This window comes from Haloquadratum walsbyi C23 (assembly GCF_000237865.1).
Lineage (GTDB): Archaea > Halobacteriota > Halobacteria > Halobacteriales > Haloferacaceae > Haloquadratum > Haloquadratum walsbyi.
Genome location: NC_017459.1, coordinates 2,015,607 through 2,130,949, shown reverse-complemented (window position 1 = coordinate 2,130,949; position 115,343 = coordinate 2,015,607). Strand labels below are relative to the sequence as shown.

Annotated in this window: 99 protein-coding genes and 9 pseudogenes (2 of these 108 cut by a window edge); 48 read left to right on the top strand and 60 right to left on the bottom strand. The window is 48.3% G+C overall.

Annotated features, from left to right (window positions below):
• Positions 1 to 302, top strand: partial view of a response regulator gene (locus tag HQRW_RS09345; protein ID WP_014556397.1) — the 3' portion only. Its footprint begins 136 nt before the window's first position; only the last 302 of its 438 coding nucleotides appear in the window; the start codon falls outside the window, past its left edge; it ends in the stop codon at positions 300 to 302.
• 220 nt (positions 303 to 522) lie between these two features.
• On the opposite strand, the gene HQRW_RS09340 is transcribed toward HQRW_RS09345, so the two are convergent.
• Together HQRW_RS09340 and HQRW_RS09335 are read right to left on the bottom strand one after the other, a co-directional pair.
• The gene (locus HQRW_RS09340) at positions 523 to 2,379 is read right to left on the bottom strand and encodes a bacterio-opsin activator domain-containing protein (RefSeq protein ID WP_014556396.1); all 1,857 of its coding nucleotides are present in this window, start codon (positions 2,377 to 2,379) and stop codon (positions 523 to 525) included.
• A gap of 481 nt (positions 2,380 to 2,860) precedes the next feature.
• Positions 2,861 to 4,096 (bottom strand): histidine kinase, encoded by a 1,236-nt coding sequence (locus HQRW_RS09335; RefSeq protein WP_014556395.1) that lies wholly within the window; start codon positions 4,094 to 4,096, stop codon positions 2,861 to 2,863.
• Positions 4,097 to 4,498: 402 nt separating this feature from the next.
• On the opposite strand from HQRW_RS09335, the gene HQRW_RS16135 reads away from it, so the two are divergent.
• The 4 genes from HQRW_RS16135 (at position 4,499) to HQRW_RS09320 (ending at position 7,721) form a co-directional block, all read left to right on the top strand.
• Positions 4,499 to 4,657: a DUF7563 family protein gene (locus tag HQRW_RS16135; protein ID WP_011571970.1), complete on the top strand. Its 159-nt coding sequence runs from the start codon at positions 4,499 to 4,501 to the stop codon at positions 4,655 to 4,657.
• 643 nt (positions 4,658 to 5,300) lie between these two features.
• A complete protein-coding gene (locus HQRW_RS09330) occupies positions 5,301 to 6,401 on the top strand; it encodes an ATP-NAD kinase family protein (protein ID WP_014556394.1) in 1,101 nt (366 codons plus the stop codon).
• A gap of 49 nt (positions 6,402 to 6,450) precedes the next feature.
• Positions 6,451 to 7,482: a phosphate signaling complex PhoU family protein gene (locus HQRW_RS09325; RefSeq protein WP_011571968.1), complete on the top strand. Its 1,032-nt coding sequence runs from the start codon at positions 6,451 to 6,453 to the stop codon at positions 7,480 to 7,482.
• Between the two features lie 47 nt (positions 7,483 to 7,529).
• Positions 7,530 to 7,721 (top strand): DUF7525 family protein, encoded by a 192-nt coding sequence (locus tag HQRW_RS09320; protein ID WP_014556393.1) that lies wholly within the window; start codon positions 7,530 to 7,532, stop codon positions 7,719 to 7,721.
• A gap of 779 nt (positions 7,722 to 8,500) precedes the next feature.
• Here HQRW_RS09320 and HQRW_RS09315 read toward each other — a convergent pair.
• From HQRW_RS09315 to HQRW_RS09300, 4 genes are all read right to left on the bottom strand, one after another.
• A complete protein-coding gene (locus HQRW_RS09315) occupies positions 8,501 to 9,853 on the bottom strand; it encodes an amidohydrolase (protein WP_014556392.1) in 1,353 nt (450 codons plus the stop codon).
• A 55-nt stretch (positions 9,854 to 9,908) separates the two neighbouring features.
• Positions 9,909 to 10,241, bottom strand: a complete 333-nt coding sequence (locus HQRW_RS09310) for an uS10/mL48 family ribosomal protein (protein WP_014556391.1) — start codon at positions 10,239 to 10,241, stop codon at positions 9,909 to 9,911.
• 95 nt (positions 10,242 to 10,336) lie between these two features.
• Entirely contained in the window at positions 10,337 to 10,525 is a 189-nt protein-coding gene (locus HQRW_RS09305; protein WP_014556390.1) for a hypothetical protein, read from the bottom strand.
• Between the two features lie 118 nt (positions 10,526 to 10,643).
• Entirely contained in the window at positions 10,644 to 11,303 is a 660-nt protein-coding gene (locus HQRW_RS09300) for a DUF1684 domain-containing protein (RefSeq protein WP_014556389.1), read from the bottom strand.
• 231 nt (positions 11,304 to 11,534) lie between these two features.
• Between HQRW_RS09300 and cmk the strand changes: the two genes are divergently transcribed.
• Positions 11,535 to 12,149, top strand: coding sequence for a (d)CMP kinase (gene cmk, locus HQRW_RS09295; RefSeq protein WP_014556388.1), 615 nt, complete (start codon positions 11,535 to 11,537; stop codon positions 12,147 to 12,149).
• A 146-nt stretch (positions 12,150 to 12,295) separates the two neighbouring features.
• Complete coding sequence (locus tag HQRW_RS09290) at positions 12,296 to 12,703, top strand: hypothetical protein (protein ID WP_014556387.1); 408 nt, start codon at positions 12,296 to 12,298, stop codon at positions 12,701 to 12,703.
• Between the two features lie 146 nt (positions 12,704 to 12,849).
• Here HQRW_RS09290 and HQRW_RS09285 read toward each other — a convergent pair whose 3' ends face one another.
• A complete protein-coding gene (locus tag HQRW_RS09285; RefSeq protein ID WP_049891920.1) occupies positions 12,850 to 13,773 on the bottom strand; it encodes a DMT family transporter in 924 nt (307 codons plus the stop codon).
• Between the two features lie 297 nt (positions 13,774 to 14,070).
• On the opposite strand from HQRW_RS09285, the gene HQRW_RS09280 reads away from it, so the two are divergent.
• Positions 14,071 to 14,859 (top strand): ribonuclease H family protein, encoded by a 789-nt coding sequence (locus HQRW_RS09280; RefSeq protein WP_014556385.1) that lies wholly within the window; start codon positions 14,071 to 14,073, stop codon positions 14,857 to 14,859.
• Positions 14,860 to 15,727: 868 nt separating this feature from the next.
• Here HQRW_RS09280 and HQRW_RS09275 read toward each other — a convergent pair.
• Complete coding sequence (locus tag HQRW_RS09275) at positions 15,728 to 17,974, bottom strand: NADP-dependent malic enzyme (protein WP_014556384.1); 2,247 nt, start codon at positions 17,972 to 17,974, stop codon at positions 15,728 to 15,730.
• 116 nt (positions 17,975 to 18,090) lie between these two features.
• On the bottom strand, positions 18,091 to 19,200 hold the full coding sequence (locus HQRW_RS09270) for a M24 family metallopeptidase (protein WP_014556383.1): 1,110 nt from the start codon (positions 19,198 to 19,200) through the stop codon (positions 18,091 to 18,093).
• Positions 19,201 to 19,239: 39 nt separating this feature from the next.
• On the opposite strand from HQRW_RS09270, the pseudogene HQRW_RS15595 reads away from it, so the two are divergent.
• The 5 genes and pseudogenes from HQRW_RS15595 to HQRW_RS09250 form a co-directional block, all read left to right on the top strand.
• Positions 19,240 to 19,492: pseudogene (locus tag HQRW_RS15595) on the top strand (RNA-guided endonuclease InsQ/TnpB family protein); the annotation flags it as partial.
• Positions 19,493 to 19,716: 224 nt separating this feature from the next.
• Positions 19,717 to 20,553 carry a COX15/CtaA family protein gene (locus tag HQRW_RS09265; RefSeq protein ID WP_014556382.1) on the top strand — a complete coding sequence of 279 codons (837 nt, stop codon included), beginning with the start codon at positions 19,717 to 19,719 and terminating at the stop codon, positions 20,551 to 20,553.
• A 192-nt stretch (positions 20,554 to 20,745) separates the two neighbouring features.
• Complete coding sequence (locus tag HQRW_RS09260) at positions 20,746 to 21,648, top strand: basic amino acid ABC transporter substrate-binding protein (protein WP_014556381.1); 903 nt, start codon at positions 20,746 to 20,748, stop codon at positions 21,646 to 21,648.
• 87 nt (positions 21,649 to 21,735) lie between these two features.
• Positions 21,736 to 22,590, top strand: coding sequence for an amino acid ABC transporter permease (locus HQRW_RS09255; protein WP_011571954.1), 855 nt, complete (start codon positions 21,736 to 21,738; stop codon positions 22,588 to 22,590).
• On the top strand, positions 22,583 to 23,317 hold the full coding sequence (locus HQRW_RS09250; RefSeq protein ID WP_014556380.1) for an amino acid ABC transporter ATP-binding protein: 735 nt from the start codon (positions 22,583 to 22,585) through the stop codon (positions 23,315 to 23,317). The genes HQRW_RS09255 and HQRW_RS09250 overlap by 8 nt, the downstream gene beginning before the upstream one ends.
• A 100-nt stretch (positions 23,318 to 23,417) precedes the next feature.
• Here the strand turns inward: HQRW_RS09250 and HQRW_RS09245 are convergent, their stop codons facing one another.
• From HQRW_RS09245 to trmB, 3 genes are all read right to left on the bottom strand, one after another.
• Positions 23,418 to 24,965: a replication factor C large subunit gene (locus HQRW_RS09245; protein ID WP_014556379.1), complete on the bottom strand. Its 1,548-nt coding sequence runs from the start codon at positions 24,963 to 24,965 to the stop codon at positions 23,418 to 23,420.
• A 348-nt stretch (positions 24,966 to 25,313) separates the two neighbouring features.
• On the bottom strand, positions 25,314 to 25,742 hold the full coding sequence (locus HQRW_RS09240) for a ribbon-helix-helix domain-containing protein (RefSeq protein ID WP_014556378.1): 429 nt from the start codon (positions 25,740 to 25,742) through the stop codon (positions 25,314 to 25,316).
• Positions 25,743 to 25,828: 86 nt separating this feature from the next.
• The gene (gene trmB, locus HQRW_RS09235; protein WP_014556377.1) at positions 25,829 to 26,890 is read right to left on the bottom strand and encodes an HTH-type sugar sensing transcriptional regulator TrmB; all 1,062 of its coding nucleotides are present in this window, start codon (positions 26,888 to 26,890) and stop codon (positions 25,829 to 25,831) included.
• Positions 26,891 to 27,282: 392 nt separating this feature from the next.
• Here trmB and HQRW_RS09230 point away from each other — a divergent pair, with 392 nt between their 5' ends.
• On the top strand, positions 27,283 to 28,428 hold the full coding sequence (locus HQRW_RS09230; RefSeq protein ID WP_014556376.1) for a mechanosensitive ion channel family protein: 1,146 nt from the start codon (positions 27,283 to 27,285) through the stop codon (positions 28,426 to 28,428).
• A 332-nt stretch (positions 28,429 to 28,760) separates the two neighbouring features.
• Here HQRW_RS09230 and HQRW_RS09225 read toward each other — a convergent pair whose 3' ends face one another.
• The 5 genes from HQRW_RS09225 to hisD form a co-directional block, all read right to left on the bottom strand.
• Positions 28,761 to 29,174, bottom strand: a complete 414-nt coding sequence (locus tag HQRW_RS09225) for a universal stress protein (RefSeq protein ID WP_011571947.1) — start codon at positions 29,172 to 29,174, stop codon at positions 28,761 to 28,763.
• A 299-nt stretch (positions 29,175 to 29,473) separates the two neighbouring features.
• Positions 29,474 to 30,895, bottom strand: coding sequence for a bifunctional metallophosphatase/5'-nucleotidase (locus HQRW_RS09220; RefSeq protein ID WP_014556375.1), 1,422 nt, complete (start codon positions 30,893 to 30,895; stop codon positions 29,474 to 29,476).
• 277 nt (positions 30,896 to 31,172) lie between these two features.
• Positions 31,173 to 31,535 (bottom strand): DUF7116 family protein, encoded by a 363-nt coding sequence (locus tag HQRW_RS09215; RefSeq protein ID WP_014556374.1) that lies wholly within the window; start codon positions 31,533 to 31,535, stop codon positions 31,173 to 31,175.
• Positions 31,536 to 31,880: 345 nt separating this feature from the next.
• Positions 31,881 to 32,246, bottom strand: a complete 366-nt coding sequence (locus tag HQRW_RS09205) for a HesB/IscA family protein (protein WP_011571944.1) — start codon at positions 32,244 to 32,246, stop codon at positions 31,881 to 31,883.
• A gap of 326 nt (positions 32,247 to 32,572) precedes the next feature.
• Complete coding sequence (hisD, locus tag HQRW_RS09200) at positions 32,573 to 33,973, bottom strand: histidinol dehydrogenase (protein ID WP_394294971.1); 1,401 nt, start codon at positions 33,971 to 33,973, stop codon at positions 32,573 to 32,575.
• A gap of 756 nt (positions 33,974 to 34,729) precedes the next feature.
• Here hisD and priS point away from each other — a divergent pair.
• From priS to HQRW_RS09185, 3 genes are all read left to right on the top strand, one after another.
• Entirely contained in the window at positions 34,730 to 35,887 is a 1,158-nt protein-coding gene (gene priS, locus HQRW_RS09195; RefSeq protein ID WP_014556373.1) for a DNA primase small subunit PriS, read from the top strand.
• A 323-nt stretch (positions 35,888 to 36,210) separates the two neighbouring features.
• Positions 36,211 to 37,635, top strand: a complete 1,425-nt coding sequence (locus HQRW_RS09190; protein WP_014556372.1) for a DNA replication complex subunit Gins51 — start codon at positions 36,211 to 36,213, stop codon at positions 37,633 to 37,635.
• Between the two features lie 47 nt (positions 37,636 to 37,682).
• The gene (locus HQRW_RS09185; RefSeq protein ID WP_014556371.1) at positions 37,683 to 38,153 is read left to right on the top strand and encodes a peroxiredoxin; all 471 of its coding nucleotides are present in this window, start codon (positions 37,683 to 37,685) and stop codon (positions 38,151 to 38,153) included.
• Between the two features lie 89 nt (positions 38,154 to 38,242).
• Here HQRW_RS09185 and HQRW_RS09180 read toward each other — a convergent pair whose 3' ends face one another.
• Both HQRW_RS09180 and HQRW_RS09175 read right to left on the bottom strand, forming a co-directional pair.
• Entirely contained in the window at positions 38,243 to 40,504 is a 2,262-nt protein-coding gene (locus HQRW_RS09180) for a CDC48 family AAA ATPase (protein ID WP_011571939.1), read from the bottom strand.
• Entirely contained in the window at positions 40,501 to 40,749 is a 249-nt protein-coding gene (locus tag HQRW_RS09175; protein ID WP_011571938.1) for a DUF7127 family protein, read from the bottom strand. The genes HQRW_RS09180 and HQRW_RS09175 overlap by 4 nt, the downstream gene beginning before the upstream one ends.
• Before the next feature lie 366 nt (positions 40,750 to 41,115).
• On the opposite strand from HQRW_RS09175, the gene HQRW_RS09170 reads away from it, so the two are divergent.
• Together HQRW_RS09170 and HQRW_RS09165 are read left to right on the top strand one after the other, a co-directional pair.
• Entirely contained in the window at positions 41,116 to 41,634 is a 519-nt protein-coding gene (locus HQRW_RS09170) for a DUF5822 domain-containing protein (RefSeq protein ID WP_014556370.1), read from the top strand.
• A gap of 61 nt (positions 41,635 to 41,695) precedes the next feature.
• Entirely contained in the window at positions 41,696 to 42,544 is an 849-nt protein-coding gene (locus tag HQRW_RS09165) for a translation initiation factor eIF-2B (protein WP_011571936.1), read from the top strand.
• Positions 42,545 to 42,580: 36 nt separating this feature from the next.
• Here HQRW_RS09165 and HQRW_RS09160 read toward each other — a convergent pair whose 3' ends face one another.
• The 13 genes from HQRW_RS09160 to HQRW_RS09100 form a co-directional block, all read right to left on the bottom strand.
• Complete coding sequence (locus tag HQRW_RS09160; RefSeq protein WP_231852301.1) at positions 42,581 to 43,429, bottom strand: hypothetical protein; 849 nt, start codon at positions 43,427 to 43,429, stop codon at positions 42,581 to 42,583.
• Positions 43,430 to 43,555: 126 nt separating this feature from the next.
• A complete protein-coding gene (locus HQRW_RS09155) occupies positions 43,556 to 44,035 on the bottom strand; it encodes a GNAT family N-acetyltransferase (protein ID WP_048067047.1) in 480 nt (159 codons plus the stop codon).
• Positions 44,036 to 44,360: 325 nt separating this feature from the next.
• Complete coding sequence (fba, locus tag HQRW_RS09150; RefSeq protein ID WP_011571933.1) at positions 44,361 to 45,353, bottom strand: class II fructose-bisphosphate aldolase; 993 nt, start codon at positions 45,351 to 45,353, stop codon at positions 44,361 to 44,363.
• Positions 45,354 to 45,457: 104 nt separating this feature from the next.
• Positions 45,458 to 47,179: a phosphoenolpyruvate--protein phosphotransferase gene (gene ptsP / locus HQRW_RS09145; protein WP_014556368.1), complete on the bottom strand. Its 1,722-nt coding sequence runs from the start codon at positions 47,177 to 47,179 to the stop codon at positions 45,458 to 45,460.
• Between the two features lie 4 nt (positions 47,180 to 47,183).
• A complete protein-coding gene (locus HQRW_RS09140; protein WP_014556367.1) occupies positions 47,184 to 47,453 on the bottom strand; it encodes an HPr family phosphocarrier protein in 270 nt (89 codons plus the stop codon).
• A 324-nt stretch (positions 47,454 to 47,777) separates the two neighbouring features.
• The gene (locus HQRW_RS09135) at positions 47,778 to 48,782 is read right to left on the bottom strand and encodes an isocitrate/isopropylmalate dehydrogenase family protein (protein ID WP_014556366.1); all 1,005 of its coding nucleotides are present in this window, start codon (positions 48,780 to 48,782) and stop codon (positions 47,778 to 47,780) included.
• A 3-nt stretch (positions 48,783 to 48,785) separates the two neighbouring features.
• Entirely contained in the window at positions 48,786 to 49,394 is a 609-nt protein-coding gene (gene leuD / locus HQRW_RS09130; protein WP_011571929.1) for a 3-isopropylmalate dehydratase small subunit, read from the bottom strand.
• A complete protein-coding gene (gene leuC / locus HQRW_RS09125; RefSeq protein ID WP_014556365.1) occupies positions 49,394 to 50,860 on the bottom strand; it encodes a 3-isopropylmalate dehydratase large subunit in 1,467 nt (488 codons plus the stop codon). Before leuC ends, leuD begins: the two co-directional genes overlap by 1 nt.
• Positions 50,861 to 50,878: 18 nt before the next feature.
• Complete coding sequence (ilvC, locus tag HQRW_RS09120) at positions 50,879 to 51,997, bottom strand: ketol-acid reductoisomerase (RefSeq protein WP_014556364.1); 1,119 nt, start codon at positions 51,995 to 51,997, stop codon at positions 50,879 to 50,881.
• The gene (gene ilvN, locus HQRW_RS09115; RefSeq protein ID WP_014556363.1) at positions 51,994 to 52,767 is read right to left on the bottom strand and encodes an acetolactate synthase small subunit; all 774 of its coding nucleotides are present in this window, start codon (positions 52,765 to 52,767) and stop codon (positions 51,994 to 51,996) included. The genes ilvC and ilvN overlap by 4 nt, the downstream gene beginning before the upstream one ends.
• Positions 52,764 to 54,563, bottom strand: a complete 1,800-nt coding sequence (gene ilvB, locus HQRW_RS09110; RefSeq protein ID WP_014556362.1) for a biosynthetic-type acetolactate synthase large subunit — start codon at positions 54,561 to 54,563, stop codon at positions 52,764 to 52,766. Before ilvB ends, ilvN begins: the two co-directional genes overlap by 4 nt.
• 33 nt (positions 54,564 to 54,596) lie before the next feature.
• Positions 54,597 to 54,848: a hypothetical protein gene (locus tag HQRW_RS16505; protein WP_231852299.1), complete on the bottom strand. Its 252-nt coding sequence runs from the start codon at positions 54,846 to 54,848 to the stop codon at positions 54,597 to 54,599.
• 419 nt (positions 54,849 to 55,267) lie between these two features.
• Positions 55,268 to 56,635, bottom strand: a complete 1,368-nt coding sequence (locus tag HQRW_RS09100) for a LeuA family protein (protein WP_014556360.1) — start codon at positions 56,633 to 56,635, stop codon at positions 55,268 to 55,270.
• Positions 56,636 to 56,929: 294 nt separating this feature from the next.
• Between HQRW_RS09100 and HQRW_RS09095 the strand changes: the two genes are divergently transcribed.
• The 3 genes from HQRW_RS09095 (at position 56,930) to HQRW_RS09085 (ending at position 58,790) form a co-directional block, all read left to right on the top strand.
• Positions 56,930 to 57,226 (top strand): DUF5779 family protein, encoded by a 297-nt coding sequence (locus HQRW_RS09095; RefSeq protein ID WP_011571923.1) that lies wholly within the window; start codon positions 56,930 to 56,932, stop codon positions 57,224 to 57,226.
• A 259-nt stretch (positions 57,227 to 57,485) separates the two neighbouring features.
• Positions 57,486 to 58,184 (top strand): hypothetical protein, encoded by a 699-nt coding sequence (locus HQRW_RS09090; RefSeq protein WP_014556359.1) that lies wholly within the window; start codon positions 57,486 to 57,488, stop codon positions 58,182 to 58,184.
• 174 nt (positions 58,185 to 58,358) lie between these two features.
• Positions 58,359 to 58,790, top strand: coding sequence for a hypothetical protein (locus HQRW_RS09085; protein WP_014556358.1), 432 nt, complete (start codon positions 58,359 to 58,361; stop codon positions 58,788 to 58,790).
• Between the two features lie 289 nt (positions 58,791 to 59,079).
• Here the strand turns inward: HQRW_RS09085 and HQRW_RS09080 are convergent, their stop codons facing one another.
• The gene (locus HQRW_RS09080; RefSeq protein WP_011571920.1) at positions 59,080 to 59,292 is read right to left on the bottom strand and encodes a ribbon-helix-helix domain-containing protein; all 213 of its coding nucleotides are present in this window, start codon (positions 59,290 to 59,292) and stop codon (positions 59,080 to 59,082) included.
• A 447-nt stretch (positions 59,293 to 59,739) separates the two neighbouring features.
• On the opposite strand from HQRW_RS09080, the gene HQRW_RS09075 reads away from it, so the two are divergent.
• A complete protein-coding gene (locus HQRW_RS09075) occupies positions 59,740 to 60,066 on the top strand; it encodes a hypothetical protein (RefSeq protein WP_011571919.1) in 327 nt (108 codons plus the stop codon).
• Positions 60,067 to 60,253: 187 nt separating this feature from the next.
• On the opposite strand, the gene aglJ is transcribed toward HQRW_RS09075, so the two are convergent.
• The gene (gene aglJ / locus HQRW_RS09070) at positions 60,254 to 61,453 is read right to left on the bottom strand and encodes an S-layer glycoprotein N-glycosyltransferase AglJ (RefSeq protein WP_014556357.1); all 1,200 of its coding nucleotides are present in this window, start codon (positions 61,451 to 61,453) and stop codon (positions 60,254 to 60,256) included.
• Positions 61,454 to 62,029: 576 nt separating this feature from the next.
• Here aglJ and aglG point away from each other — a divergent pair.
• The 4 genes from aglG (at position 62,030) to HQRW_RS09050 (ending at position 66,861) form a co-directional block, all read left to right on the top strand.
• Positions 62,030 to 62,947: a glucosyl-dolichyl phosphate glucuronosyltransferase gene (gene aglG / locus HQRW_RS09065; protein WP_014556356.1), complete on the top strand. Its 918-nt coding sequence runs from the start codon at positions 62,030 to 62,032 to the stop codon at positions 62,945 to 62,947.
• Between the two features lie 38 nt (positions 62,948 to 62,985).
• Complete coding sequence (locus HQRW_RS09060) at positions 62,986 to 64,116, top strand: glycosyltransferase family 4 protein (RefSeq protein WP_014556355.1); 1,131 nt, start codon at positions 62,986 to 62,988, stop codon at positions 64,114 to 64,116.
• A 302-nt stretch (positions 64,117 to 64,418) separates the two neighbouring features.
• Complete coding sequence (locus HQRW_RS09055; protein WP_014556354.1) at positions 64,419 to 65,246, top strand: IS5-like element ISHwa1 family transposase; 828 nt, start codon at positions 64,419 to 64,421, stop codon at positions 65,244 to 65,246.
• A gap of 241 nt (positions 65,247 to 65,487) precedes the next feature.
• Positions 65,488 to 66,861 (top strand): surface carbohydrate biosynthesis protein, encoded by a 1,374-nt coding sequence (locus tag HQRW_RS09050; RefSeq protein WP_014556353.1) that lies wholly within the window; start codon positions 65,488 to 65,490, stop codon positions 66,859 to 66,861.
• Between the two features lie 838 nt (positions 66,862 to 67,699).
• Here the strand turns inward: HQRW_RS09050 and HQRW_RS15585 are convergent.
• Positions 67,700 to 67,856 (bottom strand): annotated as a pseudogene (locus HQRW_RS15585) (IS4 family transposase); the annotation flags it as partial.
• Between the two features lie 103 nt (positions 67,857 to 67,959).
• Between HQRW_RS15585 and HQRW_RS15870 the strand changes: the two are divergent.
• The gene (locus HQRW_RS15870) at positions 67,960 to 68,133 is read left to right on the top strand and encodes a hypothetical protein (RefSeq protein ID WP_158307749.1); all 174 of its coding nucleotides are present in this window, start codon (positions 67,960 to 67,962) and stop codon (positions 68,131 to 68,133) included.
• Positions 68,134 to 68,177: 44 nt separating this feature from the next.
• Here HQRW_RS15870 and HQRW_RS09045 read toward each other — a convergent pair whose 3' ends face one another.
• Both HQRW_RS09045 and HQRW_RS15100 read right to left on the bottom strand, forming a co-directional pair.
• Positions 68,178 to 69,302 carry a glycosyltransferase family 4 protein gene (locus HQRW_RS09045; RefSeq protein WP_014556352.1) on the bottom strand — a complete coding sequence of 375 codons (1,125 nt, stop codon included), beginning with the start codon at positions 69,300 to 69,302 and terminating at the stop codon, positions 68,178 to 68,180.
• Between the two features lie 353 nt (positions 69,303 to 69,655).
• Positions 69,656 to 69,832 (bottom strand): annotated as a pseudogene (locus HQRW_RS15100) (IS6 family transposase); the annotation flags it as partial.
• Between the two features lie 25 nt (positions 69,833 to 69,857).
• Here HQRW_RS15100 and HQRW_RS09040 point away from each other — a divergent pair.
• Both HQRW_RS09040 and HQRW_RS09035 read left to right on the top strand, forming a co-directional pair.
• Positions 69,858 to 70,856: pseudogene (locus tag HQRW_RS09040) on the top strand (IS5-like element ISHwa20 family transposase).
• Between the two features lie 322 nt (positions 70,857 to 71,178).
• Positions 71,179 to 71,688 carry an FkbM family methyltransferase gene (locus HQRW_RS09035; protein WP_014556350.1) on the top strand — a complete coding sequence of 170 codons (510 nt, stop codon included), beginning with the start codon at positions 71,179 to 71,181 and terminating at the stop codon, positions 71,686 to 71,688.
• A 258-nt stretch (positions 71,689 to 71,946) separates the two neighbouring features.
• Here the strand turns inward: HQRW_RS09035 and HQRW_RS09030 are convergent, their stop codons facing one another.
• The 3 genes from HQRW_RS09030 to HQRW_RS09015 form a co-directional block, all read right to left on the bottom strand.
• Positions 71,947 to 72,444: an SAM-dependent methyltransferase gene (locus HQRW_RS09030; RefSeq protein WP_049891909.1), complete on the bottom strand. Its 498-nt coding sequence runs from the start codon at positions 72,442 to 72,444 to the stop codon at positions 71,947 to 71,949.
• Positions 72,445 to 73,032: 588 nt separating this feature from the next.
• Positions 73,033 to 73,509 (bottom strand): glycosyltransferase, encoded by a 477-nt coding sequence (locus HQRW_RS09020; RefSeq protein ID WP_049891906.1) that lies wholly within the window; start codon positions 73,507 to 73,509, stop codon positions 73,033 to 73,035.
• 2 nt (positions 73,510 to 73,511) lie between these two features.
• Positions 73,512 to 74,105 carry a glycosyltransferase family protein gene (locus tag HQRW_RS09015; protein WP_158307748.1) on the bottom strand — a complete coding sequence of 198 codons (594 nt, stop codon included), beginning with the start codon at positions 74,103 to 74,105 and terminating at the stop codon, positions 73,512 to 73,514.
• 65 nt (positions 74,106 to 74,170) lie between these two features.
• Between HQRW_RS09015 and HQRW_RS09010 the strand changes: the two are divergent.
• Positions 74,171 to 74,536: pseudogene (locus HQRW_RS09010) on the top strand (IS5/IS1182 family transposase); the annotation flags it as partial.
• A 6-nt stretch (positions 74,537 to 74,542) separates the two neighbouring features.
• On the opposite strand, the pseudogene HQRW_RS09005 reads toward HQRW_RS09010, so the two are convergent.
• Positions 74,543 to 75,654, bottom strand: a pseudogene (locus HQRW_RS09005) (IS630 family transposase).
• A 52-nt stretch (positions 75,655 to 75,706) separates the two neighbouring features.
• Between HQRW_RS09005 and HQRW_RS15095 the strand changes: the two are divergent.
• From HQRW_RS15095 to HQRW_RS08990, 3 pseudogenes are all read left to right on the top strand, one after another.
• Positions 75,707 to 76,267: pseudogene (locus HQRW_RS15095) on the top strand (transposase); the annotation flags it as partial.
• A gap of 71 nt (positions 76,268 to 76,338) precedes the next feature.
• Positions 76,339 to 77,115 (top strand): annotated as a pseudogene (locus HQRW_RS08995) (ISNCY-like element ISHwa15 family transposase); the annotation flags it as partial.
• 108 nt (positions 77,116 to 77,223) lie between these two features.
• A pseudogene (locus HQRW_RS08990) lies at positions 77,224 to 78,021 on the top strand (ISNCY-like element ISHwa15 family transposase); the annotation flags it as partial.
• Between the two features lie 619 nt (positions 78,022 to 78,640).
• Here the strand turns inward: HQRW_RS08990 and HQRW_RS08985 are convergent.
• On the bottom strand, positions 78,641 to 79,003 hold the full coding sequence (locus HQRW_RS08985) for a hypothetical protein (protein WP_149031545.1): 363 nt from the start codon (positions 79,001 to 79,003) through the stop codon (positions 78,641 to 78,643).
• A 140-nt stretch (positions 79,004 to 79,143) separates the two neighbouring features.
• On the opposite strand from HQRW_RS08985, the gene HQRW_RS16960 reads away from it, so the two are divergent.
• On the top strand, positions 79,144 to 79,647 hold the full coding sequence (locus tag HQRW_RS16960; protein ID WP_394324575.1) for a Cdc6/Cdc18 family protein: 504 nt from the start codon (positions 79,144 to 79,146) through the stop codon (positions 79,645 to 79,647).
• A gap of 139 nt (positions 79,648 to 79,786) precedes the next feature.
• On the opposite strand, the gene HQRW_RS08980 is transcribed toward HQRW_RS16960, so the two are convergent.
• Positions 79,787 to 80,875 (bottom strand): glycosyltransferase family 4 protein, encoded by a 1,089-nt coding sequence (locus HQRW_RS08980; RefSeq protein WP_014556343.1) that lies wholly within the window; start codon positions 80,873 to 80,875, stop codon positions 79,787 to 79,789.
• Between the two features lie 87 nt (positions 80,876 to 80,962).
• Entirely contained in the window at positions 80,963 to 82,756 is a 1,794-nt protein-coding gene (locus HQRW_RS08975) for an ABC transporter ATP-binding protein (RefSeq protein WP_014556342.1), read from the bottom strand.
• Between the two features lie 545 nt (positions 82,757 to 83,301).
• On the opposite strand from HQRW_RS08975, the gene HQRW_RS15865 reads away from it, so the two are divergent.
• Positions 83,302 to 83,448: a hypothetical protein gene (locus HQRW_RS15865; RefSeq protein WP_158307747.1), complete on the top strand. Its 147-nt coding sequence runs from the start codon at positions 83,302 to 83,304 to the stop codon at positions 83,446 to 83,448.
• A gap of 779 nt (positions 83,449 to 84,227) precedes the next feature.
• The gene (locus HQRW_RS08970; protein ID WP_014556341.1) at positions 84,228 to 85,214 is read left to right on the top strand and encodes a GDP-mannose 4,6-dehydratase; all 987 of its coding nucleotides are present in this window, start codon (positions 84,228 to 84,230) and stop codon (positions 85,212 to 85,214) included.
• On the opposite strand, the gene aglF is transcribed toward HQRW_RS08970, so the two are convergent.
• Positions 85,215 to 85,964, bottom strand: a complete 750-nt coding sequence (gene aglF / locus HQRW_RS08965; protein WP_014556340.1) for a UTP--glucose-1-phosphate uridylyltransferase AglF — start codon at positions 85,962 to 85,964, stop codon at positions 85,215 to 85,217.
• A 437-nt stretch (positions 85,965 to 86,401) separates the two neighbouring features.
• Between aglF and HQRW_RS08960 the strand changes: the two genes are divergently transcribed.
• The 3 genes from HQRW_RS08960 (at position 86,402) to HQRW_RS08950 (ending at position 92,475) form a co-directional block, all read left to right on the top strand.
• Positions 86,402 to 89,710, top strand: a complete 3,309-nt coding sequence (locus HQRW_RS08960; RefSeq protein ID WP_014556339.1) for an oligosaccharyl transferase, archaeosortase A system-associated — start codon at positions 86,402 to 86,404, stop codon at positions 89,708 to 89,710.
• Between the two features lie 278 nt (positions 89,711 to 89,988).
• Positions 89,989 to 91,326, top strand: coding sequence for a UDP-glucose 6-dehydrogenase AglM (aglM, locus tag HQRW_RS08955; protein WP_014556338.1), 1,338 nt, complete (start codon positions 89,989 to 89,991; stop codon positions 91,324 to 91,326).
• Between the two features lie 165 nt (positions 91,327 to 91,491).
• Positions 91,492 to 92,475: a DUF368 domain-containing protein gene (locus tag HQRW_RS08950; protein ID WP_014556337.1), complete on the top strand. Its 984-nt coding sequence runs from the start codon at positions 91,492 to 91,494 to the stop codon at positions 92,473 to 92,475.
• 349 nt (positions 92,476 to 92,824) lie between these two features.
• Here HQRW_RS08950 and HQRW_RS17170 read toward each other — a convergent pair whose 3' ends face one another.
• Positions 92,825 to 92,977 (bottom strand): DUF7129 domain-containing putative zinc-binding protein, encoded by a 153-nt coding sequence (locus HQRW_RS17170; protein ID WP_014556336.1) that lies wholly within the window; start codon positions 92,975 to 92,977, stop codon positions 92,825 to 92,827.
• Between the two features lie 109 nt (positions 92,978 to 93,086).
• Positions 93,087 to 93,653, bottom strand: a complete 567-nt coding sequence (locus tag HQRW_RS08945; RefSeq protein ID WP_014556335.1) for a class I SAM-dependent methyltransferase — start codon at positions 93,651 to 93,653, stop codon at positions 93,087 to 93,089.
• 374 nt (positions 93,654 to 94,027) lie between these two features.
• Here HQRW_RS08945 and HQRW_RS08940 point away from each other — a divergent pair, with 374 nt between their 5' ends.
• On the top strand, positions 94,028 to 94,243 hold the full coding sequence (locus tag HQRW_RS08940; RefSeq protein ID WP_014556334.1) for an HEWD family protein: 216 nt from the start codon (positions 94,028 to 94,030) through the stop codon (positions 94,241 to 94,243).
• A gap of 114 nt (positions 94,244 to 94,357) precedes the next feature.
• On the opposite strand, the gene HQRW_RS08935 is transcribed toward HQRW_RS08940, so the two are convergent.
• The 5 genes from HQRW_RS08935 to dhaK all read right to left on the bottom strand — a co-directional run bounded on the left by HQRW_RS08935 (position 94,358) and on the right by dhaK (position 99,084).
• Positions 94,358 to 95,059, bottom strand: coding sequence for an HAD-IIB family hydrolase (locus tag HQRW_RS08935; RefSeq protein ID WP_014556333.1), 702 nt, complete (start codon positions 95,057 to 95,059; stop codon positions 94,358 to 94,360).
• 162 nt (positions 95,060 to 95,221) lie between these two features.
• Complete coding sequence (locus HQRW_RS08930; protein WP_014556332.1) at positions 95,222 to 96,475, bottom strand: FAD-dependent oxidoreductase; 1,254 nt, start codon at positions 96,473 to 96,475, stop codon at positions 95,222 to 95,224.
• 392 nt (positions 96,476 to 96,867) lie between these two features.
• A complete protein-coding gene (locus tag HQRW_RS08925) occupies positions 96,868 to 97,341 on the bottom strand; it encodes a PTS-dependent dihydroxyacetone kinase phosphotransferase subunit DhaM (RefSeq protein WP_014556331.1) in 474 nt (157 codons plus the stop codon).
• Complete coding sequence (gene dhaL / locus HQRW_RS08920; protein WP_014556330.1) at positions 97,341 to 98,084, bottom strand: dihydroxyacetone kinase subunit DhaL; 744 nt, start codon at positions 98,082 to 98,084, stop codon at positions 97,341 to 97,343. Before dhaL ends, HQRW_RS08925 begins: the two co-directional genes overlap by 1 nt.
• Positions 98,077 to 99,084 carry a dihydroxyacetone kinase subunit DhaK gene (dhaK, locus tag HQRW_RS08915; protein WP_014556329.1) on the bottom strand — a complete coding sequence of 336 codons (1,008 nt, stop codon included), beginning with the start codon at positions 99,082 to 99,084 and terminating at the stop codon, positions 98,077 to 98,079. Before dhaK ends, dhaL begins: the two co-directional genes overlap by 8 nt.
• A 201-nt stretch (positions 99,085 to 99,285) precedes the next feature.
• Between dhaK and HQRW_RS15575 the strand changes: the two genes are divergently transcribed.
• A complete protein-coding gene (locus HQRW_RS15575) occupies positions 99,286 to 99,489 on the top strand; it encodes a hypothetical protein (protein WP_149031543.1) in 204 nt (67 codons plus the stop codon).
• Positions 99,490 to 99,665: 176 nt separating this feature from the next.
• Here HQRW_RS15575 and ileS read toward each other — a convergent pair whose 3' ends face one another.
• The 3 genes from ileS to HQRW_RS08900 form a co-directional block, all read right to left on the bottom strand.
• The gene (gene ileS, locus HQRW_RS08910; protein ID WP_014556328.1) at positions 99,666 to 102,851 is read right to left on the bottom strand and encodes an isoleucine--tRNA ligase; all 3,186 of its coding nucleotides are present in this window, start codon (positions 102,849 to 102,851) and stop codon (positions 99,666 to 99,668) included.
• Between the two features lie 239 nt (positions 102,852 to 103,090).
• Positions 103,091 to 103,552, bottom strand: coding sequence for a hypothetical protein (locus HQRW_RS08905; protein ID WP_014556327.1), 462 nt, complete (start codon positions 103,550 to 103,552; stop codon positions 103,091 to 103,093).
• A gap of 137 nt (positions 103,553 to 103,689) precedes the next feature.
• A complete protein-coding gene (locus tag HQRW_RS08900) occupies positions 103,690 to 104,226 on the bottom strand; it encodes a bifunctional nuclease family protein (protein WP_014556326.1) in 537 nt (178 codons plus the stop codon).
• A 291-nt stretch (positions 104,227 to 104,517) separates the two neighbouring features.
• Between HQRW_RS08900 and HQRW_RS08895 the strand changes: the two genes are divergently transcribed.
• Positions 104,518 to 106,182: a TraB/GumN family protein gene (locus tag HQRW_RS08895; RefSeq protein ID WP_014556325.1), complete on the top strand. Its 1,665-nt coding sequence runs from the start codon at positions 104,518 to 104,520 to the stop codon at positions 106,180 to 106,182.
• Positions 106,183 to 106,376: 194 nt separating this feature from the next.
• Positions 106,377 to 107,051 carry a zinc metalloprotease gene (locus HQRW_RS08890; protein WP_014556324.1) on the top strand — a complete coding sequence of 225 codons (675 nt, stop codon included), beginning with the start codon at positions 106,377 to 106,379 and terminating at the stop codon, positions 107,049 to 107,051.
• A gap of 149 nt (positions 107,052 to 107,200) precedes the next feature.
• On the opposite strand, the gene HQRW_RS08885 is transcribed toward HQRW_RS08890, so the two are convergent.
• Positions 107,201 to 107,449, bottom strand: coding sequence for a hypothetical protein (locus HQRW_RS08885; protein WP_014556323.1), 249 nt, complete (start codon positions 107,447 to 107,449; stop codon positions 107,201 to 107,203).
• A 462-nt stretch (positions 107,450 to 107,911) separates the two neighbouring features.
• On the opposite strand from HQRW_RS08885, the gene purM reads away from it, so the two are divergent.
• A complete protein-coding gene (gene purM, locus HQRW_RS08880; RefSeq protein WP_014556322.1) occupies positions 107,912 to 108,940 on the top strand; it encodes a phosphoribosylformylglycinamidine cyclo-ligase in 1,029 nt (342 codons plus the stop codon).
• Positions 108,941 to 109,098: 158 nt separating this feature from the next.
• On the opposite strand, the gene HQRW_RS08875 is transcribed toward purM, so the two are convergent.
• From HQRW_RS08875 to HQRW_RS08865, 3 genes are all read right to left on the bottom strand, one after another.
• Positions 109,099 to 109,644 (bottom strand): CBS domain-containing protein, encoded by a 546-nt coding sequence (locus HQRW_RS08875; RefSeq protein ID WP_011571891.1) that lies wholly within the window; start codon positions 109,642 to 109,644, stop codon positions 109,099 to 109,101.
• Positions 109,645 to 109,983: 339 nt separating this feature from the next.
• Positions 109,984 to 111,183 (bottom strand): ISH3-like element ISHwa12 family transposase, encoded by a 1,200-nt coding sequence (locus HQRW_RS08870; protein WP_014556321.1) that lies wholly within the window; start codon positions 111,181 to 111,183, stop codon positions 109,984 to 109,986.
• Positions 111,184 to 111,361: 178 nt separating this feature from the next.
• The gene (locus tag HQRW_RS08865; RefSeq protein WP_011571890.1) at positions 111,362 to 111,718 is read right to left on the bottom strand and encodes a DUF555 domain-containing protein; all 357 of its coding nucleotides are present in this window, start codon (positions 111,716 to 111,718) and stop codon (positions 111,362 to 111,364) included.
• Between the two features lie 353 nt (positions 111,719 to 112,071).
• Here HQRW_RS08865 and HQRW_RS08860 point away from each other — a divergent pair, with 353 nt between their 5' ends.
• A complete protein-coding gene (locus HQRW_RS08860; RefSeq protein ID WP_048066789.1) occupies positions 112,072 to 112,251 on the top strand; it encodes a hypothetical protein in 180 nt (59 codons plus the stop codon).
• A 254-nt stretch (positions 112,252 to 112,505) separates the two neighbouring features.
• Positions 112,506 to 113,237, top strand: a complete 732-nt coding sequence (gene psmB, locus HQRW_RS08855; protein ID WP_011571888.1) for an archaeal proteasome endopeptidase complex subunit beta — start codon at positions 112,506 to 112,508, stop codon at positions 113,235 to 113,237.
• 334 nt (positions 113,238 to 113,571) lie between these two features.
• Here psmB and HQRW_RS08850 read toward each other — a convergent pair whose 3' ends face one another.
• Complete coding sequence (locus tag HQRW_RS08850; protein ID WP_014556320.1) at positions 113,572 to 115,104, bottom strand: hypothetical protein; 1,533 nt, start codon at positions 115,102 to 115,104, stop codon at positions 113,572 to 113,574.
• A gap of 200 nt (positions 115,105 to 115,304) precedes the next feature.
• On the opposite strand from HQRW_RS08850, the gene HQRW_RS08845 reads away from it, so the two are divergent.
• Positions 115,305 to 115,343: the 5' end (the start) of an ATP-dependent DNA ligase gene (locus HQRW_RS08845; protein ID WP_014556319.1), read on the top strand. Its footprint extends 1,818 nt past the window's final position; the window shows 39 of its 1,857 coding nt (coding positions 1-39); it begins with the start codon at positions 115,305 to 115,307; the stop codon falls past the right edge of the window.

The following is a 115,343-nucleotide window of genomic DNA, read 5'->3' as shown; positions in this document are numbered from 1 at the left end:
AAGCTGTTGATATATACGATGACTCTGTTGACATCGTCATCGTCGACCGGCGAATGCCAGGGCTTTCTGGTGATGAAGTATGTACACAACTGCAAGACCGAGCAGGCAACCCAAAAATGATTCTCCTTACTGCGTCATCAATTAATCACAGTCACTGGTCGCATACACACAATCATATGATCACAGACAAATCTGAGCCGTCTCCATTCGATGGACGCATTCAAAAACCAATCTCAAAGACTGATTTACTTGATACGATCAGTGATTTCATGCCAAGCCGCTCTGCGGAATCATCAGATTAATGTATTCATACCAACATATCTTACCAGTAATAATTACATCTCTTGCTGGTGAATCGTCCCGAGTCATTTTGCTTGCGCTGTTGGAGTAAGAATGGCGTTCGTGAATCGCCTCGGGGTCAAGCTCCAGGGTATTCTCCTCGACCACCTGTAAAACCGACAGCACCTGCAAGCACACACAATCAAAATTGATAGCAACCGAAAATTCGCGGTTGTTAACTTCTCAATTGAGTTCTGAATTCACTTCACTTTCTGTTGTTGAGCCTTCATTTGTATCTGAATCTACGCCTGCGTCTACGTCTACATCCGAGTCTAGGTGTGTTTCTGCTTCTAGTGTCGATGATATTTCGGTTTTACTTCTTCCATTTTCGCGCGCTCGTTTCCGTTCTGCGAAGAATGTCTTCATGAGCTTACGCTCACCCGAACGAAGATGTTCATGAAATGTCGGTGCCGCAATTCCAAGTGAATCTGCAACCTGTTCTGCTGTACTATCACGTGGCCATTCAAAATATCCAGATGTCAGGGCTGTCTCAAGTACGTCAAGTTGTCGCGTGGTTAGTATCTCCTCAAGTCGTCGTTTGAATGAATTCAGTGACTGAACGTTATTGTCTACCTTTCGTTTCGCTGTGACGGTGATATCTGGGAATGATGATTGAATTGTATTGATAATAGTCCGTGGGTTTGACTGTGATGGCACACGGATGGTGACACTGCCGTTACCATCTGTTGCAACAAGTGACTCAACAGCGCTTCCAAACTCAACAAGGGGAAGTAGTACAGATGCATCCACCAACTGCAACTCAAATAACGTTTCTGTTGGCTCATCGGTGACGACACGGGCGTTAATGATAGCCTCAAGCGGGGATAGCATCGAAAGAACAGTGTCTGCATCAGCTCCATCAATAACAACATACGCAGAAACAACACCATCGGCTGTCGGTGAAAGTCCTTCAACTCGGACTTCTGTATTAAATTCAACTGAAAGATCAACGAGTATATCGCGAGTGTCCGTATGCTCAAACTCTAACTCAATAGCTGCATCCTCATACAGCAGGCGCTTTGATTCGACAGCATTTATACTATGACCAAGTCGATCGCCAATCTCATCAAATACTGATTGTTCTTCACTACTTGCCGACCCATGGACGGTCACGGCAAGAGTGCCGTATGTTGCATCACGATATGTAACTGGGGCGATGATAACGGTATTATCAACATTTGTATCTTTGCTGGCGGTCTTGACGGAGTCATTCTTCAGGGCACATTGAATTGACTCGGCGATTGGATTACTCTCATGTATCTCTGACCCAACAGCTGGCACTCTTGATCCTGCATTTGCTTGACATGTGAAATGGCTCATCACCTCATCGTATCGAGCAATCCATGCACCATCATAATTCCCTGTCTCAACGACTGATGTGCACACTGCTGATTCAAGCTCTTGACGCGTTGACCCATCCACAAGTACGCTATCGACAGTGCGGAGAAGACTGTTTATTTCTCGTGCACGTTTCAGTTGTTGTTCACGCTCTTTGATTGTCGACTCTTGCGTTGCTCGCAGTTCATCGAGTTGTGTTTTGATATCTGTAAGTACAGTTGGATCATGGAGGTCATCACTATCACGATTGGTCAATATTGTCTCGATTGATTCAAGTGCGAAGTACTCACGCACTGTGTCTTTGAACTCTCCCCGAACAAGTAATTCCTCGACAGTTCCAATGACATCTTGTTCGTCAACAGGCTTGACAAGATACTCATCAAATGCCATATCGACAATATCAGTATCAGGTTCGACAGCGGTCATCATTGCAACTCGACAGTCGAAATCACGATCACGAAGTTCCGTGAGCACTTCATCCCCAGAGAGCCCTGGCATTCGCCGATCAAGTAATACTACGTCAACGGCGTCATCGATCGCCTCAAGCGCTGCCTGCCCACTATATGCAACACGAACCACAAAATCATCACGAAGCCAATACTCACATGTATCGGCAAGATCCTTATCATCGTCAACAATGAGAACGCTCGGATCTGGCGCTGTTCGTGCTATATGATTGCCATCACCGTCTTGAACAGCCATTGTCGTACGTACGCAACGTGTGCGAGTAAATAAAATACTCCCGGGATATGACGGCATTGGTCGATTGTCAACACACTGACGACTTGGTGTGCTCACTGGTGGTGGGATGTCCATATTCCGCTCTATACCCTTCTTTGAACTGAAAAGTCTAAATTCGACTTAGTTATGACCTTTTGAGGCATATTCGCCGCACTGTTCGCATCAGCATTGTATCGAGTCCCGTCCGACGCCTCAAACGAGCCACGCTTCACTTGCTCACTTCGATACGCTCTGTTCGCTGTTTGAGGAAGGGGTCTTACCCTCGGAATTGAATAAAATAGCGTATTATGAATTCTAGCACTGCCGGCGGATATCTTAATTCTTGTCGTCGATTGGGTACTTAATCCTCCGCTTTGCAGTCCTGGGCGTCCTCTCGCCGAGTTGACCCTGCTCCGTGTGGAACTCTTGTTATATTGCTGGTGCCTCTATATCAGGTACCAGCTCAATCTGTCTGTAGCAACACAACCGTAATTATCGTTTTTTCATTTTCACTCTCTTGATTGACGAGGACGGACCCATCATAGCTATCAATCAGTCTTCCAACGAGATACAGACCGAATCCATCATCAGGGGATGCAAGATTATTGATATCCGTTGCAGTGAGATGTTGCTGTGCTTTTATTGAAATACTGCCCTTTGATGAAGTAATGGTGATTACTGCTGTTGTCGCAATCGAATCATCTTGATCATGGTCAACGCTGTTGTTGTGTACATCCGTTTGTAATGGTGCTTCGAGCCGATTCGGGTCATTCTGCGTATATGCATTGATTGTTATTGCCGATTCAGCGGTGCTAACACCATCTTCTCCTCTTAATATACTAGCAAACAGATTACTGAATACCTTTGAAAGATGCTCATCAGCTTGCACAGTGACATCTGGCACTGAACCAGAAACGGTAATCCGCTCACGATATCTTGTATCGAGCGCATCAATCGCCGTTTGAACAGCTTTCTGAAGTGATTGTGGTGAGTGAGAATGGGTATTATCCTCAAGTTTGATATCTGTTATTGACTGCATCACTTCAAGTAATGTAACCATTTCATTGACACGACTGTTAACAGTCTCAAGATGAGACTCACCAACCGACTCAACAAATTCAGAGAGAATATCTGCTCGTGCACTGATCACATTTAGTCCGTTGAGAAGGTCATGCCGAATAATTTGATTCATAAATACAAGATGATCACGCACGTGTGTGGCACCTGTTGATGATTCTTGCTGTGAAGATTCCGTCGTAGATGTACTGGTACTAGTACTGGTATTTATCTTCGCGTTTGTATCCGTGCTTGTTGAATTCATATACCCAAAGAGATACACTGTCACGCCTGTCTCAGACGGGAAGATGCGAGCGTGATATGCTGTGTCCGGGATGTCTGTCACAGCGATTGAAGAAATATCAGGATCAACAAGAGCATGAGAGGAAATCTGAATCTGTATTGGGTTTTGATGTTTACTTGCAGTCTCACATGCAATATATAGTCGATTCTCTTGACCGGATGCAACGATATCAGTAAGGGACCGTCCAGTGAGTCTATCACTACCGAATACCGCCTCCATCGTTGGGTTCGCATAGGTAATCTCAAAGTCGGTGTTGATTGCGAATACTGGATCAGTAATACGACTGAGATGATTATTTTCTGCAGCGCTGATAGACGATTGATCAGATTCTCGACTCATAGATCCTCGAAATCTAGATATACTGCTATCCTATCTAGTATCAAATCTCTCAAGAATGATAATGTTACTGTCCGTTGACGCTCTAATGAATCGCCTCAAGATACTTATCTTGTCTCTGATAAAACTACCAGTGCGACAAGAACTAATACAAATTGGATATAATACATCAACCAATCTATATAGAACTGTTGGTATTTTTGACCGTGTGATGGATTTAATTTGAATGACTACTGGTAAGTAAAAGTAAATACTCTAAATTTACTACATATTAATCGATACTTCACTGCGATGATTCACGCAACTCCCTATATATGTAGGGCTGATTATTAGATGGATTCCAGAGAATAGTATAACCGAACATGGTGGGTTTTATTCGACCAATTGCAACCGAGGTGAAATGTTATGCCTGAATGTCAAAATTGTGGTTCATTTGTCTCTCGAGACTATGTTCGTGTGTTCGCACCAGAGGGACTGAATCACGCACGAGTGTGTCCACAGTGTGAGGACATCATTCGTGAAGGTGCAGAGGTCCGTGAAGCTCGAGCAAAACGCGTTTCATAATAACTACAGCATATCCTATATAATTATATGTAAATACGTTGAATGTTCCGGGGATAATATTCTTACGTAATATTCGGATATTAACATCTCATAGTCTATTGTGCGATAATATCGGTATATCTACGGATTAACAGGCAGAGTGCCTCGGGGCTTGACCCCGAGGGTGAATGCCGTCACTATATGCCACAAATTTAATTATTTCTAGCGTTTCACACGGTGACAACGACCAGAAACAACCCATCAAAGTATGGAAATGAAGACCTCATTTCCTTCGCTGGTCGTTTGACAGTTTGGAAATGTGGCCGCTCTCAAAATCCGCTACTATGGTGGTGCGACGGGGGTTTCAACGGGCGGAGTGAAGCCGCCGACCTCCACGGACTCCTCGCGGAGTTCGGGTGTTAATTCCAGCCGACCCCTCACGGGGAAGGTCGGAGGGAATTAAATTCGCCTGCGGGTGCTGTGCAGACCCCAAACGGTGAAGCCCCGGGGCTTGACCCTGAGGTACTTCACACGACCCTATTCATTCATATTTAATGACAAATCAATAATAATAGAGTCTAACTAATTGAATTCATCTGAGTTCTGTCATGCGCACTAGTGTCTGTCACGGGTCTTTTATATACCCACTCCCCGGGATTAATGCATGCGCATCGGCTTCGTAGTGAATCCTATTGCCGGGATGGGCGGTCGCGTTGGTCTCAAAGGCACTGATGGAAAGGTTGCTGCGGCTCGTGACCGTGGTGCCGAACCTCGCGCACCAGAACGGGCAAAGCGAACATTACAGGCGCTCAGCGCGAATCTTGATACCCACGATGAATATCAACTCTTCACGTGGGGAGCACCGATGGGTGAAGAAGTAGCGACAGACGCCGGTATAGACCCGATTATACTTGGGACCCCAGGTGAATACACGAATAATCACCGAACAACGGCGAAAGACACTCGACTGGCAGTCACCAAATTTATTGAGACTGATGTTGATCTCATACTATTCGTTGGTGGCGATGGAACAGCAGCGGATGTTGCGACTGCTCTGTCAGAGTCGACTATCCCGATCCTTGGGGTTCCAGCCGGTGTGAAGGTATATTCTTCTGTTTTTGCGGTTGCCCCTGAGGACGCTGCACAGGTTGCAATCACTTTCGATCGCACCGAACGTCGCGAAATCGTTGACATTGATGAAGAGGCATATCGCGCAGGTGAAGCACCTGATAGTGTCAGTCCTAATCTACAAGCAGTCGTGTCTGTACCAGTCGCTGATCGGGTACAATCAGCAAAACAGCGCGGTGATGGAAGCGTCGAAGCAGTGGCTGCGGGTGTTGCTGCTGATATTCAAGCGAGTGATAAAACGATCATTTTCGGATCTGGCAGTACTGTCGGTGCAATCGAATCTAAACTTGGTATTGATTTCACCCCACTTGGCATCGATGTGTGGGCTGATGGAGAGGTTCAAGCTCGTGATGCAACTGAGAGTAGTATTCTGGCAGAGACTGACGCAGATGGTGAAAATATTATTATTGTCTCTCCAATCGGTGGGCAAGGGTTCATCTTTGGTCGTGGTAATCCACAACTCTCCCCTGCGGTGCTCCGCCGATGCGAGATTAAAATCGTTGCCTCCCCCACAAAACTCGAAACCACCGGGCAATTGCATGTTGATACAGGCGACCCTGTACTTGATGCTGAACTTCGCGGATGGACCCGAGTCCGTATTGGCCGGGTTGAACGTCAGATAATTGAAATAACGTAATTAATTCCATATGGTGAAGATTAAGGGTACTGAAGTTATCCCATGACATATGGAGACACGCAAGGTACAGCGGCTCGGCCCATCAACATTGGCGATGACATTGCCAGCAGAGTGGGCAAAAGAAAATGAGGTCAACAAGGGCGATGAAGTGTCCCTTAGAATGGGTGGAAAAGGAACACTGACTGTCCTTCCAGAGTCTGCAAGTCAAGAAGACTCATCAGCCTCAATTCTCGCAGATAATCTCAATGCAAATGCACTTGAGCGTGCTATTGTTGCACAGTACGTTCTTGGACGACGGGTTATTCATATTGAACGTGAAGATGCTGCACTTGATTCTGAACATATCAATGCCGTGTATAGTGCAGAAACACAACTTATGGGTCTTGGAGTCATTGAGGAGACGCCAGAACGGATTGCAATCCGTTGTTCAGTCGATCCAGAGGACTTTACACTTGATAATCTACTTGAACGACTTGAGAACACAGGAAGCACGATGCGTGGTGAAGGTATTAAAGCACTTGCGCATGGAAATGCTGATCTTGCACAACGAGCATTGAATCGCGAGCGACAGGCGAACAAGATATTTGTTCTTTTATTAAGACTCATCTTCACCGCATATCAAAATCCAAATCTTGCCCGTGCTGTTGATTTAAACTCTGGCTTCCCACTTATTGGATATCGATCTGTTGCAAAAAATCTTGAACTTATTGCAGATAATGCTGAGGATATTGCGACGATTGTCGGTGATGCGGATGAGCATACCCTTGATGTTGACACTGGGACGATGCGCCGTATCCGAGAGTTTACTGATCAAGTCGATGAGATCACTCAGATTGCTGTGAATGCCGTCGTTGAGCGAAATTATGATAAAACAATCACTGCTCGAACGTTATTCCAACAGATCAGTGATCGTGAGGATGAAATCCTCTCTGATCTCCCTGAAATGGACAATGATAATTTATTACAAATTCGTGAAGTGCTTGTTAGTTTACAACAAACAGCACAGTATGCAATGCGTAATGCAGAAATCGCAGCAAATCTCGCATTAAATGAGGAATGCGAACACGTTAAAATTAGATAATTACAACGAACGAATAACATAAGTCATCGCCTCCAAACTAAATTACTATGGGGACTGCTACGACCGTCTCAGATAAGCGGTTTGGCCTGACAATCCTGTTTTCGTTACTCACATTAATCGGCGTTGTCGGGATGCTCGCCGCAGGGTTCACTGGTGATCAATTACTTGCAGCAGGTGGATTCGCGCTTGCTGTAATTGCCGCCTCATTCGCTGTTTCAGCAAATCACATATACTCTTGATATCCCTCTCGCTCTGAAGACGAGGTTTTGCTCTCGAATCTTTTATATTATCACTATTGAGCTATCGAGTGCTGACGAATGTAATAATACAGATAACAATTGAATCACACATCTATATCTTCATTTTTATGTGATCTGCTAAGGGTATATCATACCAAATAATATTATCTTTTCTCGTTGTTTCAGCACTTCTTATGAGGGTTTATAAATGGTACAGGCGCAATACCACGCCTGTTCACGGCGTGAATACGCGCTGTCATACTGTGGTTTTCAAACGGTTTACTGGGCAACGGCGTATTGGCTCTGACCCCGATGTAGCCGAGTGCCCGAAAGGTGGCGGTTCGAGTATGAGTGTGAGTGTGAGTGTCCGCCAACGCTGGAAACAGAATATGCCCCATATGGGGATCAAACAACAACCATCGGACTCTCGTCAATAATACAAATAACTCCGAGTCCGGTGACAGTGATATTGACCGAAGCTCCTGGTGGCACAACCAACACAGGGACTTCGCCTTGGGTGAAGAGAGGAGTACTGGGGGCGGAGATGTGGTACTCCCTGGAGATTGCGCAGTGACCGGTCACACACCGATTCCAACGGTGGACTGGCTTGGTATTAGTATTGGGAGTCTGTAAACCCAAACTCAAACTCAAACTCAAACCCAAACCCAGAGCCAGAGCCAAAGCTGACACTCCCAACCCAGCGAAGCGGTGCGGTGCGGTGCCGTGGGATTCCTCCCGTCTTCAGGCGGAGGAGGATGTCCAGTGGACAATTGTTCGATTCATCCTGATTTTTGTAATTTATTTTCAGCTGTAATGATCGAGTTTGTCAGGATTTCGACGCCGTGACCAATGGATGCTTCATCGACATCAAATGTATCTGTATGATGACCACCGGGATGATCCGTTCCAATTCCAATATACGCTGCTACTCCACCGTGCTGTTGTACCCGTCGCATGAGGAATGTCGCATCTTCGCTTCCACCAAGATCATCAGATCGAATAATTGAGTCAATATCATCAGCATCTTTCGCGACTGTGGCAACGATATCTGCAAGCATATTATCGCTCGCCGCAGACGGTGCCCTCCCTGCTGTGGTAATTTCAACCTCACAATTGTGCATTGTTGCTGCTGATTCAAGCACCTGTGTTGCTTTCGACTCAGTATACTCCATCAGTTCTGTTGTTTCCCCACGAACTTCGCCTTTGATCATTGCATGTTCGGGAATAATATTGGTTGCTGTTCCTCCAGAAACGACACCTGTATTGACCCGAGTTGCACCATCTGTATGTCTTGGGATTGCATAGAGATTCTGCACGGCAGTTGCCATCGCCTGAACCGCATTATTACCATCCGCTGGTCGGGCACCTGCGTGTGCAGGTATTCCAGTGAACTCCGCTTCGAAATGAGAAACAGCAAGGAAATTGTCTATTCCAGCAACGACCTCACCTGAGGGATGGTCAAGTCCAACATGTACAGCAAAAAGTGCGTCAACATCGTCGAGACGCCCAGACGTCGCCATTGGCTTCCCGCCGACGATTTGTTCCTCACCAGGTTGGAAAAATATCTTCAGTGTTCCCGTAAACTCAGTATCTCCACTGGCTTCCCCATCAATATCAACATCGTCTTTTCGATTCTGTGTATCCTTATTATTTGGACTGGTTGTCTCAATAATTTCATCAAGAACACCAACGCCAATTGCAGCGTGGGCATCGTGACCACAGGCATGCATATGCCCGTCCATTTCCGAGCGGAACCCCTCACTTACCGGACGATGCTCGTCACTGGTCGATTCAGTGATTGGAAGCCCATCGATATCTACTCGAAGCCCGACTGTTGGTCCAGGACCACACTCGATAACTGCACAGACGCCCGTCCGTCCGCCAGAGAGTCGTTCAAGCACATCTTCTCGAGCGCCTGCTTCTCTTGCACGAGCACGCCATGTGGATAATTCATTATCATCGGGCACGCCCCGCCTCTCACCACCGAGCACCTCAGGTCCAATATAAATCGCATCAAGATTACGAGTTTCTAATTCGTCGACCAGACGAGCCGTTGTATAAAACTCTCGCCATGCAGGCTCAGGATGTTGATGTAAGTCGCGGCGTAGTGTTACTAACTCAGCACGTGTCATCGCAAATATTGTGCAGTCAAGAGACTTAATTATCAGGCTTTAATGCTCGAATCAACTATGACTGTTTGTGACCAGCCGGTTTTCGCTGTTCAAGCTCAATCTCAACATGAATACTGTCCGGAAAATCCATATGTCCGACTTCACGGGCAATATGATCATTCCCATGAATTTCGAGATGGCGCGCGTAAACAGTATACTGCCATGAATTGAAGCGATTACCTGGGGCAAGTTGTCGATACTGTGGGACGACTATCTCCTTCGGTGGGTCGGCATGTGGACCTTTGCACTCAGCACCTTTTCTTTCAAGGAGTGTTTTAAGATTTGAAACCTCCTTTTCGAGCACATACCGGTCGCCGGATTGAAAACTAAGTTTTGTGATAAATGTCATCGATATACTGTCGATATAATTTGCAGCAACACTGAAAAGAACACCTATTGCGCTATTTCAGAACGCACCAGCCTGGTGATCATTGTGTCACGCATTCATACTGCCGGACCACTCTCTGAGGTTCCAACAAGCCATGTTCCATATATGAGCAGTGCAGCTCCGGGGAGAAGTGCATACGTGAACAACTCTCCGATATTTGGTAATACTGCTGGTAGCAGAAGGACTGTCCCAACAATCATAAATACTGCACCGATGAGTACTCGTCGGTTACTGAGGAATCCCATACAGAGGGAATGCGAATGAGCGAATATGGTGTTTGTGTTTTCTTAGCTTTAGAAATGTCAGTATTAATTTATATATACTCTATTTTGGGACATAAGTAGTTTCATTAATTGTCATATTTCACTCAGTGAACATCGCTGTATCTCCGGTCCAGTCACGTTCACCAGCACGCACAGGAATATCAAGCCAGTTTTCTTCTGGCGGACGTGGACACGAGAAGGCATTATTATATGCACAGAATGGGGTATATGCAAGATTGAAGTCAATTATAACTGTTGAGCCATCAGCAAGTGGCTTGTTTGGATGTAACTCAAGATATCGTCCACCAGCATATGTTTCCTGCCCAGTTGTTTTATCGCGAAATGGAACAAACAATGCTTCATCTTGATCATCTGGGCGCTGTCGATAGCCAATGAGTTGATGTGTTGTGTCTCCCCGCTCAAACTGGAATTTGGCGACACGGACATACCTGACTGTCTCACCGGTCGAGGTCTCCATTGGAACTGGCTCATAGACCACATCCTTCGATGAGTCCTGTTGTTGTCCGTTACTCTCAGTGACTGTGCTCTTTTTATTATCAGGGTCAACAGCAAGCGTCTCAGTTACTGCTGTGACACGCCATGATGGGTCCGCGTCGAAGTATGATAGCCCATCAAATGTTTCACGTGCATTATCTGAGAGTGGTGATTGTGAATGTGAATTAAAGAAATCGTCTTTTTCATCTCGGTTGGCGCGCAATTCAGCGATGTACTCGGCATGTGATAAATTATCGTTGCTCATCGGTATATTCGGTTTAATTGATCAACCCGGTAACGAGTGGCGATCGCAATCAAAAGTGATCATCTAACTAGTGGATATACGCAGGAGATGTGCCAATCAAATTGGATTCAAGATATGACATTTATACACATATATCTATATATCAAACTAATAAATTTCATATTGGACATTTTACATTTGTCGTATTTATTTCCGCGGGTTTTTCTGCGATGACGGGAATCCTCAGGTATCATGACAGACAAGAGTACCTCAACCGTGCGGTCAGTTGATAGTAATCTCTTCATTACAGTCTCCGGACCGCCCGGTTGTGGTGCGACAACCCTCTGTGATGGGCTTTCAGAGGCGCTTAATTGTGGATACGTCTCTGGTGGAGACATTTTCCGAGATCTTGCTGATGAACGAGGGATGTCGCTATCGCAACTCATTGCGAAAACCGACGAGACTGATGAGATTGACCGCGCGCTTGATCGTCGACTTCGCACAATAGCGGAAAAATGGGGTGCAGCAAACAACCCATTCATACTTGAGGCGCGTCTCGCTGGATGGCTTGCTGGTAACCGCGCAGATCTTCGTATCTGGCTTGATGCACCAGATGAAGTCCGTGTTGAGCGGACGCGTGACCGCGATGAAATGGAAGCTGAAATGCGCGTTCGAGAGGTAAGTGAGGCTGGTCGATATAAATCATATTATAATATCGATGTCACTGATCAGTCGTTCTATGACCTCTCAATTAATACTGCACGATGGGGTAAGGATGCATCGCTTGAGATGGTATTGACCGCGATTGATGAGTACGAGCCAACTGATGACGAGGGCGCATTCAAGACTGATGACGTCGCGGTATAATTGATTAACAGTATTGTCTTTTTTCCACCAGTGATATGCGCGTCATTGTCGACGGTGACATTTGAATTATACACACTATAATTATCATTTACTCACTGCATAGCCGACAATAATTTTTGAATCGATAACAAATGTATCAATAGACAATGGCTGAACTGAACCCGGTGGCGAAACAGATTGATACGATCTCTCCGGCGCCTGTTCGGTTATTTTTATCCGATGGAAGCTCAGGTGTCTTTGAGATACATAACGCCGAGTTCTTTCAAGCAGAATTCCAAGGTGAGGGACATCGCATCGATGATGAAACGCCGTATCGATTCATGACGAGCGATGATGGGGAAGAAGTCATCGCTGGGCGTCGCAGCGACTCTTCGGATGAATGGACATTTGTTGGTGAGGTGCTTCGAGTTGAAGCAGTTGACCAGAATAATACTGATGACACTCATAGCACTCCTGATAACGGAAACGAAGCTAGTACCGAATCAACAACTGAAGCAACTGATGAGATTACACTTGACCCAGAGGACATCAATGAAGTCAATACGGAAGACTGACTCACAGTAGCCCCATTTTCTATTGTGGTAAATATACTCATTTGAGCGCTTTACTCCACATCATTCACAGAGGGTATCTTTCCGGATAATGAGTGCGTCTGTATGTTACTCTGATCATTGGCTCATGAAAAATCAATTGGGGATCGTTAATTGAGTGCCTGACGAATTTGTGGGAGTTCATCACGGATTGCATCCCGTTTCAGAAGCGTGAATCCAATAAAGATGATTATGAACCCGATAACCGTCGCTATTGTCGGGATCTCACTCAAGAAAATCCACCCAGCTAAGGCTGCAAATATCGGTGCGACATATGAAACGAGGTTAATCTCAATCGCCCCCAGTTGCTCTAATAGTCGGAAGTAAATGAGAAATCCAAGCGCGCTTGCGACAACTGCGAGATATGCTAAAGCAAGGATTGCTTCCGTCGTCCACTCAATCGCAGTGAATGATTCACCCAATAAAAGACTAACACCATGCATCAGTGCTGCCCCGCCAAGCATCGACCATGCTTCCATTGTCTCGATTGGCAGGTTCGCATCAAGTCGACGTGTTAACACTGAGCCAAGTGCGAATGCAGTTGCAGCGGCGAAGATGAGTAACTTCGCAACAGCCCCGCCAGCAACAATGTTCTGCAGATCTGGCGATGAGAGCACAATAACGCCAATGAGACCAAGGACCACGCCAAAAAACCCAACAAGAGTAAGTCGCTCCGTTGGAAGGAAGACGCGAGCAAATCCAGTCGTAAGCATCGGACTCAGGCTGACAATGACCGCGGCAGCCGCAGAGGTGACTGCTGGGTCGGTTTCACCAATAAATAATAACGCATGATATCCGGCAAAAATCAGTATTGCGCCAGCGCCGACGCTTGCCCATCCTGATTGTGTTTGTGGGACCGGTTGGTCGGTTTGCGCTAATGCATATCCGAGCATGAGGATACCAGCAATATCGTATCGTAATGCTGCAAAGAGGACTGGTGGAATATACGGTAAGCCAGCCTTAATAGCCATAAATGCCGAGCCCCATGCGCCTGCAAGAATAATAAACAATCCAATTGTTCGATACCGTCTCACCGGTATTCTCATGTGGGCGACTGTCTAAACATTATGCGTTTTATTTTAGTATTTATTATCATAGATAATTGTCTATTCGATTCGATTGAGAGACTGCTTTTCATACCGCGGGCGATACCAAATGTAGCTCAACGCCAAACACTAGGCACTCACCATCCGCCACAGTTAGTTTCTGAGCAATGAAAACCAATCATAATATCACTTTTTGATTAGTTTCCCATTTTCGAGAACCGAACCGGAGTCATTCATTTTTGTTTCGACAATATATTTATGATTACTCACTCACTAAATACATTTATGGGCGCGTATGGCCGGCAAACGCTCCGTGACCTGTTTGATGACTCACCAACACCCCACATTGCTCATCCACCGCAGACACATCATCGGCATTTTTATGTTGCGACTGATGGGTCATACCGTCGTAACGGTGGCGGACTTGGTGCTGTCATTGAAACACGCGATGGAACGCGCGTTGCGCGAGTATCTGTTTCTGATGTTGCGCCGGATAACAATGTCGCTGAATATCGCGCGCTTCATCTTGGACTTGACGTTCTTGCAGCGCGTGCTCCAGCAGACATTCGTGTTGGCGTTCTTGTCGATCATGACGATCTTGCTGCAACAGTGAATGGTGAGGTTCTTGCTGCGGGGGATCCTGAGTGGCGACCTGTTGATACATGCTGTGTTCCCCCTGGAAGCGAGCACCATTGGCGAGGAATTCGCGCTCGGATTGCTGGCTTTGGATCACTTCGCGCAGCTCGTATTGATGGTCGTGAAAACCCGGCTCATCCACTAGCGAATACACCGCATGAGTACGATCATGTCAATCGTCGGAAAGAGCGGTGTATTATTCCAAACGTACCGTACACCTCAGACTGTATCAGTGTGCAACAAACATCTCCGTCGGAATCACTACACGACCAACAACGACAACGAGGACAACGACGCCAACGACGCACGCAAACAGAGTCAGCAGCATCGACACGTACAGCCACAGATAGACGGTCTTATAATACCGATAGCAATGACAGCGATGATGATATTCCACCACCATCACGTTTTGATGGATGTGGATACGCGAGTGATTAATCTGCTACAACCCGTCATCTTGTCATCCGATACTGGCTATTTCCTAGTTCACTATTCACTGATAATATTTCACTGATACCAGAGAGTATGTCTCTCACCTCATTTTGATCAAAAAAACTGGTACTGAGTCAATCTTCGTTATATGCTGAGCAGGCGCAATACCACGGCCTTTAGTACTTCATGAAACATTTTGAACCATCGGTCCTATGCAGCAGTATCAGCAGCTACTCTATGCCAAGATTTTGAATTGAATTCCTCAATAAGTTTTCAGGAGCATTACAGGCCGTGGATACGCGCCGTCACGCCCTCCAAAATCCGACTGTCGTCGCTCGATTCAAATTTCAAAATACACACGTTTAAATTACAGGCAACCACGCGATAAAACAGGAATCGGTTGGAAACAGAGCGATTCCCGCCAGTCCGACGATGGCGGCCTGTCCGCCCCAAGCAATAAGACAATCATCGGAACCAGTCTGGTGAACGGTCGGTTCCTATAATGAACCGATGCAGATGCAGTTGCAGTGCCCGACTGCTTGAAAACACCACAGAAAGTAACTCCGAGTTTGCTAACGCCTGCCGGCGTCCCTGCGGCAAAAACAACGCTTGCGCTTGGACGCCGTACATGGTCGAGAATAGGAGTAGGAGTACCGGCGGCTTGGCACCGCCAGCAGTCCAACCCGCCCCCGTCTCAGACCGCGAATAACCCTTCAGATTCGCACTGGCTGGTTGTTCGGTGGGGGTGGGAGTGTTAAACCTGAAACTCCCACCGCTCGGGATTCCTCCGCGTGAACCCGGAGGAGGATGTCAATTGCCGACCACCAGCATATTAGTCGGGTTCGTCTTCATCGTAAAGTTTTATTCTAGATTATCAATCGTTTTGTGCATCAACAACAGCAACGCCAGCTAAGTTCACGATATCTTTGACTTCGTCACCACGCTGGAGTACATGAACGGGTTTGTCCATGCCAACAAGCATCGGACCGATTGCCTCTGCACCACCAAGTCGTTGAAGTAATTTATATCCAATATTTCCGGCTTCAAGATTTGGAAAGACCAAGACATTCGCTGGTTCATCGAGGTCTGAGAAATCATATGTTTCTGTGAGAATATCCTCAATAACTGCAGTATCCGCTTGCATCTCTCCATCGACCGGGAAGTCAACTGCAGGGTCATCATGTAATGATGTAACAGCATCTTGCAGTCTCTTCGTCCCGTCGTTTTCGACACTCCCAAAGTTTGAGTATGAGAGCATTGCTGCTCGGGGCTCGATATTAAATCGACGGGCGAGACTTGCAGTATGTTTGGTAATCTCCGCGAGAACATCTGCTTCCGGTGCGAGATTGACTGTCGTGTCGGCAGCAAATACAACTTGATTTTTGAAGGTAAGAAGGTACACACCGGCGGCGTAGTCTGCCTCGGGTGCGGTTCCGATTACCTGTAATGGTGGACGAAGCGCTGATGGGTAGTGATGAGTGAGTCCAGTCAACATCGCATCAGCGTCACCCTGTTCAACCATGACACTCGCGAAATAATTACTATTGCCACTGATGAGTTCTTCTGCTTCGTTTCGAGTTACTCCTTTTCGACGACGCAGTTCATAGAGTCTATCGGTGTAATGGTCCCATGTTTCATCGCTTGGATCAACAATTTCAGGACCGAATTCGAGCCCAAGTTCACTTGCCGTGGCGACAATCTCTGATTTGTCACCAACGAGAATAGGCTGTGCAATCCCTTGTTCATGCATCTGATAGGCTGCTCGGATAATTTTCTCATCGTGTCCCTCTGCGAGTGCAACACGTTTTGGATTTGACTTTGCCTTATTCAAGACAACACGCATCATCTCGCGGGATTTTCCAAGACGGGCCTCAAGTTGCTCCTCATAGATGTCAGTATCAATATCACGCCTTGCACATCCTGACTCAATAGCCGCCTGTGCCACTGCTGGTGCGACCTCAAAAAGAACTCGGGGATCAACCGGCTTTGGAATGAGATACTCGGGACCAAACTGCAGTGGTTGCTCACCATATGCTTTCACAACAGCATCAGGGACATCTTGACGAGCAAGGTCGGCGAGTGCCTCAGCAGCAGCACGTTTCATTGTTTCGTTAATTTCAGTTGCGCGAACGTCGAGTGCTCCACGGAAAATAAACGGAAATCCAAGAACGTTGTTCACTTGATTTGGATAATCAGATCGACCTGTTGCCATGACAACGGTATCATCCCGAGCGTTTTTGGCTTCCACATATCCAATCTCGGGATCGGGGTTTGCCATTGCGAAAACAATTGGATCTGCAGCCATTGAAGCAATCATTTCTTCTGAGACAATCCCTCCGACGGACAGACCAACAAAAACATCTGCTCCCTCCATCGCCTCTGCAAGCGTTTCGGCAGGAACATCTGCTGCGAACTCTGATTTATATCTATTGAGCGACTCACGGTCGGAGCTAATCACACCGCTTGAGTCACACATAATAATATTCTCTTTTTTCGCACCAAGTGAAAGATAAAATCGCGCCGTCGAAATTGCTGAGGCGCCAGCACCTGAAAAGACAATATTCAATTCAGACAGATCCTTACCGACAATATCAGCAGCGTTCAATAACGCAGCGCCTGAGATAATTGCCGTTCCATGTTGATCATCATGGAATACCGGAATGTCCATTTCTTCTCGAAGCTGTGATTCGATTTCAAAGCATTCGGGTGCTTTGATATCCTCAAGATTTATTCCACCAAATGTCGGTTCCATTGCACTGACTGAATTGATGATATCTGTTGGGTCTGCCAGATCAAGTTCGAGATCAAATACATCAATATCAGCAAACCGTTTGAACAGTACACCTTTACCTTCCATCACTGGCTTTGATGCTTGTGCACCGATATCGCCAAGTCCAAGCACAGCACTCCCATTTGAGACGACAGCAACAAGATTTCCTTTTGCAGTGTATTCGTACCCGCGGGTGGAATCCTCAGCAATATCCCGACATGGCGCCGCTACCCCGGGTGAATATGCAAGAGACAGATCACGCTGTGTGTTTGTCGGCTTTGTCGTTGAAATCTCAAGTTTGCCAGATGGGTCTTCGCGATGATAATCACGCGCGTCATCTTCTAATCCCATATTCGCCGGACGAAGCCAGGATTCAAAAAGGTGACTGTCGAAGCGTATTTCGACAGATAACGAACAATATACTCAAAAATGAGTGATTTCTCTCAAATAGCGAAATCCCTGAAGAGTTAACTCGCATCAAGCACTTTATGTTGGTCAATTCCAAACGAACTTTGACAGGAGGTAACACGCTGCGTTGGCCAGTTATCAGTCGTTGAGACCACTTCTATGGTATCATCGATAAGCAATGCTGTATCTTCTGATTTTGCCCGGTGAACAGTTGGGTTATACGCGTATGCGAGTGGTGACTCAATTTTTTCGTTACTGTCAGGCGTTGCTATCCACTCTCGACCCATGAATCCCGTTGCACCCCCCTGGTGGTGTTGGCGCCATTCGTCTGACTCTCCAAGTGTCTCATATGCGTCACTGATGGCATCAAATACATCAGCTGCAGTTCCATCATTCCGTGCTGCTTCTCGAGTCGCATCCAGTGCTGTTACCTCAACACGCATCGCCATGTCATGATGTTCACGAAGTCTCCTCAGTATTGATTCCTCAAACGCTACTGTTCGCGTTGCACTCACATGACGTCCGTTTCGCTCTGCTGTCACTGATATCGTCACACATGAGTCAATTGTCGCCATTGTTGGGATAAAATGTCGACATGTTGATACACGGTCACACTTCCCAACAAGAATAACGGGTGTGTTGATACCACGTGCAGCATGTGTAGCGTTGAGTGCTGCTGCCACCTCCTGTTCTGTATCACCTGGCTCAATCTCTTTTGCCACCCGCTCAATCGTGATTGCGACTTCATGGGATACCTCTTGATACGGTTGTATGTCGCTCGCTGCAAGCGGTCGGCGGAGTTGATCCCCCGCGGTCTGTTTGGCACCTGGTAAATCAAAGTCCGCTACACTCGCTGTTGGTGTGTACATGGCGACAGCAGCATTGAGTGATTGTTCGTACCACTCATAAGATATGACTGTGAATTCATCGGGAAGTTCCTCTGCACGGAGTCTCTCTGCCTCAATGTTGGTGGTGATACAGACGAATCCATCATTTCGTGTATATCCAGCAGCGGCAACACCGATCGAGGCAGTATGATCGACAACATTACTCCCACCTGTTATCCATGTGAAATTTTGTGGACGTGCAAACCAGACGGCATCGATTGATTCAGTATTAAGAAACGCCTCAATTCTGTCTTGACGATGGTTGAGTTGATCCGTGTTCATACAATCATCATTGGTGCATCTGTTTGAAATATATCGGTTATTTGTGGTAGGAAGGAAGAGAGTCAGCGTGTCGAACGGGGATTGTACGTTCGTGACGAACACGATGATGCGTTCACCGCTGATGTGAATGGGGCGGAAAACATCCGTCTCGAGATTACCGACGAAAGTAACTCTGAGTCTTCACCTGATTTGGGTGGGCATAGGAGTGCCGGTTGGTTGGCACAGCACGGAGTCTCCCTTCAGGTTGTCCAGCGGATTCCAACCGCAGGAACAAGTGGTAGACTGCAAACCCTACCCTAATATCCCAACTGCGGTCGGGAATCCTCGCCGTTCAGGGCGGAGAGGATGTCAACTAGGTCAGCTGAGTGATCAAAAAAGATATATCAATAACAACAGCACCAGCACCAGCACCAGCACAACAGCGAGTCGCACATCATCAATGATCGATGGCTTAATTACCGCTGTATATCAGGAGCGAAAGAGCAATTCAAGTAACTGCAGTTCACACATCCGCGCATGAGCATTGACATACGGCTTCGCCGGCTTATCGCCGCATCAACGCTTCTCACAGGAGTGTTGATGGTGCTTGGCGTCTACACTGCGGCCGCGGGTGCTGGATTAACATGTGCGGGTCGGTGGCCGTTTTGTGACGGCTATCTTGGCCTTTTCCCAGCAAATTGGAGCAGTTTCATCGAATGGTTCCATCGATTCGTTGCGATGATAACTGGAATTATTATTCTTGGGACAACCGTGACAGCATGGCGACGCAGGATTGAGCGACGCATCCGAATTGCGCTTGCTGGGTCAACAGTGTTGTTACCATCACAAATTATCCTTGGAGCACTGACCGTCACGACGTATGAGTGGGTAATCTTAACAGCACACTTTCTTACGGCTTCATTGATCTTCACCGGAGTTGTGCTTGCGACCGTTTGGAGTCAACCTGTGATTAATCGATCTACTCTCTTCCGAATCGGAACACTCGCGATGGTTGCCACTCCAATTCTTATATTGCTGACACCTCATGCGTTTATCATATTTGACCCAACTGTTCAGTCAGTCTACTATGCAGTTGGACTGATGATCTATACAGCAGTTATTACCATCGGAGCATGGGCACCCAGTGTGGTTAATGACTCCAATTCGGCATGGCGTGTGCGCATGACAGCCAGCCTTGCGGCGGCGACAATGATTGGGTTACTTATTATCGGACGACAGGTCTATGCCGGTATGCTGCAGTATCTTTCGATGGGAGGCAGTTTGTTTATTCTTGCCCTCACTATTGGTGCGGTCGTGACCCTTCGAAGAAAAGATACACATCCACCTTCCCGCGGTATTCCTGGTGGTGACTGACCACAGATACACTCATAGTGTCAGGTAGTGATATTTATTTTTTGATATAACAATCAGACCCGTGTATGTTAACGTTAGTATTGAGTTGTTCATCGACTGTTCGAGAGATTGTATATAAGTGTGGGCTCGAATTGAATTGTTATCTGCTGAACCGATGCTTTGTTATAGTCCTGGAAAATATCGAACGGTAGTATGGACCGACGTAGTTACATAAAATCTGGCGCTGGTGTTATTGCTGGCGGCCTTATTGCGGGATGTACAGGATCAGATTCTGAATCAGAGTCAACGGCTACTGCTGACTCTTCAGCCGGGACAGATACACCTACTGATACAGTATCAGACACAGAAACCGCAACTGCAGAGTCAGTCGTTCCCTCAAATGTTGTTATTGGCTCCGATATCCCATATCGACCGTTCGAGTATGAGACAACGAGCGGCGAATTGACTGGATTTGATGTTGACATTGCGCAAGCAGTATTTGAAGATCAACTTGGTGTCAATTATGAGTTCAAACCAACAAGCTTCGATTCGATTATTCCATCGTTAAATAACGGTAACTTCCGAATTATCATGTCGGCAATGACAATCAATGATACCCGCGATGAGAAGGTTGATTTTTCCGATCCGTATTTCACGGCGTATCAAACCATCATTGTTCGAGCAGATAGTTCAATTAGCTCACGCGGAGATCTTGAGGGTACTGTTGTCGGTGTTCAAAAGGGCACAACTGGTGCAAACGCTGCAGAGGAACTTCAATCCGAGTTTGATGGAAATATTGAATTAAACCGATATGATCAGATTCCTGCCGCATTTCAGGCTCTTAAAAACGGTCAGGTCAGCGCAGTGATCAATGATAATACAGTGAATGCCGAATTTGCCAGTCAAGAAGACAATATTGAGTTTATCGAAGGTGAGGGTGCTGCAGTTGAAGCCGGTCAAGATGCGCCCCCATATCTAACCCTGACTGTCGAAAATTATGGTATTGCATTCCGAGAAGATGATAGCGAATTCCTTGAGCGCGTAAATGAGGCGCTTGCGACGATTAAGAATAACGGCACATACGACGAAATCTACTCAGAGTACTTCTCAGGGTAATAGACAAACGTTGACTTGTCGGTTCGTTAGACATAATTTACGACACACACTCGAATTCACCACATACGTTCTTGTTGCTATTCAATAATGGCTGATTCATACTCAGGCGCGACTTCAGACACAGAGACAGATACGGATGCACAAACAGTTGTTGCAGATGATCGATTTTTCGATGATACTGTCCTTAGACGCGTTGGTGTTGCAGTATCGAGTCTCTTCGCACTCGGTATTATTCTGTTACTCACGTATATCCTTACATCACAGATTAGTTATGGACTAATCCCAACAATCCTCCCGCAATTCATTGGCGCATATGGACTTGTGCTCGGGATTGTTGTCGCCAGCAGTGTGCTCTCTGTTACTGCAGGCATTTTTGTTGGATTGGCTCGTGTCTCAAAAACAAATATCACTCGAGGAATTTCAGCAGCATACGTTCAGTTCTTTCGCGGAACACCACTATTATTTCAGATTTTTGTGATTTATTTCGGTATCCCAACCCTCTGGCCAGGAACGTTTCCAATCCAGGGGTGGGGACTTCCAACAGCGATACTTTCACTGACGCTCAATCATGCCGCGTATGTTGGTGAAGCAGTTCGTGGCGGTATTGGTGCGGTACCAGACGGTCAAATGGAGGCTGCGCGGTCACTCGGCATGGGATATGTCCAAGCGATGCGTGAGGTTGTTATCCCACAAGCATGGCGAAACGCGCTTGCAGCTATTGGTAATGATCAGATTATCTTAGTAAAAGATACGTCGTTACTCACTGTCATTGCAATTCCGGAACTTATCCAACAGTTCCGCGATGTCAATAGTGCAACATTTGATCCATGGACACCGCTCTTACTAGTGGCAATTGCTTATCTTTCAATCACTGTTCCGATGGGGCGACTTGTTGAGTATCTTGAAACACGTGCTGACTGGGGTGGTGATACGAATGAATAATGCCGTATTGCAGTTTGATGACATTGATAAATACTTTGGAAAAACGCACGTCTTGAAGGATATTACACTGAATATTGACACCAGCGAAGTCTGTGTCATTGTTGGTCCCTCTGGTTCAGGAAAATCAACCTTACTTCGATGTGCCAATCGGCTTGAGGAAATCCAAAATGGTGAGATACGGCTTGATGGACAATCAATCTCAGCAGTGGATGCTGACGTCAACCGACTTCGCCAGCGGATCGGAATGGTGTTTCAATCATTCAATTTGTTCCCTCATAAGACGGCACTCGAAAATATCACTCTCGCACCACGAAAGGTAAAAAACATTCCTGATAAGGAGGCAACACAGCGCGCTGAGAATTTACTTGATGAAGTTGGTCTACTTGAGCAATCATCATCATATCCAAATCAGTTATCTGGTGGGCAGAAACAGCGTGTCGCGATTGCTCGTGCGCTTGCGATGGAGCCGAAAATAATGCTTTTTGACGAGGTGACAAGCGCGCTTGATCCGGAACTTGTTGGAGAGGTACTTGGTGTAATGCGGGATCTCGCGGGTGATGGGATGACAATGATGGTTGTTACTCATGAAATGGGATTCGCTCGCGAGGTTGGCGATCGTGTTGTGCTGATGGCTGATGGTCGAATTGTCGAGAGTGCTTCCCCGACATCATTCTTTGAAAACCCATCAACAACGCGCGGAAAACAATTCCTCTCTAAATTGTTGTAGTCTCTCTTTCCGTGCGATTCAGTCTATCAATACTCGCTTATCGATAGATCGAGTAAAATCACCATCGATTAGCATCTCGCCCCTCGGGTTAGACAACCCATCACATGAATTCTGAAAGACCAGCCTGACCATCATCATCAGCGTCTGTATCCGTACTTGCATCCGAGTCAGATGCTGATTCCGTTGCACTGGCTGTCTCGCTGGCTCCTGATTGCGCATGGTCTTCTGCAGGAGTATTGGCTGTTGTGACAGTATCATCTCCACTTTCAGCACTCTTGTGAGACTGTACGTCCACACCAGAGTCTTGATTTCCGGTAGAGTTGGTCTTCTCTTCTGTCTCTGTTTCAGCAAATGCACTCCCGGCGTGTGCCTCAACCGCTTCCGATCGACGCTCAGCCGCATCCTCAACAATTGAAGCGACTTTCTTTGTTGTTTCACCACTTCCTGTAATATAGGATACGCCAGCCTCATCAAGTTCATACCATGCCGCCATACCGACAGTGAGGGATCGTGGTTTACACAAATGCGTGATTGCAGACAGAAACGGTATTACCGCTGTACGAGCTGTTGCCATTGAAAATCCACCCGTCTTCGCAACCTCACGTACCACTGTATCACGAGTTGCGTCACGTGTCGAACGGTATGGAGCACCACCATACCGTGTCCATCCTCCTCGTTGTGTTTCACGAGCGGCTGCGACACCCCCAGCGAGATTATCAGTTGCATACCGCCACCAACGGTAATTGTAATCAGTCGCATACACGCGATTTGTCCAGATGTCTGCATTCGAGAGAAATTCGTAAGCTCGCGCCAGCTCAGCGTCATCATATACTAGTGGCACTTTATCTTCAACCCACTTCAGGAGATCATCGGGGGTTTCATCAACATCGTATGAGTTCTGAAGTGCTTCCTCAGCCGCATCCTCCTTTAATACGCTATCGAGAAACGAGAAGAGACCCATTGCCCGATCACGACCACCTGTTTTGACATCATCAACAGTGATGCGATCGCTGCCCTCGACAGTCGTCTGTAGATCTTTGATCGCCGCACGGAGATCGCCGCTGTTCACCTCAGCAATCTGCTTGAGCGCTGCTTCCTCAAATTCGATATCTTCTTTCCGAAGGATATTCCGAAGGACAGGGACAATCGAGCGTGCAGAAATGTCGCGAAACTCGATGTCTTGAGCGGCATTACGGAGTCCTCTTGACATATCATAGTACTCATTCGCGATAAGGACAATCGGCTGATTCGCATCCTTCAAGAGAGTCGTGACAGCCTGCTTACCTCCGCGATCATACTGATAATGTATATTATCAGCCTCATCCATGATAATCAATTGCCGAGTGCTTGTGGTTCCGCTTGCAGCACCGGCGAGTGTCGCATTTTTTGCTGCTCGTCCGGCAAGTCGCTCGATGACATCACTCGTTCGTTGATCTGACGCATTGAGCTCGACGGTCTCCCATCCCATATCGCTTGCAAGTGCATGTGCGGCTGAGGTCTTCCCGACTCCGGGTGCACCATGAAGCACGACTGACTCATGATGATCATCCCAAGATTCTGCCCATTCAATGAACTCATCGCGGGCAGCATTGTTCCCCCGGACCGCAGATAATGTCGTTGGCCGGTATCGCTCGGTCCAGTCAGTCATGTTGTTATGATGGAGGAATAAGGAGACTCCAACCCTTCTTGATTGCCGATCATATAAACAGAGCGAACACAATGTGAATCATCAGAGACCCACAAGATATGAGACGGATATCGGCAGTGCGAACTACTATTCGATGACCGGAATAACCTCATATGAGAATCTGTCGAGCGAGCCATATCTATAGATACAACGAGTAGGATGCACAAGATGGTATCGGATATTAAATCACCTAGCATACTCACTCCTGTTAGTAAGTAAAAAAGATATCCTGTCCTCAATTTTAGCTGAAAAATATCTAGAATATGGAGAGAGTATAAATTTTCACTTCACTCAATTGTATGGAGTAGTTCACTCTGAGTGTAATGACGGGTGATTGTCTGCGGATGAGTGAATCCCTGCGGCACCCCGAACGATCAAATCAAGGAACATCGCCATTGGGCTACTCGGTTCATATCGGTTGTCAATGAGATCATATGCTGTTTCAATATCACCGCGAAGTGCGTACTGACGGACACGACCAGCTGTCTGAAGAAATTCACCTCTTTCATCCGCTCGTCCCACACCTTGTGACGCGGCTGCTTCTCCAGTGTACACCGTTGAGCGCTCGATCTCATCGTATTCTTGAATGACCGGCTCATATTCGGTATCAAGTTGACACAATAAGTGCTCAATCGCAAATCGGTGAAACTCCGACATACTGGTAAACTCGTCATCACTCACATGTGACTCGACTGATTCAACGACCTCATCGGGGAAGCGAACGGTTTGTTTTGACACTATATTTGATATTTTGAGATTGAATATATATCTCTTGTGTCGAAAAAGTGCATCCAGTTATACTGAGTTATGGAATTTTAATGCTCTCATTCAAACTGTGTGCGATTAGGTATTCCATTGCGATCAAGAACAACCTGTTGGGCTTCGATATCCTCAAGTGCTGCAACAAGTCCGCCGATATCGACGACGTCATCCTCGGTTTCAAGCCGGATTGCTGCTACTTCTTCTGTCTCTTCGAATGTTGTGGTCATGACCCGACCTTCAGCGACAATTGGCTCGCTTGTTTCAACATCGCGACCTGACACCGACGCATAGAATGTTCCCTCAAGTTCACGAATATCTTTGACAGCGCGGCGAATTGATGCATATCGGCGTGGGAATGGTCGCTGTTTACCATCATCCGCAAGTGTCTCAGCCGTTGACCAAAGCACCGTCCCAAAGAAGCCCGATACAAGGAATCCAAGCGCAGAACGATTGAAAATGACACCATATCGGTCACGGTCATCCCGAAGCGCGTCCTGTGTTGCATAAATTGAGTAATTGCCATCTGCAACTGCAAGCACAGGTGTTGTAATTCCTCGGCGTGCTCGAGTGACTGTTGCAACCTCAAGATAATCGAATTCTGATGGATTGGGGGCACGCGAAAGCGGCGTTATGAGCAGATCGATACTGACTCCTGTATCAATCGCAACTGCAAGGTCATCATGGAATCGCCTGAGTAACTCTGGGGTAAGTGAGAGCACAAGCTCATACTCAGCATTATGAATTATTTCCTCAATGTATCGAAGAATTGTCGACCGCGATTTAACGAGCGATACAGCTTCGGTATCTCGTGCTGGGGCGGTATATCGAGCCTCAAGTTCGGCGATTAACTCATCAAGTGACGTTTGAACATTCTCAAAGGCGTCATCAGGATCAACAGCGACAATTTTCATCGGTCGTGATTCGCGTAACTCGACAAGTCCACGATCAGAGAGACTCCGAACGGTATCATAAACCCGTGGTTGTGGGATTTCGGTCTGGTCTGCAATCTCAGAGGCAGTCAATTGGGCGTGTTCAAGCACTGCAAGATATGCGTCAATCTCATATTCACCAAGATTGAATCGCTCGCCCACTTGCTCCATAGTCACATACAAGTCTTCTGGCATGCCAATATATCTTATCTGAAATGACTTACTATTTACTATATTTCGAGTAGCATCATATTCATAATTCTGTATCCGAAATCCGATATACAGATACGGTCCTCTGTTAATATCCCCGTATTAGATTGTGTATTTGACTTGTATCTCCTCCATATCTACTCCTACCGGTCATTCGGCGGGGAGTTGAGAAAGGAGACATAGCCTGTAAGGATTAAATACTGTCATTGAGGATAATATAATATCTCAATGCATTGTCGGAATCGATCTACTCTAGAAACTCCTGATTTGGGCTTATCATCAGGGTTGTATCATATCCGAAGACAGCGGACCGATTCATGATTGGCTGTGGTTTCTACCGATGATGTATAATCAACCGCCAGTATGTGATTATCGACATGGTATCCGTTGTTGTGCCAGGAAAGGATATATTTGAGTATCTGTTGTTACTGGAATCACCGGTGTTTATGAGTCCATCTAGTATATTGCTGCTGACACAGATTCTGTTGCCAGTTCAAACGCAGACACCGACACCGTCGGGATCATCGAATATATCGCCTGCAAACGTGATACCACAGTGGATTCAGTTTCCAGGATGGCGATGGGTGGTCGCACTCGCCGTTGTTATCGTAGGTATTGTCATTTCACGATATATCACCCGCCTGATCGGACGTCAGGTCGCTCGGCGGTTTCAACGACAAAGTGTTGCACAGACAGCACTTCGCCTTGTTCGCCTGAGTATTGTTCTATTTACCGTTGCGGTTGCAGCGAGCATTGTTGGATTACAAGTTGGTGATATTGTTTTGTCGGTGACTGTATTTTCTGCAGTTCTTGGTATTGTTCTTGCACCAATTGCGGGGAGTATTGTCAATGGATTGTTTATTCTTGCCGATCAGCCATATGAGATTGGTGATATGATTGAACTTGATGATGGACGGCGTGGATTTATTGACGATATCACAATCCGATACACGAAGATATTTACACTTGATAATACCTTTCTTGTGGTTCCAAATTCATCTATTCGCGAACAGCTTGTGACAAACTTCTCAGCAGAAGATGAACGTGTCCGACAGACACTTGATATTGCTGTTACCTATGAGTCTGATCTTGAACGAGCCCGCGAATTGATTCAACGCGCTGCGGCAAGCATTGATGATGTCATTGAGGGCGGTCCTGATATTCGTGTTGGGAATGCTCGATATCCAGCTCGTCCGACTGTATTTCTTGATTCATTTGGAGATGATGGGATTGTGCTCCGACTTCGATATTGGGTTGTCCGACCATATAGGCTCCAAGCGACTGAATCCGACGTTGCAGATGCTATTTGGTCGCGATTCCATGAGGATGCAGCAGAACTTGAGTTTGCATATCCCCACCGACATCTTGTTTTTGATCACACAAGCGGATCTCTTGATGCAACTGTTAAGACCGGTCCAGCCGGTGGTAAATCACCAACCACCTCGGAAACGAATACACACGAAAGTGAAAATGATGATATGAACTCAAATATAGACATAAGCACCGATACTCAAGCTGAATAACCGACATGTATATTCATGAAGATCTGGTTCATATTCTCAGTTAGCCGATTCAATCACGCATATACGCATATAACAAGAGTGATAACATCTTCACAAATAGGGTCATCTAGTTTTTGAGATCCTTCGCTCACTTATATAAAATCCAAGGGCTGAAAATCGAACGCTCACCAGATAGCTCGTAATAGTTCTTCGCCGAAGCTATCATGTATACTCTATAAAGTGCTCTTGAATATGTAGTCACGGTGATGTTAAGTACACAGGCGTTATTCGATCAAAAGAGTCCATCCGCCCGAAGCCTGAGTCACCAACGTTTTATTTCGGTAGAAAGTAGCTTACCCAATATTATTATGTCTAACGGTAGTCACAGTACATTCAAGCTTTTCTTTCAAATACGACTCGATATCAGGCTCATCAATCACTCGTCGAAGCATCTGTCGCCATCGACTTACTTGTTTTGAGCCAATGACAACGATGTCAGCGTTATCTGCTGCTACTTCTTCAAGAATAGTCTCCTCGACAAGAAATCCGCGCCGAACGACATAACGTGCCCGCTCAATGGGACCGAAAGCAGCCTCAACAGCACGCTTTAATTCTGCACGACTAACATCATCACCTTGCTGATACAGGTCAACATGAAGAACAGTTAATTCTGCAGTTTGCTCACCTGCAATTGAGATAGCCTCAGCAAGTGTTGCCCGCGAGTGCTCTGTCAACGGATATCGAACCGGCACAACCACACGCGTCATCATTTGATGTAGACTCTCTCACGCATCCTGAACGTTTTCACTTGCAACAATGACCACAGTGTTGAAATATGGAATCATTGATTCATCTCACAGTTTAATCCAAAGGCAGAGATATCAGAGTCAAACAACACACCCATTATACTAAATCGATCTGTAATTAACTGCATTCACACATAATACCATCTCTTTAATTTCTTGATAACGGTTGTGGAGATCCTGATCTGTATGGACTGGCATCATTTACTACCGGTGAATGCAATCGCCTTGGGTTAATTCACTTGAATAGTATGCTGTGAAGTTCAATCAGTAGTGGCGCTCGGACTCTGCGATGCAGACTGACTATCAGATGACCCAATTCGTTTGACACGCCCCTCAACTGCTACGTCAACTCCTTGCTCGCGAGCATACTCTATCAGAATCTCAAATTGAATCCCACCTTCACCAACACGGTGATGATTAGTGAGCGTTGGGAACTCATGATCGCTGTGTAGCACATATGCTGATGTCGCAAGCGTATATGACTGCCTAGGAGCAATCGGTTGATTATCAACAGAAGCTGCCTGTATTGTTTCAGCATCCTCATCCCATACAACTCTCGCCCCTGAAAGATGACTGTGCCACCATCCCGGTTCACCAAAGTCGACGACTGATGCGGCTGATTCACGCAACACTGCACGTAACGTTTCCCCAGTTATTTCTGCACAGACGATATGCTCATTGAATGGAACGACGCTCATAAGATCAGCAGTTGTGATATCGCCGCTCAATGCTGGACCGTTTCTGATTCCACCGCTATTTTGTAGTCCAATATCAGTGTCAAGCGCCCACCGATATGCATCAGCGACAAAATTTCCAATTCGTGATTCACCTGCAAACACGTCACTGTGAGTCCGCTCAAGTGGCTGTGAGGTATGCGCAACGACTTGATCAAGCCCTGCAGCGTCAATCCGACCCTGGAGCGCTGAAACAACATCATCTGCCAGTGGCGCAGTAGCTGTCTCATGCTGTGTTGCAGTGATATCTCCGTTGTTGAGTGTCACTTCGGTAATTGTCTTGCCACCCGCACCTGGTCGCACGCAGAGTGTTCCATCGACCCATTCATGTCTTTTCGTGTGGAGATGTCCGCCAAGGATAACATCAATATCTGTTTGTCGAGCGAGTTTATCATCCCCACTTCCGAGATGCGAAAGCGCAACAATATGATCGACATCAGCCGCCTGAAGTGTTCCAACTGCTTTTTCTGCTGCATTATATGGATCGGTAAAATAGAGCTCATCAGCCATTGGGTTCAATGATGGCGTCGCCGGGTCTGTCACGCCAATAAATCCAACCGTTTCTTTATTTACCGATTCAATTGTTGTTGGAACGGAATCATTCGCAGCAAACCGCTCCCCAGCGGTTCCATCATCATCTTGATGATAGATATTTGTTGATACCCACGTCTGTGGACTTGCTGCGACAATCGACTGTATGGCTTCGATTCCAAAATCAAAATCATGATTTCCGAATGTTTCAACATCCGTATTGATCGCTTCGAATAATTCTAACGCCTGTTGCCCACGGTCAATTAATGCAAGGACGCCCGGTGCGGTATTATCTCCGGTCCCGCAGATAATTGTGTGATCATCATTCCGAGTCCTGATCGCTCCAGCAAGGCGTCCTGCTTGGCGTGGATTGTCAAAGACGTTCTCAACATCCGAGTACTGAAGCAATCGCGGCATCTCGTGGTGATGAGATACCAGCGCGAAAATATTCGTCGGTACGCATCGACACTGAATCTGTCAGAGAGGGTCTTCGTCGTTATTCAATAGAATCGATATACGAATCTGTTGAGAAGGAGTCAAGGACACAATATGTGCAGACGGTACAAGACGACTGCCTCGGGGTGAGTTCACAGTGACCTAGTGACCTGTTTAAGACTACATAGATGTTAACATCGTACCACGGATGCGCCCCTTCGATTAATAAGACGCTTTTTATGACATGAGCTATATCCTGCTAGTTTGTCTCCGGTAATATGACATCATATTTATCTGTATGTCCCTTTCCATCCTCATTGGACTCAACACCCATAATCGCCCACTCATACTCAGGATTCATCGCTGTGAGTCGCTCTTTGATAAGTGTGGTCTCAGTCTTGGGAGCGACAAAGCATCGCAGTTGACACTGATTTGATACTGTGCCGCCATCTGTTCGTGCGCGTTTATTACTTAGTGTCGCGCCGGAACGAAGCACTGTCACGTGGACACTTCGCCATTTCCGTTCAGCGATGAACTCCGATCCGTCGCCCGACACACTGTACCCAAGACGTGCGAATATTGCCTGGGCCTCCTCTAGTAGAGGCGTGCTAACAGTGGGCATACAATAATACATATACTACCGTTGAATATAAAATTTGTCACACATTATCACGGTCGCAACGCATCCTTTTGATACAATTGAGTATACGAGGACCGATGCTACCGGTATCATGGACGGGTGGAACAGTAATATACTGGATATTGAGTATCAAGTCTGTCTCGAAATACCATTACATTGGTATCACGTTTGCGTGCGTCGTGATCCACGAACTCAATATGAGGTCCTCAATACAGCTATCGAATGCTAATACCAGACCAGTTACGTATGTAAACAGAGGCGTCTCAACAGTCAATTGCTACGATAATCTTGGTTAGCTAAGAAAGTCAGTGTCGTTCTCGCGGCACACTATGTTCGGAATGATTCACCGCATCCACACTCACTGACAACATTCGGATTGTCAACATGAAAGCCGGCGCCTTGCAGTCCGCCCTCATACTGTAGTCTTGACCCGCCAATATAATTTTGACTTGCGGGGTCAACGAACACACGTAATCCATTTTGTTCAACAATTGCATCGTCAGGCTCTGGCTCATGATCGAACCGCATCCCATAGGATAATCCTGCACAACCGCCTTGTTGAACGAACAGTCGCAAGCCTGCCTTGTCGGTATCAAGACCTTCTGACTCAATCAATTGGATAGCTTCAGACGCCGCTTGTTGAGTAATCGTTACAGTTGTTTCACCACCCGCATCATCTGTCTCGGCACTCATGATTTATGATACCATATCTACCGAGTTAATGGTGACGCTATCATTAGTCTCATATCATGGGTCATCTGTGGTTTCGATACTGTTGGCGCTCGCCGAACGCTGTATGTGAGCGGTCTTCTCAGGCAGCTATACACAGTCTTTGACCGTTGATGATGAGGTTGCGATTGTTGCAATCTCCATATCATCGATATTCATGTCCTCTGGGAACCAGTGGATCTTCTCAGTGGTTGATAATGCGAATAGTTATCTGCGAATCCGCGCTCAGATTTAAAATGCCGCTTGGCACGTCTTATCTCGAACAATAATAATCACAGTGGTAAAAACTGCTATTCGCTCGACTCAGTGGTCGTGACACCGTGGTCAGTCGTGTCTTTTGGCTCATTGTCATCGGTATCCGCGTCACCACCGCGTTCGTTTGTCGATTCTGATTCAGCTTTGACATCGGCTGGTCCGGTCCGGACTTGAATACTCTCAGCATGCGCCTCAAGTCCTTCTGCTGTTGCGAGTGTTTGGATTGTTTTATCCAGGCGGTTCAATCCTATTTCATCAATACGCTGAACCGTCGTTGACCGGAGGAACGTGTCGACAGACAGCCCGCCATGTTGACGCGCGCCACCAGAAGTCGGAAGCACATGGTTTGTTCCTGAAGCATAATCACCGGCTGCTACTGGTGTATGCGAGCCTAAGAACACACTTCCTGCGTTCTTAATTCGATCAAGAATTGCTTCATCATCTGCAGCCTGAATTGAGAGATGCTCTGCAGCATATTCCTCGGCGAACACAATTGCCTCTGACATGGATCGAGTGACGATGACACCTGATGCGGCCTGTTCAAGTGCTTCTATAATAACATCTGAGCGCTCTCGAGCATTCACTTGAGTTTCGATTGCTTTGACAATTGCCTCACCAGTTTTTTGATCATCGGTGACAGCGACGACTGACGCGTTTGGGTCATGCTCAGCCTGTGCAAGCAAGTCCGCAGCAACATACTGAGGCGTTGCAGTCTCATCAGCAATCACGAGAACCTCTGAGGGACCAGCAAGAAAATCAATATCGACATCACCTCGAACCTCTGCCTTCGCCGCTGTGACCCACCGATTGCCAGGTCCAACAATCTTCTGTACGGCATCAATTGACTCAGTCCCATATGTAAGTGCTCCAACAGCCTGTGCGCCACCAACAGCGTAAATTCGATCTGCACCCGCAATATGAGCAGCTGCACGCGTCACTGGATGAACTGGGTCTCCTGGTGGCGTTGCAAGCGCGACGTGTTCAACACCAGCGACGATAGCTGGGATAACACCCATCAAGACACTTGATGGATACGCTGCGGTTCCACCAGGAGCGTATACGCCAACCCGGTCGAGTGGACGAAATCGACGCCCTAGCTCGCGGTGGTCCTCATCATATGTATGTCGCCAGTCATCTGGAATCTGCTCTTGATGAAACGCGCGTATATTCGCGGCTGCTGTCTCGAGTGATGTACGAACTGCCTCATCAATGTCATCATATGCTCGTTCTGCAGTATCGGTCACATTAATTGTCCCAACCTCGACATCGTCGTGTTCGCGGGCAAGTTCACGAAGCGCCACGTCACCCTCGTTTCGAACACGATCCAGGATATCACGAGCGCCTGCGCGAGCATCAGCCACCCCAGCATCTCGATCAAAAAATGCTGCCCGCTCATCCGGTGTTAGTTCTGAAAGTTCGCGGGTAGTGAGTGTCACCGTCATATCCATAATTCGATGTCTGTTGGCAAGGATATTCCGGATGCAGATGCACAACTATAGTTTAATGATATTGGTATTTCTCATTGACCACATATTATCGATGGTACAGGCGCAATACCACGCCTGTTCACGACATGGATACGCGCCGTCATACTGTGGTTTCCAACCGGTTTTTTGACAACGGCGTGTATGCGAGTGTCGGCACATCAGCTCTGACCCTGGTGTAGCCGAACGCCTGAAACGTGGCGGTTCGAGTGTGAGTGTCCGCCCACGCTGGAAACAGGGTGTGCCCCATATGGGAATCAAACGGCAAGCACCGGGCTCTCGTCACCAATGCAAGTAACTCCGAATCTGGTGAACCCGAGTGCCGACCACTGACCGAAGCTCCTGTGGCACAACCAACACAGGGACTTCGCATCGGGTGAAGAGAGGAGTACTGGGGGCTGAGATGTGGCACTCCCTGGAGATTGCGCAGTGACCGACCACACACCGATTCCAACGGTGGACTGGCTTGGTATTGGGAGTCTGTAAACCAAAACCCAAACCGAAACCCAAACCCAAACCCAAACCCAGAGCCAGAGCCAAAGCTGACACTCCCGACCAAGCGAAGCGGTACGGTGTCGTGATCCCTCCCGTCTTCAGGCGGATGAGGATGTCAACAGTCACTCACACCTTTCTAGAATATATGACGCCGTTACGTCAGTGAGGATGAGACGCAACCGATTTAGCCTCGCCTTGAATATATCGCGAGCGATGGAGGATCGCACTCGAACGTATCTGAAAGGTCGTTTCGGCGATTACTATGCTCGTGCTCGGATGGATACGCCACCAGCAGCCAATCGCCGTGAATGGGGACATATTCCTTGGAGTGTTGGAAGCACGACAATGGTCCGTCATCAATCACTTCTTGAATTAGGCACCCTCGATGACTTCCTTCATCGGACTGCTCCAAAGCACATATACTTCTCTGCAGCACGGTTTAATGACCCGGGTGCAACGACAATGGATCAAAAAGACTGGCAATCGGCTGATCTCATATTTGATCTTGATGCTGATCACCTCCCAGGAGTCAATCCCGATACCACATCATATGCAGATATGCTCACAGCGTGTAAGACGGAGCTTCAAACGCTACTTGAGTTTATTGACGATGATTTTAATTTCGATGAAACGCAAGTTGTCTTTTCCGGGGGGCGGGGATATCACGTGCACGTCCGCGATGAGCAGGTTCGTTCGCTTGATAGCGCTGCTCGTCGAGAGATTGTTGATTATATTCGTGCAATCGATCTCAACATTGAGACACTCATTGAGACACAATCGAATCACGGCACGACACAACGGATTTTAAAGCATCGTGGTGGATGGGGACAGCGCATTCACAAACGGTTAATTGAACTTATCGATACTCTCCAAGCAAGTGATGATACAGAAGCTCTTGAACGATTGCAATCGTTTGAGGGGATTGGGACAGGACGAGCAGAGACAATTCTTGGACAGATTCAAAATAATCCAGAGGCAATTCACGCAGGAAATCTTGAGGCTGGCGGTGCAGGGATCCGCATCCTTGCTGATGCACTTGCACAAACAGCATTCGAAGCGGAGACTGCACCAATCGATGAACCAGTGACGACTGATACGAACCGTCTGATTAGACTCCCTGGAAGCCTTCATGGCGGGTCAGGATTACTGGTTACCCCACTTGACCGTGAAGAGATCCCCTCGTTTCACCCACTTGAGCATGCTATTGCTGATCGATTTCGAGGTCGAGACATACAGATACAAATCACCGACTCCGGAGTGACGACATTTGATGGTGAGACGTTTGATATCACTGAAGGAAACAAGACTGTCGAAGAGTGCTTAGGGATTTTCCTGATGGCTCGTGGTCGAGCTGAGAAAGTGACTGAATGAAATACAATTGAGACTGTGTCTCTCCGGAATTCAGCTATGTGAACAACTCGGTAGCCAATAAAACACTGATTATCAGTGATTTATGATGCTCTGTTATTTGGAACGTCAGTATAAAGTCCTCTGTGGGTACGACACACCTAAGCCCACAATTACATCACTGAATGATGAACCTATACTTATAGAATAAGTTCTTGCTCCGACTATGAGATAAAGTATTTAGGGTGATGATTACTAATCTTGATTAGATATTAGTGCGACCCATTTGTGGGAGCAAGAAACGAATGTACCCTATGAGCCACAATACCGGAATTGAATCATAACAGATGGATTTAACCGAACTGCAGGACGTCCAGCGGACAGAACGACAGATGGATAGCCTGCAGCATCTATCTGATACATTCTATGCAGATGTTGCTGAATACATCGCTGAGCGGAAGGCGGAACGACGACGGCTTGCATCAACAACGGATGATCCCTTTGGCGACCCTGCTGTTGGGCGACTGACTGATGAGATCAAAACTGCCGAAGAGGTTGTGAAGGCTATTTATGAACGCCGGATCGGTAAAGTTGTCAAGCTTGCTTCGTTCGACGCGGCTGATATGAAGACCGACACTGCAGGTCTGACAAGTGAGGAACGCGAACTATTCGATGATCTTGTTAATCGAATTATTACAAATCGTGAACATGTCCTCAGCGTGCTTGGCGGCGAAGGGACAGAAGATTCAGACTCAACAAGCGTGGAAACCCCGGCATCTGCAGATGAAAATGCAACTCAGAACGAAACAGATGAGTCGGTACCAGCCGAACCAGCAGATAATAAACACAAAGCTACAGTTGAGTCTCAATCACAGGAGACCAATTCACACCCAGGTATTCCCAATACTGGTGCTGAGAGTAATGCTGATGCTGATAGTAATGGCGACAGTGATGCCAATCCTGAAGTTGATATTGATATAGAAAATCAGACGAGTGCTGACTCAATACCAGATTCGCATGTGGCAACCGAGGTGAACACCGACACTGAGACTGAAACTGAGACTGAAACTGAGAGACAGCGCTCACATTCATCTGACGATCCACTCCCGCCAGACCCGGATGATGTCCTTGCCGCGGCAATGGGTGATGGCGGCGATATTGTCGATGCAACTGATGAGTCATCTGTAGATACCAACACTGATACATCAGATACTGATCAAAGCAATCCAGCGATTAACGGCGATACGACAGCACAGTCGACTTCACGAAATCCGAATAGAAGTAACACAAACACTGACACACCGAATAATGTTCAAGCTCAATCTCAAGCTCCTGCTTCTGCCTCTGAGTTATCAAGCCAGTCAACTCAGGTCGATTCAGACCCTCATTCCAACGTTAATGCTAACCCTGGGGTTGATCCTCAGCCTCACCCTGCTGATTCTTCTACCACACCTTCGGCAGAACCCACGGACATTAACCGCGACTCAGATGATATCCTTAATGCGCAGACCGAGACCGAGACCGAGACAAAGACAGATGAAGGCAGTGGCAGTTTAGAAAGAGAAACAGAACCCGAAGTCGAATCAGATCTACCACCAGATACTCCCTCTGATGACCCAGACCGTGTTGTACTTCGTATTACTGCCGATGTTGGTCGCATTCTTGGCGTTGATCAGCGTGAATACGACCTTGCGGCAGAAGATATCATTATGCTTCCAGAAACAAACGCTGAGCCGCTTCTATCTCGGGATGCTGCGGAACGGCTTGATTGATTAAGCGAAACCGTGTTGTTGAAGAACTATGACAATCGCGTATATACATGCTTGAACCTGGTTCATCCGCTCCGACGTTTTCACTTCCATCAAATGATGGAACGACGGTCTCACTGTCATCCTATCGTAATCAGTATGTTGTTGTTTATTTCTTTCCCCGCGCTGATACACCAGGATGTACCACTGAGGCGTGCGAGTTCCGCGATACGGTTGATGTATTTATGACACATGACATTGCGGTGATTGGCATCAGTGATGATCCAGTCTCTGATTTAGACGCCTTCGCCAATGAATATTATCTCCCGTTTCCACTGCTTTCAGATGATGGAACTGTTGCCAGTGCATATGACTCATATGGTGAGAAAAATATGTTCGGCAACACTTTCGATGGGGTGTTTCGGAATACATATATTATTGATCCCATGGGAACAATTGCGTTTGCGTATGAGGGGGTTTCACCCACGAACCACGTCGAATCAATTATTACTGATCTTGATGCTGCTGGTGTTATCTCATAATCTGCTATTCGATTTAACAGCCTTCGCAGCGTTAGTATCGATAAATAAAATAATACAATTACGATATGATCAAAGCGATGACCGGATGTTTACTGGAAGGTCCGACCGACGCCAGCTTCTGGTTGTCGTTCGACATTGCTTGTCTCAAAGCGCTGCTCGATTTGCTCATATTGTTCGCGTGTTTCCTGAGTCACGCTTGGACCAACCTCATCAAGGGCATCCTCGAAGTGTCCCATCGTCACTCGAATATTACCAACCGATTCTTTCACCTCTTCAGGTGAGACATTATTGATAAACTCTCGACTTGCAGCCATTGATGCTTCACGACATACCGCCTCAATATCAGCACCAACATATCCTTCAGTGCGTGAGGCAAGTCGTGATAGACTAACGCTATCCGCTAATGGCTTCTCCTCGGTGTGCACCTCAAAGATCGCCTCTCGCGCAGTTTCACTTGGAACAGGCACATGCACATGACGGTCTAACCGTCCGGGGCGTAGTAACGCAGCGTCGATGAGATCAGGCCGATTTGTTGTTGCGATGATAACCACATCTTCGAGTGACTCAAGTCCATCAAGTTCGGTCAGTAGCTGTGAAACAACTCGTTCTGAAACGCCTGAATCGCCTGATGTTCCTCCGCGCTCAGTCGCGATTGAGTCGATCTCATCAAAGAACACCACTGTTGGGGCGTTCTCTCGTGCCTTCTTGAAGATGTCGCGAACACCCTTCTCTGATTCACCAACGTATTTATCCAGTAGCTCTGGACCCTTTACCGAGATGAAATTCGATTCAGATTCGTTTGCAACCGCTTTTGCAAGCATTGTCTTGCCTGTCCCAGGCGGACCATACATCAATACGCCCTTAGCTGATTGTATATCCATCTCCTCGAATACATCTGGATAATCAAGGGGCCATTGAATCGTCTCGCGTAATCGCTCTTTTGTCTCCGTTAGACCACCAACATCACCCCACGTCACATCAGGGACTTCAACAAATACTTCACGAAGGGCAGATGGCTCAATCCCCCGAATTGCATCCTTGAAGTCAGTTTCAGTCACCGACAACGATTCGAGGACATCTGCATCAACCTCGTCAGCCTCAAGATCAAGCTCTGGACGGATTCGGCGAAGCGCATTCATTGCTGCTTCTTTGGCGAGACTTTCGATATCTGCACCGACAAAGCCATGGGTGTTATCCGCATACTCATCAAGATTGACACTATCGGAAAGCGGCATATTCCGCGTGTGCACTTGCAGAATCTCTTTGCGACCCTCACGATCTGGGACACCAACCTCAATTTCGCGATCAAATCGACCGCCACGACGCAATGCTGGATCAAGTGCGTCGACACGATTCGTTGCACCGATGACGACAACCTCACCACGCTCATCAAGCCCATCCATTAGCGAGAGCAGTTGTGCAACGACGCGTCGCTCAACGTCACCACCGGCTTCGCCTCGTTTTGGCGCGATTGAGTCAATCTCATCAACAAAGACAATCGATGGAGCTTCCTCTTCGGCTTCTTCGAATATTTCACGAAGTTGTTCCTCCGATTCTCCGTAATATTTCGACATAATCTCTGGACCAGAGATTGTATGGAAGCTTGCATCAATCTCATTCGCAACAGCCTTGGCGATAAGTGTCTTCCCGGTTCCTGGTGGACCGTGTAACAACACTCCCTTCGGTGGTTCAATGCCAAGCCGTTGGAATAACTCAGGATGACGCATCGGCAACTCAATCATCTCTCGAACTTGCTCAAGTTCTCTTTCGAGACCGCCAATATCCTCATAGGTAACGGCTGGAGTGTTTGAACTCTCACTTTCACCAGCTTGGATATCCTCAGCCGGCTGTTGACTGAGTGTGACTTCTGTTGAATCGGTCACAATTACGGTTCCTGACGGTTCTGTCGATGCGATCTTCATCGGGATTGGCTGTGCTGATGAGGACATGAACCCGAATCCGAATGGAACCCGGATGTTCTGTCCCTGTGTCACTGGCTGTCCCGAGAGCTTATCTCGAAGGTGTGCGCCAATGTTTCCACTAATTCGAAGATTCTGTGGAAGTGCAATCGAGACGTGTTTTGCCGGGCTGATATCAGCCTTTTCTACATCAACCGTGTCGTCAATTCCAACGTCTGCCTGTTGACGCAATTGCCCATCAATCCGAATGACACCTGTGCCTTGGTCATCGGGATAGCCAGGCCATACTCGAGCGATTGCTGTGCCATCTCCGCTTTCGATTCGGATATAATCGCCGCCCTCAAGATCGAGTTCAGCGGCGACATCACGGTCAACTGCGGCAAGTCCACGACCAGCGTCCTTCTGTTTGAGTGGTTTGACAGTAAGTTTCATTGTTCAATTGTAATTGTAATTATTCCGTTGGTTGTTGTGACTGCCGTCTCACCTTCTGGAAGTTCAAATTCCGTCTCAATCATACCATCACTTGTCTCCGCAATAATGATTGCTGTTGTTCCAACAATGTCGACATCAACGGTGGTTACACTGGGACCTAATTCGACGGCGAGGACCCGACTGTCATCATACTCGTACCGGCGGCTGAATCGTCCGCTCTCGCCGGCGAACTGTTGTGTTTTCATTTTGTTTCCTAACCATAAGTTAGGGAGTTCAATATATAAATCTGTTGCACAAAAATCGCATGACTGCAGTAGTAATGCACAAACAGTGGTTGTATTGCGGTTCACATTCTTTTGCTACAATAATGCGTTATCATCATTGCGTCATAACCAATCATATACTGTAATAATATCATTTCACAGATATATTCAGTCTCAATGAGCACAGGTGAGCTGAAGTATCGAGTATCGGCATTCATCAGCATACTCGTGCTCAAGGTATCGTCTTTGATACTCACTGAGCTTGGTTATTCAGCTGATCTTATTAGTGGATCACACCAGCACCGATTGAACCGATATTACTTTGAAGACTGCGACGAATACTGTTTTGTGGAACCGGTCGAGACAACGGACCCAGATGGGGTCGACTACGGATGGGTGATGCAAACGACATTCGTCCTCACAATCATTATTGGTGCGCCAGTCGTGACCGTACTTTCTCTTGGGGCGACACTCCCAACATGGGGAGCCCGCGTTGGGTTTGCTATCCGAGTCGGTGCCGTGATTTGGATTCTTACTGCACTCTCTGTATTCGGCTATGCGCGCTGGAGTGATACTAATACTGACACAAATGGAGTTGATACAGAGAGTGTCAATACTCCGTCGGCTTCCTCAGAAAAGAGTACGAGTGATGTCTCCTCGCGCACCCATGTAGACTCACACACAAATACAAATTCAAATTCAAATACGAATACAAATTCAAATACAGATGCAGATGCGGATATGGACCCAGACCCAAACCCAGACCCAAGCATAGACATAGATTCACACTCAAATGCTGAAACGGGGACGTCGCAGACGACACAACAGAATTCAGACACAACAACGACTGCTGAGGAGACATCATGATAATAAAGCACGTATGTTGTATGTGCAGAAGGATTTCCATCACCGTTGGTGAGGCTGAAATATGATAGATGAGACAATCGAAGAGATTCAAGAGATGCAGACGCATAGCTCCTCAGTCGTTGCTGTCAAAGCGGCTCAGGCACTCACCGATTTACTTGATCGGGATCATACCACAATTGAAAATTTCGAACGCGATCTTGAGCGAAACGTTGGCGCCCTCAAACGAGCAAATCCGTCTCATGCGTCATTATTCAACGCGATGCAGACAATCAAGATCAATGTCGTCGATCGCAAAAGCGATCTTGATGAGGCAAAAAAACTGCTTGAAGAAGTCATTCACCGTGTTGTTGAGGATGTGACTGAGGGAAAATCCCGAGCAGCTGCCAAAGCAGCCCCAACACTTGAGACTGACTCAACGATTTTAACACATGATTATTCATCGACGGTGCTTGAGGCAATTGAGCGCGCAACAAGCACGAAGACATCGCTCAAAGTATACGTTACAGAGGCACGACCTCGATATCTCGGTCGAAAGGCTGCCCGTCGACTTGCTGAACTGATGCAGGTCGAACCGCATCTACTCGTTGACAGTGCTGCAGGATCGTTTTTATCAGACTGTGACCGCGTTGTTGTCGGGATGGACTGTATTGTTGATGAAACATTGTATAATCGCGTTGGGACATTCCCGATTATTGCAACAGCAGCTGCAGTTGATGTCCCTGTTACCGTTGTTGGGTCAGCTGCGAAGGTTGTCGACGGAAGCTTTGTGTTTGAAAATGAATATCGATCCCCAGCCGAGGTGTCACTTGAGCCACTTGAGGATATTATGATTGAGAACCCTGCATATGACGCAACACCTGTGTCACTTATTGATCAAGTAATTACAGACAATGGTGTTGAGTCGTTTTAATCGATATCCGTCAAATATCACTCAGAACCTGAGAACTTATCGAAACGGTCGAAATAGTCGCTTTGGAATCCATTGAAGCCCTTGCATGACTCTGTTTCGTCCGCTGAATGACCCATCACTCGCGCGATACAATATTTGCTGGTTTTGTGATCCATTTGCTTCGGACTGCTGTGTTTTCACCTCATAGCTCGGAGTTTTATTCACATTGGCATCCACTGATCCGCTTGTATCAGCATGCGTCTTTGTCTCGGTAGGTGCAACGCTACTGGCAGACATCCTTCCATTTGATTCATTATCTCTGCCAATCTCGCTATGTATACTGTCTTTCTTCCCGTGTTCAACCTGCTCTACCATATCACGTTCAGTCAGACTCTCGAGTGCAAGTGCCGCCTCTTTCTCAGAGATTCCAACATCCGCTGCGACTTCAGCTGGTGTTTGTGGATGTTCACGGAGCGAACGCATGATCTGGCCTACTTGTTGTACTCGTTGAATCGCCTCAATCCCACTCTCAGTGTTCTCAAGATATGAGTGAGTCGAATGACCGGGTGGTCCATCACGATATGTCTTATAGCCATCAGCAGTGAACCACATTCCACATACGACCGCAATCACAGGAAGCCATGGTCGATTTGCTCCAACAATGAGCCATGATCCACTAATAGCGGTCAAAAACAATCCAATGGCTATCCCGTCGGTGCCTGATGGAATATCATACGGATCGAGAAGCGTCTCAATCACCCGCCATACCACAATGAGGACGAACGGAATCGCGGCTGAGATGAGTGATCGGTCAGTGAACACCCAGATTCCAGTGGTGAGAATGGCTGCGAAAGCACCTGTTCGAAGGAGTACGTGCACACGATCATCACCATTCATCTCAAGCATAGGTGACACAAATGATGACGAATGTAAAAATCTCATGCGCTATTCAATCGCTGTGAAGTGGTATTAGCTTACGGAAAGTTCGAGATGAAAGCCTCGCTCTTCAGGATGAGAGAACATCAAATATTTTCAAGACCGCCGAAGCAAGTCTGCAAATCGATCTCGTATTGAGGGTGTGTCACCAAGTTTGAGATAATATGCATCACCACCATCTTCATAATAGCTGGTGATTCGCCGGACAATTTCAAAGCCAAGATACTCATAGAATGAAAGTGCGGATTCATTCGTTGCTCGTGCATGACACGAGATTGACTCATGATCATTCGCTGCCTCTGCAACTAACCGTTTTCCATGTCCCTCACCACGATACGAAGGCGAAATAGCAAGAAAAAGAATATAGCCATCGCGTCGGACCGAGGCAAATCCGACAAGATCGTCATCCTCGAAGAGTAGGTGTGTCTTCGAGCGACGATACGCGTCGGTAAAGAAGGGTCGTCGCTGTTTGAGCACTCCCTCCTCTGTTCGAATCTGTTCTTTGAGGGTCCACGCTGTTTCAACGCGGTCATCATCCCCTGGAGGGTCGACCTGCACTTCGACGTTGACGCTCACGAGCATACTTAACGGTACGATTAATATAATTCCACCGTCAGCCACATTTACTACCAATCAAAAACCCAATAAAGACCCCCTGGTTTCTTATCGCCAGTACGTCATGCTACTGTCACTGTCACTGTGTAAACCAAACGCATCGATGCATCCAATACTAAGAGCTACCATATCAAATATAATCTCCCCTATTTCTGACAACGAATATATACTAATAGATTGTGATGATCATGAGCATGAATATGAATATGAATATGAATTGAACTACATTGAATCGGATTGGGTTGCGTGTGATGGCATACCCTTTTTACCGCATTTTCATTCGCGATTAGGCGAATCGACTATGTCCGGCACTGCCAGAGACTTCCGTCAGTTCTGCATGCACATCTGCAATCCGGTCACGAATCTGGCGACCAGCCACTCGCGGGTCAAAGATATCCTTATTTGGTGACCACTCAGTGTCATTGAAAAACGTCTCTCGATTTGCGTCGATATCCTCAGGCGGAACGATTGCTGTTCCATCATCTCGGTATAGGTCGAATGCTGTTCGAGTATACTCATATTGATATCGGGTATCCTTATTTACCTTACAAATCCCATGTTGGAGCATTTCTTGGAGTTGTCTCGGCTGTACGCCTGAGGATCCATGGAGCACGAGTGGTGTATCTAGTCCATGATCACGAAGCGTTTGTCGGATTTCTTGTGCAAGGTCCGGTCGAAGCTCGAGATTCTTACCTTTTGCAACCCCGTGTTGCGTGCCGACAGAGATAGCAAGTAAATCACATCCAGTTCGATCAACAAATTCGACAGCTTGTTCTGGATCAGTATAGAATGCCTCAGCAGCTTCGATGTTATCTTCGACACCTTTGATCTGTCCAAGTTCAGCCTCAATAAGGACATCAGCATCTTTGTCCTTTTTCATCTCAACAACTTCACGACTTCGCGCAACATTTTCTTCAAACGGTTCATGTGATGCATCGATCATTATTGAAGAGGGAATCCCAAGATCCATTTGCGCCTCAATGAATCCAAGATCTGATTGATGATCCATATTAAGAAACACGCCGATATCATACTGATCAGCAATTGCCTCAATGTAGGCTCCCATCGCTTGAAGCCCATCAACCGGGTCTTCATTTCCAGCGAACGTGCTGGCACCCCCACTGAGTTGTAACAGTATATCTGAATCCTTTCGGGCAGCACCTTCGATTAACCCCATCATTATGTTTGGCTCGGCGATATTTGATGCAATAAGCCCAAATCCCTCTGTGAGCGCATCGTCGTAGACGGTCGCAAGTTCACTCCCGCCGTAGAACGGCACTTTTTGTCACCTCACACAGTTGTTTTATCGCCTCCATCATAAACAATGTGGAGCGATATGTCTACGATATCATACAAAAACCGGATGAGATTTCCACAGTTGAATCACCTTACAGAAGTGCGAAGTAATGACTTAATCATATCCTGAGTTGTCGCCTCGCGAATGTTCTCGACAAGTGCTTGTGCCTCCGATACACTTGTTTCTTGAACTGCTGTTTTCACTCGCGGGACGGAGACAGCACTCATACTCAATTCTGTCAGACCAAGCCCAATGAGTAACTCTGTCATTGATGGATCACCTGCCATCTCTCCACACATCCCGACCCAGGTGTCCGTCCCCTCAGCGGCGCGTACTGTTGTATCAATCGCTCGAAACACAGCCGGCTGCCGATAATCACCAAGGGTCTTCACATGGTCATTTCCGCGCTCTGCTGCCATTACATATTGCGCAAGGTCATTCGTCCCGATACTAAAGAAATCAACGTGATCAGTGAGTGCTGGGGCAAGAAATGCACTTGCGGGTGTTTCAATCATCACACCAAATTCTGGAGTCTCGACTCTGCTATCTGGTGCGTCATCGACACCCTTTGTTTCTATGTTGCTTGCAACCGTCTCAATCATTGCGCGTGCGTCGGTCACTTCTTCAATCGTCGAGACAAGTGGAATCATCACTGCAAGGGTGCCACTACCAGTCTTAGCATCACGCCCTGCACGCAACAATGCACGCAATTGCGTTTTGAAGAGATCCTCATCAGGTCCTAATGACCGCCGGATTCCACGTTCGCCAAGAAACGGGTTTTCCTCTGTTGGGAGATCCAGATACTCAATCTGTTTATCACCACCAATATCGAGTGTCCTGACAATGACTCGACCATCAGGAAACGACTCAAGTGCCGATCGATATGTCTTGTATTGCTCAGCTTCTGTTGGTGGCTCTGCGCGGTCAAGAAAGAGAAACTCTGATCGAAACAGTCCAATCCCATCTGCACCATGCTCCTGTGCTGTCTGGATATCAGCATTGGTCCCGACATTCGCAGCCACCTCAATTGAATGTCCATCTCCCGTCGACACTGACTCAGTCTGTATTGCGATGGATTCGTTTCCGACAGCCGCCTGTGTCTCTGCAGTAGGATCAATAATAACTGTACCCGCTGTGCCATCAACAACAACCGTCGATTCAGTTGCAATTGTATTGAGTTCTGTTCCGACACCAACGACAGCCGGGAGTGCGAGTGATCGTGCAAAGATGGCTGCGTGTGACGTACGCCCACCGGCGACCGTTGCGAATCCCGCGACTCGGTCCGGATCAAGCTGTGCAGTATCACTCGGTGTGAGCCGCTCTGCAAAAATCACGCTGTCCGGTGGGACCGAGCTGAGATCTGCGCGCTCACTATCGCTCAAGATTCGGATCAGACGATCACGTACATCACGCAGATCATCCGCACGTTCTGCCATTTGTCCACTCATCCCCTCGAATTGCTCAATAAATTCGGAGAATGTTTCAGAGACCGCGTGCTCTGCTGGACGTCCTGATTCAACCGCTGACTCAACACCCGATTCTATCTGCGGATCCTCGAGAAATTGAATATGCGCATCGAATACCTCGGCTTCTGACTCGCCAACTGCAGCAGCGGTCTGCTCGCGCTCATCTTGAAGTTCTGATTTTGCTGTCTGTCGGGCTGTTAGGAAGCGATTCCACTCATCGTCACCGTCAATCGTTTCTGGGGCTGGCGGATCAGTGAGTGTTGGCTCCGGTGTATACCAGATAGCTGTTCCACTGGCTGATATCGGTGAAACACCAACACCATTGAGCCGTTGCTCTGTCATTCGCTCAGAGATCCTCCTCTGGTGTAGACAGAATCCGTGTCAGTTCATCAAGTGCAGCGTCTGCGTCCGGTCCCTCTGCACGCACCTGCACGTCATCACCGCACGTCACCGCAAGCCCTGTCACTGCAAGCATACTTGCAGCGTTTACTGGATTATCATCAATATGCCCTACCTGTACTTCCGCGTCAAATTCATTCGCTGCCTCAACGAACTTTGAGGCAGGGCGTGCGTGGAGACCATCCTCGGGCACAACGGTGACAACTCGTTCAGGCATTGCTATCACACTCTCTGTAGCGATCTCTTTGTGTCTGCCCTTCTAACTTCATGGGGATACGTAACCGTCGCATACATATCATTGCTCATTGTAGGGATTTCAATCATTGTAAGTGTTCTTTGCATACATAATAGCAGACGTATCTTCAGTGGAATTTGTGCGATAGATTGTATCACATTCTAGTTCTATCGTGGAATATATCTCAGCGGCACTATCCCTGGTATCTAACCGATAACATATATCGAGAGTACGACTCATCGCCATCGATACAAAAGTAATACACACCGAACGACAAACGACAGACCACAAACGACAAACGACGAGTCAGTGTGAGCTAAGTTGCTCGATAACTGCGTTCACAACGGCTTCAGTGCTCGCATTACCGCCAAGGTCAGGTGTTCGTGGTCCTGAGTTAAGTACCGATTCAACAGCCATCTGCACGTCTGTAGCTGCATCTGTCTCATCAAGATATTCAAGCAACATTCCTGCAGAGAGGATTGATGCAGAGGGATTTGCAATTCCATCACCTGCAATATCAGGTGCGGTCCCATGAACCGGTTCAAACAATGCATTTGTCTGCCCGATATTCGCTGACGGTAACAACCCAAGCCCACCAACTAATCCAGCAGCAAGGTCAGAGAGCACATCACCAGCGAGATTAGGGCAGACGACAACATCAAATTGTGTTGGATTGAGACAGATTCGTGTTGCGAATGCATCCATGAGCACCTCATTTGTTGCAACATCGTTATTCGCAGCCACGCGAGAGACAGCATCACGAAACCGACCATCTGTTTCTTGCATCACATTCGCTTTATGAACAGTATGAAATCCATCGATACTGCGTTCAGTGACATACGAACAGGCATATTCTGCAAGTTGCTCTGAGGCTGATGTTGTAATTACGCGCGTTAATGTTGAAAGGTCCTCAGAAAGTCGATCTTCATGTCCTGAATACACACCCTCCGTGTTTTCTCGAAGGAACACAAGATCTGTCTCTGGCTGTAATGCATCAACACCAGGATATGCCCGGGCTGGTCGAATATTCACAAATGATCCGACTGCCTCACGAAGTGGCAGGATAACATCGGCTGCTGTTTCCCCGGCAGCGCCGAATAACGTTGCATCTGCGTCAGCGGCGGCTTCATATGTTGTTTCTGGAAGGGCAGCCCCCGTTTGATCACGTGTGTCATCACCGGCTTGCTTTTCAGTGAATGAAAACCCAACCTCATCAACTGCTTGCAGTACTGCGACTGCTGCAGGGATAACTTCTTGACCAATCCCATCGCCCTCGATAACGACTATCTCGTGTTCACCCCCGCGACTCATCTCTTATCGATCCTCAACGTATGGCAACTCATTTACTGTATCGCGGACACGATCCATGTTTGAATGCATCACCGCAGTCGTATCCCAGATTCCATCAATAAGCGCCTCTTGCATTGCATCATCAATCTCAACATCGACTTCCTCTCCATCATAGATGACGACACTATCGTTGACGTCCATTTCAAGTCCAGCCTCGGGGTCACTCTCGACAAATGACTGAAGATGATTAATTGTCTCTTGATCAGTTGTCATTGCTGGAATCCCGAGTGACTTACAATTATCCGCAAATATCTCTGCGAATGACTCACCAATGACTCCACGGATTCCCCATCGCATCAGTCCTTGTGGTGCGTGCTCACGCGAGGATCCACAGCCAAAGTTCTTATTCACAATAAGAATGCTTGCACCTTTGTACTCATTGAGCGGGTGATCGTTCGGATTCCCATCGTCATCTCGACGCGCATCATAAAAGACATACTCACCCATATTATCGAAGGTGACCTCCTTCATGAATCGCGCAGGCATAATTTGATCAGTGTCAACATCATTCCCGCGGACAGGAACACCGGTGCCTGCAACCCGCCGAATCTCCATCGTATCATGAACCGACATCAGTCGTCACCTTTTACGACTGCAGTTGGATTTGTCTTCGTGTCAATCTCTGTGAGTTCATGTTCACGAATATCAGTAATCTCCCCCTCGATGGCTGCTGCAGCAACCATTGCCGGCGACATCAGCACTGTTCGCCCTTCTTTATCACCCTGTCGACCGATGAAATTCCGGTTCGACGATGATGCACATACCTCACCAGCTTCAAGACTATCATTATTCATCGCCAAGCACATCGAACACCCTGCTTGACGCCATTCAAAGCCAGCCTCACGGAAGATTTCATCAAGACCTGCTGCTTCACACTGTCTTCGAACAGTTTCAGAGCCAGGAACTGCAAGCCCGTGAACACCTGAGTCAATCTGTTTGCCCTCAATCACGCGAGCGGCCTCTTTGAAGTCTGAGAACCGACCATTTGTACAGGTACCTAAGAATGCAACATCAACATCATAGCCTTCCATCGTCTCACCAGGATTGAGTTCCATATGATCGAACGCTTTTTGCGCAGCTTTTCGGGCTGTCTCATCAGCCATTGCGTCAAGACTTGGAATTTCCTCATCAACACTTACGACTTGACCAGGATTGATTCCCCATGTGACCATTGGCGCGAGGTCATCAGCATTAATCTCAACAACATCGTCGTATTCGGCATCATCACCTGATCGAAGTGTATCCCAATATTCCACATGCTCATCCCAGTCATCGACATCAGGTGCATATTCACGACCTTTTAGATACTCATATGTCGTCTGGTCGGGATTAATATACCCTGCACGGGCACCACCCTCAATCGACATATTACAGACTGCAAGTCGACCCTCCATATCGAGGTTCTCGATTGCCTCACCTCCGTATTCATATACATGCCCGACGCCACCGCCAACGCCGAGATCACGGATAATCTTCAGAATAATATCCTTTGCGTATACTTCTTCACTGAGCGTTCCGGTCACCTCAATCCGGCGAACTTGCTGTTTCTCAGCGGCAATACACCCAGTTGCGAGTACATCACGGATTTGTGATGTCCCGATTCCAATTCCGACTGACCCGAATGCACCGTGTGTGCTGGTGTGAGAATCACCACAGGCGACAGTCATTCCTGGTTGGCTTAATCCTAACTCTGGTGCGACAACGTGGGTTATCCCTTGCTTTTCACCATTTAATCCAAAGAATGTGATTCCATTCTCAGATGTATTGTGTTCAAGCGCCTGGAGCATATTTTCAGCCTGATCATCCTGTAATGGTCGTTCACGACCTTGTGGTGTCGTTGGCGCGATATGATCGGTCGTCGCAAACGTGCGATCAGGAAACGCAACATCAAGATCGCGCTCACGAAGCATACCGAAGGCTTGCGGACTCGTTACCTCATGAACAAGATGCAATCCGATGAATAACTGATCTTGTCCGTTTGGCAATTCAGCGACTTTGTGCTTCTCCCAGACAGTATCGTACAGCGTATTTGAACTCATTATAATTTATGTTAATTTCTAGTCGTCAGCAGCAGCCTCTGGCTCTGATACGACATCACTTTCATCATTTGTTTCCTCATTGTCACTCCACGCAAATAGATCACGTAATGGCTCGCCGACCGCCTCAATCTCATGTGCTTCTTCGGCGGCCTTCAATTGTGTATATGACGGACGGTTCGCCTGATTCTCTGAAATCCACTCACGTGCGAACGTTCCATCCTGCACACCCTCAAGAATTGACTCCATCTCTTCACGGACGGATTCATCAATCACTTGATTTCCACGCGTGAGTCCACCGTACTCAGCGGTATCTGACACTGAATTCCACATCTCACTCAGACCGCCCTCATACATCAGATCAACAATAAGCTTGAGTTCATTTAGACATTCAAAGTATGCCATTTCTGGTGAGTATCCAGCATCAACAAGTGTCTCATATCCTTGCTTAACCAGTGCCGTTGCCCCACCACAAAGCACCGCTTGCTCACCGAAGAGGTCAGTCTCAGTTTCTTCACGGAACGTTGTCTCGATTGCACCAGCGCGCGTACAACCGATTGCATGTGCGTATGCGACTGCTTCCTTACGTGCCGTTCCAGTCGTATTCTGATATACTGCAACAAGACCAGGAGTTCCCTCACCAGCTTCGTAATTCCGACGAACAAGATGACCTGGCGCCTTTGGTGCGACCATTGTGACGTCAACATCTGCAGGCGGCTGGATCTGATTATAATGAATATTGAATCCATGAGCGAACTGTAATGTATTGCCTGCGTCAAGACCATCCTGAATCGCCTCAAATACGTCCGGTTGGACTGTGTCTGGAACAAGCACTGATACGATGTCTGCTTCATCAGCAGCCGTTGCTGGCGTTTCAACACGAAGCCCATCCGCTCTGGCAGCATCTCGAGAGCTTGATCCCTCATATAATCCGACAATCACATCAATGCCGCTATCGGCAAGATTCTGTGCGTGTGCATGCCCCTGGCTTCCATAGCCAAGCACAGCCACTGTTTTATCATCAATATATTCGCGATCTGCGTCGTCGTCGTAATATATGGTTGTATCTAATGCTGTGTCCGTGTCTGTACCTTCCTCTTCGTCTGTCTCTGTCTCTGTCTGGGTCTTCGTTTCTGTCATCGTGTGTTTGCCGGCTTTGTTGGTTCATTTGCTGTTCCTGGCTTTTCTCCGGGAACAGTCGCTGTATCGCCACGCGCTAACGCGGTGTATCCTGTTCGAGCTATTTCAATGATTCCGAATTGTTCAAATGCGTCGATAGCGCTATCTATCTTCTGCTCATCTCCGGTGAGTTGGATTGTAATCGTCTGTGGATCAGCATCCATCGTCTCACCATCGTACATTTGCGTGATTGCATTGACCTTATCAGGCTCATTACCACGAACTTTCAATAACACAAGTTCAGTCTGAATTGCGTCATCAGCAAGTTCGCCAACGGCAATTACGGGCTTGAGCTTATCGAGTTGCCTTTCAATCTGGTCGATATTCGGATCTGTCTCTTCAACGACCATCGTGATTCGTGAATGTCCCTCAATCGTTGTTTGCCCGACTGTCAGACTCTCAATATTAAACTGTCGTCGTGAGATCAATCCAGCAATCCGTGAAAGTACACCAGGGTCATCCTCAACGAGCGCAGATAAGACTGCACGTCGAGGATCATGTCTTGATTCAACCGCTGGGTCAACACGGATCCCTTGCTCGTTTCGTCGTCCGGATGGATGTGGTCGGTCATCCGGTTCAGCTCCCTTCAGTCCATGTTCTGGGAGATCACTATCCGTGTCAGGGGCTGGATTCCCCCGTTCGACTGTCTCCGTCGCCGAAGTGTCTGTAGACTCGGCTTCTGTGCTGGTTTCAGTATCTGCGTTCGTATCGGTGTTAGATTCAGAACTCATAGTTGCTCCTCCGTCAGAGCGAACTTTCCATTCGCGCCACCAGAGGGAACCATCGGATAGACATTTTCTGCAGGGTCAATATGACAATCAATCACCGATGGACCATCATATGCAAGTGCTGCTTCGACGGTCTCTGCAACCTCATCGTATTCATCAATCCGGAAGCCTTCCGCACCAAAGGCTTCTGCGAGTGTATCGAACTCCGGACACCAGTTATATTCTGCTGCCATTCGTCGCCCCTCGAAGAAGGCATCCTGCCATTGTCGCACCATTCCGATATATTCGTTATTCAGGACTGCAACAGTAATATCAAGATTTTCACGCACAGCGACTGAAAGTTCCTGAATCGTCATGAGGAACGACCCATCGCCATCGATACACACAACATCTTGATCATCATCGGCTGCAATTCGCGCACCGATTGCGCCGGGAAGCCCATATCCCATTGTCCCAAGTCCATGACTCGACACCCATGTTCGTGGTTCAGTATATGTCCAATACTGTGATGCCCACATTTGGTGCTGTCCAACACCGCTTGTGACGATCGTATCTGCTGCTGTTGCTTCATCCATCACCTCGACGATGAACTGCGGTTTCAGTGGCTCATCCTCTGGCATTGCATAATCCATTGGATATGTCTCCTGCCATTCAACACATTGCTCGCACCACTCAGCCGTCTCCGGTGTCGTCTCGATGGCTCCATCAAGTTGCTCAAGCACCGTCTCAGCATCACCAATCAGTGGGTAATCCGCGTGGACGTTCTTTGAAATTTCTGCAGGATCGATATCAATATGGACAATCTCTGCCTCGGGGGCGAAAGTATCAATACCACTGGTGAGTCGATCATCAAATCGCGTTCCAACACCAATCAGAAGATCAGTGTGCGTAATCGCCATATTTGCATAGCCAGTGCCATGCATTCCTGCCCAGGATAAACAAAGGTCGTCATCCTCAGGGAAGGACCCAATACCAGGCATTGTGGTCACAACAGGAATCTCGTGTTCACGGGCGAACGCGCGTGCCTCCTCAGTTGCATCAGCTTTGATGACACCGCCACCGAATAATAACAGCGGTTGTGATGCTTCCTCAATCGCGTTCGCCGTAGTGAGGACTGCATCTTCATCGGCGCTATATTGTGGTCGAGTTGTTGCTGGTGGTTCACCAGGAGTCGGCTCACGCTCAGTATCGGCACTTGTGATATTCTTTGGAAGGTCAACAAGCGTCGGACCTGGTCGCCCTTCATCTGCAAGCGCGAGTGCCTCGCCGACTGTATCGCCGATTGTATCTGGATCATCGGCAAAGTAATTATGCTTCGTGAGTGGTGCCGTCACACCGATTGTATCTGTCTCTTGGAATGCATCCGACCCAACCATATCTGAGGGAACCTGCCCGGTAAGTGCGAGCATTCCATCAGAATCCATATTTGCGTCGGCAATTCCGGTCACAAGATTCGTTGCACCAGGACCTGAGGTTGCCATACAGACACCTGGTTCGTTCTTGACGACACCAAAGGCATCAGCGGCATGTGCGGCTCCCTGCTCGTGTGCCATTGTCACATGACGAATATCGGAATAGTATAATGCGTCATACACAGGCATAATTGCGCCGCCCTGCACACCAAAGGCAGCCTCAATGCCTTCATTTTCGAGTGCCCGGATGACCGCGTCTGCACCGGTCTCGATCGGCAGGACATCACTTGTTGTCTCCGGCGATGGTGTTTGCGTCTGTGGCTGTGCGTCTGCGTCTGTGTCTGCTTCCGTCTCAATATCTGGGTTTGTTGATGCTTGCTTACTCATTAGCTCGTGTAATCTCCGTGGTTGTGGTTGTGATCATGATCGTGACTGCCGTGTCGATGGATGCGATTGATATCTCCCACATGTGAGTTGTTCTTGTGGGTTAGTTGATTGTCTCAATGCTGTGGTGATACGCTCGGTTGCCTTCGTTCGTGATGTTGTTGTAATCTTAGGGTTCAGGTTCATTGAGTACGGGCGCACATGCTCAGGATCTCCCCACTTCCCATCTGTTGCGTCGTGCCACAGTGGTAATCCTGATACTGTGTTATGCCACTCAAATACTGACATCAACGGCGAACAAGGCGAACAAGGCGAACAACGAAGTGAAAACTGAGTGAATAAAGGGGCTAAGGAGCCCCTACAATACGAGCGTCGATACCAATACCGCGAGCGCTGTCCAACTGAGTATGAACAGCGTTCACGATGGCTTGAGATAGAGTGTGAGTCAGGAGTAGAGCGTGAAGCTCTGATCTCCCCACAATATCTCGGTGATGATTCGCTCGCATGTACGTTACTACCTGATGGTTGCTGTCGAGCATAAAGAACGTTATGTCTTCGAATGAACTGTCGCGATCGATACTCCATATCGACTGTGCTATCCACATGCTGTCGGTTTCGCCATTCATGTGTAGGTGTCATCTCATGTTCATGAGAGACACACCGATAGACTGAGCACTCAGTGTCGAAGGCGTTCCGCCCTAAACACATTAGATACGGACCTCCCCGTGGTCGGGGTCGGTATCAGGCGTTGACTCTGAATCGGAATCAGTGGTATCAGTATTATTGCTTCCGTCACCGTCGTGCCCATCATCGTCGGTATCACTCCGAGCAGTCCGCTCTCGGTCGATATTATTCTCACGAGCAAATCGCGTCAACACATCGACCGTCACGCGCTCTTTCTCCGCACCGTAGTCTTTGATCTGTCGTGTGACTGTTCGGACTTCCTCATCAGTCGGGGCAAATCCGGATTCCTCCAATCGCTTCCGGACTGAGTGTGTCCCCGTGTGTTTTCCAAGAACAAACTCGCGCTTTGCACCGACCATCTCTGGGGTCATCACGCCTGGTTCGAACGTATCACTGTTTTCGATAACACCGGCGGCATGAATCCCACTTTCATGCGAGAAGGCATTCTGCCCAACGACCGGCTTGTTGCCAGGCACTGGAATATCGCTTGCATTCTCAATCAGTCGCGATATCTCGGTGATCCGCGTTGTATCAATGCCGGTGTCAACGTCATATAGCGATTCAGCCGCCATTATCACCTCTTCGAAGGCGGCATTACCAGCTCGTTCACCAATACCGTTGACAGAAACCTGTGCTTGTGCAGCACCTGCTTCGAATCCCGCCAGTGCATTTGCAGTGGCTAACCCGAAGTCATCATGTGCATGAACGTCAATCTGTGCGTCTGTGTGTGTCCGCACTTTCCGAATCAGACTCGCAAAGCGCGATGGGGTTCCGACCCCACAGGTATCTGGAATATTTACCCAATCAACGCCTGCGTCATCGACCGCTTCGAGGATTTCGCCAAGGAACTCCCCATCAGTTCGGGTTGCATCCATTGGCGAAAACATCACCTCAACGCCGGCGTCTTTCACACGCTTGACAGCTGAAACAGCACGATCAACAGCTTCCTGACGAGAGGCATGCATTGAATCTGCCAATTGAACATCGCTTGTGCTCACGAATACATGAACCAGTCCAACACCAGAATCAAGAGCGGCTTCAACATCGGTGTCAACAACGCGGGCTAACCCGCAGATGGTTGTCTCTGTTGCAGATGCAATATCACTGACGGATTCAAATTCAGCATCAGAATTAACGGGGAACCCCGCCTCGATGACGTGTGTTCCCATCTCATCAAGCGTTGCGGCGATGTCACGTTTCTCATCATAACTGAATGATGTGCGCGGTGACTGTTCGCCATCACGAAGCGTCGTGTCGAAGATTCGGACCGTGTCAATCTCCGAATCAGTAATGTGGGCTAATGTGCCCTGGAAGAACTCGACCAGCCGGGGTGTCCGACTGAGCCTCCATATCGTCGTAAGACATTGTACTTTTGTCCTGCACAGACACATACATAAACGTTTAGGAATCGATATTGACAATCCCTCAATATTCAGCCTGTTTTGAGCGAAAAAATACCCTGATACTATATGATTGGTCGTCTCAATCTCAAATCATTATATTGTATATATCATGAGCGCATCTGTTTTCAGTTACTTATCATATTAAACACTCCTCCAACTCATGATTAATTTATTATATAAACTGCTTATATCCCCTCTTAATATCAATCATAATACAATAGAGACGTGAGATACCCTCATGTTGTCAGAATGCTTTTCGCTATCGTCTCTTTCTACCAGCGTATGAGTGATTTTAATCTTAATCTCTCGGGGGCTGAATCCCATCTTGAGCAAGTGACCGGCGATGACTTCGGTGGAAACGTTATCCTCGGGGTACTTGACGGTGATACCGATCCGAATGAATGGCTCGCTGCGATTGAGGCTGGGAATGTGCTTGTGCTCAATGTTGATGGCGACCTCAATGAATTGGCTGAGCCATTTGCCCGCCCTGTCGTTGATCTTGGCGGCAATCTCACACACTTTCGTGGCTTCCTCATTGTCACGCCACCTGATGCCGGTATTGACACTGATCGAGTGTGATGTCTCTCTGTTGACTCATCGATACACAGATGCAGATAATACAGAATCACCCTTGTTGAATCCATCAGTTAATGCTGTCACTACTATATATCAACTGAGAGACTACTTTTGCCGGGTACCAGTATAAAATCCATCACAAGATCTTTTTCTCAGTATAAGAGCCGAAATATGAGTTGAATTATGATTATTCAGTTATGTGTGGTGGTCTCGTCAATGCAATCCCAATTACTGTTATATTCTTACCGTGTTGAGCGTATATATGCCGATGAAAGGTCGCGATGCGAGCACATACCGCGAGGTTGATCGCTGGAGTGAGGGTGTCGGATGGATTGCGTATCCTGATGAGATGATGCAACGTACCAGTCATGCAGTTATTGGTGATGATGGGAATCTCTGGGTGATTGATCCTGTTGATGCACCTGGCGTTGATGAATTACTGTCGACATTCGGGTCTGCGAATACTGAGATTGCTGGCGTTGTTGTCGGGCTTGACCGACACACCCGGGATGCTGCAGCACTCGCATCTCGACATGACGTGCCAATCTATGTTCCAACATGGATGTCGGGTGTTGCCGACGAAGTTGATAATTCGGTTGAGCGGTTTCGCAATGAACTTGGCGACTCCGGATACGAGGCATTTGAAATTCTCAATCGAGGGCTCCCACCATGGCAGGAAGTTGGACTCTTTCATCGAGAGAATGGAACACTCATTATTCCGGAAGCGGTTGGAACGGTTTCATACTTTTGTGCACCCGGTGAACGACTCGGTATTCATCCGATGTTGCGACCCTTCCCGCCGCGCCAGGCGCTTTCACGATTCGAACCGAAGCGCATTCTCGTTGGTCATGGGACCGGCATCATGTCGAACGCAGCACGGTCACTCGCTGCAGCAGTTGATAATTCTCGCTCGAACCTTCCAAGCGCGTACAGTCGTGCGTTTAAACAACTGATTTCGTGAGCTTCGAACCCGAGACGTATATATAAAAGAATCTAAGCGAGTGGACCGCGATATAATCATCCTCTCACCGTTGGACATCTCAGAGAGATTATCAATTATATCTAGAATCATACTCAAAATATTGAACCATCACATGAGCGACGATGTTTTGATTATGCACATGCCAATCATCATGTGGTTCATATCACCCGTGGCTTGCTCGATGGACTCTTAGCGATGAGCGCTGATCGCGATCCTGAATCGGTAAGTGCCGTACTTGCATCAACACCTGCGGGTGAGTTTGAAGACGCAACGGGCGTTGACTCATCGACACCGATTCTCACACATTTTTATTTTCCCGACGCAAGCGGGTCTGTGACCGCTGTATTCGGTGTTGATCTTGGAACGCCTGCAGGGAGCGGTCGTGCTCGGTTTGTCTCACATCCACAGGGACCGCTCGCTGCAACTCGTGAAGACACCTTTGCTGCCGCGGTTCTTATTGCGATTCCACCATGGGATGTCGACGCCTGTGCAGCCTTTGATCGTGAGAACCAGGAACTTTCTATGAATATTATCGATGCTGACCCACCACAAGAAACACTCACAGACAATATCGAAGCTGAATAATTGTATTAGCTCGTATGTTGTTGGTATCAGGATCGTGGGATCCGGTTGAGAGTATCCGAGCACGGACTATCTATTAAGTAAATCGTTCTGCTCTCAGTCATGAACGTATCATAGAAGATCAAAGACAACCCGACGAGATAGTTTGATAATTTTGTCACCGGCTATGTATGACTGTGACTTTCGTCTGATGAGATAGTGGGAATTTATTCAATCGGGGCTATGAAGATGCGCGTCCCTGTCAGTATCAGTATTGTATTTATTTCGCAGAATGTTGATAATAGTGTCCGAGTTACTGGTCGAGATATCCAAGATCAGACAGTTGCTCGGCAATATCCTCGAATTCTGCCTCAGTCAATTGTCCCTCACGTTGGTGTTGAATGACAATACTACGGAGGAGAAACCGCACAAGATCACTCGTACTTGAGAAACTCGTCCCCTCAATGGTCTCATCCACACGAGCGGCGAGGTCCTTTGGGACAGAAACAGTCGTATACTCGGTCATCTCTGCAGACGCATAACGTGTCGATACTCAAAATATGTCCGGTCCAATTCGATTTGAGTATATCTTAATATTACTCTTGATGCTGGTATCTTGGCTTACAAGAATCACTGAATGTTTATCTCGCTGATTTTACATCGCGTGCATGGGCATGTGATGCACGATAGTAGCGAGATATACTATTGCTATTGAATCGGTTAGTATATGTTACACTCAGCTATTCTATTTTATCTGATACTACGAATCGTCTGATTCATCCACGTAAGAGCGAATCAGTACTCGCCCCAGAAGAACACACTCGACTTGCAGTGAGACGTATCACATAAGTCCACCTGAAATCACAGACTATTGACTGTCGCTTTTCGACTATATACAGTCATATAATAATTATATTGATACAACTACGGAGAAGATAGCCTTTTTGCATGCCCGCTCCCCTATAATATCATAATGGCTGTTAGACCACCACAGCAGGATGATGACGAGCCGGACACGCTCACGTTCGGTATTGCCGCCCTTGACGCTCATCTTTCAGAGGGTGACCTCACGTTCCCGGCGACGACACGAGAGGTTGTTCTTGCACTCGGCGATCCTGCCGTTCCATACGATGCATCCGGTAGTACCGTTTCTCTCTCTGAAGCATTTGATGATGTCGACAAAGGAGAGTTTGATAATAAAACTGAATTACTCAATGCATTGCATCCGGTGTTTGAGGAATATCGGGTGACATCTTCAGGTGGCTTCTTGAAACAGCTTCGGTCTATGCTTCCATTCTGAGCTGTAACAATACTAACCAGAGCGATAATCACCACTGCATAGACTCTATGCTAGCTTTCTGACACATCTGCATTATTGCTATATCAGCAATAATCTCTCAGAGCGTCCTCAATACTGCTGGAGAGGTTATATCAATATGCTGGTACATAAATCGCAATGAAATGTAGCGTATGCACTGTTGGAATTCTCAACTGTCACTACCGTGTGTCTGAGTACTCCCATCCTCAGTATCGATGTCTTCCTTCGTAACCACGGAATCCTCATGCTGTGTTTTGTCCAGCTCAGTCGGGATTGTCGCTTTCTTATTGGTTGCATCTTCCTCACTCACATCAGACGATGTCGTGGATCCTAACGTATCATTGGCGTCCGTATGAGACGGTTGTGTCGTTGATCCGCTTGAGTCTGGTCTTCTATCAGTATCTATATCCCGTTCATGAGATATCCTACCCACTGTCTGTTCTGTCCGATCCATCTCTATTACCGAGTCGATTCGAGACATTGTTTCCGAATGTAATGAGTAAATGAGATCCGCAAGCACTCCGAACATCAATAATTGCACACCAAAGAGCACCCCAGCGGCAGCGACGACAGCTAATATCTCATGTGGAACACCGACGGTAATCCATTCAATAATAACATACGCTGCAACCCCAAGTCCTGTGAGTGTCGAGAGCGCGCCGACACTCCCGAAATAAAACAGCGGATTGTTTGTCTTCGCCTGTCGGAATAACTCAAGAAAGATGATGCCACCATCGCGAACCGGTCGAAGATTTGTATCGGATCCTGACGGGCGTGGATAGTAGGTAATCGGAACAACAGCTGTCGGGATATCGCGTCGGGCACACTCAACCGCCATTTCGGTTTCAATCCCAAACCCATCAGCGGTGAGTGTCATCTCACGAAATGATGCACGTGTAAATCCCCGATATCCAGAGAGGACATCCCGAATTTGATCACCATGGACAGCACGAAATCCTCGGTTAATAATCGAATTTCCAACTTGATTGAATCGTGTCATCGCCCCCTCACGCAAATCAGCGAATCGATCACCAACAACATGTGCGGCACTCCCATCGAAGAGCGGTTCAAGCATCGCCTCCGCATCATCAGCATGATACGTTGCATCACCATCAAGCATCAAGACGTACGTTCGGTCAATATGTCGCTCGACGGCTTCACGAACAGCTTGTCCCTTTCCTGTGCCAGATTGCGTGACGACTCGAGCCCCATGATTAGCTGCGACGCGTTCGGTTCCATCTGTTGAGTCCCCATCAATAACGAGGATATCGTCGAATCCTGCCTCTTGGAAGTCATCAACTACCTGACCGACTGTCTCAGCCTCATTGTACGTTGGCACAAGGACGGTGACGTCGTCGAACGATGCCATCGCTCACAATCATCGGGCATACCTGAAAGTGGTTCCGGAGCAGATACTCCAACTGATTAATAATCATATTATATATTCAATACGTTGCTGGGGGTCAGTGGAGGCGCTTGCAATCCACGCCAAGGGTGTCCTCACGATCATCATGAATATCTCGAATAATATCCTCATTAGGTGATTCTGCATCACGAATGCTATTTCATGAAGATGATGCAACAGATCATAGACTATTGCTTCGGAGGGACACCTCGTCGTTTCGGACGAAGTTACGGCACGACTGGAGGCGTGCGCAAAGAGGTATAAACAGAAAAAACCGAGCAGAGTTGAACGTGATACTACCGCTTCAACAGACTGGTCGCTAGCCTATCTCATTCAGTTGGTGGATTATTGACCGATCCATCAGTGCAATAAATTGTGAAAATGTGAATGAAGCTCTTCAGATATACATAATTAGCCGATGTGGGTGGGGTAAATCCGTTCCCATCGAATAGACGCTATTGGATGTTCAATGGTAAATACGGGGGCGGGGCTAGTCCTGAAATAGAAGCACTCAAGTTTGCTCTCTAGCTCACACTTTGTGTGAACGTCTCGGTCGTCCTCTGTACGTATACACTTGATATGTACGATCATTTCTGTGAGGCTGCCGAGAGTGTGCTCAATCAGACATACAATAACGTTGAGCTCGTCGTGATTGTTGACGGAACGCCAGATGTGTATGACAAGATACTTGAGGATTATGACAATCACGAGGATATGATTATCTCGTGTAATGACGAGAATGTGGGGCTGCTGCAAAGTCGTAATCGGGGTGCAGAGTTGGCGACTGGCGATGTAGTCGCGTTCATCGACGACGATGCAATTGCGGACGAGGAGTGGATTGAGCGACTGGTGGACGCGTATGAGAATCAAAATGCGATTGCGACGGGTGGAAAGATGACACCCGAATGGATTGCTGGCAAGCCATCGTTCCTGCCTGAGGAGTTCTACTGGCTGATTGGTGTAACGCATCGTGGATTCGCGGATGGAGCTGGGGAGGTTCGAAATACGTTTGGCTCGAATATCTCGTTTCGTACGAACTTATTCGAAGAACTTGGGGGATTCAATGTTAGTATTGGTGGTCGGAAAGGTGACAAGAATCTTCAGGGTGGGGAAACGGAACTTTGCGCGCGAATGCGCACAGAGTATGACCAGGGGATCTGGTATGTACCTGAAGCCGAGGTAGCACACAAGGTGTTCCAGTATCGGACGAAAGTGGGGTGGCTGTTAGATCGAGCATTCTGGCAGGGATACTCGAAACGTGCGATGGAGACACTGCTTGATGATAATGACGACGAGGAGGTAGAGTTCCTGACGCGTCTAATTACAGATTTTACATTATTACGCATCCGGAATATAATACAGTCACCGTCGATAGCGAGAATTACGCAACTTGTTATGCTGTGGGTATTCACTGCCACTGTTGGGATCGGATATCTATACGGATACAGCAAATACTGAACGAACAGGAATATACCTCGGTCAGTAGATTATCACGCATGGGTAACCGTGATGTGTGTGTCATCACTCATCCACTGAGTGCTGCCGGAGAGAATGCGACACGAACCTTACTGGATATCCTCGCAGAGCTCGGGTCTGTTTCTCTCGTGACAGCAGATCTGCCTGTTGAATCGACAATTCGGGATAATCGAGAGGTGGTAGAGCTAACACAGAAGGGCGCCGGCGACAGCGTTCCTGTTGCTGCAGTGCGATTCATTTTGAATCAACTTCGGATGTGTGCCGTACTCCGACAACGATCTGAGGATGTGGTACTATTCTTTGGGGCAACAGCGTACCTGTTGCCAATATTGTTTACCCGCGCAGTGGGTAAAACGGTACTCGTTGAACCACGTGGGAACGTTCCGCTGACATTGCGATTGAATTGGGAACAGCGGATGCCAGGTCTGTTTGCCCGTATGCTCGCGGGAGCCGTGTGGTTGCTTGAGCGTGTGGGATTTACAACCGCACACATGGTCGTTACATACACCCCGAATATGGCGCGGGAGTTGGGGCTCAATCCCGAGTCATCGGATGTGTATCCTCACGGAGCGCGCTACGTAGATACAGAGCAGTTTCGACCAACAACACCGTTTGCGGAGCGCGACAGCGTCGTTGGATTTGTCGGTCGACTTGATGAAGAAAAGGGAATTCGCGAGCTGGCGGACGCAGCCAAACGATTGCCTGAAAGAGTGACATTTCGATTTGTTGGTGACGGTCCACTTGCAGACTGGTTAAAAGAGGAACTCGCTGATGAGATTCATAACGGTCGTGTCGAACTGACCGGGTGGGTCGAACATGATGATATCCCTGCCGAGCTAAACCGAATGAAGCTTCTTGTGATGCCGTCACACCCAACCGAGGGATTACCAACAACTATACTTGAGGGAATGGCTTGCGGAACACCAGTATACGCAATGCCGGTAGCAGGTATCCCAGATGTAGTTCGAGAAAATGAGACTGGATTTTGTATGCAGCAGCGCGAAGGGTCATCAATCATGTCAGATGTTACAGTAATTCTCAACGAGGAGTCCTTGTCAATGATAAGTGAACATGCTCGCTCACTAGCTGTTGATCAGTATAGCTTCGACGCTGCTATCAATCGGTACAAGTCATTGCTCACATCAGTGTGACTTGATTGAGACTCCAAAGGAAGTCATCGCGGGACGGCGTTGATAAACTGATGACAAGTGGAAGATACTGAATGCAGCGAAAATGAGAATATATCGTGCAGTCGAACCGAATGGTTATGTCACCTCCCAATCTAGCTGTCGAATACGACCCTCGTCGTTTTAGGTATCGATGCTCTTGATCCTGACCTCATTAATACTGACGAGCACCCACATTTAACACTAAATGGCTCTGGTGAATCGCTGGACAGCATCGGTTTCGACCGTCAGAACTAGTGGAATGAAGCGGGAAATCGCCGATGTCTATGTCGAAGATCTCCCGCTTCACGAAGAAAGCGGTTCAGTTAGCTAAAAATGCTGTTGGTGACCGAGGCGAAGTCGCCGCCCCCGAAGGGGGTGGCGGCTTCGCCGACTACGCTGTCGTATCACTCCATTGTCTTCGAGTTTACTTGGAAAAGTCCTACCGTGAGACGTTAGATCTGTTGAGCGAGATGCCACATATTCTCGGGGAGATCGGGCTTGAACCAGCTGATCTCCCGCATCACTCGACGCTAGTGAAGTGGTTTGACAGGATCAAGACAGCACTCTGGCGAGTGCTGCTGCGCCTCTCGGCGCAGCTGCACGACCCGAGCGGTCACGCCGCGATCGATGCGACGTTTTTCGACCGCGAAAACGCCAGCAAACACTATTATCGTCGGACGAATTACCGTGTTCAGACGCTCAAAACAACTACTCTCGTGGACACAGAAAGCCAAGCCATTCTGGACGTTCACTGTACGACCGAGAAGCGTCACGACACACAACTCGGCTGGCAGGTCGCCCGCCGCAACGCGGGCGACCTCACCAGCCTCGCTGCGGACAAAGGCTACGATTGGATGGAGTTACGCGAGAAACTACGCGAAGACGGCGTGAGACCGTTGATCAAGCATCGTGAGTTCCGGCCTATCGATCACGCGCATAACGCGCGGATCGATGGACCTCAATACCGTCAACGAGCGATGTGTGAGACAGTCTTCTCGACGATCAAGCGCACGCTCGGCGACGCCGTGCGTGCGCGATCTTGGTACGGCGAATTTCGTGAACTCGTCCTGATGTGTGCGGTTCACAACATTAAGCAGGCGGTAAAACCGTGAAATTACGCTACGTCTGGCGATTCACCACGGCCAACTCGTCGGCAACGGACTCGCTGTCGACTGCGTCGAGCAGCGAGTACAATTCCCTCGAAACGGAGTGGGTAGAATTGAACTTGACTGCGTTCGTTTCTCCTGATGACGGCTCTGAGTTTTGGTCGCTAATCACAGACATCAGGTTGTCACTACCGGCTTACGCCGGATTTAAATACTCAAAATGCGACAACAGAAATATATTTAATTGATGAATAATCATAATCAAAAAATAATATCTATACCTATTGAGACGAAGATACGAGAGTTTGACGGGAAACTCTGGGTCGGATTAAATGCGGTAGAGCGCGGTTACAGCGTAGTCCTCGGACCCTCTTTCGAAATTCGACACGCTCTGGAAATAATAAAGCCGGACATACACATCACGAAGGATCCTGGAGACGGAAACATTGAATTCCTCAAACAGATGGATGATGCAGGGATTACAGTCTGTGGACTTGATACAGAAGGCGCCGTATTCGAGTCGATAGATCGATTCGCAATCAACAAGACAGAGTTACTCAATCATATCGATGCGTTTTATGCGTGGGGTGAGAAGCCCGCAAGTGCGGTACGGAAGCATTATTCAGGCACTGACAAAATACACGTGACTGGGAATCCGCGATTTGATCTTCTTCACCCCAATCGCCGTTTTATTTATAAAGAGCGGGCAAAAACACTTATTGAAAAATATGGGCGATTCATCCTCATCAACGGGAACTTTTCGAGTGCAAACCCATGGAGTGAGAAGTTGATAAACAGCTCAGAGGAAGTTTATGATCCATCCAGTAGTTCGAGAATAAGCTACAATAATCGCATTTTCCATTTGTTTATCGAGGTGATATACCATCTTCAAACGGAATTCCCAGAGACGCATATCGTCATCCGTCCACATCCATCAGAAGAGAACGAAACGTATGAAGCGGCATTCAGAAAATATGAACACATACACGTTGAGGACGCTAGAGATGTCCGAGACTGGATCGCGGGTTCGAGTGTCGTAATTCACCACGACTGCACCACAGGGATCGAGAGCGCAATGATGGGTACGCCTGTCGTGTCGTACCGACCAGTTCAAAACGAGGAGTACGAATCGCGACTGCCTCAAATTGTAAGCCACGAAGCGCTGTCTCGAAGAGGTCTTACGGAATATATTGCTGCATGGCTTGAAGCTGATGATTCATACAAGATGACCGACGAGCAGACAAATGAACTCAAACAGTGCTTCTACAACATCAACGGATCAGCTGCTGAGCTCATGTGTGACGTTATTGAATCACTTGATACGACCAAGCAGCGAAACTACGACCTACTAGAACCAAATTTAGCCGACTCATTGAAGCAGCGTATCAAAAGCTCTAGCTTGCATAATCAGGCTATCGCTGCTTACGATGGCTTTCACAAAGTCATCGGCGACGAATCCATTCCGGAGCAACGACAATATCGCAGACAGAAGTTCCCTATATTAGACAGACACGAAGTCATCGACACTATTGAGCAGATGAAACCACTCCTCGAAATAGACGCTGTCTCGGTCAAACAGGTTCCGCGGACAAACAATACTTATTATCTTAGACCTGAATAGTTGTATTTAACCGAACGGGATTTGGTGATAGTATGTATTATCGCCTAGGTCATGAGAGATTGTATCGCCAGATTGAATAGCATAAGTCAAGAATTTTTTGTCCGGATACTGAAGCAGGGATGTTCAGATCAGATGAAGAGTATAAAAACATCTGTCATCACAAATTCTTCAGTATGTCGATTATTTCTTAGCCTGGGGGCACCACCCTGCTGAGATTGCAATTAATGAAGGAGGATCACCAGACAAGCGGGTTTGCGTGACTGGAAACCCGCGATTTGATTTACTACAGCAGGATCTTCGAGGAATATACGATTCGGAGGCACACAGATATCGAAAAGAGCACAATCAGTATATATTAATAAATACAAATTTTACCAGCGCTAATCCATTTAATGAAGATACCTTGGAAAAAGTGACAGTAGTAAGATTACACATGAGAATCAACTATATGAACAATTTATTGAGTCGATAAAGTATCTCCAAGAAAATTTAAATCGGTTCACATATGTCATACGTCCTCATCCCTCTGAGAATCATAAAGAATATCGCAGTAAATTTCGATCCGATAGCAATATTAAACTGAGACATGAAGAAAATCTCTCGCGTTTCGAGTTAATAAAGCCACCGAGAGAGCGACTTTTCGAAAGTCAGAGTGAGTTCGCTGCTTGAGCGAAAACCATTCCATCAGGCAAGATTTCAACCGAGCTGAAGCGGTGAGTGAAGCGATGTTCAGATCAGTCGACGTGTTTCGACCGGTTCTGATCAAAGCCGTCGCTTTCGGCGACGGCTGACCTGACCGAATGAGATGAGTTCAACCGAACGAATCCAACGAATTATTTCAGTGACAGTGAGTGCGAACTTTCTGGACGGTTCGCGGCACGCCACCTTTCTACCGGGTGGCGTTGCCGCAGCCAGTCGATCAAAATTAACCCACTCAACGCAGCGAACAGTTCGAATAGGACACCGTTCAGCGACTTCGAGTGGAAGTTCTTGATTTTAGAGATAGTTTGCAACGCATCGTCCTTCGAGTAGACGGCACCTCACAAAGCAATAGTACAATATCGGTACTTCTGAGACGTGGTACGAAGTCGAGCTCGAATGGGGAACCGACGGTACTCCGTCTATGAGGTAGATCAAACTGACGACGGTCGTCAGTCATTTCTTGAGTCAACGACTCACACTGACTTATTATACACGAGTGGCGGTATTGGATTTAGCGACGCTGGAGGTACAGCACTACCACGATTCAACTCTTTTGCTATTACATCTTGACATTCATCCCTGCAGGGCTTCGGCTAGGGATTGTCACCTTAGAGCTACAAGTCCTGAGCATCATCTATAATTTCAGTTAGTGATCGTACCTGTTGCTCGGCTGAATACTGAATAACCCGGTTTTTTTGCGCATCTTCGTTGGTATTAGTGAGTGCATGATTAATAGCATCTTTCCAGTATTTGACTGATTCAATATCATCCACTATTACTCCAGTTTCACCAACCACATCCGGGAGCCCTCCACGATCGCTAACCACGCACGGAATCCCACTTACCATCGCTTCAGCTGGCACACGTCCAAACGGTTCCTCCCACCGCGATGGCACAACCACCAATTTTGTTACAGAATATGCTTCTCGCATATCGTCACACCATTCCCAATGACGGACGTTCTGAGCCTGTTGGGCCCATGATTTGATTTCTGAAGACGAAATCGGTCCAACCAACAAGAACTCTTCATCAGGCATCTCGTCAGCGATGTCAAGAAATATATCTGCGCCCTTGTACGCTGCTCGAGGGTTAACCATTGTAATAAAGCCGTTTGGATTGTACTCTACCCGATATTCTTCCAGTTCGATTGGTGGATTGATGATGGGTCCTTCTACATCAAATAATTCGTCGATCAAACCTGCAGTAAACTCGCTGTTCGCGATCGTGTATGTTGCCAGCTGCGCCGCTCGTTTGTACTCCTGAAAGTTCTTCCAGAGGAAGTGATACTGAATGCGGCCTCCAATATCAGTGTTCACGAAGTTCGAGAGGTAGTTACAGGATGGGTCGTATTTTTCGTATCCTGTCAACGCCATACTTCGTACAAAGAATAAGGACGGAATTTCAAATTCAGCAGCGATCTGAACCGAAACTGGAGCCAGCGCGTTCTGTGTAATCAGGAGCTCGTGATCCGGCGTTAATTGTTTTTTTAGGTATCTACCCCACTGACGTCGAGTGAATACTTGATTCATCCATGTGAGTTTCGGAATCTCGTGCAACTCACGTTCGTGAATAGAGTACTCGAAGTTCGTTTCAGGTGGATCATCAACGGGCGGAGTTTGGTAGACATCAACAGTGATGTCTTTTTGTTCGGCAACTCCCTTGAGTAATGTCAGCAAAGACTCTCGTGCACCTCCTGATTTTGACGTTCCGAATTTATTATATGAGACGGCGATATGCATAATGATTCTTGATCTTCTCTCTCGAACAAAGCCTTCGTCAATCGCCTATCGAAAGACAGTTGATTTGTAACATCCAGTTCCTCGGTATTTCGAGGCAGGATCGGCTTAGAGGACGGCTATCAAAAAGGGTGATTGAGGCCATGTCAAGAATAATGCATAGCGTTGTATTAAACTCGGTGGTGCTGTATCATTCGTTTTAGTTTTAGCGGGGGTATTTTCGGATATTTACAGTATAACGCTTATCTCTTGCAATTATGCGCGAGTATCAGACGAGCGTAGCCGCTGATACAGTAGTTGAGCTCCAGCCGTCGGCGGGTCGGCCTGGGATTAGCGAGGTCGTGCGTCCAGTTCTAGACCGCCCCGTGAGAGCGATCAACGCCAAGTAACTCCAACACGGCGGCGACTTCCTGCACCGACAGCCCCATCGAATGGAGCCGGACCCCGAACGCCCTGACAGGTGTCGGGGTCCGCTCATCCTCCCAAATTTCATTACAATCCACGAGGGTGTCATAGAACAGTTCGCATACCAAAGAGCAGGGTGAACGCTGAGGTGGAATGAGTTCAGCGACCCTGCAAGATGATCCTTCGGTAGAATCGTTCTTCAATGTCGTGGAAACGGAGACGTTGGCATTGTTCGAGCATCTCTCCTTCGAGTTTCTTGAAGAGTTCGACGTGTTCGCCCCGGCGAAGATGGGGCGAACACGAGATCTTGAGCCGCCCGAGATGATGCGTGGCTTTCTCCATTGCTATTACAAGAACATCTACGGCATCCGTCCGGTTGCACGGAAACTGAACAACACCGTTGTCTGGCTCAGCTGTGGCTTCGATCGACCGCTGTCAAGAGATGCGGTCGATCGCTTTCTCACTGATCTTGAGCACGTCGTCGACCGGGTCTTCGACCATCTCGTCGAGCAGGTCGCCTTGCGGGGCCTGCTCGAGTTAACGTATTCTATCGATTCAACCGATGTGAGAGCAATGCCCGCCGATCCAGACGCATCGAAGTGCTCTGATCCAACCGATGACGAGTACTACTACGGCTACGGCTACGGCTGCACGATCGTCTCGACCGGGCAAAAGATCCCGATTGCAGCCGAGTTCACCGAGAGCAAACAAGCACCAGAAGAGACGGCGATGCGCGTCACGCGTGACGCACTCGCCGTCGAGAAACCGATCTGGATGCTTGGAGACAGCGCTTACGACACGCTCGAGTGGCACGACCACCTGCTGACCGCAGGGGTCGTGCCAGTCGCTCCGTACAATCCACGAAACACCGACGACCCGAAAAACATCGAGTACGGGGTAGAAGACCGCATCGAAAAACACAGCAATGACGTTCAGCTGAAGCAATCAACGCTAGACGAGACGTACAACCGCCGGAGTGGCGTCGAACGAACCAACGAATCAGTCAAGGGCTGCGGTCTCGGGCGAACGCACGCCCGAGGCCGCGTCCATTCACGAGCGTAGGTGTTCCTCGCGTTGTGTCTGCGCCTCGTCGTCGCAATCACCAACTACGAACGAGGAGACAATCCGGGAAGTACCGTGATCACGGTGTGAGAACCCTTGTATGGCACCCTCTACGATCCACACGTGATACTATTTTGAACAGGTCCACGAATGTCATAACCACCGCTCACTATGACTGTTCATTTCTCAAATTCCCTGAACTAGACAGCGCCGCGTCACCGGATTTAATAGAACTCTTGTAATGCAATATACTTGGGATTTTCACCCTTTCACTCTTTACAAACCACAACGCGTTTATTTGAAAGAACGAAGCAGATAGAGTATCATCAGGCGGTCAACTCAACTTCTTCGTGATGAAGACCCTTCTGGACTTGCTAAAGGAGCTTATCGACTATTCTGGTGGAATGGCGGGATGGACATCGAATACTACCTTCGGTCACTCTTTGATCTCCCTGCCAAACGTGAAATCAGGGGCGAATCAACGAGATTCATTATCGGAAGCAGGGGTGAGCTGAAGCGGGTTACAACCTTCAGCGGTGAAAAACCAGTGCTTGAATCGTTCATCAACCAGATCAAATCCTCCGACGTGGTTTGGGACATCGGAGCGAATATCGGCACCTACTCACTTTTTGCCGGTCCATTTGCTGAACAGGTTGTTGCGTTCGAACCTCATCTAGCGAATATAAACCGGTTACAAGAAAACGCGAATTTAACCGAGTCTGACATAGATATTCGCTCTATAGCTCTCTCAAAAGAGGAAGGGACTGCTTATCTTGATGTTTCGGAGGAGTATGCTGGTGCTGGAGGGGGATCGGTTTCTGTTGAGGGGTCATATGAAACCTCTCTTGTGAAAGGGGATGATATACTTCCCCGACCAGATATCGTAAAAATCGACGTTGAGGGCATGAGCTCAGTGGTTTAATGGGCATGACGCAGGCTCTTCAAAATGTGCGATGCGTTTTGATTGAGCTGCATGAAAAAGACGATTTGGGAGAAATTGAAGACCTTCTCCAAGCGAACTCGTTTGAAACGAAAGTTCGGTGGGAAACTGGTACGAGGAAGTTTATTATTGATGAAAAGAAACTCTAATTTCTAGTACACGTCATAAGTTTCTTCTCACTTAACGTTATAATTGGTACGTCATTTTGAATCCTAGATTGATAACCAGCAAGTAGTGGGATTACACCTTCCGATGTCCTACAACGATCTTCGTCGGATGCTCTGAAAGCTTATGTTCTCGAATTGAGGTTTCGTATTCGTCTTCTAAGATATCAACAATTGCTTCTGGTGGTGCGCCTTTCGTCGGATGGGTCTCACAGATAATTGTGTTCGGGTACGTTCCAAGATTCGACAGAATATCTGTTTCAGCTCCTTCACAGTCAAGAACAAACACGTCTGACATTGACAACTCACCGGGAGATATGAAATCCGCGTCGGAATAATCACCGTACACATCAACTGGTTCCCCAACCACCGCGTTCTTGATCTCAACCTTGGCAGTATTGCTGTCCACGTTTCGCTTTAGGGTATCGGTACCAAGTGTAATCATATCCGAAGCGGCCTCATAGGCGTTTACCTTCTTAGCTCCTGCTCGGAGGATATGTACTGTGGAAACGCCGCGGCCAAAACCAATAATATCGACAGTATCCCCCTCCGAAATATTGTCATGAATCGCCATCAGAAAGCCAATTTTATATCTGGGATTGTCAGCGGACAAATCGAAAAGAGGTGTGTCGTGAACAGCAACACCTGCCAGAGTGCGCTTTTTTTCGGGGAGGCTCTTTCTGATAGTATTGTTATATATCTTCCGTACTGTTTTGTAGGGTTTCATACTTAGCATCGATGGAAACCCTATATAAGGGTTCTGCGGTCATACGTAACTTGTCTTCATTTCTCAATAATTTCCTTTCGCTTATTTAGCAGCATATAGTATATATTTGCTGGAAGGATAATAAATACAAACACCAAAGTAGAAACAATATAAAAAAGTAGAAAGAGTATTGTTGGGATTATGAGCCGAATTTTACATGTAATCCCCCGCTTTGACCATTCGTCTGTGATCCAGCCTACCGTATCAAATTCAACGGTCTCATAGTGATTACTTCGAATAGTTTTACCGGCGGTGTCGAATGACGCGGGTTCAGCGGCTCCTATCACTGACACGGATAATCACGGCGGTAAATACTTGCACTAATCACTATCACTCATTATGATGTGGATTGTTGAGGGTCATTAGAAAGGTTTCTGTTGTAGAGGTAAAACGACCCTACGTAACTGCTTCTATTACTTGGACCAGCTCTTCTCCTTGTCTTTTTGCAGAAAATTGCTCCGCTCGTCGCATCTGCGCCTCCGGATCGTGATTATCCAATGCTCTTTCTATCGCTTTCTGCCACGCCCCAACCGACTCAATATCGGAAACTATTTTCCCAGTCGTGTCGGTTACATCTGGCAACCCTCCTCGATCACTAACCACGCATGGAATCCCGCTAATCATTGGTTCCGCAGCAGCCCGCCCGAACGCTTCATTCCCCCGTGATGGAACAATAACAATATTCGCCTGTTTGTAAAACGATCGCATATCATCACACCAGCCCATATGCGTGAGGTTTGTAAGACGGTTAGCGCGTTGCTTAAGATCTGAGCCTCGATAAAGTCCTGCCGAAAGAAACTCTTCTGAGGGCATACTTTCGACAATATCAAGAAATATGTCCCCTCTCTTATGACGATTTCTTGGATTTACCATCGCTATGTATTCACCATCTCTCTCTCTTCTACTCTGTAATCGTCTGATGGGACTGGGGGATAGATAACTGATGGGTTGACACCAAAGTCTTCCTGAAGTCGTTTCAAAACATACTCGCTGTTCGCGATAACTCGGCTTGACTCCGCCATCCCACGCTGATATTCGGTGAAATTTTTCACAAAAAACGGGTACTGGACTTTGGCACCAAAATCACCCGTTTTGAAATTAGCGAGATAACCCTGATCGGGAGAATACTGCTCTTGCCCGGAGACCGCAAGATTACGGATAAAGAACAGCGACGGAATATCATATACATTCGCAGCATCGACGGCAGCAGTTGCGACATTGTTCATTCCGATCACAAGATCAAAATCGCTACTCAAATGTTGTTTAAGATACTCCCACCACCGTTTCCGCAGTTTATGTTGTGTTATCCAGAGCGCGGTGTGTCCCCGTATTTTCACGTTTGGAACATCTAACGAATAGTGCTCATAATCAAAATCGATTAGATCAATTTCCTCTGGATGATTCTTGAGTAAGTGCAGTTCGATTCCCACTTCTTCATTTAATCGGTTTAGCAGGACAGGCTGAGACATACTCCGGCCAGAGGGTGTCATAGAACAGTTCGCATACCAAAGAGCAGGGTGAACGCTGAGGTGGAATGAGTTCAGCGACCCTGCAAGATGATCCTTCGGTAGAATCGTTCTTCAATGTCGTGGAAACGGAGACGTTGGCATTGTTCGAGCATCTCTCCTTCGAGTTTCTTGAAGAGTTCGACGTGTTCGCCCCGACGAAGATGGGGCGAACACGAGATCTTGAACCGCCCGAAATGATGCGTGGCTTTCTCCATTGCTATTACAAGAACATCTACGGCATCCGTCCGGTTGCACGAGAACTGAACAACACCGTTGTCTGGCTCAGCTGTGGCTTCGATCGACCGCCGTCAAGAGACGCGGTCGATCGCTTTCTCACTGATCTTGAGCACGTCGTCGACCGGGTCTTCGACCATCTCGTCGAGCAGGTCGCCTAGTGATTAACGTAACTTCTGAATGAATTCGTTGAGATGATTTTCGATCCAGGAGCTTGCGAAACTCAGCTGGTCGGTCAATTTTGTGAAGATCTCATCGAGGAGGACGCGGTATTCAGCCGCGCCCTCCACGATCAGGGGCGACGATTCCCATTTGAGACTCTTCCAGATCGGCTCAATTGGGTTGAGGTGCGGTGAGCCGATCGGGAGAAAGACGAGGCGAGGTCGATCCCGAGTTCGTGGGCACGTTCTCGCGTATGTGCACAGACGTGCGATGAGAAATTATCTAAGATGAGCAGAATCCGTTGACCCGGATTCTGCTCGCGTATCCCCTCGAAACACACGCAGATCTGTTCTTTCTCCTGATTTGGCGGAAACTGGAGGACACTCTCACCGTTGAGTGCATAGAACCCGGCCGCTGGTGTATCAATTTTCACCAGCGGTCGGGTGATTGTTGGCTCAGTTACCGTGTAGAGCCGCTGGGAATTGTCCCACGGTTGTGGATGCGAAACATCGAAGAAACCGACGGTCGTACCACCGTCCGTTCGAACATCATCGTCGAGCGTCCATTCGTTGTCACTGTCGTCTTCAGGCTGTTTGTTGTGTGGTTCGTCTCCATCATCCTCAGTGAACGCGTCGGCAACGCGTTCGTCGAGAATTTCGTCAGCGTTCTCTGGTCGGTCTGGCCTCTCTGTACGCGGAATCGCGTACGAGAGACCGAGATCATCGAGAAGCCGTGGCAAATAATTCGGATGGAACTTGACGTCGAGCTCTTGATTGATGAGGTGCTGAATTTCCTGTTTCTTCCAGGGCTCACCCTCTGCAAGCAGATCAAGGAGCCGCTCTCGTTGCTTCTCATTGAGCTTCGGGGGCCGACCGCCCCCGAAGCTCGGTGTGAGAAGTCCGAGACCGCCCTTATTCCAGAGTGTGGTCCACCGACTCCCGGTTGATTGAGACATTCCAACATCGTCAGCTGCGTCTTCCAGCGTTGCACCCTTATCCAGCCGTTTGACGAAGGTGAGCCGCTTGCTCACCTTCTCGCTGTCAGTCTGTGTGAGCAAGCGGTCGAGATCGTCCTCGCTGAGATGTCGGACGATCTCTTTCTCTCGTCCAGTCATCACCCTACCCACGCAGAGTACACCTAAATCTTCTGTGAAGCACTATTGCGGGGGCCTGCTCGAGTTAACGTATTCTATCGATTCAACCGATGTGAGAGCAATGCCCGCCGATCCAGACGCATCGAAGTGCTCTGATCCAACCGATGACGAGTACTACTACGGCTACGGCTGCACGATCGTCTCGACCGGGCAAAAGATCCCGACTGCAGCCGAGTTCACCGAGAGCAAACAAGCACCAGAAGAGACGGCGATGTGCGTCACGCGTGACGCACTCGCCGTCGAGAAACCGATCTGGATGCTTGGAGACAGCGCTTACGACACGCTCGAGTGGCACGACCACCTGCTGACCGCAGGGGTCGTGCCAGTCGCTCCGTACAATCCACGAAACACCGACGACCCGAAAGACATCGAGTACAGGGTAGAGGACCGCATCGAAAAACACAGTAAGGACGTTCAGCTGAAGCAATCAACGCTAGACGAGACGTACAACCGCCGGAGTGGCGTCGAACGAACCAACGAATCAGTCAAGGGCTGCGGTCTCGGGCGAACGCACGCCCGAGACCGCGTCCATTCACGAGCACAGGTGTTCCTCGCGTTGTGTCTGCGCCTCGTCAGGAGTTCGGAACGACAGATTTTGTGCACGAGACGGGTGGCTAACCAGGCTTGGTTACCAGTGTTGAGAGGATGTCACAGAAGACACCCGAGTTCGAGCCGGTCATCAGGCGGCTCGAACGCCAAGCTGCCGAGTCGATATATAAAGACACCGATCTCCTCACCGTTGTCACTGAGTTCGCGTTTACTGATACGCCCGTTTCTGGCACGGCTGCAAAGGAATGGGAGGCGAAGTACGGCTATCGACCGATGGTATGCGCGTTCTACTGCAAGGAACTTGCGGGATTCATGACTACAGGACTCTACGAGTATCTTGCCGACGCCGAGCGTGCCTGCGCCCGCACGCTCGGCTTCGATCCCGAGCAATTCGCTCCTGACAAGACTGCTCCAGACCGAACTACACTTGGCCGCACATGGCGTGATCGCTTCTCTGACCGGCTCAAATCGTTCATTACACAGTCTGCACAGCGTATCCTTGCGGTTGCCCACGAAATGGGCAACCCGCTCGGAATGCGCGCACTCAAACCAACCAACAAGACCGACTGTTCGAACCGGACGGAGCGACGCTACGTCACCGAGAAGGCCAAGGATGTGACGGATGCACTCTGTCAGATTGTCTTTCCTGCAATCGATCTTCAGAGTTATCTCGGATTGACCGGCACAGCTGCCAATCAAGGCAGCCAGATGTTCGACGAAGAAACGACTCGCGAAGCGGGTGGACCCGCTGGTGATACGCATCTCCGGTATATCAAGCAACTCGACGTGATGGAGATCGCGTCGATGATCAATGGTGCAATTGGTGAGATGATTTGGGCTGCCGAGCAGTACTATTCGATAGATCGCCACGTCTGATGCTCCTGAAAACTTATTGAGGAATTCAATTCAAAATCTTGGCATAGAGTAGCTGCTGATACTGCTGTATAGGACCGATAGTTCAAAATGTTTCATGAAGTACTAGACGTGGCGATCGACATCACATACGTCGCGTACTACGGTAACCGCGATGAGTTCCAGATGAGCACCGGCGCTCCACCGAGCAAGTCTTATTCGTGGTGTTACAAGATGGCAACAATCTCGATCGTTGGTGAGGAAGTGAAATTTACGCTCGGGATGCGGCCGCTTCGCGGCTACATCCCTCGGAGCGTGCTCGTGGAACAACTGATCGATATAGCAAGCGATCATGTCTCGCTCGAGACAATGTATGCCGATGCTGAATTCGACAGCATCGGCGTCATTGACGCTCTCGAAGAGAAGGGCCTCTCGTACCTGATTCGCAAATCTTCGGACGACCGCGTTGATCGGTTTGTCGTCGACATGGATCACGATGTAGCGGTCAAGCAATCCCACGAGATGAAGAAGACGAGCGGGGGCGAATCTGTGACGGTCACCCCGACCCTGGTCGGGGTTCCCCCAACCCGGAAGGAAGATGAAACGGTGACGTTTATGACGAATCTCCAGGTGAGCGATAGCACGAAAGCAGCACGCGGGCGTACCCGCCGCATCATGGGGCGGTACGCTCGGAGGTGGGGGATTGAGAACAGCTACAAGTCAATCAAAGATTTCCTGGCATGGACGACATCACGGAATACGGCAGTACGAGTATTCTACTTCAGCTTTGTGGTGATTCTCTATGATATGTGGTTGGTGGTGGATCTGCTGGTACAGATCAGTCTCACCGTCAAGCAGCGACTGAAACCGCGTGTGCCTGCCCGGACGTTCCTGAATATCGTGCGCAAGGAGATGCCCGTGACGTAGGCGTTCCGCCGCGCCGGGCGGAACGCCGACTCGTGAGATACATCTCTCTGCAGTCCGGTCATTTTCGCCCCACTATTCGTCGAAATCAGTAGTTCGTTCGATTATTTCCCCAGGCAAAATGTAGTCCAATATTATTCCACCAATATATTGGTGATATTAACTACCACCCACCAGCAGTTGATGCACATTCCGAACTCCTGCCTCGTCGTCGCAATCACCAACTACGAACGAGGAGACAATCCGGGAAGTACCGTGATCACGGTGTGAGAACTCTTGTATAACACCCTCCGGCCAGTGTATGCACATGCGAGTTTCATATTTTGGTAGTGATTCATTCAGTAGGCCTCATCAAAACCCTTGGCTTCAGCTACGGTACTTCTCGATCAAAAAACGCAGTAATTAGTACTCCACTCTCCTGGCCAGTCAGAACCGAGGAGGTTTGCGCTTACAACTGGGCACTATTTGATGTAGTTAATAGCACACTCTGTCTGGCTGCACTCCCTATTGCCGGAAGTTCAATCATGGTTTATATTCATTCTCTCGTCAAATACTATCTATGATCATCGATCCCCGTGTTTTCAAAGACATATACCTCCCTCGGGAGTTGATACACCGCGAATCAGAGGTGGGTCAGCTCTCTCGTGCGTTTCAGCCGGCGGATGAGCGGATCTGCCCCACATAATGCGCTAATAAGCGGTCCTAGCGGTGTTGGGAAGACAGTTCTTTGCGCCACACACTCGATCGTCTCGAAGAGCGCGCCCCGGTCGCGCACGCCCACATCCGCAGCCTCGGCAAGAGCACCGGTGCGATTCTTCGCGAGGCTCTCCGACAGCATCCATCCGATGCCAGCGATCAGGTCTCTGGAAACACGCCCGTCGACGACGTCTCTCAGCATCTCCATAACACCGTGGAATATCCATTCGTCGGGATCCTTGACGAGGCCGACAATATCCACGACCACGACGTAATCAAGCGTCTCCACGCTGTTCCCCGGATATCGATTGTCGCGATCTGTCACGGCTGCAGTCATGTCTCGCTCGGATGCCGATGAACGGCAGCCACTTCTTCGACGGGGATCGCCACATCCAGCTCTAACGATACGGCACGGGTAAACTCGCAGATATCCTCGAGGCCCGCGCGAAGCAGGGTCTCGCGAAGGATCTCGTCACTCGGAAGCAACTCCGAACGATTGCGAACCACGTCGCCGGTGTCGCCCGGTTCGGGATCCAATCACTCCACGCAGCAGCGAAACTGGCAGTCGAACGCTCTCACGAGACGATTCGACCTGCGGACATTGGGGATTCGTACGATAGTGCGCTCCACCGCATCCGACAGTCGAATCTCAATTCCCTCCCGCTACACCATCACGTACTCTACGAGCTGATTCGCGTCGCTGGTGAAATCCCGGCTTCTGAACTACATTACCGATACGAAAATGCGGCTGAGCAGTTGTACGCCGAATACCCACAGACACCAACCGGAAAGCGATCGCGACGAAACAAACTGGTGAGGCTCCGTGAGTACGAGTTGATCAAGCACGAAAAGCCACCACAGAGTCGTGTCTACCGCGTGCTCGATAGTGAGTTAGAATCGGTCATAGACATCGATGAGACCCCGATGCGATAACCCTCAGCATAATTTTAATCAGCTTTTACATATCGTTCTGATTGCTGCTCGTAAGCTTGTATCACATTTTTTGCCCGGATAGCGTACAGTCCTCATGTTCTCTATCTGTGTCGAGGAATATCTTGTCGTTCGTCTCTGATTATTCTTCCAAATCGCCTTTGTCCATCAATAACTTGACGTATATTTCTTCAACTTCGGACACGAGACTGTCCCATGAATGATTATCTTTCACGTATTGTCTGGCATTTTCCCCAATCTGCTTGCGTTTTTTGGGATTTTGTATTACCGTTTTTATTCTCTCTCGGAGTGAATTTGGATCTCTCATCGAGACGAGATACCCATTAAGATCATCTTCGATTACTGTTGGCAGTCCGCCGCTATTTGTTGCAATTACCGGAAGACCCCAAGCCATCGCCTCTAATACGGCGTTCGGCATTCCTTCTCCTTCGACCGATGGAAGAACGAAGACTGCAGCTGAACTGTAATACCTGTCTACAGTATCCGGGGGAACTTCCCCTTCAAATGTTATGTCGCCCTCAGTATCGGTAGCAAGCGCTTCGAGTTGGCTCCGTTCGGACCCGTCCCCCACAATGGTAAGTTGTGTACCTAGACCGTCCAGTGCTTTGATCAGGTATTCGAGCCCTTTCTTCGGGGCGAGGCGACCGACGTAGAGGACCCCCTCCCCATAAGCAGTCTCGTCAGGAACCGACACCGCGTTACCCAGTACTTGGATATCGCAGTCGATATCCGAGAAGTCGGAGGTAACATCCTCGCGAATCTCCTCGGATTGTGCGAGGACGAGTGTATCGTTCAGGACGCGGCGCATCATCCAGCGTTTCCAGCATATATCGTTCATCAGATAATAGTCGCCGCCGCGAATCCAGGCGAAATAGGGGAGACCCGCGAGTTTGTTGACGACGTAGCCGAGAAAGCCCATAGGATAAATCATCATACACTGTAGTACATCGAATTCATTCTTTCGGCGGAGGAGGGTTAACAAAGCTACCACGAGGAAGGTGAAGTCGCTCACAAAGGGGGTTAGCTGCCAGTGCGGGACACGGGCGACCTCATAGGGAACGTCGCTGTCGTCGTGATCACCGCACTGCTTGGTAAAAACTGTAACATCGTGGTCTGCGTTGTGAAGTTCCGTCCCCATATTTTTGGTCTGGGTCTCCATACCTCCTATGATGTCCGGAGGGAAACTTCGGAGGACGATGGCAATTCTCATTCGAGTAATATTAGTATGAATTTTACTGTAGGCGTTTCTCTCGTACCATCCATCTACAGTAGTCAGTTCGATGGATACGGATTTCAATCACTCTTTTGCCTGAATAGCATACAGTTCAGCATACTCCCCATCTGTGCCGAGTAATTCCCGATGAGTGCCTGACTCAATGATTTTACCCGCATCGACGGTGTGAATACGATCCGCATTTTTCACCGTCGAAAGACGATGAGCGATGGCGATTATCCCGTAGTCCCGATCCATCGCCTCGATTGACCGCTGGACCTGCCGTTCGAGATTGGAGTCAAGATCACTTGTTGCCTCGTCCAGTACGAGAAAGTCTGCATCTTTGAGAAGGGCGCGAGCGAGTGCTACCCGTTGGCGCTGCCCACCAGAGAGGCGAACGCCGTCGTCGCCCAGCTGGGAGTCATACCCATTGGGTAATTCCTTTAGGAACTCATCGACCTTCGCGATCTCACAGACCTCTTCGACCTCCCGGCGGGTGGCGTCCCGATTGCCGATCGTGACGTTGACTTCGAGGGTGTCGTTGAAAATATAGGGTTGCTGGCGCACCACGGCGATTCGCTCACGCCACTGGTCGATATCGTATTCCTCAATCGAGGTGCCATCACCCCGGATATCACCCCCGTTAGGGTCATACAGTCGGACCAGAAGCGAGACGATTGTAGATTTGCCGGCACCGGACTGTCCGACGAAGGCCACGAACTCACCGCGCTCGACCTCGAAGGAGATGCCCTGGAGAACCGGTTCGTCAGGCTCGTAGGTGAAGTGAACGTCCTCGAACTCTATCTCGCTGACGGACTGAACTGGCTTCTCGCCGTCCGGCTCGATGTTTTCATTGAGCCGATAGAGGAACTCCTGGGTCCGAACGAGATGCGAGATGTTCCCTTCAAGATTATAGAAGAAGGTATTGAGTGAACTCATTCGTGGGGCTAACTGGAACATCGCGATGAGGAAGATACCGAGTTCGCCGAGTGAGAGTCCCGAGTACCTAAAGCCGACGTAGATGAGGACGAAGATGGTCAAGGCGGCGGCGAGCTGGTAGTAGTTCTGAATAGCGGCCTTGTTCCGGGTAATATCGACACTCGAAGTGGCGTACTGCTCGATCGACTCGCGAAACGATGAAAACACCTCATCTGAGAGCCCGAAGAGTTTGACGTCCCGGACACCCTGGGTACCAGCCTGAACCGCCTCTTGGACTTCTTCGTTTGCCTCGGCAACACGGTTACCTACTGTCACCGCAGGCTCGATGACGAAACGTAGCAGGATCGTGATCCCGCCAAGAAGGACAATAGCCAGTCCGGTCATCGTCGGCGTGATGTACACCATGACGCCCAGGTAAACTGAGACGAGGAAAACATACTCCATCGTCCGGACACCGTCGCGGATGACCCGACCGGAATACCGCGTTTCAGTAATGATGGCATTGAGCACGTCGTCCGATCCTTCCTCGTCGAAGTATCCGATCCGTGCGTCGAGTGCGCTCTTGAAGGCTCGGGTGCGAAGCGACTTTTCGTAGTGTTTCGCGAGGATAGCCCGCAGCCAGGCCACTAGGAAAGAGAACGTATATCGGATAATCATCACAAGTCCGACCCCGACAATCAGATAGCCAAGTGTGAACGGGAGTCCGACGAGTTCATAAACCGCCAGGAAGGCATCGAGCACGGGACCCCCGCCCTCGACGGCTCCCTCTGTCTGGGCGACTTCGAGAATCGGGTAAATGAACCCCAACCCGATGCCTTCAAGAACCGCTGCGAGACCGCCGAAGAGAACCAGACTGAGGGTGAACCTGGGGCGATAGGCTGCTACGCGACGGAGGGAAGCGATCTTTTGTCTCCACGAGAGTTCGTCAGCAGAGGTCATCGGACTAGCGAGAGTTGCCTGTCCGGGTGTATATCGATTGTGAAGTATACTCGTAATCTTGAAAACGAACTGATTCAAATCGTTCGGCGGGATTCTCGGTCCGCGTCGCCGAGACGTTTGTTGACGACTACGCCAATAGCGACGCTTACTTTGCCGAACATTGCTGCCGCAATCGAAGGCGGATCCAACTGCAAAGACAACAGCTATGAAAACACTGAGGGCTCCTGTAAACTCAAACACAGCACGCTCAGGTTCGTTACCCCCGATACGCTATATTTGTAATCGTCATCGGAGACGAGCGAGCGTGCTGCCACAGTGTTGGCGAATGTGCAACTGCAGCTGTTCATATATCACCTGACCGACGGGCTGGATCGACCCATCGACAAGCTGTGGAATCTCATAAAAAACGCACTGGTGAATCAGCCAAGAGATTGAGACAGGAGAAATGAAGTCATGATGGATTGTCGACTGCACTCGAGTCATCGAATGATCATTTTTGATACATTGTTCGTCAGAATTTATAGACAGTCTGAGCGACAATATCGATGCGTCTCTCATCGAACGACGGTTCAACGTCGATTGGATCGGTGACAGCATTTGGCGGCGAGAAAATTGGAATCAACAGGCGGAGCGAGACACTTGCGTGGGCGACGATTCCAACGAAATCAACTCTAGTAGTGTCAGTGGAATAGATGCTGTGATCGTAATCGTCTGTTGTACTCTATCTCACGTCGATTTGTGCTTCTTCGATTGAACCCACAACATCCAAGAAATATAACGCAAGACTCTACGGACTGATGACATCCTCAAATTCACTGTATGCGCACAGCTCCTGTGTTTCAAGATTCTGTCACCCCCCATTCGGTTGCTCAACAACATTTTCAATCTATTAGCATGTGCAGGTTGGTGGAAAATAGCTTTCGGCAGGTTAGGTTCAATACCACTCAAAGAGGATCTCCTCGTCAGCTGATTCGTCCTATAACACGGCATTTTCTGGAAAATCCACTCCGGTTTACTCACGATATCTTTCAATCTCGTCTTTTGTTCCCGCGATGCGGTCAACCAGTTCCAGTTTTGATACACTGTTGTTGATTCAGGCTGCTTCCTCAACCACGAGTGATGTTGGTGACCGTTTGTATAATATCGCCCGCTGATATGGCTGGGATGTTTCGGTCATAAACTCCTCACGACTTAGTTCAGCGAGGTGTTTCAACGCAGTTTTGCGACTGTATCAGCGGATGCTGCATCGTAAATATAGATAATCCTATATATTATACACACGTTTTCGTAGTATTATCTCCTCAGCTCATTCAGAAACTGTCTCCTTGGGACCCTCGTCTGTCATTATCATGTACTGTAAAAAGTATGAATATAATACTTTTACAGCTAATAACATATCCTTAGATCATTCTCAAAACTAGTCCAAGGAAGATGGTAACACCTATTCCCGTGTCCTCTCACATATTTCGTTATGCACATCCTCGTCACCGGCGGAGCAGGCTTCATTGGTGGTCACCTTGCGGACTTCTTCATCGACGCGAGTCACGATGTCACCGCACTCGATATTCTTGAACCGTTCTACGATCTTGGACTGAAAGAGCACAACATCGACGTTGCCCGGCAGCGAGCGACCGAAACCGATGGTAGCTACGAGTTCATCGAGGGCTCAACCACAGACACGAAACTCGTCAACGACATCGTCGAAGACATCGACGTCATCTACCATCAGGCTGCCCAAGCAGGCGTTCGAGCGAGCGTCGAGGAGCCGACAAAGGTTACCGAGTACAACATCAACGGTTCCCAGACGATTCTCGAAGCCGCACGCGAACACGATGTCACTCGTGTCGTCAATGCCTCGTCGTCATCGGTCTACGGCAAGCCAGAGTACCTCCCATATGATGAGGCCCACCCGAACGAGCCTGTCTCGCCGTACGGTGCCTCAAAACTCGCCGTCGAACACTACATGCGGGTCTACAACGAGGTCTACGGGCTCCCGGCAGTCTCCCTCCGCTATTTCACCGTCTATGGCCCACGTATGCGGCCGAACATGGCGATCAGTAACTTCGTCTCCCGATGTATGCGCGGCGAATCCCCAGAAATCTACGGTGACGGTACACAGACACGGGACTTCACATATATCGCCGATATCGTTGACGCCAATCACAGCCTGCTGACCGACGATAGTGCCGACGGGGAAACGATGAACATTGGCTCAACCGACAACATCGACATCACCACGCTCGCCGAGGTTGTCCGCGACGAGATCGATCCCACACTCAATATCGAGTATACCGAGGCTCGCGATGGCGACGCCGAACACACTCACGCAGATATCTCGAAAGCCACCGAATTAATTGGCTATGAGCCGAGCCGTGAGATCCGCGAAGGAGTAGGAGAATTTATTGAGTGGTACGAAGACAACCGCGAGTGGTACGAACCGCTTGTCGTCAGTTCATGATTAGTCGTCCGCAGAAGCCGACTGACCGGACTCAAACGCTGTTTCCTGTAGCCGCTCTTCAGCTTCATCTCGATCTTCTGGATAGCCGACGTCGATCCGCCAGCCCTCAAGCCCAATTGCGTCGATTGTCCGACCGCTTTGGATCAACAGATCGATGGCTTCGCTGATCTCGTACTCACCACGGTTCGATGGCTGGACGAGATGACAGGCGTGGAAAATTGCTGGCGTAAATGTATAGAATCCGGTCATTACGAGATTCGATGGTGGATCATCCGGTTTCTCGACGACATCGGTGATCTCGCCATACTTGTTGGTATCACAGACGCCGTACCGACTCGCCTCCCCCCACGGCACTTCCTCAACGAGGAACGCTGCATCGGCGCGATCCTCCCGCTGGCGACGAACGACATCGTTGAGGTTCGCTTGAAAGATGTTGTCGCCGAGCATCAACATAAAATCGTCGTCGATGTGCTCCTCGACGGAGAGCAATGCGTGAGCAAGTCCCCTCTGCTCGCGCTGGTGCGTGTAAGTAATCGGCACGCCCTCGTACTCATCGCCATATTGATCGATAATGCGTTCCTTGAGATAGCCGACAACAACAATGAGTTCGTCGGCTCCAAGCTCGACGAGCTGGTCGAAACAGTGCGTCAGAATCGGCTGGTCATCGACCTCGACCATTCCTTTGGGCTTGTCATCAGTCAGCGGTCGAAGCCGGGTTCCCTCGCCGGCGGCTAATACAACTGCATCCATTGTATTCCACTCGTTGGTATGCATTTGTATAATTCTTTATATGTAATCAATGCTGAAATCAATCAGATACCTACACTACCAAAACCAAATATTGGGACGTCGCGGTACATATGATTAACCGAATGGAAATTAGTATCATCGACAGCGACTATGTCGGGACGATCATCATAACCTGTTCCAACTGCGCTCCCGAGAACATATAAACGTGGTTTGGCAAGATGTGCAGCGAGCATGCCTCTCGATCAGTTCAGTCGATAATCACATACAACTCCTACTCTAATGTCCCGGTAACGTGTGAATAAAACCGGGTGTCGATACCAGGGTACCACACGAAATATTGGATGATACTGCATATGATATATATAATGATATCAAACAGAGCATGAATAATTCAATTCACAAGGCTTATTCACGCTTTCCGAATCATTCATTTCATAATGGGTTCGCGTAGTAAGACCGATAATAAAAGCGACCAATCCCTCCTTGATATACTCACAGACTGGTATCATCTTCCTGTACTCCTCCTCATCGTTGGCGCGATGTTCGCCATCCGAATGCAGACGTACTCAAACTTTATTCGCGACGGCGAGGTGTTCTTCTCTGGAAACGATGCGTGGTATCACTTCAGAGAGGTTATGTATATTACAGAGCATTGGCCCTCTCCAATTCCATTTGATGCATGGACAGGATTTCCATACGGTAAGTGGGTTGGTCAATTTGGAACGCTTTATGACCAGATTATTGCGACTGTTGCTCTCATATTAGGAGTCGGGTCACCAACACAGACACTGATTGGAGAAACACTATTGATTGCTCCGGCAGTTGCTGGGGCGCTCGCGGTTATTCCAGTGTTCTTTATTATCAAATCACTTTCCGGTCGCATTGCCGGAATATTCGGCGCTGTTGTGTTGATGTTACTCTCTGGTACATTCCTCAATCGAACTCTTGTGGGAGTCGCCGATCATAATGCGATTGAACCACTCATGTTGGCTATTGCTGTCTTCGGACTCGTGGTTGCTTTCCAGAAGGCGGAAGCGACAATGCCAGTGTGGGAAGTCGTTTATGAGGAGGTGTTTGACAATCATGACATTAATTCGATTGAAGAGTCTCTCAAATGGGGTCTCATCGGGGGGGTTCTCACAGGACTGTATCTCTGGACATGGCCGCCAGGAATTATCCTTGTCGGTATTGTCGGCGTCTTTACGATACTAAAGATCTCGAGCGATGTTGTTAATGAGCAAACCCCAGAACCCACCGCATTTGCAGTGGTCGTAATCATGATCGTCGTTGCTATTATGTCTCTCATTGCAATTGACCGGGTTTCGTTCGATACAACATCACTCTCATTGCTCCAACCTGTCGCTGCGGTTGGCGTTGCCAGTTCGGCTATTGCTCTGTCATGGCTTGCTCGTGTGTGGGAGCGACAAAGTATTGATACCTCACTGTACCCCGTAGCTGTCACAGGACTCGCGACCGTAGGGATAGCTGTTCTTTCCCTGCTTCAGGTCGGGTTAGTCGATCTTATTACCCGAAATCTTCTACGGATCGTTGGCTTTTCTGCGAGTGCGACAGCACGAACGGTTGGCGAGGCACAGCCATTCGTGTCACAGGGTTCGCTTCGACGATTTGGTGTTTCGATCCCCGGGCGCATTGCTGTCGAGTATGGACTGACGTTCTTTACCGGTCTTGCTGCCGCGTTCATAATTCACGCCAAGCCACTATTTAAGAAGGGAACACAGCAAGCCTACGCGTATCTCGGCGTTAGTATTTCAATTATCGGACTATTGTTCCTTGCAGGGTTCATTCCAGACGCACTTGAGACAGTGACCGGTCTTGACGAACAAGTTGCTGCTCTGCTGGTCGTCTCAGCAATCATTGGGGGTGCAACATTTCTCGCCTCATACGATACAGATAAGCTCTTCATCATTGTCTGGGCAGCATTTATAACAGGAATGGCATTCACGCAAGTCCGATTTAATTACTATCTTGCTATTGTCGTTGCTGTATTCAACGGGTATCTGTTCGGTCAATTACTCGGATATCTCGACCTCAAGCGCTCGCTTACATCGCTGAAGAACGATATTGATGGATATCAAGTCCTCGCTGTTGGTGCTGCAATCTTACTGATTCTGGGTCCTGGGCTTGCTGTCCCGATTAGCCTTGGAAATACGACGACATCTCCTGCATGGGAAGCCGCTCAAAACAATGGTCCCGGTGCAGTCACAGTCTGGGACGACTCACTCGAGTGGATGCAAGGCAATACCCCTGAAGAGGGCAACCTCGGTGGTGCTGGCAATGCCGACGAAATGAAACTGTATGGCACATACGAGTTCACAGACGACTTTGAGTATCCAGCGGGAACCTATGGTGTGCAGTCGTGGTGGGACTATGGTCACTGGATTACGACACAAAGTAACCGAATTCCGAATGCAAATCCATTCCAACAGGGAGCGACTTCTGCAGCAAACTTCCTCCTCTCACCAAATGAAACACAATCGCACACTGTGCTCAATGAACAGAGCACCGAAGGTAACCAGACACGGTATGTAATGGTTGATTGGCAGATGGCAACGCCTGGATCGAAGTTTGGTGCTCCAACCGTTTTCTATGATGCTGAGCCCAACGTCTCTCGGGACGATTTCCTTCGGACGGTGTATCAGTTCAATCAAGAGGGTCGATTCAGCGGAACTACATCCGTCCGAACAGACCGGTTCTACAACAGCACAATGACGCGGTTGTATTACTATCATGGAAGTGCCCGACAACCGTCACCAATTGTCGTTGACTGGGAAAACCGCCGTGTTCAGACGAACGATGGCGGAGATATCACAGTCGCTGCCAACCCTCGTGGAAATCAATCAACCGTGAGAACGTTCAATAGTATGCGAGAGGCAGAGGCATTCGTCGCGAATGACACCACTTCGCAACTCGGTGGATTCGGTGCATATCCAACACACCGCGTCGAGGCATTGGATCAGTATCGTCTTGTCCACGTGAATAATCAATCAGCATCACGGTCAATCCTCCGAACAACTTACCGAGGTGCACAAGCTGCCGGTATCAACCCACGGACGACAGTGCCGCCACAGCCATCATACGTCAAGACATTCGAACGTGTTCCCGGTGCGACGATTGAGGGGAGCAATGCACCTACCAACTCGACAGTGACCGCACAGGTTGAACTCACTATTCCGAATAAGAACTCAACATTCACCTACACACAACAGGCACAGACGACGGACACAGGGACGTTCAGTATGACTGTTCCATACTCAACAACAGAGTATGACGAATACGGTCCCGATAATGGATACACCGATATTAGCGTCCACGCGAATGACAGCTATACAATCTCATCTGCACCGTCATTCAATGAATCTGGATACGTCGTCAGTTATCAAGCGAATGTCTCTGTGCCAGAAGGGCTCGTCAACGGTGATGAATCAGGAGCAATTGATGTCGAACTTGATCGCAATGCACAGGAATTGAGTATCGGTGGATCCGGCTCCAGTTCTAGTTCCGAGTCTGACTCTTCTGAGTCTGATGCAGCAACGGATAACGGCGCGTCTGAGACTAGTGAGAGCGGTTCGACAGAGAGTGACAGTGATTCCACTGATTCGAGTTCAAATGCAGATTCGGACTCAACTGCAGGTGATGAGGGCGGATCCAGTTCAGATTCGGACTCAGACTCGCAGTCGTCACTCGACTCGCCTATTTCTAGTCCGAGCATGAAACGGGCAGGTTAGATACTACGACAGTAATTTTTGTTTTTGACACCCCGAACATAATCACATCTTATATTTGCAATTCGGTTACGTGGTCGCAGTCTCTGACGACATGCCGAGACAGATTTGCACCCACTAACTTACGCGATTGTATTCGCTAAATCAATAGCAGGTAATCATCATTCAGGATACGTACACGGCGATGACGATTTCCATACCACCCGCCTCTCAGAGTCTCCCGATTCCCAGACTCGTCAAAGTCGATACGCTCAAACAGGATGGGATTCATTTCATCGATAATGCATATCAGCATCGTCGGGAGTGGTTATGTTGGGACAACTGTCGCTGCCTGCTTTGCCGATCTCGGGCATACAGTGACCACCATCGATATTGATGACTCAATCGTCGCTGCTATCGAGGCTGGTGAGGCACCGATTCATGAGCCAGGACTGGATGAACTGGTCGCCGAGCACGGTGGGGATCGATTACGTGCAACAACAACGTATGATATCATCCCTGAGACCGACGTCACGATGCTTGCACTCCCAACACCGTCTCGCGATGACGGAAGCATTGACCTCCAGTATATGAAAGCTGGCGCGGAGTCAGTTGGTGAGGCACTCGCGAATCAGAATTCAACAGATACAGACACAGATACAGATACAGACCCGGACCCAGACCCCCATCTTATCCTCACAAAATCAACCGTGATTCCAACAACGACTGATGAGCAACTTGCGCCTGCCATTGCTCGCGATGGTCTTGCACGTACACAGGACTTTCTTGTCGGCTCAAATCCCGAGTTTCAGCGGGAGGGAAGCGCCGTCACTGACTTTCTTAATCCAGACAAACTCGTTTTTGGAACGGCTGATGAGCGCGCAACTGAATTATTGTATAAATTATATGACCCGCTTCGTGAGCGAGCGGATGATGAGATTCCAGTTGTCGAGACCGACGTCGCAGCAGCGGAGATGATTAAGTATGGAAACAACGCATTTCTTGCCAGTAAAGTCAGTCTGATTAATGATCTTGGAAACGTGTGCAAGGAATTCGGTGTTGACGCATATGAGGTCGCAGATGCAATTGGACTTGATGATCGGATTGGGGCACAATTCCTACGAAGCGGGGTTGGCTTTGGTGGAAGTTGTTTTCCAAAAGATACGAATGCTATCATCGCTGCGGCACAGGAACGCGGATATAATCCACCGATGCTCAATGCCACTCTCAGTGTGAATAATATCCAGCCTGAACGCTTACTCGAATTGCTTGCAAAACACACAGAGATCACTGATAATCGAATTGCCGTGCTTGGTCTTGCATTCAAACCTGGAACGGATGATATTCGTCATACCCGCGCTGCACCAGTCATTGACCAACTTCGCGACCACGGTGCGGATGTGGTTGCTTATGATCCGGTTGCAACCGAAAACATGCGTGAGAAATATCCTGACATTACCTACACTGAGACTGCTGCAGACGCACTTGCTGATGCACATGGAGCCGTTGTTGTCACCGGTTGGGATGAATTCGCGGCGCTTGATACAGAATTTGATACGATGGTGGATCCAGTCGTTATCGATGGTCGACGAATCATTGACCGTCGCGACGGAATCACATATGAAGGACTGACGTGGTGACTGAATCTTAAATATATATCTCCATACTTCACGTCATATTCTGGTATTCATCATGTACTGCTCACACGAAGATAATCTGGATTCAACGTATGAAAATACAAAACAAAAAACGAAAACGAAAACGAAAACGAAAACACGGAATGCCTGCCTATCAGACTCAATTGCATGGTGAATGACTCAGACGAGTCCTCGCTCATGCCATCGTGGCTCGTCGTTTATATTAAAGGAATCTGCATGGGAGCAGCAGATGCAGTCCCAGGTGTCTCTGGAGGAACAATTGCACTCATTGTTGGGATCTATGAACGACTGATCACTGCTGTCACCGCTGTTACACCACGCCGAATACGAGCTATTCTCTCAGCCCCTCATCCACACTACCGCGAAAGCGCACTCGCTGCTCTTCGCACAATCGACATTTGGTTTCTCATTGCACTCGGTGCAGGGATTCTTTCAGCGATTATTACAATCACACGTATTGTTCATGTCGGCATCGTCTCATACCCGGCAATAACATTCGGATTCTTTTTTGGACTTATCGCCGCCTCTGCATGGGTTCTCCGACAACCACTCACTATCGATACGCCTGGTCGGATTGTAGCGGCAGCAGGAGGGTTTCTTGTTGCGTTCATTGTCTCCGGGCAGGCTGCCACAGCACTCGGTCAAAGCCTCCCTGTGACGATACTCGCCGGTGCAGTCGCAGTCAGTGCAATGATTCTCCCCGGGATTTCGGGATCACTCTTGCTCGTTATTCTTGGACAGTACGAGTATATGACAGGGACACTCTCGATGTTCGTTGATGCCGGCGTCGCAGTACTTACTGGTGGGTCATTCGCCCCAGTTATAGAGACCGGGACAGTCGTCGTTGCGTTCGTCTCCGGGGCTGTGTTTGGATTATTCAGTATCGCGCATGCCGTTCGATGGGCGCTTGAGCGATATTATGAGGCGACATTTGCGTTTCTTGTTGCACTCATTGTTGGTGCACTTCGCGCACCAGTTGTTCGAGTCGGGACACGACTGAGCTCGGATGCCGGGACTGGTTGGACGCCGTCAACAATTGCTCTCTTCATCACCGCTGCGCTTGTCGGAGTATTTATTATCATTCTCTTAGAGCGCGCTGCTGGCATCGGTGATGTTGATATGAGAATTTAATATAATCTAATCTGTTTCTGAACTCACCGTTAAATAACGATACCTGCGAAACTCAATACAAAAATTATGCTATGAGATCTCACGCACAGCTATCCTGTGTGATAGATCTAAACAGAGGAATAGCAGTGACGATACCAGTAGCTGAAGAATACAATCGTTCGTGTAGAAGGAATCCGGACCGGGTTGTGGCAGGCACTCGCCGACCGATGATGTTCGATGCTGGCTGACAGATAATAGCCGGTCCGGGATTGTAAGCTATATTATGACAGTAGTCGACGAGGTATGATGGATATCGTGACGGCGTCATATCTCTCATGGATAGCCGTCGAATAGTAATACTGTCTTGTAATCACTCCCGTGTAACGGCGATATTTTGCACTGCGGTACTCCCACATGTCTGACAGTGACCATCAGCGCTAGTGAAGCGAGCTCCGCAGGATCGACACTCCTGTACCGATGATGTGGTGGCATACGGATCAATTGTCCCGTGATATATCACCATACTCGACACAATTTGATGCTATAATAAGAGTATTTCCCTGATGGAACACAATATGGACTATATCCATATGATTGCCTAATATTCTTGATGAGAGTAAAACATATGAAAGCTATCGACGACTAATATGAATGAATGTCTCAATTCGACTTGCAGCATTGACAGTTGTGAATCCAGCAGCCGTGAATTCCCGGACGGCGTCGGAAAGTTCATATCGCTCTGATCGTGGCGGACCGGATTCACCAGTCCCAGTTTTTGACCAATCGACAGTAACAACACGCCCCCCAGGACGAATAACGCGAGCCAACTCAGAAAGTGCGTCAGGTCCAGCGAACTCATGATATGTCATTGTCGAGAACGCAGCATCGAGTTCGTTCGACTCAAATGGAAGTGACGATGCCTCAGCGGTGACAAAAGAGATATTCTCTGGATGCCCCTTGGTACGGTATTTATCGTGCATTGCCGATTGCACATCAACAGCATAGACCAACTCTGCACAGGGGGCGACTGCATCGGTGTAGAATCCAGTCCCACTCCCAATATCGGCGATTACTGCGTCAGTATCAGTTGTTGGACCGACATCAAGCGCAGCGAGTAATTCTTCTCGTGAGCAGTATTCATATCGCTCTGGGTCCTCAAGCGCGTCTGCTCGTTCAACGTCAAAGGTGTGATGTCCCATGTAACAGTCTTGTGCGGTATGCGGAAAACACTGCTGTATTAGTATATCACGCTTGGTTTTGAGTATCTATTCCATATCTAACATTCGCCTGAAAGCCCAATACACATAATCTAAAATTCATAATTATCGATATATATATACATTATCACAAATGAGTAATCTACTCAATTCACCCGGACTGACTTTGAAGCGTTCTATTTTCACTTCATCACCAACCAGAAATGCCATACGGTAAGTTTATATTAGACAGTCTATATAGTACGATTTGAACTGTCGGTACACGACACCGTATGACATACCGTCTGATAATTTCGGGCACTGTCGAATAAGGACGGACATTCATCACCTACATCTTCAGCCACATCATGAGAGTTATGACCTCACCTATCGACACTCCGGATGAGCGAGTCTGTGAACGCTGCGGTCGAATCGAGCATTGGAATAATGACGCGATTACATGGAACGTCGCTGAACAGGATGAGAATCCTGCTATTGGAAGCGTCTACTGTATTCATGAATGGGATATCAATGGAGCGTTTGTCCCTGTCTCGGATGTAGATGGAGACGTAGACGTAGACGCGAAAGCCTAACCAGATATTGTAAATAGTATATATTTTGATGGTCTAAGTATATATTCATCACGCAATCGATATACAATCACTATAATTGATATATTCGTGATTATCAGTTTATTTTATAATTTCCTACGACGTCTCACTATTCTCAATCCGATCAAGGACTGATGCGGTCCCATCAAAGTATGAGTTCTCCAGTACTTCATCAGCAGCCCGCTGAGCGGCGTCATCGGCATTTTTCACGGCGTATGACCGACCAGCCACTGCAAATGTCGAGACGTCATTTTCGCTGTCACCAATAGCAACAAATGAGTCAGGATCAAGCTCCAATGTCTCACAAACGGCTTTGAGTCCATCGCCCTTCTCGACGCCTGGTGTTTTAAGATGATATGCATAGCCTGTATCGATGACTGTCAGATCAAACTCCGCGGCAACCTCACGAAGCAATTCTTCATCGGCTGAAAGATCAACAGCAATCTCGGTCTCACGCCATTTATTCACATCGTCAAAGCCACCCCATCCAAGATCACCACCACGTTCCTCAAACACACTAGCGGCTGCCTGTGCTCGTTCACTATCCCCTTGATATGAGACCGTCTCATCAGCAAGAACGACACCACCATTCTCCGCAATCACCGTCTGCTCAATCCCAAGAAAATGACAAAGAGCCACTGGATAGGGGAACGACTTGCCAGTCGCAAGAACAATCGGTGCATCCCACGACTGGAGATATACTGAAACACGTGGGTCTAATCGCCCTGGTGCATCGGTGAGTGTCCCATCGATATCAAGCACAAGTGGCGGAACTGTCGCGTCCGCGTCAGTAGACATATACTGTCGAAAAGAGTCTCATCAACAAAGAAACACCGCTTAAGTACCATTCTGCGATATGTCTCAATCAATTAACAATACTGACGATCTCAATGGTTCACATACTGAAATGAAGATCCTGTAAATCGATTCGTTGACTCAGATGTAGACCCGAATCTTTCCTTAATCTGCGGCGGATTCTGCAGGCGTGGCTGTAGTCACAATATCTCGATCAGTCGGATTGACTGCATCAAATTCATCGATTAGTGCATCAAGTTGTGCTGGGTCATCCGAAGCATGTAATGGCCGCTCATCGGTTTCACACGACGCATCAACACCAAGTCTCGCACAGATTTGATCACTTGCTGCCTCTGCCATCTGTCGATATGTGGTGAGTTTCCCACCAACAACTGAAATAAGATTTGCCGGTTCGTTGCGTTCAGCATGATTGATGACAAAGAAGCCACGTGAGATACCACGACCATCATCGCGCTCATCTTCATCAGGCTCATATAATGGTCGAACACCCCACCAGGTTCGGACTTCTGGAGCGTCTGTAATATCCGGGATCAATTCCGCACATTCATCAACAGATCGCTCGACCTCCCAGTCAGCTTCCTCATAATCATCTGGATCTTCAACTGCAACGCTTGTTGTCCCAAGTACGACTTCACCATCGTGTGGGACGATAATATCACCATCATCAGGGTCACGACATCGATTCAAAACTGGGTCAAGCCCATCATATTCAACTGAGATCATCACTCCACGCGTTGGTTGCATTGAGACATCGACACCAAGATCCTCACCCATTACCTCTGCCCATGCACCGGTAGCGTTGACAATTTGTGTTGCTTCAACGGTATCGTTAATCTCACCTCCGACGTGTAATTCTGTTATCTCTCCATTAGCAGTCGTGACCGACTCAACAGGGGTATGTGTATGAATTGATGCACCGTGTTCACGAGCGTCTGCAGCATTGGCAACAACAAGTCGTGATGGGTAGATCACCCCATCAGGGACGGTAAATGCCCGTTCAACATCCTCAGTTAGCCCGGGAACGCGTTCGTGTGCCTCCTCAGCACTAATTGTTTCAGTCGGAATATCAAGTTCATTACAGGCTTCGAGTTTTTCCTCGAAGTATGCAGGATCATCTGACTCAAGTTGAACGAATAATCCTCCAGTCTCACGGATACATCCCTCAGCGATATCCCTAAGAATTCGACTTTCGCGGATGCATTCCTCAGCACCAATTGGGTCAGACTCTGCGTATCGACCACCACTATGTAATAATCCATGCGAGCGCCCGGAGGTGCCTCCGCCAAGTCCGCCACGCTCAAAGAGTGATACATCAACGCCACGAAGTGCGAGATCACGAGCAATTCCAGCACCAGTCGCTCCGCCGCCGATTATTGCAACATCTGTTTGGATCGTCATACTTGGTAATAGGTCCCACTGGAAATACAATTAACGATTATGTTATCCAATCTCTCGTCATATGTCAATTCACCCGCGAAGTATGAATGCAATATTCTGTATTATGATTGCGTTTGCCCATGAAATCACGATTGTCTTGACATAATATAGTTGATATTGGATAATATACGAGAGCTCTCCACAAGCAGTGTACGTGAAATAAGATACACATGTCTTAGATTAGCAATGGTCGCTGAGATGAGCAGCCTGTCGACCTGCCACAGAGTCGGGAGACACGGGATGAGCCTCTTCAATCCTCAATCAAGAGTGTTCAGATAACCAACAATTTCGATCATGGATTATTACCATTCGTAATATGATACTGATACTAATACTGATATTGTTCTATCAATTCAATTGATTTTTGAGTATTCACGAGCATCCTCAGCCGCGGCGACAACAGATTCGACGGTTGCCTTCGAGGAGGATGCCTCGACAGTTGCATTGAGCGCTCCCTCGAGCACAGGTGCGTCCGCAATATGGACTGTATTATCTATTGTAACCATCTCGATTGCTAACTCAGCATTCATGACTGCGCTGCCAAGATCAACAAGAAGAACGACGTCGTCTATTTCACCTTGAGTTGGATTGTCATCTCCATCTATACTTCCGGCTTCAGTATTATTCTCCTGCGTGCGATGATCATCATTTACACCTGCAGCCTCGGTGATTGCCTCAGCAATCGCATTTGGATCTGTCCCGATTCCTCCATCAACATCACCACCGGCAACGACGAGGCGAGTATCACTACTCCCCATCTCGACAGCGATGTCGCGGATTCCCTTCGCTGCGCGCGGACTATGTGATATAACAACAACTCCGACCATTATTTCTGTTCGGCGTCAGTCGCTTCAGCATCATCTGCACTTTCATCTGTTTCTGAGACGTTCTCAGCAACTGCTTCAACCGCAGTCTCGCCCTCAAGATGTGTTTCAGCGACGGCGAGTAGTTCCTCAAGAATATATAGTGTACTGGTTGCCCCAGGGTCTTGATGACCGACAGAGCGCCATCCAAGAAATGATGCACGCCCTTTCATTGCCTTTAGTGGCACAGTGTATTCAACACCTCGCTCGGCTGCATCAACTGCTTTGGCGAGTGCAGTCAGTGGTGGTAACTCATCCTCTTCAATCGATTTCTTATATGTGTGGACTGCAGGAGTGAGCGTATCGACCATCGTCTTATCGCCAACCGTTGCATCCCCCCGGTCTTTCACTTTTGCAAGATATGCCTCCGCAAACGCAACAGATGACTCAGCCGTAATCCCGTCGGTAAGCTCTTGACTTGCTGTCAGAAGTGTTCCCCCGTACAATGGACCTGAGGCTCCACCAACGTTACTGATGAGCGTTGTTCCGACTTCCTTAACAATCGCATCAATCGGCTCATCCTCTATTTCTTCAAGTTCCTCACGGACTGAACTAAACCCTCGTGTAAGATTCGCACCGTGATCAGCATCCCCAATTGCTGAGTCTAGCTCAGTGAGGTGATCTTGTTCGGATTCAATACGGTCTGCAACCGCGTTTATTGCCTCAAGAACAACTGGTCGCTGTCGTTCATGAATATCCTCACTCATCATCGCCAGCCCGTGTCAGTGCTGGTGTGTCAGCGGGCGCAGCAAACAACTCTTTGAGTTCATCATCAACCGTGCAAACGGTAACAGAGCACCCACGCATGTCGAGTGATGTCATATAATCGCCAACCATCGTTTCCCACGTATCAAGCTCATGCGCTTCAAGCGTCGACTGGACGGCATTGTTCACAATGAATAACTCCGATAGTGGGGTCCCGCCCATCCCATTGACAATCACCGCAACCTCTGTGCCAGCCGCAGGATCAAGATCGTCAAGCACGTTCTCTGTGAGATGTGTCCCTACCTCTTCAGCACTGAGCTGATCAGTTCGCTCTGTCCCAGGTTCACCATGAATTCCAATCCCAAGTTCAATCTCATCCTCACCAAGATCAAATGTCTCCTCACCTTTTGCCGGGGTCACACAGGACGTAAGCGCCATACCCATTGTCCCAACATTATCAATTACCTTCTCACCGACGGCAGCGACCTCTTCAAGTGACCCTCCTGCGGCTGCCTTTGCCCCAACAGCCTTGTGGACGAATATTGTTCCACACACTCCTCGTCTCCCACTTGTATAGAGTGAGTCCTCGACGGCAACATCATCATCGACGACAATCTGTTCGACGGTGACGTCCTCAATTTCAGCCATCTCAGCGGCTGTATCGAAATTCATCACATCGCCCTCATAATTCTTGACAACGCAGAGAACACCCTCACCTGTATCACAGGCTTGTGCTAATGTATCCAATTCATCAGCGGTTGGTGAGGTAAACACTTCCCCGGCTGCTGCTCCATCAAGCATTCCATCGCCAATGTATCCTGCATGAGTCGGCTCATGACCACTTCCTCCACCGGTCACAATCCCGACTTTGTCATCAATCAGGCTATCTCGTGTCAGCACCTTTGTATCATCAACGCGGGTCAATCTTTCAGGATATGCTGAGACCATCCCATCAAGCATCTCATCGACATAATTATCAGGGTCATTAATGAGCTTCTGCATAACGTATACAACACTACATTGCAGTGTATAAAAACGTTCGCGGGGAATCACTCACTATTTCACTATTTCCCAGATAGCCTCTCTCCCAAAATCAAAACCTCAAACCTCAAACCCTGAGATAAATTCAGTCGCCAAACACGCAGGACATTCAACATGAAATAACGTAACTATCGAGGTGAAGTACCACGGGCGCGGTGGCCCGTGGCTTCGCCGTGGTCTCTGGCGGGAAGCCAGCGAAACGACCGGTGGCGAATTTTAATTCCGCCCGCGCTCGTCTCTGGCGAGACTCGCGTGGAACCAGTAACACCCGAACACACCAAAAGTGCCACCGCAACAGAGGTCGTCTGTTGCTACCGTGGCGGGCGTGTCCGTGGGCGTCCGCCCCTTCACATGGGCGCGACATAGACCCGGCGCACCGCGTCTTACCCCAAAATGGGTGCGCGGGTTTTGCGAGGCCGATAACGTGGGTTCCAAATTGTAGTAGGGCGTCCCGACAATTAAAAAAATGGGACGCAGCCGAGCGTACGAGCTTCACCCCCGCCCACGGTGGGGCGGGGAACTCGCGCTGCTTTTCGTTTAGATTACGACTGATCAGATAGCTGTGCTTTGAGCGGGGCAACACCGATTGTTACGGTAACGCCTTCGACATCCCATTCCTCAATGAGTGCTTGTCCGTTCTCACTTGCGCGATCAATATTATCGACAAATGCGTTTGTTCGTGTCTCTGTTGCGACGACGTCGCGTTGTTGGGCAACAAGGTCAGCCACCCGGTCGTCGGCAACATCGACTGCTGTTTGAATTTCGGTATCGACATCAAGCGCCAGTTCCTTTCGCATCTGCTGGATTCGACGGATGACATCCCGTGCATATCCCTCCGCCTCAATCGATTCGGTCAGTGATGTGTCGACATACACTGTTCCACCATCGAAATCCGCAGCCGAAATATACGCTGGTGGCTCAGCATCGAAGGTTATCATCTCATCTGTAATCTCATACTGCTCGCCATCAATTGTCACACCTTCTGTGAGTATCTCGCGTGACCCACCCTCAATAGCGTCCATCACACGCTGTGCGTCTGCTCCGAACTCCGGACCAATGACACTCATCTCCGGTTGTGCACGCTCAATCAGTTCATCAAACTGTGTGACCGTCTCAATCGCTTCTGTGTTGACGCGGTCTGCAAGTAATCCAGATAATGACTCAACTGCATCAGCAATCGAGTCATCCTCGGCTTCGACAATCACCCGTGGGACAGGCCATCGAAGTTTGCGCCCACCCTGTTGGCGTGCGTTTGCCGCTGCTTCCTCAACATCTCTGAGTACCGCCATCTCGGATTCGAGTGTTTCATTCTGCCATTCTGGGTCAACGCTCGGGTATGAAAGTGCGTGTACTGTTGTTTCTGACCCATTCAGGTGTTGATACATCTGCTCTGTGAGATATGGTGCAATCGGTGCAAGCAGCCGAATTGTCTCATCTAACACCGTGCTCAGGGTTGCATACGCCCCACGTTTTGATGCCGAATCCTCATCTGCCCACATCCGCTCACGAATTGCCTTGATATAAAACCGTGAGACGTCACCAGTAATGAATTCGAGGATCGTATTAACGGCGGTGTCAATCTCATACTCTTCCCATGCAGCTCGTGTTGTTGCTTTGACTGACTGTAATCGTGAAAGCACCCATTCATCAACAATATTCATTGATCCCTCAGACAGGTCAGCCGTAGCAGGATCATATCCATCAAGATCCATGTATGGGAGTGGGAATCGGAAGACATTCCAGAAAATGTTCAATGTCGATTGCATCTCACCAAGCCCATTCCACTCGAATGAGAGATCAACACCCTGTTGATCATGACTTAACAGATATGCTCGAAGTGGGTCCCGACCAGCACGGTCAATTGCCTCCTCAGGCGTGACAATATTCCCACGCGATTTTGACATTTTCCGACCGTTCTCATCATTCGCGAAGCCATGCATCATCACCTCCTCATATGGTACTTGTCCCGTTGCAGCGGTGCCCATGCCGAGTTGTGACCAAAACCACCCACGTGTCTGATCGTGTGCCTCAACGATGAAATCTGCTGGCCACAATTCATCGTATGCATCCGTCTCACCCGGATAATCGATTGTCCCCCATGATGCAACTGAGGAATCAATCCACACGTCGAAGACGTCCGGAACGCGCTCATATCTGGTCCCGTTCTCGGTGATTGTCAGCGGATCAACTGCTGGTCGATGAAGATCAATCTCTGCAGGATTAACATCTTGATCTGCACGTTCGGCTAACTCCTCACGAGTCCCGATGACAATCCAATCATCTGACGTGCTGCTATCCCCAGTATCAGTATCAGTATCGTCGACAGACTCCCAGATAGGCAATGGAATCCCCCAATACCGTTGTCGAGAGACATTCCAATCTGGGGCGTCTGCGACGAAATCACGGAAGCGATTATCCCGTGCCCATTGTGGATACCACTCTGAGTCGTTGATATTATCGAGTAATTCGTCTTTGATATCGGTAACTGTAATGAACCATTGATCAGTCGCAAGGAAAATAATGTCTGTATCACAGCGCCAACAGTGTCCGTAGCGATGTTCATGCGTTCCCGATGATAATAACACACCTTCCTCATCGAGATCATCAATAATTTCATCATTTGCATCGCGAACGAACGTCCCAGTGTACTGACCGGCTGCCTCGGTGAACTCACCACGGCCATCAACCGGCACGAACGTTTCAAGATCGAGTTCCTGCCCACGTGCGAAGTCCTCTTGTCCATGCCCTGGTGCAGAGTGAACGAGTCCTGTGCGGTCAGCCTCAACATACTCAGCTGTATATACCTCGCCAGCACCCGCAAAATCAGCGTATGTCTGGACTTGATCTGCGAGCGGGTGGTCATATTCCAAGCCTGTGAGTTCATCACCGCTATATTCCTCGACAACAGTGTAATCGTCATATCGACCCTGCTTTAGCACATCCTCAACGCAGGATTCAGCAATGTAGAGTACCTCTGAATCATCACCTTGTTCTGCACGAACAGCCTGATATGTTAGATCTTTATCAACTGCGACAAATGTATTTGCTGGAATCGTCCATGGTGTCGTCGTCCAGATAACAAGACTTCCCTCTTTATTCGAGAGTGGGAATCGAACATAAATCGAGGGGGAGGTAATCTCATCATATTCAACTTCATTTGCTGCAATCGCAGTTTGACATCGCGGACAATAACTCACAGAGCGTTTGCCACGCTCAACCAGTCCCCGGTCATCGACCTGTTGAAACGCCCACCATGCTGCTTCCATATACTCTGGTGAGAGTGTTTCATATGGATTATCCCAATCCATCCAGACACCAATCGACTGGAAGTCCTCGTCCATTGCTTTGCGATTATCAACAGCAAAGCGCTTGCACTCCTCAATAAAGGACTCCATCCCGTATTCTTCGATATCTCGCTTGGTCTCAAAGCCAAGTTCCTCTTCAACCTTGACTTCAATCGGGAGTCCATGCATATCATAACCTGGTCGGTCAGTAACATGATGTCCGGTCATCCGTTTATATCGGATAATCGCATCTTTGAGCGTCTTATTCCAGGCTGTTCCCAGATGCATCTGCCCAGATGTATATGGCGGACCATCAACAAAGAAGAAGGACGGATCATCAGCGTGTGCTTCTTTCGTCGCTTCATATGCGTTTGTGTCGTCCCAGTACGTCTCAATAGCGGTTTCGACATCCGCCGGTGTGTACTGGTCGTCGACTTCGTCCATACAAAATGATGCTGACGGACGTATATCAGTTCTCTGTAATTCGACGCCCGGATGAACACATACGACCGCTTTTTTTGATGAACCCTCTCGTTAATTTTGGCTGAGTGATATATTCTCACCAACGTGATTGATATTGGTGATTGGAGTCTGAAAGGATATGGTCCATACTCAGAAATACAGATTATCCTCGAATGAGGCCTCACTCGATATCTACTGAGTAAGATCGAGACGCATCCTTGTTAGGAGAAATCTGGAAGATCCTCCGGGGCTTCATACTCTGACTCCCACGTGATGTATTCATCTTTGAGCACTTCACAGGTCAGTTGTCCAAGTTCGGTCAATCCAGCGTTAATACTTGAGATTGTTTTCCAAGAGTTAATGTCAGGATGAATGTCACGTTCTTTCCAATCTTCAGGAAGTCCAGGGGCGTGATAGCCGACTCTATCTGCGAAATCGTCCCAGAAGAAATCAAACTGTGAAAGTAACTCTATATCAAGCACAATCCGCCATTCGTCCTCGGTAAGGGATGTATCAGATACCCACAATTCAAAGGCGTCCGCCCATGCGCCATCTTGAAGCAATTCACCAAGCTGTTTACGACGATAATCAGTATCGCCGACTACCTCAGCATCGTCATACTCATTCGGGTCAACGTTATCTGCTAGTGATGGTGGCGTCGGTGTTTCAACGGATAATGCCATATGCATATTTCTTGATACGGGAAAATAAGTCGTCGGTCAATATGGTCGTGATACCAACAGATGTGACTTCAGCATCTGACAGTTATTGAGTAGGGTCTAGACTACCCGATGGTCTCTGCGACGTATCTTTTCGGTTATTATATTCCGTCAGGATCAGACTCTGTGTCTACATCTGTGTCGATATCGGATTCATCATACTCATCAAACTCCGATGGGTCAACGATACCTTGTTCTTCATCACTCGCAGTCTCAAATCGGGATGGCGGCTCTCCAGCATAGTCTAACACATCATCAGAGACTTCGATTTGACACTCCGCACGCACGGCAAGCGCAATTGCATCACTGGGTCGTGCATCAAACACATGATGACGTGATTCACCGTCATCATACCGCTCGGTATCAATCTTCGCGTAAAATGTCCCATCAGCGATATCATCAATCCGCACACCGTCAAGAGCCCCGCCAAAGTCAGTGATCATCTGAATGAGTAGATCGTGTGTCAACGGTCGCTCAAACGGTTCGCCAGCCAATGCAAGTTTGATTGCCCGTGCCTGATCGGTTGTTACCGCAATTGGAAGGTATTCGTCCCTTGCAGCTAGAAGCACCGCTGATATTTCCTCACCATTAGCGTCGACGCCAACACCGACACCCGCTACATTCGCTGAATGATTCATATTTGAGTTAGCGGCTCAGAGTACGAATAACTGCGGGATAGTATTGCTGTTGTGAGTGATGAGTCACAAGAGATATAACCAATATGTACAAGCAGTCGAAGTGACTGCCCCGGGTAAGTTTACAGTTCGTAGTTATGATGAGTGACGTGTCTCAAATTACACATCGATATCAAAGCGATATCACGACATGAATACAATGCAACCTATGTCAATTCTATAGTGTAATTAATCATTACGTGTTGTCGCTTCGACAGGGGTAAATCCCAGCGTAAAATATATATCTGTAATAGAATGAGTCAGGAAGCGACCGACACTGGTCGCGTCCGCGTTGTCGGGACCGCACATGTTTCGGCTGAGAGTGCTGAAAAAGTACAATCAGTCATCGAGACCGAGCAACCGGACGTCGTTGCTGTCGAACTTGATGAGGGACGATATCGACAGTTGCGCGGCGATGAGCCGGATGATCTCGCAGCCGCTGATCTTCTCCGCGGCAATACTGTTTTTCAGTTTCTTGCGTATTGGATGTTATCGTACGTCCAAACTCGGCTTGGTGATCGGTTTGATGTCCAGCCTGGTGCTGATATGCTTGCAGCCATCGATGCAGCAGACGCAACTGGGACGGATATTGCACTTGTTGACCGTGATATCAACGAAACAATGCGACGCTTTTGGAATCGGATGACCCGGATTGAAAAAATCCAACTTATTGGAGGGCTCGCTGTCGGTGCTGGTAATGGGCTTGGCATTGGACTTGCAATAGGTGTTATTGCAGGTCTGTTCTTTGGTCCGCTCATTGCACTCTTCGGGAACACAATCGGAATTACGTCCGCGCTGTTGACTCGTGTCGCTGGCGGTGCATTACTCGCGCTCGCAACCGGCTCCGTGATCTGGATTGGTGCTGCGACTATTCTCTCTGCTGAGGATCGACTGCTTGCCGCTGTTGGTGGTGGAATTGCTGTTGGTGGGATTGCTGGCTTTGGACTTGGGATTGCTGAACCAATCACCACACAGTTAGGTCCACTTACTGTTCGAGTCATAGGAAGTGTTACACTCGGACTTACTGCAGGGATTATCGCTGGCACTCTGCTTGGAGAACTTACTGACATCTTTCGAACACAGCAGCCCGAAGAGAATATCGAGGAGTTCGATATGGCAGAAATGACAGACACTGATGTGGTGAGTGCAATGATGGCTGAGTTTCGACAGTTCTCGCCCGGTGGTGCAGAAGCTCTCATTGACGAACGGGACGCGTATATTGCGAATCGGCTCGTTGAACTTCGCGATCAGGGTCAGACTGTTGTTGCCGTTGTTGGTGCTGGTCATCGCGAGGGAATTGAGCGGTATCTCACACATCCAGGAACACTTCCTCCACAGGAATCACTGACCGGAACCCAGAGCGGACGCATCCCGTGGAGCAAACTTGTTGGTGGGAGTGTCTCCGCTATTGTAATTGGATTTTTCGTCCTTCTTGCGCTTTCATCTGCCGGGAACCAGACACTCTTACGATTATTTGCTGCTTGGTTTTTGATTAATGGTATCTTTGCTGCTGGACTTGCAAAAGCGGCGGGTGCACACTGGTCATCATCACTTGTCGGTGGTGCTATTGCATGGCTAACTTCAATTAACCCATTTCTTGCACCTGGGTGGTTCACTGGCTATGTTGAACTTCAACATGACCCGGTCAATGTCTCTGACATTAGCACTCTAAATGAACTTCTCTCCGATGAGGAACGTCCAATTGGTGCTCTTATCACTGAACTCCTTGAGGTACCCCTATTTCGCCTGATTATTGTCGTTGCAGCAACGAACATTGGAAGCATCGTTGCCTCGACGATATTTGTTGCATATCTACTCCCGTTATTTGCGCTTGATCTTGGCGGAGTCTCTGGTGTGGTTACTCTCTTAATCGAAGGGGCACGCAATGGTTGGCAGATTATCTGGACGAATATCACATAATTATTCGACTGTTTATCTACCGGTGGTCGTCACCCTGACCACTGTTCGGATAAAACTATACTCATGAGTGTAAGAACGCCTATACACATGTTGTGCTTTGAGTAAAAAATAAATCGCCGATAATTGACTTTCCCCTACTGTGAGATCAACTTATGTTATATTATATACATTTAACTACATCCAACAGCAATCATATGCCTCTTGATATCGGATTATACCGTATGGCACATTCTCGTTCATCGCCAGAAGTCTCGTTTAGCCGCCGGGAACTGCGCGACCTTGGTATTGCACTTATTGCATTGAGCGTCGCGTTTGCGATTTTCTTCGCTGGTGGTGGTGCACGCGCCCTTTCAGGAATCCTTAACCGCGGTGTCGTTATCCCGATTCTCGTCAGTCTATTGACCGCTGGACTCGGGTTTTTACTTCATGAGATTGCACACAAGGTTATTGCGGTTCGATTTGGGCAGTTAGCAGAGTTTCGTGCTGACTATGGGATGTTGTTTCTGGCAATTGTGAGTTCACTTGCAGGCTTTATATTTGCAGCACCAGGGGCTGTCCATCATCAGGGGCGTGTTACATCACGACAACATGGATTAATTGCACTTGCCGGACCGGTGACAAATGCTATTCTCACCGTGATTTTCGTCCCGATCTATCTGGCAGGTCTGACGCTTGATTCATCACTCATAATTCTCATCGGATCACGTGGGCTGATGATAAATCTCCTACTCGTGGCGTTCAACATGCTTCCGTTCGGTGCGCTTGACGGTCGAACCGTCTATCAGTGGAATCCGGTTATCTTCGCAGTTGTATTTATTCCTGCACTTTTATTGACGATTGGTGCATTTATCATCGGGTTTGGCTTCTGAACTACCCTTACTTGCTTGGATAACTGTCCGGGCTCCATCGACTCTTGATCATTATCAAATCGTATAATCTATCTCAATTATGTCTTGATACACTAATATCAGACGACATATATCCGGTTCTATCTGCGTTACACCGACACAAAACAACTTCAAGAATCAGATGGTTGATGATCGTGACCAATATATAACGCAATGATATTGAATGCAACAAGTGTAACAAATATGATTGTCTCGAAATTGTGTAATCCCCCAATCAATAATGGGAGATATCCAACTGGCAATATGATTGCACTCCAAAACATGGCGACCTTTGTGTGGCGCACGCCATGTCTACATGCTGCTTGAATCGTGGTCCGATTATTAGAGGGTTGGTCATTTGTGTAGGGGACATTCGACATGGGTAATTTCTATATGTACATATGTCGGGAAGCTACATATAACGTAACGAGCGTTTACTCATTTTGTAACGATTTAGATCGACGATGAAACGTTTTATCAATATTTTATGATGGGACGAGAGCACAGAAGACGTTTTATTAATTGTTTTCATACTTTCTTATCATATCGATAGAGTCCAAACTGACCCAATGATACCTTCGTTAGCATAATCTGATCCTCTAGTTGATTATCTCATACTGGTTAGTTCGAATAGTTCCACCGGCGATGTCGAATGACGCGGGTTCAGCGGCTCCCATCACCGATATGAATAATCACGGCGATAAAGACTTGCACTAATCACTATCAATTAATCACTCATGACAGCGCTGGCGAGGCGCAATCACAGGTCATACAAATCAATCACAATATAGAATGCGTCAAGACTGACTACACTTTTGTCTTATCACCGCGGGAATGTGCATATGAGCAATCCACCTGACGATACAGCGGAACGTAATACAGATATCAAGACAAATGCATCCGAGGAAGACTCTGATGAACTCACCTACGCTGCCGCAGGTGTTGATATCGAGGCAAGCGAAGCAGCGACCGCAGCACTCATTGATGCTGTTGGTGAGTCCGCTGGTGATTATGCCGGGCTGATCGACATTGGTGATCGATATCTCGCACTCGCGACTGATGGTGTTGGGACGAAATTGCTCGTTGCAGCAGCGATGAGTGAATATTCAACAATCGGAATTGATTGCATCGCGATGAATGTCAATGATCTTGTTGCTGCCGGCGTTCGACCGGTTGCATTCGTTGATTATCTCGCTATTGACGATCCTGATGAAAACCTTACAGAGCAAATTGGCGTTGGACTCGATACAGGCGCTGACATTGCGGATATTACGCTCATTGGTGGTGAAACAGCTGTCTTACCAGAAGTGGTTGATGGATTTGACCTTGCAGGCACATGTGCCGGGCTGACACCGAAAGACGGTGTGTTCACCGAGACAGCCAATCCTGGCGATGCACTGGTTGGGTTTGCGTCATCAGGAATCCACTCAAATGGACTTACACTCGCTCGAACAGCCATCACCCGTGAATACGAATATACGGCTCCCTGTCCATTCGACGAGTATGAGACACTGGGTGCAGCACTTCTTGAACCAACACGGATTTACACAGATCTGTTAGACCCAATGCATGCTCATGATGTGCGTACTGCTGCACACATCACCGGTGGTGGGTTGAGAAATCTTGAACGATTGGGGTCACATCGTTACGTGATTGACGATCCGTTTGAGACACCACCTATTTTTGAGTTTGTTCAGTCGGCTGGCAATGTCTCTGATAGTGAAATGTATCAAACATTTAATATGGGTACTGGATTCGTGTGCGCTATGTCTCCCGAGAACGCTGAGATGCTGGCAGAAGCAACAGAAGGGAAGATAATTGGGCAGGTTGACACTGGTGAGGGTGTCAGTATTCGTGGGCTTGAACTATGATTACGCAGAAATTTCACTTACTATCCTTCTAATGCAGAGAGATATTGGATATTCAAAATAATGGACACACTCCCGCTGTGCATTTCGACATGTCGGTGATAACTGAACGCTGCTGAACTGCACATGACCGTCACGAGAACCGCTCACCACAGACAGAATTAGACTCGAGCGGCGACATCCGCGTCAGTGATAATACCGACTGTCTCACCGCCTTTGACAACAAGCACTGCTGCGTCACGGTCGAGCGCAGAATCAATCTCTTCCAGCATTGCTGTTGGTTCCACGGTCGTCACTGATTCACGCATTACCTCAGCAACTGGAAGTGTTCCAACTCTATCAGCCTGCCCTGGAGCATGCCGAATATCGCTATTCGAGATCATTCCTACTGGTCGACCATCACGAATAACGGGTACTTGTGAGAATCCCTCCTCAAGCATTGTATCGCGTGCCATCTCGACTGACTCGTCTGGTGCAACACTAATTACATTCGTATTCATCAGATCATCTGCACGAATAACTTCTCCCTCAGCTTCATCAAGTGCATTAACAATCCGTCTCAGTGTCGATAATCGCGGGTCGACATCACCGCCCTCAATCCGAGCAATCAGAGGCTGTGAAACACCTGCCATCTTGGCGAGTGAGCTCTGTGTTAACTCAAGTTCATCTCGGCGTTGTTTGAGGTCTTCTCTTGTCGGGAGTTCCATGTGTGTCATTACCTGAAGTTATACGAAAGTGTTTCGGGCAAGTATCTAACAATAAATATACCAATTAACATTGATCGGATAATATCACTTCATAGATACTTACTACTCATTCATAGAGCTCATTATCGCTAGTTGTCCACTCTACCGATAACCGCAGCCGCGAAAGTAAGACTTCACGTCCGGAAGACGTCGAAACAAGACAAAGACGCCAACAGCTGTCTCAGTGACCTAAACAGATATCGAGTTTACTACTTGTCTCTACTGAGCTCTGTGTTGAAGCCGCAATTCAGATACAGCTGTCGCTGGTCGCCAGCCTCGCTTCGCCCGAAGCGAGGCGGCTTACCCGAGTCCGTGTTCGTGCCCTGCTGGTAGTCCCTGGCCGTTCGTCTGGTGTTCATCTTTCCAGCCGAGCTCATCGTCCAGCACCTCTTCGACCCCATGGAGAAACGCGTTGTTGAACGTGAAATCGGTCGGAAGTGCTCGCCCGCCACGCCGTGGTCGGGCGAGCACTGCCCACTGCAACACAACCCACAACTGCTCCAGCAGGAACCCAGCGCCCACGTAGAACAGCCGAATCGTCGTCGATGGTGTTGTTGTCAGAGCACGCGCTTTCCGGAATGTCTCGTAGCTCTTCTCAATCTGTGCCCGGTGGTTGTAGACCTGCGCCACTTGCCGCGGCGTTCGGTCTTCCAGACCGTACGCCGCGTATCCTGTCTGTTTGAGCCCTGACTTCCCGCGATCTCCGTTTTGATACGTGACGTTGACCGCCAGTGGATACGTTTGTTCGTGCTCTTTCCCTTCGCAGATTATCTCCTCAGTCATGTACGAGGAACCCGTTGTGAGCTTCTCTTCGAGGGTTTCTTTCCCGGTTCTCACCGGAAAGACCGGCGGTGCTGCCTCACGGAGAACGCCGATTAACTCGCCACAGAAGGCGTCTCTGTCCATGAGAATCTGATCGATCTCGAACGGATAAGTCTCAACGCGGGCGAGCACGCGCTCGACCGCGTCGGCCTTGCTATCTTTGCCATCAACCGGTTCAACCGCCAGCGTCAGCGGCTTCCCCTGTGCAAGAACAAACGCTGTACAGTAGCGGTGACACTTTGTAGTGCCGTCGCGGGCACTCATCCGCCGGAATTCGTCTTCATCGTCTGGACAACCGTGGAATGGGTTGTTCATGAAGTCGATGCAGATGGTTCTCGACCCGTCGCGGTCGAGAACCGTCATAGCTACCAGCGCGAGAATGTCGTTGACAGCATCAAGCATTGTCTCTTTTTCCAGCGTGTGGAGCCAATCCATCACTGTCTCCCGGTTTGGTGTGTCCTCAGTGCTGGTTGTGACACCGTTGACCGATGTCTGGTCAACAGCAGCTCGTAAAACGACTTCCATGATCTGGTCGGAATCGAGGCCGGAGCCCTCGATTCCTTCCATGGGTATCAACTCAAGCAACTCCATGCTAAGAGATTTCAGCTGGCTGTTCGAAATGAACTCGTCCGGATCGGTGAGGATTCGTTTGAGCTTTGGTAGGTTCACGTCACCCACATCCGGGCAGCGGATGAATCAGCTTCCTGATTCACCCGCTTCATCTGGCACTATATGTCAGCGACGGCATCACTGAGACAGAGTGGACAACTAGCGATTATACGCATCACAGTTCACTCCGCGGGTGAACGTATGCCGGTCCAGAGTACATCTGGATTAATAATCTTCTGGAAGATCATCAGGTATCATCATCTTCTGTCTCGACACAATCAATTACGGATAATGGGACATCTCTCAGTGCGCCACCAACCTCACTTTTTGCAATTCGAGAGGCATGCTTCTCACCATCGGCGTTGAACACTGTAATCTCTAATAATAGTCCAACAAGCGCTGTATCCGCAGCAATAAATGCCGAGTCAAATGGCTCACCACAAGCCGGACATGGTGTTGCCCCCACCTCAACCTCGACATATTCCTTATCTCGATCATTGAGCCGCTTTCCCGCTTCGCTGACAGCAACACCAATAGCGTCATCAATATCATTCACGTCGCGAACGAGCCATGCGGCTTCCATCGCGACAAGATAATTAGTCATACGAATTCATACCACCCAAGACTATCGTGTCTTCCGGTTCAAGAGCGCTATCTAGCAATGGCAATGCCCGCCCATATCATCACTCCTGTGTCGAATGACCCCACAAACGGGTTATCTCTGATTCAAACACGTTGTTAGCCGACTTCGAGTTCGCCGCGGATGCCATCGAGGACCCACTCATAACTTATGAGAATTACTCACAAAACGCCAGTGTTTGTGTCTAAATTTATGATGGTGATAATATATGTGATCTATATAACCGATATCAAGCAAACCAACAGACGGCGACGACCATGTTCGCTCCCCAGAATGAGTATATTTATATACTGGAGTTACCGGTTGCCACTAGGACGATGATGACAGATTTGCGGCGGGCGAGTGCGTTTGTGTGCTATCAAATAACGGTGATGATTGGTATTGTAGCGCTACCGTTTGCGCTCCTTGCACAGCGATTCGGTCTGACGCTCCCTATTGGACGGGTTGTTGATACCGCAGCACAGACTTATGAAGAAACTGCCGATCAGGACGAATAACCATAACCGTGAACTGAGTGAGCACAACTCCCGATCCAATAAATATTGTATGCGTATCGGATCGATGCCTACTATGTCATATTCTCACGTGTTGAACTGTCCCTGTCCCACACGCTCATTACCAATACTATTCATAGCGAGAGGATAATAAATTTGAGATCATTGATTCATCTATTCCACACGGTATCATTGCTTCACTCACATATAATCACAGAAGGGTGGCATTTATCACCGGCGGGCAATAAACAAAATCAATGCGTACGCCCATGAATAATGATATCTCTGGACGACCAGACTCTCTGAATGGTGACCGCAGTGACGTTTTTTCACCGGAACTTGGTGAGTTCCCGAACGCTGATGACCGCGCTAATGATATCGGCGATATGGAAACAAAAACTGGAACGACAACGGTCGGACTCAAGACCCAGGATGGTACTGTCCTCGCAACAGATATGCGTGCGAGTCTTGGTCGAATGGTTTCATCAAAGGATGTCCAGAAGGTCGAAGAAATTCACCCAACTGGTGCATTGACAATTGCTGGATCAGTCTCAGCCGCACAATCATTGATTAGTTCGATCCGAGCAGAGGTTCGACTATATGAGGCACGACGTGGTGAAGACATGAGTATGGAAGCACTCTCGACTCTTCTTGGAAACTTCCTTCGCTCAGGTGGCTTCTTTATTGTGCAACCTATTCTCGGTGGCGTTGACGATGATGGACCACATATCTACAGCATCGACCCTGCTGGGTCAATCATTGAAGAGGAGTATACGGTTACTGGGTCAGGAAGTCAGTACGCACTTGGTGTTCTCGAACAACAATATAACGAAGATCTGTCGATTGAAGAGGCAAAAACAGTCGCTGCGCGTTCAATTGAAAGTGCTGTTGAGCGTGACCTTGCCTCTGGAAATGGAATTAATGTCTGTGTCGTTACAGAAGATGGTGTTGAGATCACGCAGCACGAGGACTTCGAAGAGCTTGTTTAAATTGAGAGTTGCCGCTTAATTATTGCAATTGTCGTGAGTATTCACGTTTTGACATTTTGATATTCTCGTCTGTTCCTCATACGATACTCAGATAGTATTACTATTATTGTGAAGCATCTTGGGGTCAAGCCCTGTGGCATCCGGCTTGTAACTCTGTGAAATAATATTCAGATACCGATTCTCGGATTTTCTCAGTGCATCTACTGATAGTGATTAGTGCAAGTTTTTATTACCGTGATTATTTGTGTCGGTGATAGGAACCGCTGAACCCGCGTCATTCGACACCGCCGGTGAAACTATTCGAAGTGATCAATATGAGATCCTACGCATAGGATCATTCCCACGCGAGGAATGATTCATCAAGAAGCGTTTCTCGTTGTTCTTTTATATATGCTCGCTGCATTTCCGCGACGGCAGCAGCGAAGTCTGTCCCATCAGTCAGATGATTACGAACCTGGGTAACCTTCCAACTTGCCGGTGTCATTTGTGTCTTGACACGGTGTCGTAACGGTTCAACATACGTCTCTGCAGTTGATTTAGAGCAACCACTGGCGGTCAATCCATCAATCGCGTGTGCAAAAATATCATCATAAATCGCTTCTTGATCAATTGTTTCGACACCATCATTGCATATCCATCGTTGTCGGCTGTCAAGCCCAGATCGCATCGCAGCATAGAAATTCTCGTGTGCAGTTGACCAACTTTGATTGACGACAGGATGTTCTCGCCGTGGAAGACTCTTCATCAAGCCAGCGAATGTTGCTTGGAATGCCATTGAATCACGAACTGTTGGTTGTGCGGGGAGTGGACGGAACTCAATGCGAGCATTTGCCGAGGACCGTGATGCACCGTCAAATACAGGGCGTATCCATCGCCAGTACGTCCCATGCTTTCGTCGCAGTGTGGCGAAGTTATCATCAAAACGGTCACCTCGAGGGACTGGCATCGGAACAATCGTTGCATCGTCTGCTACCCGATCGACTGCATCTTCGACTGTATTAAGATCCTGTGGAAACCGGACTTTCTCCGCATCAGCCGTGTTCAAAACCGACTCAAAGACATGAATCCGGTTTTCGGCATGACCATCAGCAAGAATCTGCTGTGCACCAACATCGTCGTATAGGTCTGGTGGAAAAAATGGTGAGTTGACCCCGAGGGCAAGCAGTGGTCCGGCGATGCGAAGAGCGTAATTAAAATATGTTGGTAAGTCAGCGGCGTGTGCAACCTGGAAGTGTGGTTGGATTGAACTGATTAGGGACTCCGGCATAACCGTATCAGCTGGAAGTGACACATGTGGCGCATCAAGCATCACAGTATCTGGAACTCGCGGACCATTCGCCATTGCATGATACCGTACCGACCCGCTCATATTCGTTGCAATTCGAACACCATCGTCATCGACACTGTTTGTGAGATACTCTTCTGCTGTCTCACCTGCTGGTGGAATAGTCCACAGCCCATCGCTAACCAGTCGGATCCCTTCAGCACTTGTGCACTGCAGTGCTGCGCGAAGTTGTGCACGAACTTCTGATTCTTGCGCACGCAATCCACTTGCATTCAGTGGTTGTGGATTTGTCGTCATTTCCGCGTTATGTAATCCAAGTTCTTTCTCAAATCCAACGTGCTCAAGCAAACGCCGTGGAACACGCATCAATCCATAAACATCACCATCATTAGAGGCTGCCCACCGACCATCAGCGACTGCATAAAATTCGTACTCCAATCCAATGATAGCTTGATGATTGTCAAAGGTGCCTGCTGCAAGTTCATCCTTTACAACGTCCGCATCTGCCAGTGCGCGATCGTTGAAGCCCTCTGCATCGACGGCAAGGGCGTCGCGAACCTCCGCCGCCAACTCATCGGTCATACGCCATGATGGACGACCCGATGGCTTGAATCCGGTGGATTTAATCTGACATATTAGTATCAATCAAAGAGAATATCACTCCGAACACTCGCTCAGATTGACTTTACTTGTTTTCTCCGGGATCAGATCATCTGTTAGTATGCCAATTTTGATATCATAAGTCGCCGCACTCTTTTAGAATCAGTGGTAAGTATATATTAATGCAGTTTGATGATTTTGCTAATCATGTTATTACGATT

Coding starts and splice junctions, on each gene's coding strand:
- HQRW_RS09340 (WP_014556396.1), bottom strand. CDS start 2,379: ATGGCTGTTCAAGACGGTGATGGCAATCATATAGCACGAACAGCGCCA.
- HQRW_RS09335 (WP_014556395.1), bottom strand. CDS start 4,096: ATGAGTCGAGAATCTGATCAATCGTCTATCAGCGCTGCAGAAAATAAT.
- HQRW_RS16135 (WP_011571970.1), top strand. CDS start 4,499: ATGCCTGAATGTCAAAATTGTGGTTCATTTGTCTCTCGAGACTATGTT.
- HQRW_RS09330 (WP_014556394.1), top strand. CDS start 5,301: ATGCGCATCGGCTTCGTAGTGAATCCTATTGCCGGGATGGGCGGTCGC.
- HQRW_RS09325 (WP_011571968.1), top strand. CDS start 6,451: ATGGAGACACGCAAGGTACAGCGGCTCGGCCCATCAACATTGGCGATG.
- HQRW_RS09320 (WP_014556393.1), top strand. CDS start 7,530: ATGGGGACTGCTACGACCGTCTCAGATAAGCGGTTTGGCCTGACAATC.
- HQRW_RS09315 (WP_014556392.1), bottom strand. CDS start 9,853: ATGACACGTGCTGAGTTAGTAACACTACGCCGCGACTTACATCAACAT.
- HQRW_RS09310 (WP_014556391.1), bottom strand. CDS start 10,241: ATGACATTTATCACAAAACTTAGTTTTCAATCCGGCGACCGGTATGTG.
- HQRW_RS09305 (WP_014556390.1), bottom strand. CDS start 10,525: ATGGGATTCCTCAGTAACCGACGAGTACTCATCGGTGCAGTATTTATG.
- HQRW_RS09300 (WP_014556389.1), bottom strand. CDS start 11,303: ATGAGCAACGATAATTTATCACATGCCGAGTACATCGCTGAATTGCGC.
- cmk (WP_014556388.1), top strand. CDS start 11,535: ATGACAGACAAGAGTACCTCAACCGTGCGGTCAGTTGATAGTAATCTC.
- HQRW_RS09290 (WP_014556387.1), top strand. CDS start 12,296: ATGGCTGAACTGAACCCGGTGGCGAAACAGATTGATACGATCTCTCCG.
- HQRW_RS09280 (WP_014556385.1), top strand. CDS start 14,071: ATGGGCGCGTATGGCCGGCAAACGCTCCGTGACCTGTTTGATGACTCA.
- HQRW_RS09275 (WP_014556384.1), bottom strand. CDS start 17,974: ATGGGATTAGAAGATGACGCGCGTGATTATCATCGCGAAGACCCATCT.
- HQRW_RS09270 (WP_014556383.1), bottom strand. CDS start 19,200: ATGAACACGGATCAACTCAACCATCGTCAAGACAGAATTGAGGCGTTT.
- HQRW_RS09265 (WP_014556382.1), top strand. CDS start 19,717: ATGAGCATTGACATACGGCTTCGCCGGCTTATCGCCGCATCAACGCTT.
- HQRW_RS09260 (WP_014556381.1), top strand. CDS start 20,746: ATGGACCGACGTAGTTACATAAAATCTGGCGCTGGTGTTATTGCTGGC.
- HQRW_RS09255 (WP_011571954.1), top strand. CDS start 21,736: ATGGCTGATTCATACTCAGGCGCGACTTCAGACACAGAGACAGATACG.
- HQRW_RS09250 (WP_014556380.1), top strand. CDS start 22,583: ATGAATAATGCCGTATTGCAGTTTGATGACATTGATAAATACTTTGGA.
- HQRW_RS09245 (WP_014556379.1), bottom strand. CDS start 24,965: ATGACTGACTGGACCGAGCGATACCGGCCAACGACATTATCTGCGGTC.
- trmB (WP_014556377.1), bottom strand. CDS start 26,890: ATGCCAGAAGACTTGTATGTGACTATGGAGCAAGTGGGCGAGCGATTC.
- HQRW_RS09230 (WP_014556376.1), top strand. CDS start 27,283: ATGGTATCCGTTGTTGTGCCAGGAAAGGATATATTTGAGTATCTGTTG.
- HQRW_RS09225 (WP_011571947.1), bottom strand. CDS start 29,174: ATGACGCGTGTGGTTGTGCCGGTTCGATATCCGTTGACAGAGCACTCG.
- HQRW_RS09220 (WP_014556375.1), bottom strand. CDS start 30,895: ATGCCGCGATTGCTTCAGTACTCGGATGTTGAGAACGTCTTTGACAAT.
- HQRW_RS09215 (WP_014556374.1), bottom strand. CDS start 31,535: ATGCCCACTGTTAGCACGCCTCTACTAGAGGAGGCCCAGGCAATATTC.
- HQRW_RS09205 (WP_011571944.1), bottom strand. CDS start 32,246: ATGAGTGCCGAGACAGATGATGCGGGTGGTGAAACAACTGTAACGATT.
- priS (WP_014556373.1), top strand. CDS start 34,730: ATGGAGGATCGCACTCGAACGTATCTGAAAGGTCGTTTCGGCGATTAC.
- HQRW_RS09190 (WP_014556372.1), top strand. CDS start 36,211: ATGGATTTAACCGAACTGCAGGACGTCCAGCGGACAGAACGACAGATG.
- HQRW_RS09185 (WP_014556371.1), top strand. CDS start 37,683: ATGCTTGAACCTGGTTCATCCGCTCCGACGTTTTCACTTCCATCAAAT.
- HQRW_RS09180 (WP_011571939.1), bottom strand. CDS start 40,504: ATGAAACTTACTGTCAAACCACTCAAACAGAAGGACGCTGGTCGTGGA.
- HQRW_RS09175 (WP_011571938.1), bottom strand. CDS start 40,749: ATGAAAACACAACAGTTCGCCGGCGAGAGCGGACGATTCAGCCGCCGG.
- HQRW_RS09165 (WP_011571936.1), top strand. CDS start 41,696: ATGATAGATGAGACAATCGAAGAGATTCAAGAGATGCAGACGCATAGC.
- HQRW_RS09160 (WP_231852301.1), bottom strand. CDS start 43,429: ATGCTTGAGATGAATGGTGATGATCGTGTGCACGTACTCCTTCGAACA.
- ptsP (WP_014556368.1), bottom strand. CDS start 47,179: ATGACAGAGCAACGGCTCAATGGTGTTGGTGTTTCACCGATATCAGCC.
- HQRW_RS09140 (WP_014556367.1), bottom strand. CDS start 47,453: ATGCCTGAACGAGTTGTCACCGTTGTGCCCGAGGATGGTCTCCACGCA.
- HQRW_RS09135 (WP_014556366.1), bottom strand. CDS start 48,782: ATGAGTCGCGGGGGTGAACACGAGATAGTCGTTATCGAGGGCGATGGG.
- leuD (WP_011571929.1), bottom strand. CDS start 49,394: ATGTCGGTTCATGATACGATGGAGATTCGGCGGGTTGCAGGCACCGGT.
- leuC (WP_014556365.1), bottom strand. CDS start 50,860: ATGAGTTCAAATACGCTGTACGATACTGTCTGGGAGAAGCACAAAGTC.
- ilvC (WP_014556364.1), bottom strand. CDS start 51,997: ATGACAGAAACGAAGACCCAGACAGAGACAGAGACAGACGAAGAGGAA.
- ilvN (WP_014556363.1), bottom strand. CDS start 52,767: ATGAGTTCTGAATCTAACACCGATACGAACGCAGATACTGAAACCAGC.
- ilvB (WP_014556362.1), bottom strand. CDS start 54,563: ATGAGTAAGCAAGCATCAACAAACCCAGATATTGAGACGGAAGCAGAC.
- HQRW_RS16505 (WP_231852299.1), bottom strand. CDS start 54,848: ATGTCAGTATTTGAGTGGCATAACACAGTATCAGGATTACCACTGTGG.
- HQRW_RS09100 (WP_014556360.1), bottom strand. CDS start 56,635: ATGTGTCTGTGCAGGACAAAAGTACAATGTCTTACGACGATATGGAGG.
- HQRW_RS09095 (WP_011571923.1), top strand. CDS start 56,930: ATGAGTGATTTTAATCTTAATCTCTCGGGGGCTGAATCCCATCTTGAG.
- HQRW_RS09090 (WP_014556359.1), top strand. CDS start 57,486: ATGCCGATGAAAGGTCGCGATGCGAGCACATACCGCGAGGTTGATCGC.
- HQRW_RS09080 (WP_011571920.1), bottom strand. CDS start 59,292: ATGACCGAGTATACGACTGTTTCTGTCCCAAAGGACCTCGCCGCTCGT.
- HQRW_RS09075 (WP_011571919.1), top strand. CDS start 59,740: ATGGCTGTTAGACCACCACAGCAGGATGATGACGAGCCGGACACGCTC.
- aglJ (WP_014556357.1), bottom strand. CDS start 61,453: ATGGCATCGTTCGACGACGTCACCGTCCTTGTGCCAACGTACAATGAG.
- HQRW_RS09060 (WP_014556355.1), top strand. CDS start 62,986: ATGGGTAACCGTGATGTGTGTGTCATCACTCATCCACTGAGTGCTGCC.
- HQRW_RS09055 (WP_014556354.1), top strand. CDS start 64,419: ATGTCGAAGATCTCCCGCTTCACGAAGAAAGCGGTTCAGTTAGCTAAA.
- HQRW_RS09050 (WP_014556353.1), top strand. CDS start 65,488: ATGAATAATCATAATCAAAAAATAATATCTATACCTATTGAGACGAAG.
- HQRW_RS15870 (WP_158307749.1), top strand. CDS start 67,960: ATGGGGAACCGACGGTACTCCGTCTATGAGGTAGATCAAACTGACGAC.
- HQRW_RS09045 (WP_014556352.1), bottom strand. CDS start 69,302: ATGCATATCGCCGTCTCATATAATAAATTCGGAACGTCAAAATCAGGA.
- HQRW_RS09035 (WP_014556350.1), top strand. CDS start 71,179: ATGGACATCGAATACTACCTTCGGTCACTCTTTGATCTCCCTGCCAAA.
- HQRW_RS09030 (WP_049891909.1), bottom strand. CDS start 72,444: ATGGCGATTCATGACAATATTTCGGAGGGGGATACTGTCGATATTATT.
- HQRW_RS09020 (WP_049891906.1), bottom strand. CDS start 73,509: ATGGTAAATCCAAGAAATCGTCATAAGAGAGGGGACATATTTCTTGAT.
- HQRW_RS09015 (WP_158307748.1), bottom strand. CDS start 74,105: ATGTCTCAGCCTGTCCTGCTAAACCGATTAAATGAAGAAGTGGGAATC.
- HQRW_RS08980 (WP_014556343.1), bottom strand. CDS start 80,875: ATGAGAATTGCCATCGTCCTCCGAAGTTTCCCTCCGGACATCATAGGA.
- HQRW_RS08975 (WP_014556342.1), bottom strand. CDS start 82,756: ATGACCTCTGCTGACGAACTCTCGTGGAGACAAAAGATCGCTTCCCTC.
- HQRW_RS15865 (WP_158307747.1), top strand. CDS start 83,302: ATGCGTCTCTCATCGAACGACGGTTCAACGTCGATTGGATCGGTGACA.
- HQRW_RS08970 (WP_014556341.1), top strand. CDS start 84,228: ATGCACATCCTCGTCACCGGCGGAGCAGGCTTCATTGGTGGTCACCTT.
- aglF (WP_014556340.1), bottom strand. CDS start 85,964: ATGGATGCAGTTGTATTAGCCGCCGGCGAGGGAACCCGGCTTCGACCG.
- HQRW_RS08960 (WP_014556339.1), top strand. CDS start 86,402: ATGGGTTCGCGTAGTAAGACCGATAATAAAAGCGACCAATCCCTCCTT.
- aglM (WP_014556338.1), top strand. CDS start 89,989: ATGCATATCAGCATCGTCGGGAGTGGTTATGTTGGGACAACTGTCGCT.
- HQRW_RS08950 (WP_014556337.1), top strand. CDS start 91,492: ATGGTGAATGACTCAGACGAGTCCTCGCTCATGCCATCGTGGCTCGTC.
- HQRW_RS17170 (WP_014556336.1), bottom strand. CDS start 92,977: ATGGTGATATATCACGGGACAATTGATCCGTATGCCACCACATCATCG.
- HQRW_RS08945 (WP_014556335.1), bottom strand. CDS start 93,653: ATGGGACATCACACCTTTGACGTTGAACGAGCAGACGCGCTTGAGGAC.
- HQRW_RS08940 (WP_014556334.1), top strand. CDS start 94,028: ATGACCTCACCTATCGACACTCCGGATGAGCGAGTCTGTGAACGCTGC.
- HQRW_RS08935 (WP_014556333.1), bottom strand. CDS start 95,059: ATGTCTACTGACGCGGACGCGACAGTTCCGCCACTTGTGCTTGATATC.
- HQRW_RS08930 (WP_014556332.1), bottom strand. CDS start 96,475: ATGACGATCCAAACAGATGTTGCAATAATCGGCGGCGGAGCGACTGGT.
- HQRW_RS08925 (WP_014556331.1), bottom strand. CDS start 97,341: ATGGTCGGAGTTGTTGTTATATCACATAGTCCGCGCGCAGCGAAGGGA.
- dhaL (WP_014556330.1), bottom strand. CDS start 98,084: ATGAGTGAGGATATTCATGAACGACAGCGACCAGTTGTTCTTGAGGCA.
- dhaK (WP_014556329.1), bottom strand. CDS start 99,084: ATGCAGAAGCTCATTAATGACCCTGATAATTATGTCGATGAGATGCTT.
- ileS (WP_014556328.1), bottom strand. CDS start 102,851: ATGGACGAAGTCGACGACCAGTACACACCGGCGGATGTCGAAACCGCT.
- HQRW_RS08905 (WP_014556327.1), bottom strand. CDS start 103,552: ATGGCATTATCCGTTGAAACACCGACGCCACCATCACTAGCAGATAAC.
- HQRW_RS08900 (WP_014556326.1), bottom strand. CDS start 104,226: ATGAATCATTCAGCGAATGTAGCGGGTGTCGGTGTTGGCGTCGACGCT.
- HQRW_RS08895 (WP_014556325.1), top strand. CDS start 104,518: ATGAGTCAGGAAGCGACCGACACTGGTCGCGTCCGCGTTGTCGGGACC.
- HQRW_RS08890 (WP_014556324.1), top strand. CDS start 106,377: ATGCCTCTTGATATCGGATTATACCGTATGGCACATTCTCGTTCATCG.
- HQRW_RS08885 (WP_014556323.1), bottom strand. CDS start 107,449: ATGTCGAATGTCCCCTACACAAATGACCAACCCTCTAATAATCGGACC.
- purM (WP_014556322.1), top strand. CDS start 107,912: ATGAGCAATCCACCTGACGATACAGCGGAACGTAATACAGATATCAAG.
- HQRW_RS08875 (WP_011571891.1), bottom strand. CDS start 109,644: ATGGAACTCCCGACAAGAGAAGACCTCAAACAACGCCGAGATGAACTT.
- HQRW_RS08865 (WP_011571890.1), bottom strand. CDS start 111,718: ATGACTAATTATCTTGTCGCGATGGAAGCCGCATGGCTCGTTCGCGAC.
- HQRW_RS08860 (WP_048066789.1), top strand. CDS start 112,072: ATGATGACAGATTTGCGGCGGGCGAGTGCGTTTGTGTGCTATCAAATA.
- psmB (WP_011571888.1), top strand. CDS start 112,506: ATGCGTACGCCCATGAATAATGATATCTCTGGACGACCAGACTCTCTG.
- HQRW_RS08850 (WP_014556320.1), bottom strand. CDS start 115,104: ATGACCGATGAGTTGGCGGCGGAGGTTCGCGACGCCCTTGCCGTCGAT.